This is a genomic window from Psychrobacter sp. CAM01, assembly GCF_032842965.1.
Lineage (GTDB): Bacteria > Pseudomonadota > Gammaproteobacteria > Pseudomonadales > Moraxellaceae > Psychrobacter > Psychrobacter celer.
In genome coordinates, this window is sequence record NZ_JAWJBL010000006.1 from 1 (window position 1) to 115,343 (window position 115,343).

At 47.1% G+C, this 115,343-nt stretch carries 97 protein-coding genes and 2 tRNA genes (1 of these 99 running past the window's edge); 54 read left to right on the forward strand and 45 right to left on the reverse strand.

What is annotated here, in order from left to right; translation table 11 throughout:
- Positions 1 to 226: 226 nt before the first annotated feature.
- Both R0I52_RS02945 and R0I52_RS02950 read right to left on the reverse strand, forming a co-directional pair.
- Complete coding sequence (locus tag R0I52_RS02945; protein WP_317053091.1) at positions 227 to 1,117, reverse strand: fructose bisphosphate aldolase; 891 nt, start codon at positions 1,115 to 1,117, stop codon at positions 227 to 229.
- 376 nt (positions 1,118 to 1,493) lie between these two features.
- The gene (locus R0I52_RS02950) at positions 1,494 to 2,360 is read right to left on the reverse strand and encodes an EamA/RhaT family transporter (protein WP_317053092.1); all 867 of its coding nucleotides are present in this window, start codon (positions 2,358 to 2,360) and stop codon (positions 1,494 to 1,496) included.
- A 303-nt stretch (positions 2,361 to 2,663) separates the two neighbouring features.
- Here R0I52_RS02950 and R0I52_RS02955 point away from each other — a divergent pair, with 303 nt between their 5' ends.
- The 3 genes from R0I52_RS02955 to R0I52_RS02965 are packed head-to-tail and all read left to right on the forward strand — an operon-like array spanning position 2,664 to position 6,159.
- Entirely contained in the window at positions 2,664 to 4,589 is a 1,926-nt protein-coding gene (locus tag R0I52_RS02955; RefSeq protein WP_317053093.1) for an ABC transporter ATP-binding protein, read from the forward strand.
- A gap of 44 nt (positions 4,590 to 4,633) precedes the next feature.
- Positions 4,634 to 5,524, forward strand: a complete 891-nt coding sequence (locus tag R0I52_RS02960) for an alpha/beta hydrolase (RefSeq protein WP_317053094.1) — start codon at positions 4,634 to 4,636, stop codon at positions 5,522 to 5,524.
- Between the two features lie 17 nt (positions 5,525 to 5,541).
- Entirely contained in the window at positions 5,542 to 6,159 is a 618-nt protein-coding gene (locus tag R0I52_RS02965) for an alpha-ketoglutarate-dependent dioxygenase AlkB family protein (RefSeq protein WP_317053095.1), read from the forward strand.
- A 35-nt stretch (positions 6,160 to 6,194) separates the two neighbouring features.
- On the opposite strand, the gene R0I52_RS02970 is transcribed toward R0I52_RS02965, so the two are convergent.
- From R0I52_RS02970 to R0I52_RS02980, 3 genes are all read right to left on the reverse strand, one after another.
- Positions 6,195 to 7,202: an NADP-dependent oxidoreductase gene (locus R0I52_RS02970; protein ID WP_317053096.1), complete on the reverse strand. Its 1,008-nt coding sequence runs from the start codon at positions 7,200 to 7,202 to the stop codon at positions 6,195 to 6,197.
- Between the two features lie 113 nt (positions 7,203 to 7,315).
- Positions 7,316 to 8,071 carry an endonuclease/exonuclease/phosphatase family protein gene (locus R0I52_RS02975; RefSeq protein WP_317053175.1) on the reverse strand — a complete coding sequence of 252 codons (756 nt, stop codon included), beginning with the start codon at positions 8,069 to 8,071 and terminating at the stop codon, positions 7,316 to 7,318.
- Positions 8,072 to 8,242: 171 nt separating this feature from the next.
- Positions 8,243 to 9,355 (reverse strand): hypothetical protein, encoded by a 1,113-nt coding sequence (locus R0I52_RS02980; protein WP_317053097.1) that lies wholly within the window; start codon positions 9,353 to 9,355, stop codon positions 8,243 to 8,245.
- A gap of 502 nt (positions 9,356 to 9,857) precedes the next feature.
- Here R0I52_RS02980 and R0I52_RS02985 point away from each other — a divergent pair.
- From R0I52_RS02985 to R0I52_RS03000, 4 genes are all read left to right on the forward strand, one after another.
- Positions 9,858 to 12,053, forward strand: a complete 2,196-nt coding sequence (locus tag R0I52_RS02985) for a M3 family metallopeptidase (protein ID WP_317053098.1) — start codon at positions 9,858 to 9,860, stop codon at positions 12,051 to 12,053.
- The gene (locus R0I52_RS02990) at positions 12,054 to 12,311 is read left to right on the forward strand and encodes a YheV family putative metal-binding protein (RefSeq protein WP_192993378.1); all 258 of its coding nucleotides are present in this window, start codon (positions 12,054 to 12,056) and stop codon (positions 12,309 to 12,311) included.
- A gap of 141 nt (positions 12,312 to 12,452) precedes the next feature.
- A complete protein-coding gene (locus R0I52_RS02995; protein ID WP_317053099.1) occupies positions 12,453 to 13,016 on the forward strand; it encodes a hypothetical protein in 564 nt (187 codons plus the stop codon).
- Between the two features lie 22 nt (positions 13,017 to 13,038).
- Positions 13,039 to 13,602, forward strand: coding sequence for a hypothetical protein (locus R0I52_RS03000; protein WP_317053100.1), 564 nt, complete (start codon positions 13,039 to 13,041; stop codon positions 13,600 to 13,602).
- A gap of 205 nt (positions 13,603 to 13,807) precedes the next feature.
- On the opposite strand, the gene pnp is transcribed toward R0I52_RS03000, so the two are convergent.
- The 14 genes from pnp to tpiA form a co-directional block, all read right to left on the reverse strand.
- Positions 13,808 to 15,910, reverse strand: a complete 2,103-nt coding sequence (gene pnp, locus R0I52_RS03005) for a polyribonucleotide nucleotidyltransferase (RefSeq protein ID WP_317053101.1) — start codon at positions 15,908 to 15,910, stop codon at positions 13,808 to 13,810.
- Positions 15,911 to 16,641: 731 nt separating this feature from the next.
- The gene (gene rpsO, locus R0I52_RS03010; RefSeq protein ID WP_075101373.1) at positions 16,642 to 16,908 is read right to left on the reverse strand and encodes a 30S ribosomal protein S15; all 267 of its coding nucleotides are present in this window, start codon (positions 16,906 to 16,908) and stop codon (positions 16,642 to 16,644) included.
- A gap of 497 nt (positions 16,909 to 17,405) precedes the next feature.
- A complete protein-coding gene (locus tag R0I52_RS03015) occupies positions 17,406 to 17,579 on the reverse strand; it encodes a hypothetical protein (protein WP_201585067.1) in 174 nt (57 codons plus the stop codon).
- A gap of 67 nt (positions 17,580 to 17,646) precedes the next feature.
- Positions 17,647 to 17,808: a hypothetical protein gene (locus R0I52_RS03020; RefSeq protein WP_317053102.1), complete on the reverse strand. Its 162-nt coding sequence runs from the start codon at positions 17,806 to 17,808 to the stop codon at positions 17,647 to 17,649.
- 102 nt (positions 17,809 to 17,910) lie between these two features.
- Positions 17,911 to 18,435: a type 1 glutamine amidotransferase domain-containing protein gene (locus R0I52_RS03025; protein ID WP_317053103.1), complete on the reverse strand. Its 525-nt coding sequence runs from the start codon at positions 18,433 to 18,435 to the stop codon at positions 17,911 to 17,913.
- 452 nt (positions 18,436 to 18,887) lie between these two features.
- A complete protein-coding gene (gene truB, locus R0I52_RS03030; protein WP_317053104.1) occupies positions 18,888 to 19,934 on the reverse strand; it encodes a tRNA pseudouridine(55) synthase TruB in 1,047 nt (348 codons plus the stop codon).
- Positions 19,935 to 19,943: 9 nt separating this feature from the next.
- Entirely contained in the window at positions 19,944 to 20,333 is a 390-nt protein-coding gene (locus R0I52_RS03035; RefSeq protein WP_105244516.1) for a ribosome-binding factor A, read from the reverse strand.
- Between the two features lie 204 nt (positions 20,334 to 20,537).
- Positions 20,538 to 23,264 (reverse strand): translation initiation factor IF-2, encoded by a 2,727-nt coding sequence (gene infB / locus R0I52_RS03040; protein ID WP_317053105.1) that lies wholly within the window; start codon positions 23,262 to 23,264, stop codon positions 20,538 to 20,540.
- 197 nt (positions 23,265 to 23,461) lie between these two features.
- The gene (nusA, locus tag R0I52_RS03045) at positions 23,462 to 24,946 is read right to left on the reverse strand and encodes a transcription termination factor NusA (RefSeq protein ID WP_105244514.1); all 1,485 of its coding nucleotides are present in this window, start codon (positions 24,944 to 24,946) and stop codon (positions 23,462 to 23,464) included.
- 113 nt (positions 24,947 to 25,059) lie between these two features.
- On the reverse strand, positions 25,060 to 25,560 hold the full coding sequence (rimP, locus tag R0I52_RS03050; protein WP_317053106.1) for a ribosome maturation factor RimP: 501 nt from the start codon (positions 25,558 to 25,560) through the stop codon (positions 25,060 to 25,062).
- A gap of 438 nt (positions 25,561 to 25,998) precedes the next feature.
- Positions 25,999 to 26,075 (reverse strand) — tRNA-Met (locus R0I52_RS03055).
- Between the two features lie 123 nt (positions 26,076 to 26,198).
- A tRNA-Leu gene (locus R0I52_RS03060) sits at positions 26,199 to 26,283 on the reverse strand.
- 225 nt (positions 26,284 to 26,508) lie between these two features.
- The gene (gene secG, locus R0I52_RS03065) at positions 26,509 to 26,817 is read right to left on the reverse strand and encodes a preprotein translocase subunit SecG (protein ID WP_075101365.1); all 309 of its coding nucleotides are present in this window, start codon (positions 26,815 to 26,817) and stop codon (positions 26,509 to 26,511) included.
- Positions 26,818 to 27,257: 440 nt separating this feature from the next.
- The gene (tpiA, locus tag R0I52_RS03070; RefSeq protein ID WP_317053107.1) at positions 27,258 to 28,058 is read right to left on the reverse strand and encodes a triose-phosphate isomerase; all 801 of its coding nucleotides are present in this window, start codon (positions 28,056 to 28,058) and stop codon (positions 27,258 to 27,260) included.
- A 350-nt stretch (positions 28,059 to 28,408) separates the two neighbouring features.
- Here tpiA and pilB point away from each other — a divergent pair, with 350 nt between their 5' ends.
- The 4 genes from pilB to coaE all read left to right on the forward strand — a co-directional run bounded on the left by pilB (position 28,409) and on the right by coaE (position 33,556).
- Positions 28,409 to 30,124, forward strand: a complete 1,716-nt coding sequence (gene pilB, locus R0I52_RS03075; RefSeq protein ID WP_317053108.1) for a type IV-A pilus assembly ATPase PilB — start codon at positions 28,409 to 28,411, stop codon at positions 30,122 to 30,124.
- Positions 30,125 to 30,494: 370 nt separating this feature from the next.
- Positions 30,495 to 31,718, forward strand: a complete 1,224-nt coding sequence (locus tag R0I52_RS03080) for a type II secretion system F family protein (RefSeq protein ID WP_105244509.1) — start codon at positions 30,495 to 30,497, stop codon at positions 31,716 to 31,718.
- 25 nt (positions 31,719 to 31,743) lie between these two features.
- Positions 31,744 to 32,646: an A24 family peptidase gene (locus R0I52_RS03085; RefSeq protein WP_317053109.1), complete on the forward strand. Its 903-nt coding sequence runs from the start codon at positions 31,744 to 31,746 to the stop codon at positions 32,644 to 32,646.
- Between the two features lie 223 nt (positions 32,647 to 32,869).
- Positions 32,870 to 33,556: a dephospho-CoA kinase gene (gene coaE, locus R0I52_RS03090; RefSeq protein WP_317053110.1), complete on the forward strand. Its 687-nt coding sequence runs from the start codon at positions 32,870 to 32,872 to the stop codon at positions 33,554 to 33,556.
- On the opposite strand, the gene rlmB is transcribed toward coaE, so the two are convergent.
- Together rlmB and R0I52_RS03100 are read right to left on the reverse strand one after the other, a co-directional pair.
- On the reverse strand, positions 33,519 to 34,289 hold the full coding sequence (gene rlmB / locus R0I52_RS03095) for a 23S rRNA (guanosine(2251)-2'-O)-methyltransferase RlmB (protein ID WP_317053111.1): 771 nt from the start codon (positions 34,287 to 34,289) through the stop codon (positions 33,519 to 33,521). The genes coaE and rlmB overlap by 38 nt on opposite strands.
- Before the next feature lie 267 nt (positions 34,290 to 34,556).
- A complete protein-coding gene (locus tag R0I52_RS03100; RefSeq protein WP_075101358.1) occupies positions 34,557 to 34,892 on the reverse strand; it encodes a pyrimidine/purine nucleoside phosphorylase in 336 nt (111 codons plus the stop codon).
- Between the two features lie 619 nt (positions 34,893 to 35,511).
- Between R0I52_RS03100 and recN the strand changes: the two genes are divergently transcribed.
- The 9 genes from recN (at position 35,512) to R0I52_RS03145 (ending at position 43,780) form a co-directional block, all read left to right on the forward strand.
- Complete coding sequence (recN, locus tag R0I52_RS03105; RefSeq protein ID WP_317053112.1) at positions 35,512 to 37,191, forward strand: DNA repair protein RecN; 1,680 nt, start codon at positions 35,512 to 35,514, stop codon at positions 37,189 to 37,191.
- Between the two features lie 261 nt (positions 37,192 to 37,452).
- Positions 37,453 to 38,016, forward strand: coding sequence for a YqgE/AlgH family protein (locus tag R0I52_RS03110; protein ID WP_288999084.1), 564 nt, complete (start codon positions 37,453 to 37,455; stop codon positions 38,014 to 38,016).
- Between the two features lie 71 nt (positions 38,017 to 38,087).
- Complete coding sequence (ruvX, locus tag R0I52_RS03115) at positions 38,088 to 38,660, forward strand: Holliday junction resolvase RuvX (protein ID WP_317053113.1); 573 nt, start codon at positions 38,088 to 38,090, stop codon at positions 38,658 to 38,660.
- 132 nt (positions 38,661 to 38,792) lie between these two features.
- Complete coding sequence (locus tag R0I52_RS03120) at positions 38,793 to 39,296, forward strand: hypothetical protein (RefSeq protein WP_317053114.1); 504 nt, start codon at positions 38,793 to 38,795, stop codon at positions 39,294 to 39,296.
- A 57-nt stretch (positions 39,297 to 39,353) separates the two neighbouring features.
- A complete protein-coding gene (gene tusA / locus R0I52_RS03125; protein WP_317053115.1) occupies positions 39,354 to 39,680 on the forward strand; it encodes a sulfurtransferase TusA in 327 nt (108 codons plus the stop codon).
- Between the two features lie 188 nt (positions 39,681 to 39,868).
- Positions 39,869 to 41,650 carry an ATP-dependent nuclease gene (locus tag R0I52_RS03130; RefSeq protein WP_317053116.1) on the forward strand — a complete coding sequence of 594 codons (1,782 nt, stop codon included), beginning with the start codon at positions 39,869 to 39,871 and terminating at the stop codon, positions 41,648 to 41,650.
- A 25-nt stretch (positions 41,651 to 41,675) separates the two neighbouring features.
- The gene (gene xerD / locus R0I52_RS03135) at positions 41,676 to 42,614 is read left to right on the forward strand and encodes a site-specific tyrosine recombinase XerD (RefSeq protein ID WP_317053117.1); all 939 of its coding nucleotides are present in this window, start codon (positions 41,676 to 41,678) and stop codon (positions 42,612 to 42,614) included.
- 58 nt (positions 42,615 to 42,672) lie between these two features.
- Positions 42,673 to 43,008: a DUF3817 domain-containing protein gene (locus R0I52_RS03140; protein ID WP_317053118.1), complete on the forward strand. Its 336-nt coding sequence runs from the start codon at positions 42,673 to 42,675 to the stop codon at positions 43,006 to 43,008.
- Between the two features lie 151 nt (positions 43,009 to 43,159).
- Entirely contained in the window at positions 43,160 to 43,780 is a 621-nt protein-coding gene (locus R0I52_RS03145) for a class I SAM-dependent methyltransferase (protein WP_100748642.1), read from the forward strand.
- Between the two features lie 119 nt (positions 43,781 to 43,899).
- On the opposite strand, the gene lptG is transcribed toward R0I52_RS03145, so the two are convergent.
- Both lptG and R0I52_RS03155 read right to left on the reverse strand, forming a co-directional pair.
- Positions 43,900 to 45,108: an LPS export ABC transporter permease LptG gene (lptG, locus tag R0I52_RS03150; RefSeq protein ID WP_317053119.1), complete on the reverse strand. Its 1,209-nt coding sequence runs from the start codon at positions 45,106 to 45,108 to the stop codon at positions 43,900 to 43,902.
- Complete coding sequence (locus R0I52_RS03155; RefSeq protein ID WP_317053120.1) at positions 45,108 to 46,430, reverse strand: LPS export ABC transporter permease LptF; 1,323 nt, start codon at positions 46,428 to 46,430, stop codon at positions 45,108 to 45,110. The genes lptG and R0I52_RS03155 overlap by 1 nt, the downstream gene beginning before the upstream one ends.
- A 931-nt stretch (positions 46,431 to 47,361) precedes the next feature.
- On the opposite strand from R0I52_RS03155, the gene R0I52_RS03160 reads away from it, so the two are divergent.
- From R0I52_RS03160 to sstT, 3 genes are all read left to right on the forward strand, one after another.
- Positions 47,362 to 49,017, forward strand: a complete 1,656-nt coding sequence (locus R0I52_RS03160; protein ID WP_317053121.1) for a leucyl aminopeptidase — start codon at positions 47,362 to 47,364, stop codon at positions 49,015 to 49,017.
- A gap of 21 nt (positions 49,018 to 49,038) precedes the next feature.
- Positions 49,039 to 49,548, forward strand: coding sequence for a DNA polymerase III subunit chi (locus R0I52_RS03165; RefSeq protein WP_317053122.1), 510 nt, complete (start codon positions 49,039 to 49,041; stop codon positions 49,546 to 49,548).
- 354 nt (positions 49,549 to 49,902) lie between these two features.
- Complete coding sequence (gene sstT, locus R0I52_RS03170) at positions 49,903 to 51,105, forward strand: serine/threonine transporter SstT (RefSeq protein ID WP_317053123.1); 1,203 nt, start codon at positions 49,903 to 49,905, stop codon at positions 51,103 to 51,105.
- A 97-nt stretch (positions 51,106 to 51,202) separates the two neighbouring features.
- Here sstT and R0I52_RS03175 read toward each other — a convergent pair whose 3' ends face one another.
- The gene (locus R0I52_RS03175; protein ID WP_317053124.1) at positions 51,203 to 51,526 is read right to left on the reverse strand and encodes a chaperone modulator CbpM; all 324 of its coding nucleotides are present in this window, start codon (positions 51,524 to 51,526) and stop codon (positions 51,203 to 51,205) included.
- 116 nt (positions 51,527 to 51,642) lie between these two features.
- Positions 51,643 to 52,680, reverse strand: coding sequence for a DnaJ C-terminal domain-containing protein (locus tag R0I52_RS03180; protein WP_317053125.1), 1,038 nt, complete (start codon positions 52,678 to 52,680; stop codon positions 51,643 to 51,645).
- Between the two features lie 796 nt (positions 52,681 to 53,476).
- Between R0I52_RS03180 and R0I52_RS03185 the strand changes: the two genes are divergently transcribed.
- On the forward strand, positions 53,477 to 53,839 hold the full coding sequence (locus tag R0I52_RS03185) for a septal ring lytic transglycosylase RlpA family protein (protein ID WP_075101338.1): 363 nt from the start codon (positions 53,477 to 53,479) through the stop codon (positions 53,837 to 53,839).
- A 202-nt stretch (positions 53,840 to 54,041) separates the two neighbouring features.
- Here R0I52_RS03185 and R0I52_RS03190 read toward each other — a convergent pair whose 3' ends face one another.
- A complete protein-coding gene (locus R0I52_RS03190) occupies positions 54,042 to 56,063 on the reverse strand; it encodes an ABC-F family ATP-binding cassette domain-containing protein (RefSeq protein ID WP_317053126.1) in 2,022 nt (673 codons plus the stop codon).
- A gap of 572 nt (positions 56,064 to 56,635) precedes the next feature.
- Between R0I52_RS03190 and erpA the strand changes: the two genes are divergently transcribed.
- The 8 genes from erpA to R0I52_RS03230 all read left to right on the forward strand — a co-directional run bounded on the left by erpA (position 56,636) and on the right by R0I52_RS03230 (position 64,961).
- Complete coding sequence (gene erpA / locus R0I52_RS03195) at positions 56,636 to 57,016, forward strand: iron-sulfur cluster insertion protein ErpA (protein ID WP_100748631.1); 381 nt, start codon at positions 56,636 to 56,638, stop codon at positions 57,014 to 57,016.
- Positions 57,017 to 57,352: 336 nt separating this feature from the next.
- The gene (gene gshA / locus R0I52_RS03200) at positions 57,353 to 58,927 is read left to right on the forward strand and encodes a glutamate--cysteine ligase (RefSeq protein ID WP_317053127.1); all 1,575 of its coding nucleotides are present in this window, start codon (positions 57,353 to 57,355) and stop codon (positions 58,925 to 58,927) included.
- Between the two features lie 60 nt (positions 58,928 to 58,987).
- The gene (locus R0I52_RS03205; RefSeq protein WP_317053128.1) at positions 58,988 to 59,506 is read left to right on the forward strand and encodes a disulfide bond formation protein B; all 519 of its coding nucleotides are present in this window, start codon (positions 58,988 to 58,990) and stop codon (positions 59,504 to 59,506) included.
- Between the two features lie 374 nt (positions 59,507 to 59,880).
- The gene (locus R0I52_RS03210; RefSeq protein ID WP_317053129.1) at positions 59,881 to 60,519 is read left to right on the forward strand and encodes a copper resistance protein NlpE N-terminal domain-containing protein; all 639 of its coding nucleotides are present in this window, start codon (positions 59,881 to 59,883) and stop codon (positions 60,517 to 60,519) included.
- 279 nt (positions 60,520 to 60,798) lie between these two features.
- Positions 60,799 to 62,283 (forward strand): UDP-N-acetylmuramate:L-alanyl-gamma-D-glutamyl-meso-diaminopimelate ligase, encoded by a 1,485-nt coding sequence (mpl, locus tag R0I52_RS03215; RefSeq protein WP_317053130.1) that lies wholly within the window; start codon positions 60,799 to 60,801, stop codon positions 62,281 to 62,283.
- Between the two features lie 373 nt (positions 62,284 to 62,656).
- Positions 62,657 to 62,911 carry a GlsB/YeaQ/YmgE family stress response membrane protein gene (locus tag R0I52_RS03220; protein WP_317053131.1) on the forward strand — a complete coding sequence of 85 codons (255 nt, stop codon included), beginning with the start codon at positions 62,657 to 62,659 and terminating at the stop codon, positions 62,909 to 62,911.
- Between the two features lie 271 nt (positions 62,912 to 63,182).
- Positions 63,183 to 63,737, forward strand: a complete 555-nt coding sequence (gene def, locus R0I52_RS03225; protein ID WP_317053132.1) for a peptide deformylase — start codon at positions 63,183 to 63,185, stop codon at positions 63,735 to 63,737.
- Between the two features lie 48 nt (positions 63,738 to 63,785).
- The gene (locus tag R0I52_RS03230) at positions 63,786 to 64,961 is read left to right on the forward strand and encodes a type III PLP-dependent enzyme (RefSeq protein WP_317053176.1); all 1,176 of its coding nucleotides are present in this window, start codon (positions 63,786 to 63,788) and stop codon (positions 64,959 to 64,961) included.
- Between the two features lie 137 nt (positions 64,962 to 65,098).
- Here the strand turns inward: R0I52_RS03230 and R0I52_RS03235 are convergent, their stop codons facing one another.
- The 3 genes from R0I52_RS03235 to dnaJ form a co-directional block, all read right to left on the reverse strand.
- Positions 65,099 to 66,037: a hypothetical protein gene (locus tag R0I52_RS03235; RefSeq protein ID WP_317053133.1), complete on the reverse strand. Its 939-nt coding sequence runs from the start codon at positions 66,035 to 66,037 to the stop codon at positions 65,099 to 65,101.
- On the reverse strand, positions 66,030 to 66,872 hold the full coding sequence (dapB, locus tag R0I52_RS03240; protein ID WP_317053134.1) for a 4-hydroxy-tetrahydrodipicolinate reductase: 843 nt from the start codon (positions 66,870 to 66,872) through the stop codon (positions 66,030 to 66,032). The genes R0I52_RS03235 and dapB overlap by 8 nt, the downstream gene beginning before the upstream one ends.
- A gap of 194 nt (positions 66,873 to 67,066) precedes the next feature.
- Positions 67,067 to 68,197 (reverse strand): molecular chaperone DnaJ, encoded by a 1,131-nt coding sequence (gene dnaJ / locus R0I52_RS03245; RefSeq protein ID WP_317053135.1) that lies wholly within the window; start codon positions 68,195 to 68,197, stop codon positions 67,067 to 67,069.
- 410 nt (positions 68,198 to 68,607) lie between these two features.
- Here dnaJ and R0I52_RS03250 point away from each other — a divergent pair, with 410 nt between their 5' ends.
- Positions 68,608 to 69,258, forward strand: a complete 651-nt coding sequence (locus tag R0I52_RS03250) for a DUF2939 domain-containing protein (protein ID WP_317053136.1) — start codon at positions 68,608 to 68,610, stop codon at positions 69,256 to 69,258.
- A 203-nt stretch (positions 69,259 to 69,461) separates the two neighbouring features.
- Here R0I52_RS03250 and R0I52_RS03255 read toward each other — a convergent pair whose 3' ends face one another.
- Together R0I52_RS03255 and R0I52_RS03260 are read right to left on the reverse strand one after the other, a co-directional pair.
- The gene (locus R0I52_RS03255) at positions 69,462 to 70,514 is read right to left on the reverse strand and encodes a disulfide isomerase DsbC N-terminal domain-containing protein (RefSeq protein ID WP_317053137.1); all 1,053 of its coding nucleotides are present in this window, start codon (positions 70,512 to 70,514) and stop codon (positions 69,462 to 69,464) included.
- A gap of 404 nt (positions 70,515 to 70,918) precedes the next feature.
- The gene (locus tag R0I52_RS03260) at positions 70,919 to 71,623 is read right to left on the reverse strand and encodes a pseudouridine synthase (RefSeq protein WP_317053138.1); all 705 of its coding nucleotides are present in this window, start codon (positions 71,621 to 71,623) and stop codon (positions 70,919 to 70,921) included.
- Positions 71,624 to 71,714: 91 nt separating this feature from the next.
- Between R0I52_RS03260 and R0I52_RS03265 the strand changes: the two genes are divergently transcribed.
- The 5 genes from R0I52_RS03265 (at position 71,715) to R0I52_RS03285 (ending at position 76,241) form a co-directional block, all read left to right on the forward strand.
- The gene (locus R0I52_RS03265; protein ID WP_317053139.1) at positions 71,715 to 72,311 is read left to right on the forward strand and encodes a YigZ family protein; all 597 of its coding nucleotides are present in this window, start codon (positions 71,715 to 71,717) and stop codon (positions 72,309 to 72,311) included.
- Between the two features lie 136 nt (positions 72,312 to 72,447).
- Positions 72,448 to 73,497: a YheT family hydrolase gene (locus R0I52_RS03270; protein ID WP_317053140.1), complete on the forward strand. Its 1,050-nt coding sequence runs from the start codon at positions 72,448 to 72,450 to the stop codon at positions 73,495 to 73,497.
- 111 nt (positions 73,498 to 73,608) lie between these two features.
- Positions 73,609 to 74,151 carry an acyl-CoA thioesterase gene (locus R0I52_RS03275; RefSeq protein WP_317053141.1) on the forward strand — a complete coding sequence of 181 codons (543 nt, stop codon included), beginning with the start codon at positions 73,609 to 73,611 and terminating at the stop codon, positions 74,149 to 74,151.
- A gap of 327 nt (positions 74,152 to 74,478) precedes the next feature.
- Positions 74,479 to 74,868, forward strand: coding sequence for a DsrE family protein (locus tag R0I52_RS03280; protein WP_207969013.1), 390 nt, complete (start codon positions 74,479 to 74,481; stop codon positions 74,866 to 74,868).
- 329 nt (positions 74,869 to 75,197) lie between these two features.
- Positions 75,198 to 76,241, forward strand: coding sequence for a nitronate monooxygenase (locus tag R0I52_RS03285; protein ID WP_317053142.1), 1,044 nt, complete (start codon positions 75,198 to 75,200; stop codon positions 76,239 to 76,241).
- 70 nt (positions 76,242 to 76,311) lie between these two features.
- Here R0I52_RS03285 and R0I52_RS03290 read toward each other — a convergent pair whose 3' ends face one another.
- Complete coding sequence (locus R0I52_RS03290; RefSeq protein ID WP_317053143.1) at positions 76,312 to 77,259, reverse strand: alpha/beta hydrolase; 948 nt, start codon at positions 77,257 to 77,259, stop codon at positions 76,312 to 76,314.
- 306 nt (positions 77,260 to 77,565) lie between these two features.
- On the opposite strand from R0I52_RS03290, the gene R0I52_RS03295 reads away from it, so the two are divergent.
- A complete protein-coding gene (locus R0I52_RS03295) occupies positions 77,566 to 79,098 on the forward strand; it encodes an MATE family efflux transporter (protein ID WP_317053144.1) in 1,533 nt (510 codons plus the stop codon).
- Positions 79,099 to 79,155: 57 nt separating this feature from the next.
- On the opposite strand, the gene R0I52_RS03300 is transcribed toward R0I52_RS03295, so the two are convergent.
- Positions 79,156 to 79,884 (reverse strand): aspartate/glutamate racemase family protein, encoded by a 729-nt coding sequence (locus R0I52_RS03300; protein ID WP_317053145.1) that lies wholly within the window; start codon positions 79,882 to 79,884, stop codon positions 79,156 to 79,158.
- A 175-nt stretch (positions 79,885 to 80,059) separates the two neighbouring features.
- Between R0I52_RS03300 and R0I52_RS03305 the strand changes: the two genes are divergently transcribed.
- A complete protein-coding gene (locus tag R0I52_RS03305; protein WP_317053146.1) occupies positions 80,060 to 80,284 on the forward strand; it encodes a DUF2798 domain-containing protein in 225 nt (74 codons plus the stop codon).
- Positions 80,285 to 80,493: 209 nt separating this feature from the next.
- Positions 80,494 to 81,471, forward strand: a complete 978-nt coding sequence (locus tag R0I52_RS03310) for a zinc-binding dehydrogenase (protein WP_317053147.1) — start codon at positions 80,494 to 80,496, stop codon at positions 81,469 to 81,471.
- 551 nt (positions 81,472 to 82,022) lie between these two features.
- Here the strand turns inward: R0I52_RS03310 and R0I52_RS03315 are convergent.
- The 4 genes from R0I52_RS03315 to guaA form a co-directional block, all read right to left on the reverse strand.
- Entirely contained in the window at positions 82,023 to 82,439 is a 417-nt protein-coding gene (locus R0I52_RS03315) for a hypothetical protein (RefSeq protein WP_317053148.1), read from the reverse strand.
- Positions 82,440 to 82,557: 118 nt separating this feature from the next.
- Complete coding sequence (locus tag R0I52_RS03320) at positions 82,558 to 83,370, reverse strand: hypothetical protein (RefSeq protein ID WP_317053149.1); 813 nt, start codon at positions 83,368 to 83,370, stop codon at positions 82,558 to 82,560.
- A gap of 45 nt (positions 83,371 to 83,415) precedes the next feature.
- On the reverse strand, positions 83,416 to 84,102 hold the full coding sequence (locus tag R0I52_RS03325) for a DUF2628 domain-containing protein (protein ID WP_100748609.1): 687 nt from the start codon (positions 84,100 to 84,102) through the stop codon (positions 83,416 to 83,418).
- 317 nt (positions 84,103 to 84,419) lie between these two features.
- Positions 84,420 to 86,030, reverse strand: a complete 1,611-nt coding sequence (guaA, locus tag R0I52_RS03330; protein ID WP_317053150.1) for a glutamine-hydrolyzing GMP synthase — start codon at positions 86,028 to 86,030, stop codon at positions 84,420 to 84,422.
- A gap of 403 nt (positions 86,031 to 86,433) precedes the next feature.
- Between guaA and R0I52_RS03335 the strand changes: the two genes are divergently transcribed.
- The 3 genes from R0I52_RS03335 to R0I52_RS03345 all read left to right on the forward strand — a co-directional run bounded on the left by R0I52_RS03335 (position 86,434) and on the right by R0I52_RS03345 (position 91,603).
- Positions 86,434 to 88,152: an FAD-binding oxidoreductase gene (locus R0I52_RS03335; protein WP_317053151.1), complete on the forward strand. Its 1,719-nt coding sequence runs from the start codon at positions 86,434 to 86,436 to the stop codon at positions 88,150 to 88,152.
- Positions 88,153 to 88,341: 189 nt separating this feature from the next.
- The gene (locus R0I52_RS03340) at positions 88,342 to 89,988 is read left to right on the forward strand and encodes a glycerol-3-phosphate dehydrogenase/oxidase (RefSeq protein WP_317053152.1); all 1,647 of its coding nucleotides are present in this window, start codon (positions 88,342 to 88,344) and stop codon (positions 89,986 to 89,988) included.
- Positions 89,989 to 90,037: 49 nt separating this feature from the next.
- The gene (locus R0I52_RS03345; protein ID WP_317053153.1) at positions 90,038 to 91,603 is read left to right on the forward strand and encodes an FGGY-family carbohydrate kinase; all 1,566 of its coding nucleotides are present in this window, start codon (positions 90,038 to 90,040) and stop codon (positions 91,601 to 91,603) included.
- Between the two features lie 39 nt (positions 91,604 to 91,642).
- Here the strand turns inward: R0I52_RS03345 and R0I52_RS03350 are convergent, their stop codons facing one another.
- On the reverse strand, positions 91,643 to 92,803 hold the full coding sequence (locus tag R0I52_RS03350) for a MalY/PatB family protein (protein WP_317053154.1): 1,161 nt from the start codon (positions 92,801 to 92,803) through the stop codon (positions 91,643 to 91,645).
- 63 nt (positions 92,804 to 92,866) lie between these two features.
- Positions 92,867 to 93,670 (reverse strand): crotonase/enoyl-CoA hydratase family protein, encoded by an 804-nt coding sequence (locus R0I52_RS03355; RefSeq protein ID WP_317053155.1) that lies wholly within the window; start codon positions 93,668 to 93,670, stop codon positions 92,867 to 92,869.
- A 172-nt stretch (positions 93,671 to 93,842) separates the two neighbouring features.
- Between R0I52_RS03355 and R0I52_RS03360 the strand changes: the two genes are divergently transcribed.
- Together R0I52_RS03360 and rlmF are read left to right on the forward strand one after the other, a co-directional pair.
- Positions 93,843 to 94,508, forward strand: a complete 666-nt coding sequence (locus R0I52_RS03360; RefSeq protein ID WP_317053156.1) for a LysE family translocator — start codon at positions 93,843 to 93,845, stop codon at positions 94,506 to 94,508.
- A gap of 65 nt (positions 94,509 to 94,573) precedes the next feature.
- Positions 94,574 to 95,596, forward strand: coding sequence for a 23S rRNA (adenine(1618)-N(6))-methyltransferase RlmF (gene rlmF / locus R0I52_RS03365; RefSeq protein ID WP_317053157.1), 1,023 nt, complete (start codon positions 94,574 to 94,576; stop codon positions 95,594 to 95,596).
- Between the two features lie 110 nt (positions 95,597 to 95,706).
- Here the strand turns inward: rlmF and R0I52_RS03370 are convergent, their stop codons facing one another.
- From R0I52_RS03370 to dnaA, 5 genes are all read right to left on the reverse strand, one after another.
- The gene (locus tag R0I52_RS03370) at positions 95,707 to 96,315 is read right to left on the reverse strand and encodes a manganese efflux pump MntP family protein (protein ID WP_317053158.1); all 609 of its coding nucleotides are present in this window, start codon (positions 96,313 to 96,315) and stop codon (positions 95,707 to 95,709) included.
- 137 nt (positions 96,316 to 96,452) lie between these two features.
- Entirely contained in the window at positions 96,453 to 99,059 is a 2,607-nt protein-coding gene (gene gyrB, locus R0I52_RS03375; protein WP_317053159.1) for a DNA topoisomerase (ATP-hydrolyzing) subunit B, read from the reverse strand.
- A gap of 575 nt (positions 99,060 to 99,634) precedes the next feature.
- Positions 99,635 to 100,864 carry a DNA replication/repair protein RecF gene (gene recF / locus R0I52_RS03380; protein WP_317053160.1) on the reverse strand — a complete coding sequence of 410 codons (1,230 nt, stop codon included), beginning with the start codon at positions 100,862 to 100,864 and terminating at the stop codon, positions 99,635 to 99,637.
- Between the two features lie 196 nt (positions 100,865 to 101,060).
- Positions 101,061 to 102,236, reverse strand: coding sequence for a DNA polymerase III subunit beta (gene dnaN / locus R0I52_RS03385; protein WP_317053161.1), 1,176 nt, complete (start codon positions 102,234 to 102,236; stop codon positions 101,061 to 101,063).
- A gap of 448 nt (positions 102,237 to 102,684) precedes the next feature.
- On the reverse strand, positions 102,685 to 104,130 hold the full coding sequence (gene dnaA, locus R0I52_RS03390) for a chromosomal replication initiator protein DnaA (RefSeq protein ID WP_317053162.1): 1,446 nt from the start codon (positions 104,128 to 104,130) through the stop codon (positions 102,685 to 102,687).
- A gap of 616 nt (positions 104,131 to 104,746) precedes the next feature.
- Between dnaA and rpmH the strand changes: the two genes are divergently transcribed.
- From rpmH to R0I52_RS03430, 8 genes are all read left to right on the forward strand, one after another.
- On the forward strand, positions 104,747 to 104,881 hold the full coding sequence (rpmH, locus tag R0I52_RS03395) for a 50S ribosomal protein L34 (protein WP_007394757.1): 135 nt from the start codon (positions 104,747 to 104,749) through the stop codon (positions 104,879 to 104,881).
- Positions 104,882 to 105,080: 199 nt separating this feature from the next.
- Positions 105,081 to 105,452, forward strand: a complete 372-nt coding sequence (rnpA, locus tag R0I52_RS03400; protein ID WP_317053163.1) for a ribonuclease P protein component — start codon at positions 105,081 to 105,083, stop codon at positions 105,450 to 105,452.
- Between the two features lies 1 nt (position 105,453).
- On the forward strand, positions 105,454 to 105,819 hold the full coding sequence (yidD, locus tag R0I52_RS03405; protein ID WP_317053164.1) for a membrane protein insertion efficiency factor YidD: 366 nt from the start codon (positions 105,454 to 105,456) through the stop codon (positions 105,817 to 105,819).
- A gap of 215 nt (positions 105,820 to 106,034) precedes the next feature.
- Positions 106,035 to 107,717, forward strand: coding sequence for a membrane protein insertase YidC (yidC, locus tag R0I52_RS03410; protein WP_317053165.1), 1,683 nt, complete (start codon positions 106,035 to 106,037; stop codon positions 107,715 to 107,717).
- Between the two features lie 175 nt (positions 107,718 to 107,892).
- Positions 107,893 to 109,350 (forward strand): tRNA uridine-5-carboxymethylaminomethyl(34) synthesis GTPase MnmE, encoded by a 1,458-nt coding sequence (mnmE, locus tag R0I52_RS03415; RefSeq protein WP_317053177.1) that lies wholly within the window; start codon positions 107,893 to 107,895, stop codon positions 109,348 to 109,350.
- Positions 109,351 to 109,459: 109 nt separating this feature from the next.
- Entirely contained in the window at positions 109,460 to 109,918 is a 459-nt protein-coding gene (nrdR, locus tag R0I52_RS03420; RefSeq protein ID WP_058369796.1) for a transcriptional regulator NrdR, read from the forward strand.
- Positions 109,919 to 109,986: 68 nt separating this feature from the next.
- Complete coding sequence (gene ribD, locus R0I52_RS03425; protein ID WP_317053166.1) at positions 109,987 to 111,042, forward strand: bifunctional diaminohydroxyphosphoribosylaminopyrimidine deaminase/5-amino-6-(5-phosphoribosylamino)uracil reductase RibD; 1,056 nt, start codon at positions 109,987 to 109,989, stop codon at positions 111,040 to 111,042.
- Between the two features lie 514 nt (positions 111,043 to 111,556).
- A complete protein-coding gene (locus tag R0I52_RS03430; protein ID WP_317053167.1) occupies positions 111,557 to 112,231 on the forward strand; it encodes a riboflavin synthase in 675 nt (224 codons plus the stop codon).
- 383 nt (positions 112,232 to 112,614) lie between these two features.
- Here the strand turns inward: R0I52_RS03430 and R0I52_RS03435 are convergent, their stop codons facing one another.
- Positions 112,615 to 115,343, reverse strand: partial view of a response regulator gene (locus R0I52_RS03435; RefSeq protein WP_317053168.1) — the 3' portion only. It continues 148 nt past the right edge of the window; only the last 2,729 of its 2,877 coding nucleotides appear in the window; its start codon lies beyond the right edge, outside the window; the stop codon is at positions 112,615 to 112,617.

The following is a 115,343-nucleotide window of genomic DNA, read 5'->3' on the forward strand; positions in this document are numbered from 1 at the left end:
GGTGGCTTTATGAATGCCAGTGTAGCGTTTAAAACCAGCGTCACTTTGTTTGAGTAGCTTATCTATGTTTGGCATATCTATTAAGTAAGTAGAGTTCAATAATATACGTTGTGTCTTACAACTACTTTTGCAAGAGGTCTAATGACTTTATATAGCAAAAAGCTCGCTTCTACATGCATAAGAAGCGAGCTTTTTTATGATAAGTATTTCTTAGCCAAAGAGCCGTTTACACATTTGAGGCCTGATAAATCTCTGCAATCGAGGCATTCATGGTATCAGCAAACTCTTTATCACTTTGTTGTTTGCTCAACCCTTCGGTAAACGCACGCGAGAAACTGGCAATCATACCGGGGTTTTTCTTAAGCTTTTCGCAGGCCTCACGACGACTATAACCGCCAGATAAGGCAACGACTCTTAACACTTTTGGATGATCGATCAGCTCTTGGTAAAAACCCTCTTCTTCTGGCAAGGTTAGTTTGAGCATCACTTGATGGTCGTCACTTAGACGCTCAAGGTTACGCAAAATATCTGCTTTGAGTATCACTTCACACTCATGCTTTTGGGCGCTATCGATATTAACCTCAGGCTCTACGATGGGCATAAAACCTTTGGAGAGGATTTGCTTAGCCACATCAAACTGCTGCTGCACCACCAGCTCAATCCCATCGACGTTAGGCTCATAAATCACCGAGCGCATTTTGGTACCAAACACGGGATAGTTTTTGGCTTTATCCAGTAGCGCGTCTAGCTCTGGCATCGGGCGCATGACTTGTACGCCGCTCATTTGCTCGGCCAAACCCTTATCGACCTTTAAAAACGGCACGATGTTTTTATCTTCCCACAGATAGTTTGCCGTTGGCTTGCCACTGACCTCACGCTCCATGGTGTCTTCAAATAAAATCGCCCCCAGCACGCGCTTATTATCAAAGCAGTCGCAGGTCATGATACGCGCGCGCATCTCGTGCACCAGATCAAACATCGCGTCATCATTGTCATAGGCATCGCTGCTGATGCCGTAGTTTTCTAGGGCTTTTGGTGTGCTGCCGCCACTTTGATCAAGCGCGGCGATAAACCCTGAACCATCCTTTATACGCTGTCGTTGTTTTTGGTATTCCATTGAAAAGGTATCCTATTTTTATTGATTAAAACCAAACATCACCAATTGGCTCAATCTATATGAGCCTTGCTATTTGTAGATAACCTTACCATAGGATGCTGTATCTGCCTATATAGGATGCGTGACAGCGCCGCCAATTTTTATGCTATATCAGTTAAAAATAGCCAGTTGAAAATAAAACGGTTATATAAATTTAAATACGCTACTGGTATAAGTTTTACTGGCGTGCTGCGTTCCCAAAGGCTGCGCAACCTACGTTTAAAAACAGCATTTCAGTAGCGCCATGCTCTTTTTAGAGTGCATCGACTACAGGTATAAGAATTTTATGCCAAACCACGTACACCAAAGCCTTACATCAAACTCTTATGCCAAAACCTTATGCCAAAAACAGTACCGCCACACAGCCAATCGCTAGCAGCAAGCCTAGCACATTGATACGACCGAGCCGCTCTTTAAACACAGCCACGCCGATGAGCGTCGCGACGGCGATGACCCCGACGTTCATCCCAGTAAAGACTATACTAGGAGAGTCGGACAATACTTGGTGGGCGCGCACATACGTATAGATATTACCCATGTTTAGAGCGCCCAGTAATAGCCCTGCTGCCAAGGCACTACCCTGCCAACGCACGCGTGTCACAAGCAAATAAATCAGCAATAACAATCCTGCGACGCCAAAGCTGACAAACAGCGTCAGTGGAAAGGCCGTGCCTTGTTTGGCGACTTGTTTAAACAAGATATCGACGATGCCATAGCCTGCCCATACACCAAATAGCCATAGCGGAGTACGCGCGGCTGGCTGGCTCATACTAGCGTGCTCGCCTCCACCGGTATGTTTGGGCCGGTAAACCAACGCCCCCAACGCCAAAAACCCTAAGACCAGACCGAGTACTCGCGTGCCCGTCAGCACCTCACCAAATAATAAAAAAGCGGCGATAATAGGAATAATCAACGACAAGCGCTGGGCGGCGTCGGTTGCGACCATGCCGACCGATGCAATCGCACGGCCCAAGATAATAAAAACCGTCGGCAGCAGTATCCCCAGCGCCAAAATGATGCCCCAAGCGTTGCCAAGCGTGCTGATGCCGCTGACATCTGGCGTTAATAAAAACCATGTCAGCAAAAAAGCCACAGGATAACCTGCGACGATGGTCTGGCGAATATCGATATTTTTTTGCCGCAGGATTTTGAGCAGTACCGAGACGGCCACACTGCACAGTACTGCTACCACCAAATACATCATAACCCCTACCTCTATCCTTTATTCATGTCAGAGCAACATCGCGCGTCAGCAATATGCAAAGCCATAGCAAACAATACAAAAACCATAAAACGTAACAAAATATTTCCAATACAACAATGGCTTTTTGGTGTTTTATTGTGCTGATATTCATGGCACCCGTGTTCATGCAATTACAATTAGCCTGCAGGTCTGACAGGGAATTTTGCTAAAATAGCCAGCACTTCCTATCACAAAGTAAAGATTCAAAATAACGACCGTCATCGTTTGTTTTGGCGTACTGCTATTGATGTTTTATCACTGCCTATGAATGCTCTATTTCGCTTTTTTGAAAACCGCTTACCGGCCTTCCCCACCACCCCCATGCCGCTGCCTTCGCCTCGTGACGGTATGCTGCATTTTTTGTGGGCTTGTACAAAGGGACTGCGCGGCTGGCTGCTGCTGTTTATGGTGTTGTCAGCAGGCATCGGTATCTATGAAGCGATGCTGTTTGCATGGGTTGGCGATATCGTCGACTGGCTTGGCGTCTATACGCCGCAGAACTTATGGCTAGAAAAAGGCGATATGCTGCTGCTGATGTTGGCGGTGATGATTGTCAGCCCGTTTTGGATTGCTTTATCCTCGTTTATTCATTTTCAGACCTTGCAAGGCGTGTTTCCCATGCAGATGCGCTGGCGTTTTCATCAGCGTATGCTTGGGCAGTCCATGCAGTTTTATCAAGACGAGTTTTCTGGACGCGTCTCGGCCAAGGTCATGCAGACAGCGCTTGCGGTGCGTGATACGGTGATGACCGTCACAGATATGTTTATGTATGTCACCGTATATTTTGTGACCAGTGGCATTATTTTATTTAATTTAGACAGCTTATTATTGATTCCCTTTATCCTCTGGTTTGGGTTGGTGGCGCTGGCGATATGGTATTTTATTCCAAAACTCAAACAAACCGCCATCGTACAAGCAGACGCGCGCGCGTTGATGACGGGGCGTATCACCGATGCCTATGCCAATATCATGACCGTCAAGCTGTTTAGCCACTCACGCCGTGAGCTTGGCTATGCCAAAAACGCCATGGGGCAATTTTTAGGAACGGTACATGCGCAGATGCGCTGGGTCAGTTATTTAGAAATTTTTACCCATCTTATCAGTGTGATTTTGGTTAGTAGTACCGCAGGGATTGGCCTGTATCTATGGCAACAAAGCGCGGTCGGGGTCGGGGCGATTGCCGCGGCGACGGCGATGGCGCTACGCCTCAATGGCCTGACGCGCTGGATCATGTGGCAGACTGCCAGCCTCTTTGAGAGTATCGGCACGGTACAAGACGGCATGCGCACGCTATCCGCGCCGCAGACGATTGTCGATAAGCCAGACGCAGCTGAACTACGCGTCACCGAGGGGCATATCGTCTTTGATCATGTCGACTTTAGCTATGAGAATGAAGACCGCGATACCCTTCACGCCACCGATAAAACGTTTAAACCGTCGGTAGCGACCACTGACATGGCGCAAGACAATTCGGTCAAGCTGCTTGATGACTTTTATTTGGATATCAAACCAGGAGAAAAAATCGGCTTGGTCGGGCGCTCAGGAGCGGGCAAATCCACTTTGGTCAACTTGCTGCTGCGCTTTTTTGATGTCGATCGCGGCAAGATATATATCGATGGTCAAGCGATCGATGACGTCACACAAGACTCTCTGCGTCAGCAGATCGGTATGGTGACCCAAGACACCTCACTGCTGCATCGTACCGTACGTGAAAACATCGCTTATGGCCGTCCCGACGCCTCTGACGAAGAGATTATCCATGCCGCCAAACAAGCCCAAGCATGGGACTTTATCAAAGACTTATATGACGATAAAGGCAATACAGGTCTTGATACTCAAGTGGGTGAACGTGGCGTCAAACTCTCCGGCGGTCAACGTCAGCGCATCGCCATCTCTCGTGTTATGCTAAAAAACGCGCCGATCTTGTTATTGGATGAGGCCACCAGCGCGCTTGACTCTGAGATTGAGTTTGCCATTACCGAGAGCCTCAACGATATCATGACCGGCAAAACTGTGATTGCCATTGCCCATCGCCTCTCTACCATCGCTGCGCTCGATAGGCTGGTAGTGATGGAAAAAGGTCGAATCATCGAGCAAGGTAGCCATGACGAGCTGTTGACACAAGGCGGCGTCTATGCGCGCTTGTGGCAGCGTCAAAGCGGCGGGTTTTTGGGCGAAGACACCCCCTAGACCGCCATCATCATAAAAATAAAACATAAGGAAGTGGGCAGTTTATGGAAGCCTTTACCCATCGTATCAACCTAAGCGGCAAACAAGCACGCTACTACGACCTTGGCAGTCTCAACCCATCAGTAGCAGCAGAGCACAACAAACGTGCGCCTGCGCACTTTTATGGAGGCAACAGCTTTACGGTCGGTACTTATACGCCGCTGCTGCATGAGCTGGCAGCAACGTTTGATATCAGTGCGCTTGCCCTACGCGGCTACTGGTACGATAAGCCGCAAAAACGCCGCCTCACTCGTGAGCAAGACGCTGAGCTATTGATTGAATTTTTGGAGCGCACCCAAGATCGGCCTGTGGTGGGTATCGGTCATTCGCAAGGTGCCACTGCCACCGCCATGGCCGCCGCCAAACGCCCAGATTTATTCTCCCAGCTGTATCTGATAGAGCCGGTCACCTTTACCAAAAACCAAGCACGACTGTATAACTTATTGCCGCGGCGGTTTTTGCTCAGTCGAGAGCCATTTAAAAGTACGCTGACCAAACCCACTATTTGGGCGAGCGTTGATGCGTACTATCAAACCCTACGCGCCAACCGAGCCTACAAACGCATCAGCGATGCGCATTTATACGTGTTTGCTGAGCAAAGCTTGAGCGTCAATGCCGATGGTAGCCACACGCTGATGTTTGCCCCAGAGCAAGAGCTTGCCAACTATTTTGGTGCGCCGCATATCGACACCGCTCTAAAAAACCTCCGCTGCCCTTATACACTGATCACGGGCAAGCCGACCTTATTTATCAGCAATAAAGTCCGTAAGCAGTGGCAAAAATTCGTCCCTGCCGACAGTATCATCTCTTTGCCAAATTACGGTCATCTGTTGCCAATGGAAGCGCCCAAACTGTGCGCGCAAATTATCAATGAGCATTATAAAAACAGTCACTAAGCTGAGCAATATAAGCCATGAGCGACCTTTTTGCCCCTGCCCCAACCGATAACTTATTGCCTTATGATGGTAGGGTAAATGACTTCGGCCGCATCATCGATGATGATTGCCAGCTCTACGATGCATTATTGGCCGAGCTACCATGGCAGCCTGATAGCGTGACCTTATTTGGCAAGACGCACATCACCACTCGCCAAGTGGTATGGATGGGTGAAAAAGATCTGAGCTATCAGTACTCAGGACATACCCGTCACAGCCTACCATGGTCAGATACCGTGTTTCACGTGAAACACCATATTGAACAGCAACTATCAAGCATCGGTATTGATACCAATTTCAATTCTTGTCTGCTCAATTATTATCCGACAGGTCATGATGGCATGGGCTATCACGCCGATGATGAAAAAGAGCTGGGCGCACGGCCTGTGATTGCTTCTTTATCACTGGGTGCCACACGTAAATTTGTCTTTAAGCACAAAAAAACTCAAGACAAAGTCGCGCTTTATCTTGAGTCCGGTCAGCTAATCGTCATGCATGGCGAGACGCAGCGCTTTTGGAAACACAGCATCACTAAGACAAAAACCGTCGCCGATGGGCGCATCAGCCTAACTTTTCGGCACCTACAGCCAACTTAACGAATATAACTGCAAGGGTCTGGCTAATCGGTCTTTTATTTTACTTGTAAGACTATCTTGCCAAAGGCATCGCCTTTTTGTAGCTCACGATGCGCCGCCACCACTTCCGAGAGTGGGTAGACGCTTTGAATCTTTAAGCGCAACTTTCCATCAGCGATGAGCTGTAAAACGCGTGCCATATCATCACCGCTGCGCTGCGCTTTGTAGCCTGTGACCGTTAGCTGCTTTTGCTCACCTGCTGCTTTGAGTTTATCAACCCAGATAGTCGGCAACACAAAAACGCGAGCCGCGGGCTTGAGCACGCTCAGCGCTCGTACGCCTGCCTCGTCACCGACCAGATCCAGTAGCACATCAGCTTGCAGATCAGGAAACGCCGCGTCTTTGGTATAGTCAATCCAGCCTGCCAGCTCGTCTTTATCGATTAAGTCTGCAAGCTTTTCATACTTCTCAGGTGAGCAAATAACCGTGACCTTGATATCGTCGTTGTCTACTTTATCCATCAATAGCTGTATCGCTAGGTGCCCCACCCCGCCTGCGGGTGCATTGATGACGACGTGCTGGCCTTTTTTAATAGCAGCAAACTCAACAAACTGTAGCGCGGTTTGGCCAATACAAGGCAGTGCGCCTGCTTGCTTTAGGGTGACAGGGTTGGGCACTTTGGCCAGCAGTTTGGCATCCACTGCCACATATTCAGCGTAGCAGCTGCCCTCAAAGCTCAAAGCCGCCACCTGGTCACCAATGGCAAATTTATCACTACGGCTATCTGCCACCGTACCTGCGACATCGAAACCCAAAATTGCTGGCTCGTTTTTATCAAACTTATTGTTTTGAATTGCCTCTGCGCCCCAGCCTTTGCCTTGACGCGTCTTATAATCGACGGGGTTTATCCCTGCATACGCCACTTCGACCAAAACCTGCTCGTCTGCCAACGATGGCATCGCCACCCCGTCTTGGTACTGCATCACTTCAGGTGCACCAAACTCTTTGATGAGGACAGCGTGCTGTGTGGTTGGCAGTGGTTTTTCGGTTGTTAAATTAGACATGGTATATATCCTTATCCGTCTATTGATTAAAGTGTTTTTGGTTTTTTATACATACGTTTATACATGTGCTCATACATCAGGGTCGGTGTCGTAACTCTCATAAGCTGCACCCGCTATAAGGTCAGCTCAGCACTGAGCGGCAGATGATCAGATAGGGTCGACCAAGGCTTGCCCGTATGCACCCATGCGTCTTTGACCGTCAGATTACGCACATAAATACGATCTAAACTGAGCACCGGTAGCTTGGCTGGAAAGGTGGGCAAGAGCTTGCCATGACAGTGCTTAAAGGCCTCCGTCATGCCGAGGCTAGCTGCCAACTTATCACAAGACATTTTTTTCCAGTCATTAAAGTCCCCGGCCAAAACCAGAGGTTGGTCGTCATCGATTTCGTTACGTACATAATTAGCGATGGCCTCGTACTGTTTGATACGGTCGCGCTCAAACAAGTTTAGGTGTGCGCACAATATCACCACTGGCCGCTCCCAGCCGACGGGTTGTACTTCACAGTGGAGAACGCCGCGCTGCTCTAGCTTATTGACGGTGATATTGACGTTATGCTTTGGGTCTAAGGGAAAGCGACTGAGCACCGCGTTACCATGATGGCCATTTTCGTACTCTGAGTTTTTGCCGTAGCTGTTTTGCAGTTTTAGGTATTCGCCAAACCACTCATGCTGAGACTGGTCAGGGTACTCATTGTATTGCATATTGCGCTTTAGGTTTTGACCCTGCACTTCTTGCAAACACAGCACATCAGAACCTATGATATCGAGCGCTTGCGCGATGCCTTGTATTTTGACTTGGCGGTTCATCGGCGACATGCCTTTATGAATGTTATAGCTGGTTAAAACAAAAGAAGTCGTGGTAGTCATAGGTTTGGTCATAAACTCAGTATGTAAGATAAAGGTGGCATGGTCTGCGGTGAGCCAAAACCGACGTAAAAAGAGCATTGATTCGTTGTGAACCAATGCTCTTATGTTATACCTAACTGCCGCCGATGGCTAATGCGTCATCGCGTAACGACAGTATCTGGCAGCCCCGTTTTAGTAGCGCGTTACCAGAGCAATCGGTTGGTCTTCACCCATGATATCTTGTGGCATAAACACCGCTTTACCACCATTATGGATGACATGCTCAATGATCTCACCGACGGCATCATCCGTCACGCCATCAGCAGCTGGGTCATCTGCGAGGCTCAGGGTTTGCGCTTGTTCATCTATCTGTGCAGGTTGGATATAACCGCGGCGGACATAGAGGGTCTCGCCCACGCCTTGATAGGCACTGCGATAGATTTCTTGCAAATCAGTCTGGAGCATACTGGCGCCACGTGCTTTATCTATCTCACCGAGGGCTTCTTGATGTAGTGACGAGCGATAGCCCTCGACCGCCTCTTGTACGCTATCGATGATATGCTGGGCGCTGCCATCTTCTAGGTTGGTCGCATTGGTGACGGTAGCAATGATATTGTCAGGACGGTCACAGACTTCTTTATAGTAGCCGATGTTTTTGGCATCACCCACGATGACCAGTGGCATTTTGTTATCGCCCCACAGCTCTTGCACGCTTTTATCGACCTGATTAAAGAACTCTTTGAGATAGCTGCTTTCGTTGTTTGATGAGCGATCTGAGCCACCATCGCCTGTAGTATAAGGACCATTATTCTCTACAGGGAATGGGATGTTTTCCATGTTATTTTGAGCATCGTCATCTTTATCAAACTCTCTGATGACGCGATCGTTTGAGGCTTCGATGAGGCGTGCATGTTCGCGGGTTAGCACCACGGTGTAATAGTGGACGGCACTTGCCATATCACGTACTAGATCACGAGTGGCAAAGCGATCTGAGATAACGACGCGCTCTTGGGTATCGATCGGCATACGGATGACTTTTACATCATCGGTGCTGGCGAATATCGCTAAGGTGTCGAGGTTATAGTTATGATTAAGCTCTTTGGTTTTTGCGTAGATATTGTCCAAAATAGTAGTAGCCGTACGCTTATCATACTCACTGTTTAAGCGCTCTTCGACGACTTTTAATTGGTTTTTTAGGGCAATAGGGTCTTGATCGTTGGCAGGGTGCTCACGATGCGTTTTGACAAAGATACTGACCGCAGGGTTGGCTTTAGTTTCACGTAAGCTCTTTAGAGTTGCTTTCATATATTGCTCCTTGTTTTATTATGGTTTCACGGTTTTTTAGTATTTATTAAACCTAATATTTATTACACTTATTGTTTATTAAACGGTGTCTTCTATCAAAAAAACCGCTTAGAAAAACATCCATTTAAAAGACAGAGCTGTTTATTTTTAATGTTGTACTGTCTGTCATTTCTGTGCTGATAGTCCATTACCTTGATGCTAACAGCTAAACCTCACGCTCTATAGGGTGAATTTGCAAGCAAATGATAGCGCTTTGTAAGCGAAGCACTCTTTATTGTATAAATCATTGTATATAAAACCACCTGACTCAAAAAATGCCGCCCTGCTTACACCGTTTGCGATTTTGCACTGTTTGCGGTATGACTGGCGCGTAGGTTGTATTTTTGGCAAACGAACCCATCTTTTATACAGCTTATAAACAAAACAATAAGGCCACCTACACCACCTCATGCCAAACGCATGATTGTCAATTATTCATTCATATCAGATATCGGATGCCGCTATGACAGCCATTTCCCCAGCATTACACCTTGTCGATTTTGACAACGTCTCACCCGCCACTCTACAAGACCAAGTCCGCAGCGCCATTGATGCGGCCAATGCTTTTTTAGATACAATGCCCGCTTTAGACTCCTTGCCAGCTGACCGCCAAATCAGTACTGAGCAAGCACTGGCAGATGTGATGAGCTTTGACCATATCAATTTGGCGTTGGACCGCAGTTGGGGGATTTTGTCGCATCTAAATAGCGTGATGAGTAATGATGATATCCGTCAGGTACATCACGAGCTGCTCCCCAAGCTTTCCGCTTATGGCACACGCGTCGGCCAACACCAACCGCTCTTTGGCCGTTATCAAGCCATCAAAAATGACACAGCGTTTTTTGCAGCGCTTGAGCCTGCGCGCGCACGGGCGATTGAGCTGGCACTGCGTAGCTTTGAGCTATCAGGCGTGGCATTGCCAAAAGAGGAGCAAGCGGCTTTTGCTGATATTCAAAGCAAGCTCTCAACTTTATCTGCGACGTTTTCAGACCATATTTTGGACGCCACTCAAGCCTATGCTCTGCCGCTTAGCCAAGCGCAGTTGGCAGGGTTAACCGACAGTGGCTTAGCACTGCTAGCAGATGCAGGTGAACAATATAAAGCGCGTGAGCTGGCTCGTGGTACGCTCTCGCAGGCCGATGTCGATGCACTACCGACGCCTTATTATGTGGCCAGCTTAAACATCCCTGTATATTTGGCCATTATGACCCATGCCGACGACCGCGATTTGCGCGAGACACTATACCGCGCGTATGTGACCCGTGCCTCAGAGTTTGACACGCATACCAATGCCAAAGGCGAGTCGCTGAATAACGCGGATATCATGAGTCAGATTTTGCAGCTGCGTGAGCAAAAAGCCAAGCTGTTGGGTTTTGATAATTATGCAGAGATTTCTTTATCGACCAAGATGGCGGACAGTGTGACAGAGGTCGAAGACTTTTTGCGCAACTTGGCCACGCAGGCCACGCCAGCGGCGCAGCAGGACTTAGCGCAGCTACAGACATGCGCCCAAGACTACGGTATTGATGAGCTACAGCCCTGGGACAGCGCTTATATCGCCGAAAAAGTCAAACAAAGCAAGTTTAGCTTATCGCAAGAAGAGATCCGTCCATATTTCCCCTTACCAAAAGTCATCAGCGGCTTGTTTACAATCGTTGAGCGCCTATACGGTATCAAGGTACAAGAGCACAGCGAGTCGGTGTCGCGTTGGCACGATGACGTGCGTTTTTATCAGTTGTTCGATGCTGATGATACATTGCTTGGAGGGTTTTACTTCGACTTGTTTGCTCGTAGTGGCAAGCGCGGCGGCGCATGGATGAGTGGCTTTCAGTCGCGCTATCGTCATGAGGCCACAGAGCATCAGCAGCTACCAGTTTGCTTTATGGTTGGCAACTTCACCCCTGCTTTAGATGGCAAGCCAAGCTTATTGACCCATGATGAAGTATTGACCTTATTTCATGAATTTGGTCACGGTCTCCATCATTTACTGACCCAAGTGACGGTCGGCGATGTGGCTGGGGTCAATGGGGTTGAATGGGACGCCGTCGAGCTGCCCAGTCAGTTTATGGAAAACTGGGCATGGGACAGCGAGGGCATCGCGCTGATTAGTAGTCACGTCGATACTGACGAGCCACTACCAACCGACAAGCTTGATGCTCTACTGGCAGTAAAAAACTTCCAAAGCGGCATGCAGACCTTACGTCAAATCGAGTTTGCCTTGTTTGATTTGCTGATTCATGCACACACGCCAGCACTTGATTATGACGGTATTTTGGCGACATTAGATGCGGTACGTCGTGACGTCGCTCTCATGCAAACCCCCGACTACAACCGTTTTGCCAATGGCTTTAGTCATATCTTTGCAGGCGGCTATGCGGCTGGTTACTACTCGTACAAGTGGGCAGAGCTGCTCTCCGCCGATGCCTTTAGTAAGTTTGAAGAAGACGGTATCTTTAACCCAATCACTGGTAAGGCGTTTCGTGAGACGATTTTGTCGGTCGGTGGTAGCTTCCCTGCCAAGACCAATTTTGAAAACTTCCGTGGCCGTAGTGCCAGTATTGATGCTTTATTGCGCCATAGCGGTTTTGTCGCGACTCAAGGCATGCAAAATACCGATACTACTCATAGCACGCGTCACAGCACGCGCGAGGGCATCTAAATGCGTTATCAATCATCAACCCCCAAGCGCCGGTTTTTAGCAGGCGTTCGTTGCCCTAAATGTCAGGCGATGGATGCGGTAGTGCAGATAAATATCGTCACGCCCGTAGCTGATGAATATATCGAGTGTACCCAGTGCGGGCACACAGAGCGCCGTCCAGATCCTGATGCCATCAGTGCCAAAAACCATGCCGAAGACCAGATCGCTCGCGATGCCATGGTGACAGGCACCAGCGGAACAGTAAAGTTTAAGCCCTAAACGGTACATGTCGCTATTTGATGACAGCGACGTGTTTTATTCTTTAACGGTGTTTTAAGCCTATCTTTTAATAGATAGGCTTTTTATTTTGAGTTTGCTATAGTATGGCCACTGATATCTTTGACATAAATCGACCAAAGTATGAAAAACAAAAAACCGCACCCTTTATTAAATAAGCATCTAAACAACAAACCCTCTAAATCGCACTCAAAAGCCGCAGTCGCTGTGATATTGGTTTTGCTTGTTGCAGCTTTTGGTTACTTTATTTGGACGCAGTCTCAGCCTGAACAGACTAAAACAACAAATACGGTAGCGTCTCCCGATGTCTCACCAGATGATATAAAGAGCGATATAGAAAAGAGTGCTGTAGAAAGTAACATAGATGACACGGCTGATGATGGCACCAGCCGTGATAATGATACGATAAATACCGAAAACAATAGCGCTGCGATGGCCAGCAGCCAAATACCAGATCCAAAAGCCATCCTACAAGCACCGCTACCACAGAATAATAGCTTAGCCAAAGAAGAGATTGATCGGTTAGAAGATGAGCGCCAACGTCTCGCCGAGCAAGAAAAACTGGCCGCTGAGCAATTAGCAATGAATAAAAAACTTGCAGATATGAAAGCAGAGCAAATCGCTCTACTCGAACAGCAAATCGCCCAGCTAGAAGCGGATAACGCCAGCAAAACCACTGAGCAATAAGGATTTTTTTAAGGGGCTGATCATGGCAAGCATCCAACTCACTCACGCCCCTATCTTAAATAGTAGCGCGCAGCTGCTTATCCTGCCTGTCAATACTGCTGGTATTTTGTTGGACCCTATTCTCACACGCGCCAAAACGCTGTTTCCTGATAACTACCAGCGCTATCATCGTGCCTGCCGCGACGGTAGCTTGCACGTGGGCAGCTGTCTTTTGCATAAGCGCATGCGCGAGCAAGCGGGACTTGCAGCCAGTAGTAATGGCAATCAGCCAAGCCACATTGCCAATCTTGTGATATCAGACCATCCCTACCATTCGGCTCGTATGCGCTGGCTGACTGCCGCGTTGATACAGTTACGTGAGCAGCTGATACCGCTGATACGCTATCAAGGAATGCGTAGGGCCGCTCTTCTGGCCCGTCCCTTAATTTATAATACTACGCGGCAGCACTCACCTGCTACCGCGCATTTAGCAAACGCCGTACCGCCAGATTGGGCTACAGAGACATTACCGCTTTTGATGCAGCATTTACAAGATCTGCCCAAACTGCGTATCGATATACACGTCCCCAAGCATTTTGACATTTAGGCATCCATTAAGACAATCTGCCAAATAGCAGCCGTGCTTGCTTAAGTCTAACCGACACCCCAGTCGACACCAGCAACATATGTATTGTGCTATATGATCTATCGGCTTTATAACGGCCAAAAAAAACCGCCTTAAGCATTCATAAAGAACAACTTAAAGCGGTTTTGGGTGTTTATAAGACGCATCACACGCTTATAACGACAGCTTATTTTTGCTCAACACCCTTCATGGTCAGCTTAATACGACCACGGTTATCGACGTCTTGAACCAAGACATTGACTGCCTGGCCTTCGCTCAGATAGTCTGATACGCTCTCGACGCGCTCTTCTGCGATTTGTGAGATATGCACAAGGCCATCGGTGTTTGGCAGTACATTGACAAAGGCACCAAAGTCTACGATACGAGCAACCGTACCGGCATACGTTTTGCCTACTTCCACTTCAGCTGTCAATGCTTCGATTTTACCAATTGCCGCTTTGGTCGCTGCTTTGTTTTCACCAAAGATACGAATCGTACCACCGTCATCGATATCAATGACTGCACCAGTCTCTTCAGTCAACTGACGAATCATGGCGCCGCCTTTACCGATGACATCACGGATCTTGTCTGGATTGATCTCGATGACCGCATAGTTTGGTGCATGCGCGTTGATTTCAGTACGGCTCTCAGGCAGTACTTTATTCATTGCATCTAAGATATGGATACGACCCGCATGCGCTTGCTTTAGCGCTTGCTCCATGATGTCAGGGGTGATACCTTCGATTTTGATATCCATCTGTAGCGCAGTGATACCGTCTTTTGAGCCCGCCACTTTAAAGTCCATATCGCCCAAATGATCTTCGTCACCTAAGATATCTGATAGGACAGCAAAGCGATCGCCTTCTTTTACCAGACCCATAGCAATACCTGCCACAGGTGCTTTTAGAGGTACGCCAGCATCCATCAATGCCAAGCTGGCCCCGCACACAGACGCCATAGAAGACGAACCATTTGACTCGATAATCTCCGATACCACACGAATGACGTACGGGAAGCGCTCGCTATCTGGTAGCATGGCTTGAACACCGCGGCGCGCTAGGCGACCATGACCGATCTCACGGCGCTTAGGGATACCTTCACGGCCTGTCTCGCCGACAGAAAAGTGCGGGAAGTTGTAATGCAGCATGAAATGATCACGAATCGTACCGCTTAGTGAATCAATCATATTGACATCACGGCTGTTACCCAACGTCGTGGTTACTAGCGCCTGCGTCTCACCACGCGTAAATAGCGCAGAACCGTGGGTATAAGGTAATACGCCAACTTGCACGTCTAGCGCACGCACGGTCTCAAGGTCACGGCCATCGATACGCGGCTTACCTGATAAGATATTGTCACGAACGGTGCGGTATTTCAGATCTTCGTAAATGTCTTTTATCTCAGAGACTTTACTGTCATAGTCTTCTGATTCGCTATCCCCTGCCAGCGCTTCGATGGCAGCATTTTTGATATCATCAAGTTTGCTATAGCGATCTTGTTTGTTGGTGATGGTATAGGCATCAGCCACTTGCTCACCAAACTGCGCTTTCATGCTGCTCTCAAGCGTCTGATCTCGCTCAGGTGCCGCAAATTCTTGCTTGGCAGTGCCGACTTCTTCTGCCAAAGAGGCGATATTGTCGATGACGATTTGCTGCTGCTGATGACCGTATAACACAGCGCCCAACATCTGATCTTCTGACAGCTCTGCAGCCTCAGACTCTACCATCAACACTGCTGACTTGGTACCGGCAACCACCAAATCCAGATCACTACTCTCTAGCTGCTCAAGCGTTGGGTTGAGTACATATTCACCATTGATAAAACCAACACGCGCTGCCGCGACAGGGCCATTAAACGGCGCATCAGAGATAGCAAGTGCCGCTGACGCACCGATAAGCGCTGCGATATCAGCAGACTGAGTCTTGTCTGATGACACCACGGTGGCGGTGATTTGGATTTCGTTTACATAGCCTTCAGGAAACAACGGGCGAATCGGACGGTCGATAAGACGCGAGGTAAGGGTCTCAAACTCGCTGGCGCGGCCTTCACGTTTGCCATAAGCGCCTGGGATTTTACCCGCGGCATACATTTTTTCTTGATAGTTTACGGTGAGCGGAAAGAAGTTTTGACCTTCTTTGGCTTCTGACTTTACTACCGCTGCTACAAGGACAGTCACCCCGCCCATATGAATCAAAATAGAGTTGGCTTGACGAGCCACGCGTCCTGTTTCGATGACAACCTGCTGGTCGCCATACTGAAATTCGCGCTTAATGGTATTAAACATTGTCATATAATCTTCCTAATGTTGACTGACAAAAACTAATATCAGCATCGTATAAAGCTGATATCTGTCATTAAAATTCTTTGAATATAGCCGCCCGCTGACTGACATCGTTTGCTATGTCATAGCCGCGGCGACATATCTTATTACGATCTTTGTATCCATGCCTGCCACAGATATTTTGCTGGTATGTATATGTGGCTGTGCAGATGTGGTCTTACTATCGTTTGATCGATCTATTATCTAAAACCGATGCAGCGCGCTTAGCTACCTGCATCTTATGCTACCTTGTGCAATATATTTATGATGACTGCCTTATTGGCACTCCCTGCATAAACACCCTACTCACTGGCAAGTCCTCTATCTAACAATCGCTAAGCCATCAAGTTAACAATGCATTATTTTACAGTGATTTGTGGCTATTGACCAATCAATTACAAAACGGCACGTCCACCGCTGATGATCGGCCATTATCACTATAACAGACAGTAAGAATAACACACAGCACGCGTGCCACACGTACCACCGATGCAGACAGTATTACTTCTTAACTTCTTAATTTCTTAACTTCTTATAAATAAGCATAAAAAAACGGCGTGAAACTATTCCACACCGTTTTTAGAAAAATCTATTGTATCGATATCAGCAAGTAAGTGTGACGCGCTCTGCTAGAAGCTTGACAGTTAGCGCCTAAAGGGGCGTCACTTATCTGAATGAGCGCTCATACTATCGTCGCTGTATTAACGACGTAGACCTAACTGGCTAATAAGAGTGGTATAGCGACCAAGATCTTTACCTTTTAGGTAATCAAGCAATTTGCGACGCGTGTTTACCATACGGATAAGGCCGCGGCGGCTATGATGGTCAGCTTTGTGCTCTTTAAAATGGTTTTGCAAGTCATTGATACGTGCACTTAACAACGCTACTTGTACTTCTGGAGAACCCGTGTCGTTTTCGCTGCGCTGGTATTGGGCAATGATTTGTTCGCGATCAGTATTGGTTAGCATAAATATCTCCGGCAATGCTAAAAGCTTTAAATATGCTCGAATTTGAGCGATATATAAAGCAGTAAAATAAAAAGTAAAACAGCTTATACGGCATTCAGGACAACCCTGCATTACTAGAGTTGACCTAGTGTCGCTAAGCTCAATCACATAAGATCATCATCTAAAAAAAGCAGATAAGTCACGGCTTTATCTCGCTCCTTATGAGCGCAATGATTTAAGCCTAATGCTATCTTCAAACCAAATTTAAATGTGGCGGCAATTATAACAAAAAACTGCTGACCTCGCAGCAGTTTTTCATATTAGTTTGTGATAAAAAGCGTAAGATACAAACCGACTCAAACGCGCCAAAAGATGATAGTAGATTCAGTTTAAAAATATTATAGGGCTACTGGTATAAATTTTCCTTGCATGCTGTATACACAGAGGCTGCAAAAAATTCATCCCAGTAGCGCTTTGGAACTTATGACAGTTTTTTTCCCACTGACTATAAAAAGCTTCTATTTTTTTGCATCTTTTTGTGTCGCATGCGTGCCCAACTCGTTGTCCTCTAGAGGCACCGTGGTGGCTTCTGCTAAGCTATCTGGCGTCGCATCTTCACGTGGATTGATATCCTCAGCCAGTTTTTCAATTTCTTGTTCTTGTTGATCCATATTATCTGTGGACTGACTCATAATCCCTCCTATTTTTATTATTTCTGTTTAGCTACAGCTAAACTCAATCATAAATCAGCTGTATTGATTACTGATCTTTTTTTACATTTTCTAAATTATCAGCAATTCTATCAGCCGCCGCCCCAGAACCTTCTGTGTGATTGTCTTCAGTTTGGCTTTTTAGTGCCGCCTTTGCTGATTCTGAGCGTTGTTGTTCTAGCTTTGTATCGTTTGGGTTTGAATTGGCCATGATAGTTTCCTCTTGATAATAAAACTTGATTGTAAAATAAGTCTTAGCGTTTAAAAGTTATTAGACAGAACACGTAATAGACAAAATATTGCACATACGCAGTTACGATAATGCTTTGTCAATAGCAGCAACGAAGTTGTCAATATCGTCTGGATTACGTGAGGTAATCAAATTACCATCGACTTGTACGGTCTGGTCTACAAAGTCTGCCCCAGCATTTTGCAAATCTGTCTTTAGCGAATGATAAGCCGTAAGCGTCTTACCTTTTGCGATACCGGCATTAATAAGCACCCAAGGCGAATGGCAAATCGCCGCTAAAGGCTTACCAGCATCATTAATAGCATGAATCAGTCGATGGGCGTCTTGCTTGCCGCGTATGGTATCAGCATTGACGGTACCGCCCGGCAAGACCAGCGCGTCATAGTCGTTCGCGTCTGCTTCGCTAGCAAAAATATCAGCAGTAAACGTATCTGCTTTATCGACGTCTTGCTGCATCGCTTGGACTTGCTTGTCTTTGTTAGTAGTAATCAACACTGTCTGATAACCTTTATCTTTTAGCTGGTTATTGACATCTTCATACTCGGCTTGTTCAAAGTGATTATGTAATAAGAAAGCAATGGTCTTCATCGTTATCTGTATCCTTATCGTTGTCGTTGTTAGAAACTACTTTTTATAAATTTATAGCTAAGTATTTACTATTCTATTTTTAGATAGCAAAACCATAATCCATTATTTTTACTTACTTATATTTTTATTGATAATTATTATTATCTTCCCTCTCAATCCTCTATAGTAAAACTATAATGCGTTTCTAGTTTTTCTTATAATTTATTATTATTTTTATAATCCATTCAAACATCCTGTTTTTTCTTATCTTAATAAAACTCTTAATTGTTATTTTTATTATGAGTATTTTTATTATTATGATGTCACGTTTCCCTCGCTGACTTAATCAATGTACAAAAAAAACAGGTCTCACCATAGGCGAAACCTGCAATAAAATGTGACGATATGTGATTAGTGTAAACTGTTAGTAAGCCAACCGGGCAATAAGCCGCTGATCAACCAAAACGGTAACATTAACGTTGAATAAGCTTTTTCGGTTGTAGCCTACCGTTTAGACTGACAGCACCCAAACCCAAAAACTGACCTTGTTCATCTAGCAGACGAATATCTACTGGTACGTCAGAGGCGAGAGCTGTGTTGCTCACAGTCGTTTCGTGAGCCGCAGTAGCCGCTGCTACTACTTGGCTGCTGGTAGACTGGAGAATCTGTTGGGATATATAAGCATGTAGCTCATCTGTCAATTGTGCAGACACATTTAGACGCTGTCCCATATGGACACGCTGACATTGCTCGGCCGTCAGCGTCATTTGTGCAGGTATCTCGATACAGGCATCTATCGGCATCAGCTGCGTGAAACGCTCGACCAATGGCAGATCTTCTAGAGCAGATAAAGTGATGGCATTATCAACCTTAAAGCTACCAACTTGTAAGCGGCGCAGGGCAGTGAGATGGCCGAGTGTACCGAGCGCTTTAGCGATGTCTTCACCCAGCACGCGCACATAAGTGCCTTTGCTACAAGTAACGGTTAGCTGAATTTGCTCATGATCGAGCGCTGTTAGGCGAATAGAGCGGATGATAATATCTCGCGGCTCACGCACGACGTCGATACCAGCGCGGGCATATTCGTAGAGCTTTTTACCGTCTTTTTTTAGGGCAGAGTACATCGGTGGTATCTGCTGCTGCGCGCCTAAAAACTGCTGAGCAAGCTCCTCTAAAGCGGCAGCATCAAATGTCGGCACAGAGGCCGTTGCAATTACTTGGCCTTGAGCATCCCCTGTATCTGTCTGGCCGCCAAGCAAAATGGTGGCTTGATAAGATTTGTCGGCATCTAGCTGATAGTGGCTAAACTTGGTAGCCTCTCCCAGACAAATCGGCAGCAGACCGGTGGCCATGGGGTCAAGCGTCCCCGTATGGCCTGCTTTTTTGCTGTCATGGTTTGGGGATTTAAACAAATACTTAACCTTGGACACCACTTGCTGCGAGGTCAGACCATAGGGCTTATCTACCAAAATAACCCCTGAGACTTTTATCTTGTCATTTTGCTTCGCTGGGATAGACATAATATGGGCTTACTCGTCATGCTCGTTTTTTTCGGTTTTGCTGACGGCCTGATTGATCAAGTCCATCATATAATTGCCATGCGCTGTCACTTCATCATAGTGAAAACGCAAACGCGGGGTTGTACGTGTTTTTAGGCTGTGGCTAAGCTCGGTACGCAAAAATCCTGCTGCTTTATTGAGCACATTGACGCTTTCTTCATGATTGGTCTTGGTCATCGCATCATCGAGCCCTGGCTCCATGATAGTGACATAAATGTCAGCGTAACCCAAATCAGGACTGACTTTGACACTAGAGATGGTGACAAAACCGGTCAGACGCGGATCATTGACTTCGTCACGAATAAGGACGGCAAGCTCACGCTGGATTTGATCGGCTAAGCGTTGTAAACGTTGATTCATGTTATTACCTTAATATTAGTATGGCTTAGTTAATATGGCTTATTTTTATTGGTTAAGTGACTTGGTTATGAGGACTTATCTATGGTAAAAAAGGCCTAGCAGGATGTACCTGTTAGGCCTCTGTACTACGGTCTATCCACCACACCTTTCAGACTTGGCTGATAGAGCCTATGGTCTGAGGGGTGTTTGTATCTAGCTTTGTTTTTAGATAGTACGAGCGAACTCTTGGATTTCAAAGACTTCGATCTTATCACCCACTTCGACATCATAGCCACGAACCGCAAGGCCACATTCCATACCAGTACGTACTTCATTGACGTCTTCTTTATAGCGACGTAATGACTGCAACTGACCGGTAAAGATAACCTTGTCATCACGCAAGACGCGAATAGGCTTGTTACGGTAGATTGTACCTTCGACCACCATACAACCAGCAGCAGCACCAAACTTACTAGAGCGGAAGACTTCGCGAACCTCAGCGATACCAAGGATTTGTTCGCGATGCTCAGGCGCTAGCATACCGCTCATTGCCGCTTTGACATCATCGATTAGACCATAGATGACGCTATAGTAGCGGATATCGATATTGGCAACATCGGCTTTGCGGCGTGCGGCGCTATCTGCGCGGACGTTAAAGCCGAGCAATACCGCTTCGCTAGATTCAGCAAGCGTGACATCAGATTCAGAGATAGGGCCCACACCTGAGCTGATCACTCTGACTTTGACTTCGTCCGTTGATAATTCGTTTAAGGCGGCCAGTAAGGCTTCTAATGAGCCACGAACATCCGTTTTTAGCACGATGTTTAAGGTCGATACATCGCCTTGTTCCATCTGATCAAACATGTTCTCTAAACGCATTTTGTTCTGACGCTCGAGTTGACGCTCGCGCTCACGATTGGTTCTAAAGTCCGCAACTTCACGTGCTTTTTTCTCATCAGTGACGACTAAGAACTCGCTACCAGCGGCTGGCGTTTCAGGTAAACCTAAAATCTCGACAGGAATAGAAGGGCCAGCTGACTTGATACGCTGACCTCGCTCATCTGTCATGGCGCGCACTTTACCGTAGTATTCACCTGCCAATACCAAGTCGCCTTGCTTGAGTGTGCCTTTTTTGACCAACACGCTCACCACAGGACCACGACCTTTTTCTAGTCTTGACTCGATGACCACACCTTGCGCTGAACCATCAAGCGGTGCTTCTAGCTCCATCAGCTCAGCTTGCAATCCGATAAGCTCTAACAACTCGTCGATACCGTCGCCTGTCTTAGCAGAGATACGTGCCATTGGGGTATCACCGCCCCAATCTTCTGACACCACTTCTTTGGTGGTCAGCTCATTGAGGACGCGATCTGGGTCAGCACTTGGCTTGTCCATTTTGTTGATAGCAACGATAATCGGCGTACCAGCAGCGCGCGCATGGTCGATGGCTTCTTCTGTTTGCGGCATCATACCGTCGTCAGCGGCCACGACCAAGACGACGATATCTGTCGCTTGCGCACCGCGCGAACGCATGGCACTAAATGCTGCGTGACCTGGGGTGTCAAGGAAAGTAATCACACCGCGGTCAGTCTTAACATGATAAGCACCGATGTGCTGAGTGATACCGCCCGCTTCGCCAGTCGCTACTTTGGTCTCGCGAATCTTATCGAGCAATGAGGTCTTACCATGGTCAACGTGACCCATGATAGTGACGACAGGTGGACGGGTTTGCACGTTACTGCTGCGCTCATCGACAGCATCTTGTAGATCGTCTTCGACCTTGGTATCACTGACAGGTACAGGGTTGTGACCCATCTCTTCAACGATCAGACTTGCTGTCGCTTGATCGATGGTGTCTGATTCACGAGCGATTTCACCCATTTTCATCAGTAACTTAATGACTTCACGAGCCTTGACTGCCATACGCTGTGCAAGATCTGCAACAGTGATGTGCTCACTGATTTCGACGTCATAGACGATTTTTTCGACAGGTTTTTCAAACTTGTGCTGTGAGGCTTGCGTTGAACGTAAACCGTTTTTGCGGTTTTTGAATTCACGCTCATCTTGGTTTTTACGGCGGCGGCCACGAGCACCCGTGCTATTAGCACCACGCTTGATCTCACGGCGCTCTTTTTCAAACGACTCTTCTAGAGCATCACCGACCAGACCTTCGGCCAACGGTTCATCTTTACGCACTTCTGCCACAGGCTCACGATCGGTATATTTACCTGCCATTTTACGCATTTGCTCAAGCGTACGCTTTTGCGCTTCTTCTGCTTGCTTGCGGCGTGTTTCTGCCTCAATTTCACGCAGACGCGCTTCCTCGGCTTCGCGTGCTTCACGAGCTTTACGCTCAGCAGCGGTTTCTACCTTCGGTTTGGTCGCAGCGGCTTTTTTCTTCGGTTGCTCTTTTGGCTTCACTTCAGTGGCTGCTTTGCCACCTTTTTTTACCACCACAGAGGCTGAAATATCGTCGTTTTTATCGTCAGACTTTTTGCTTGAACCTAGGCTTGCACGCATAGCGGCCAGCGTTGCCGCTTGACGCTCTTCTGCTTTTTTCTTAGCAGCAGCACGTTCTTCTGCTTCTTTAGCAGCACGAGCTTGGGCTTCGATTAAGGCTTGCTCACGGGCAGCCAACTCTTCAGCCATTTTTTCTGGATTTGGTTTTTCAAAGACTTTCTTTTTACGCACTTCCACATTGACGCTCTTAGACTTACCTGAAGAGCCGGTCACACGCGCAGTGCTAGTCGTCTTAGACTTCAGACTAATACGGCGCTTTTCTTGCTGACCATGACTTTGCTTTAAATACGTCACCAACTTCTCTTGCTCAAGCTCGGTGACTGGGTCATCCTCTGCGCGAGCAGGCAGCCCAGCATCCACCAGTTGCTGTCTTACAGCACTTGCGGTTTTGCCTACCATATCTGCCAGTTCTTTGACGGTCTTATCTGCCATTTATTATCACCTACTGTCTATTATTTGCTATATGTTCAATTCAGTTGTTGGCTACAAATGATTGGGGTAAGGCTGATTTCATGCGCTCATCTATCCGCATTGATACGGCAATAATGCCTGTGACGGTGTGAGTACCTGTTATCAGCGCTTTATTATCAATAGCATATCACCAAAAGACAGCGATATGCAGTTACCGCTTATTCATCGAACCAAGATTCCCGAGCTTTCATGATGAGTTGTCCTGCAGTTTCAGAATCTAATCCTTCGATATCTTCTAAATCGAAGACGGCTTGTTCTGCCAAGTCATCTACGGTGATGATGTCTTTTTGTGCCATTTTATAGGCCCAGCTGACCGTCATCCCTTCAAGCTCTTGCAGCTCTTGACTTGGCTCTTTCATGTTTTGTTGTTTGACCAGCTCATCTGCGATGACCACTTCTTTTGCACGCTCTTGAATGATGTCAATCGCTTCGTCGTCCAAACCTTCGATATCATAGAAAGTCTCTACAGGTACGTAGGCGACTTCTTCGATACTGGTAAAGCCAATATCCACCAGCGCTTGTGCCAGATCATGGTCGACCTCCAAACGCTCATAAAACAGCTCAATAAAGGCTTTGGATTCGTTTTCTTGACGCTGCTGATACTCTTCTTCTAGCATCATATTGAGCTTATAACCAGTCAGCTCTGAGGCCAGACGGACGTTTTGACCTTGTGAGCCAATCGCACGCGCGAGCTGGTCGTTGGTGCTAAAGATAATGTCAGCGGTCTGGGTGTCTTCATCGAGGATGATACTGCTAACATCGGCTGGCTCTAGCGCACTGATGATAAATTGAGCGGGGTCATCTGACCACACCACCACATCGATACGCTCACCATCGAGCTCTTGCTGCACCGCTTGGATACGCGTACCACGCATACCAATACAAGCGCCAACTGGATCGATACGATGGTCGTTGGTCTTGACTGCTATTTTAGCACGAGTCCCGGGCAAGCGAGCGACGTTACGGATTTCGATAATTTGCTCTGCAATTTCAGGCACTTCTTTTTGCATCAAGGCTGAGAGCATCTCAGGGTGCGTGCGTGATAAAAGCAGCTGGGCACCGCGGTTTTCACGGTTAACATGATATAAAATAGCGTTGATACGTGATTTTGGACGTAACTGCTCACGAGGCAACATCTGATCGCGTGACAAATAGCCTTCGGCATTATCACCTAAGTCGATGATATAGCCATCACGAGTTTGTTTTTTTACTTCGCCATACATCATCTCACCAATACGTGGCTCAAAAGCGTCTGCAACCAGTGCACGCTCCGCTTCACGGATTTTTTGGATAATGACTTGTTTGGCTTGTGTGGCAGCAATACGGCCAAATTCAATCGACTCGATCTGCTCTTCTTTGATGTCACCGATGGACCACTCGTCTTGATCTAAGTCACTGATGGCCAACTGACAAGCAGGCATTTCGTGATCTTCATCGGCAACCACTGTCCAATAACGATAAGTATCATAATCGCCAGTTGCACGGTCGATTGATACGCGTACCGCCACTTCTGGCTGGTCGGTATATACTTTTTTCTTGGTTGATACCACCAAAGCATCTTCTATAGCTTCAAAGATATCTTCAGGATTTAAGCCCTTTTCATTACTGACAGTTTCTACTACCGTTAAGATTTCACGACTCATGCTATACCTGTCCTATCATTTTTTAATTGACTTAAATTTTATCATTAATGTATTAACGTTGTTTTTCACCATAAACCATCTAGGTCATTTGTGCAGTCGCTCAGGTAGGCCACCTAAGCATCTTCGTATACCAGATTGGCTTTATCAATATTACTTAACGCAATATCAAACTGCTCGCCATCAGCCGCCGTCAACTTCAATGAAGTGGCATCGATACTGTCTAGCGTACCTGTCACTTTGCGGCGTTTTTGCTCACCTGTCCCGATCGCTTGGATCAAACGTAGGCTGATGGTTTGAGCAACATATGCATGCATTTGCTCATCTGAGAAAAACGCGCGATCAAAACCAGGCGATGACACCTCTAAGACATACTCACCTGCGATGGGATCATGCACTTCAAGAATACCGCTGACTTGATGGTTCACCGCCGCACAGTCTTCGATAGTGACGTGTTTGCCCTGAGCCTGCTCTTCTGGCAGCGCTTCAATATAAATGCGCAGCAACGAGCGACGGCCTTGCGGCGCAAACTCTATGCCCCATAGCGCCACATCACAAGCAGCAACTGCAGGCGCGATGATATTGGTCAGTTCTGCAACTTTGGTCGAAAGCTTCATAATTTATTTATATTTTCCTATTCACTTATCTATCGTACTCACAAACTCTATTAAAGTTATGCTGATCGTTTACCGATGATAATCACTCACCGTGATGAGTCATACTCATATATTGTAAACCAAGACAGATCGTTGTATGTATGCGCGTTTATATACGGCTGAGCAAAAAAACATCAAGCTCAGCCAAACATTGCTTTTATTATTCATAAAGCAGTACTATCGATAAAGGAGTGGGGGATAAAAGATAGTATGCTTACGAAACAATCATGCCAATGGCGGCAAGTGACGACCCGTATCGTGCTCTATAGACATAGAGCTTAGCATAAGTAGGATAGATACCGCGATAACACTGACCTTCAGATACAAAAAAACCCACAAACATTATGGTGGGTTAATCGTTACTGACAAATTTAGTGTACAAAACATCAGTATAAAAAGTGGTAGCGGGGGCTGGATTTGAACCAACGACCTTCGGGTTATGAGCCCGACGAGCTACCAGACTGCTCCACCCCGCATCAATCTAGAACGCATATTATAGGGAAGGTTTATATGATTGTCAATGCTTATTTTAAATAAAATTTAAACAAGCCATTTATCATCAATCAATCTGCCCTGACGTCATGCTGCGTCATAAAACTTGGTGCGATTGGGGGGACTTGAACCCCCACAGCTTGCGCTACCACCCCCTCAAGATGGCGTGTCTACCAATTCCACCACAATCGCGTTTTTTACTGCTTTTACTTGCCATTGAGCTTGTTGAGTGTCTATATAAGCCACTCTAAAGCTGGACTGCGAAAAACAGAAAAGGCATTGTAAATCTAACGTCTAAAAATAGCAAGTACTGCTGAAAAAAAGACCGGCATTCAAACCCTAATCCATAAAAAACCAGCCATTTACTACTCTATCGCCTACAAGGCTTCCCCCTATAGGCCGATAGTGAGCCAGCCGTTATTGAGGGTTTTGGGTCAAGGGGCGCGGCGTTTGCGGCGCTGACACCGGTGCATCTAAGCGAAACTGATCTTCTGCTTGCTTACGCGCATGTACTGCTAGTGTCATACTGGTGATAAAAAATATCACTGTCAAAACAGCGGTCGCTCGCGTCAAAAAGTTTGCGGAGCCTGCCGCCCCAAAGACGGTACCAGACGAGCCTGCACCAAAAGAAGCCCCAGCGTCTGCCCCTTTACCATGCTGTATCAAAATCAAGCCAATCATGGCAATCGCCACAATAATATGCAGGGCTAATATAAACGTAAACATGCTGGCCTCTTTTGCCGCGTAATGACGACTGATAACGGAAAATAAATCTAAGAATCAATATATAAGCTGACTTGAGTCTAACAAAGCGACAATCTAACAAGGCAACTTAAAAGTCCGGACCATTAGCAAATAACAATGTTAACTTTCTATTGCTAACCTTTTACGTTACCTACTAATTCTACTTTACCTACTATGAAAGCATAGAGGCGACTTCACGCAAAAGTCACTGCCCGACCGCTTATATATGAGATTATATAAATAAGGCGCATTGTACACGATTACAAGGGCACTGTTAAACCCACTTTTATCAACTGATAAAGACATTTTGTATACAAATGATGACCTTATCATAACCGCATGTTTATAGTGCACGCGTCAGTACCAGCAGCACTATACATACCAGTGAACCAGTTGCGATGTTAGGCGTAATGTCAGACGCCTTAGGCTCGCCCATTGCCAAAAGCTTGCGCAATTGCCAAAAAGCTGGCAGCTTTTAATGAGGCGCCGCCGACCAGTGCGCCATCAATCATAGTATCTGCCGCAAAACTGTCGGCATTGTCAGTATTGACGCTACCTCCATATAAGACTGTGATATTTTCCAATGCTTCCCCGTAGCCTGCGACCGTCTGCTTGATATGCTGATGCGTCGCGCTGACTTCAGCCACGGTAGGCACTTTACCCGTGCCGATGGCCCATACTGGCTCATAAGCGATGATAAGGCGATCGGACAAGGTGCCAGCAAGCGCAGGCTGCTGCGTTAGTATGTCTTTTATGACGGTGAGCTGCTCATCGATAACCGCAAGTGTTTGTCCAGCGTCATACTGTGCTTGTGTCTCCCCGATACAAAACACCACGCCTAGGCCTTGGTCAAACGCATGGGTCATTTTACTGAGTAAACAAGCATGCGTCTCTTGATGATACTGACGACGCTCAGAGTGGCCAAGTAACGTCCAAGTTGCGCCAGCATCTGCTACCTGCTGCGCGGAGCAATCCCCTGTATAGGCACCTGTAGTGCCACTATGCGCGCTGATGTCTTGCGCAGCACATAGTACTGGGCTGCCTTGTAGATGGGCGCTGACACCAGCCAAGTGGATACAGCTAGGGGCCACCATTAACTGGCAGCCAGCGCTATTGGCACCGTCATCTTTATCAGCAGTCGCCAATAAATCGCTTAATAATGTCTGGACATCATCGCTCGTTGCAGGATTTTGTTTCCAATTACCAATTACCCAAGCTTGCATCTGTAGTTACCCTGTCTTAAGTATTTATGCCAATTCGGCTAATGTGCGCGCCAGTATAACAAATAATTTACAACTGCTATAGTATGGTGCTGCATCGGCTGTCATGGCTTAATATGGCTGCAGCGTCTTACCGCACTAAGCCATCTGCCACTATTTATTGACTCCTTATTATCTTTTTGGTGTCGTCAATAAACAGTTTAATAGTTGCCATAAGTTCTTTAAACTAAAGTAATGTTCTATATTATTACCCTAATACCAAAAAAACTGCATAGTAGCATTCGTTTACTACCTATTTATTCGTGCAACAGCAGATAACGATACAAAACGTTTGTTATTGAGGAGAGGTCGTCATGTCTATCACAACCAGCAAATATGGTGGTTTAGCGCAGCAGCTAATTAGCGAAGGTATCGTTAGCGAAGCAAATATGAAAACCGCACAGACCGAGTCGCAGCAGCAGCAAATAGGACTGGTGTCATACTTGGTAGACAACAAGCTGGCCGACGCCTATCACTTGGCACAAATGCTCTCACAAGCTTTTGGCGATCCTTTGTTTGATCTAGACGCCCTGAGCCTCGATGCCATTCCTAAAGACTTGGTCGATGAAAAAATCGTCCGTAAGTTTAATGCCTTGCCTTTGTTTAAGCGCGGTCAGCGTTTGTTTGTCGCCTTAAGTGATCCAACACGTATCGATGCCATTGATGCCATTGCGTTTAACTCGCGGCTGTCTATCGAAACGGTGGTGGTCGAAGAAGATAAGCTCAAAAAACGCATCGAAGCGCTTTATGCAGACAGTATGCAGGGGCTTGATAGCTTTTCTGATAGCGATTTAAACGTCGGTTTTGAAGATGGAGATGACGCGGCTGATGAGGGCGAGACCAAGCTCAGTGATAGCATCGATGAGGCCCCTGTCGTTAAGTTTGTTAATAAAATGCTGGTGGACGCCATTCGTATGGGAGCTTCAGATCTGCATTTTGAACCCTATGAAAAGACCTACCGCGTACGCTTTCGTGTCGATGGAGTGATGCAAAAAATGGCCAGTCCGCCTGTCCAGCTTGCCGGTAAAATCGCAGCGCGCCTAAAGGTCATGTCACAAATGGACATCTCTGAGCGCCGTATCCCGCAAGATGGCCGTATCAAACTAAAACTGTCAAAAAACAAAGCCATCGACTTTCGGGTAAACTCCTTGCCGACACTGTTTGGCGAAAAAATCGTACTACGTATCTTGGACCCCTCATCGGCCATGCTCGGGATTGATGCCTTAGGTTATGAGCCAGATCAGCAAGAGATGTTTTTAGAAGCCCTCCACAAGCCGCAGGGCATGCTGTTGATCACAGGTCCGACAGGGTCTGGTAAAACCGTATCGCTATATACTGGTATCAACATCCTCAACACGGGAGCAACCAACATCTCCACTGCTGAGGATCCAGTGGAGATCAACCTTGAAGGCATCAATCAGGTCAACGTCAACCCAAAAGTTGGCCTAACCTTTGCCAATGCTTTGAAGTCTTTTTTGCGTCAGGATCCCGATATCGTCATGGTCGGTGAGATTCGAGATTTAGAGACTGCGGAGATTGCAGTAAAGGCGGCGCAAACAGGCCACATGGTACTCTCAACCCTGCACACGAACTCTGCCCCTGAGACGTTGACACGGCTACGCAATATGGGGGTGGCTTCTTTTAACATTGCCACTTCTGTCAACTTGGTCATCGCTCAGCGTTTGGCACGGCGCTTGTGTAAAAACTGCAAAAAAGCCATCAACGTACCGCGGCAAAGCTTGCTTGAGCTTGGCTTTACTGATGCCGATCTAGACGATCCAGATAACGTCATCTATGAACCTGTCGGCTGTAATGAATGCCGTGAAGGCTATAAAGGCCGAGTGGGTATTTATGAAGTCATGAAGGTCAGTCCAGACATCTCTCGCATCATCATGGAAGATGGCAATGCCATGGATATCAAAGATGCTGCACTCAAAAACGGCTTTCGCGATCTGCGCCGCTCTGGCATTTTAAAGGTATTACAAGGGGTGACCAGTATTCAAGAGATGATGCGAGTAACCTCTGAATAGCATCAACTCTCATCGCGTCAAAGAGGAGCATACCGCGTCATTGCTAAATGGCGTTTTTATCAAGGACATCAGCAGTAATTTCGGTCATTATTTGCCAGTCATAAGTAGGTATGGCTTTTCTTTTATAAACTAGCAATAATATCTACCAGATATATTTCAAAATAAAACAGATGAGCACTGGTTTTTTAGGCTAAAATAAAGTAGGAAATGCAAAAGGTTATGCTATCGCTACTACGCTGTGCCCAGCTGTATTTACAAGAGCAGTGCCATAAAAAGCCACTGTTATAAAAGCGGCTAAATTCGAGGTTATTGGCGAACCATCGTTTATATATTTGCAATATCTAATAAGACAATTTTTGAGGGTAGAAATATGGCAAAAGCGAAGACCGACATGCTGTCAGACTTTGTCTACGATGGCGTAAACCGGCGCGGACAAAAGGTAAAAGGCGAGACCACCAGTCGCAGCTTAGAGCTGGCCAAAGCCACCTTGCGCAAACAGGGTATTACGGTTAAGGGCATCAAGAAAAAACCCAAGCCGCTTTATACGTTTAAAAAAGCCATTAAACCCATCGATATTGCGATTTTTTCTCGTCAATTGGCCACCATGATGAAAGCTGGCGTGCCTTTGACGCAGTCGTTTGAGATTGTCGCTGACTCATTAGACAATCCCAGTATGAAAGATTTGGTATTGCAAATAAAATCTGATATCGAATCTGGTGGTACCTTTGCCTCTGCCCTACGCAAGCATCCACGCTACTTTGATGACCTGTTTTGCTCGTTGGTGGATTCTGGTGAGCAATCAGGCTCGCTTGAGACCATGCTCGAGCGGGTGGCCACTTATAAAGAAAAAAGCGAGATGCTCAAAGCCAAAATCAAAAAAGCGGTCAAATACCCAATTGCCGTTATTATCGTCGCCGTCATCGTGACCATGATTTTGCTCATCAAAGTGGTACCTGTGTTCTCTGATCTTTTTGAGTCTTTTGGCGCTGAGCTGCCCGCCTTTACCCAAATGGTGGTGGGTATGTCTGAGTGGATGCAGTCATGGTGGTTTGTTTTGATTGTGCTCATCGGCGGCGCCATTATCGGGTTTTCAGAAGCGAAAAAACGCTCCAAAAAATTCCGCGACTTTTTGGACCGCGCTGTTTTGAAAATACCTGTGTTTGGTAATATCGCTTATCAAGCGATTATCGCCCGCTTTGCCCGCACCCTCTCAACGACTTTTGCCGCGGGGGTACCGCTCATCGATGCGCTGGACTCCACAGCAGGCGCGACCAACAACGTGGTGTTTTATAATGCCACTCAGCAGATCAAAAACGACGTCTCTACCGGTCAGCAGTTACAGTTTTCGATACGTTCTACCAATTTATTTCCCAGTATGGCCATACAGATGGTCGGTATTGGTGAGGAGTCTGGTAGCTTAGAGGAGATGCTAGACAAGGTGGCGGTCTATTATGAAAGCGAAGTCGATAACGCGGTTGATGGCCTGACCAGTTTGATGGAGCCTATGATTATGGCGGTGCTTGGGGTATTGGTCGGTGGCCTCGTGATTGCGATGTATCTACCGATCTTCCAAATGGGCTCAGTGGTCGGCTAATACCTCACTCAAGGACTGCGATTTCATGCAATTTATACAGTTATTACAAGACAATACGACCGTGGCTTTGGTCGTATTTGGGTTATTAGGGCTTTGTGTCGGTAGTTTTTTAAATGTGGTCATCCATCGGCTCCCGCTGATGATGTTTGCAAGCTGGCGGCAAGAATGTAGTCAGTTTATGGCTGAGCAAGCAGACATGCCGCGCGAGCATACGCAGCCGCTGACCCGTATCGTCGCAGGCGACAGCACCATTACCTTGAGTCGGCCGGCGTCGCGCTGCCCGCACTGCGCTCATAAAATCACTTGGTATCAAAACATCCCTTTGATCAGTTGGCTGATGCTGCGTGGGCGCTGCGCTGCTTGTAACGCCGCCATCGGTATCCGCTATCCAATGGTGGAGCTGATCACTGCCCTACTCTCTGTGCTGATCATCTATCAATTTGGGGTGAATGCAACAGGCTTATCGGCGTTGGTCTTAGTATGGACACTAATCGCCTTAACCGGTATCGATTTTGATACTCAGCTCCTCCCTGATCGCTTAACCTTCCCTTTGGCGGGGCTAGGTCTGGCAGTCAACAGCCAAGGCTGGTTTGTCTCACCCAGCCAGTCTATTTGGGGCTTACTGTTGGGGTTTTTGTCATTATGGGTGGTGGTAAAGCTGTTTTATTTGATTACCAAAAAACACGGCATGGGTCAGGGTGACTTTAAGTTGTTGGCCGTATTGGGCGCTTGGCTGGGGCCTATGATGCTCCCGCTTATCATCTTACTCTCCTCCCTGCTCGGCTCGATCGTCGGGCTGGTCTTAATGAAAAAACAAGGCGAGAGCAGACCCTTTGCCTTCGGCCCTTACATTGCTATTGCCGGTATTATCGCCTTATTATATGGCACAGATATCGTCAGTTGGTACTTAGGCATGTATACTTACTAGAGCAGACGCCTTTTTCCTTGTTTGGCGGCAATTTATCTTATTTTTATCGCCATTTTTTAAAATGAGGAAACACTCTAAAAAACATACTCTTAAAGCAGCAAGGTAAGTGGCAATAGCGCTTACCCCTCTCATCTTTGTGCCAGCCTCAGATCATCAGCACAGATGGGGCAAAACAGCTGCGCACGTTTTCCTCTCTATCATATCGGTCAGATAAGTCATTATTATGTCAAACTCTAACGCTTCACCTTATTCTCACAAGCCGCAAACCCGCCAAAAGCAAAGCAAGACACTGGTGGTCGGATTGACAGGCGGTATCGGTAGTGGCAAATCTGCTGCTAGTGACTGGTTTGCGCAGCAAGGTATCGATATTATCGATGCCGATGTGATCGCCCATAAGGTGGTGGCAAAAGGCAGCGCGACACTGCGCAAGATCCAAAGAAAATTTGGCGACTGGGTGTTAAATGGCGACGGCTCGATGGACAGAGCGGCGGTGCGTACGCACGTTTTTACCCATCCCGAAGCGCTCATCGAGCTTGAAGCCATTACTCACCCAGCGATAAGAGAAGCGGCAAAAGCACAGTTAGCCGCCAGCACCTCGCCTTATGTGGTGCTGTCCGCGCCGCTACTCATAGAGGCGGCAGAAGCGGGGCTAGCAAACTTGTGCCAACGAGTACTGGTGATTGATGCCAGTGAAGATACCCAGCTTGAGCGCGCCAGCCAGCGTGATGAGCAAAGTGTCCAAAAGATCAAAGCTATCATGGTCAATCAATTAAGCCGCGAAGCGCGCAACCGTCACGCTGATGATGTCATCTTAAACGATCGCGACCTAGCGGCTCTGTATGCACAACTGGAACCGCTACACCAAAACTATCTTACGCTTGCCCAGCAGCTAAAGTACGCTGCCGATTGACCTCATATAGCGCCATACCGGTGGCCACGCTGACGTTTAGGCTTTGTAAGTTGCCATGCTCATTGCCCGACATCGGGATATAGACCAGCTCATCACAGCGCTCTGTGGTCAACCGGCGCATGCCCTCTCCTTCCGAACCCATGATAATGGCCGTCTTGCCGGTCAAGTCCGCTGCATGTATGGGCTTGGCCGCATCACTAAGCGCCGTACCAAACACAAATACACCAGCATTTTTGATGTGGTCAAGCGTACGAGCCAAATTGGTCACACTGACAATCGGCATCAGCTCAGCGGCGCCTACAGAGACTTTTGCCACTGTTGGGGTGAGGCTGGCGGCGTGATGTTTTGGACAAACCACCGCATCCACGCCCATCGCAACAGCCGTACGCAGACATGCACCGAAGTTATGCGCATCAGTGATTTGATCGAGTATCAGCAACAAACACTGCTCGCGCCCCGCGATGGTGTCTAGCAGGGCTTCGTCCGCGAAACCTAGAGGGCGGGCATTGAGTACCACGCCTTGGTGCTGCGGGCTGCCGCACAGCTGGGTCAGCTTGTCTTTTTGTGTGGGCTGAATGCTGATGCTATTGGCCTCGGCTTCGGCCATGATTGCTTGCACGTGAGGGTCGCTATCACGGCCTTGTTGGACAAACAAGCTAAGACCATCGAGCGGACGATGTTTGAGTAAGGCATCAATTGCATGAATGCCATAAAAATAAATGGGTTTTGCCATAATAGGCCTACTTAAGTATCAAATGGATATCGCTAAAGCGATAAGAAATAACGATAAAAAACAACAATAAAAAAACAGTGTAACCTCATCAAAAACAAATAAACCATACCGACTGATATGGTTTATCCGCGATCGATTGAGGTTTTTATTTAGGGTGACGCTTGATGAGTACCTAATTTGGTTGATTTTGCTAAGAAGACTATATGCAGATTATCTAGCAAAATGCAGGTAGGCGGTGGCCTATGCCATTGCCGAGTGTATGCGTCTTTAGCCTTCTAAATGACAGATATACTGTACGATCTCTTCGGTTCTGAGGTTAAAGCCGCTGTTGCCTTCGACCACAAATGACTGGCCTGCACGATAGTAGCTAAACGCCTCCTCACCATTTATTTTGACCTCGCACTCCCCGCTGGTAATCTCGATGCGCTCAGAAGTATTGGTACTAAAATGATAATGCTCCACCAAATTATCACAAGGTAAGATGATGCCTAGCGTCTTATGACGTCCATCCTCAAACATAATGGTATGGCTTGAGCAACGACCATCATAAGAGACCGTCGCATGAGCATTGACTGTTACATTGGTAAATTGCGCCGCTGTCATAGTGGCTTCCTTATCAAATAATTATGGTAAAACTAAAAAATAAGTACAGATGAAATGACTTTATGAATCAGCATTGCAAGCAGCCTAGCCTACTATAAATGTGCTGTATTCGATCGAGTGACAGTCTTTGCCCAATGGAGGACACAGACTCTCGCACACATACTGACATCAGCCTTAATATCTAGTTGATATCTGGTTGACAACTTAAGATGCCAACCCACGCATGCCGACTATGGTATCGATAAGATATTACGATAAGATGACTTATCATTATCAGGCGCCAAGCATAAAACCAGCTAGCAAGCGTTTGTCATTATGTGAGATTATGCTACCACATTATATCTATAAAGTTTGTTACAGGGGCAAGGAAAATGTTGCGGCAGGCGTAAGAGACGCCACCGGTGGGCCGCTGACTTTATCCAAAGCGGGCTGCAGAGATTTATGTTATTGCGCAGCTTTATGATTTGTATTTAGCGGCGTTTGCCACCATAATATTTGCCAATCACTATAGTCTATTGAGTACCATAAACGAGCCATTTTATCGTTGTATTTATTCTATTTTAGCGATGACTTCATCTAAAGAATCGGTGAAACTCATTGTCTGTCATGAGAGGCGTTGATGCTAGTATCACTCACTTTACATCAGTTTGCATTGATCGCTCAGCATGAGCTGAGTATGGCGGAAGGCTTTAACGTCATCACCGGCGAGACAGGTGCGGGTAAATCGCTACTGCTCGACGCACTATCTTTGTGTGCAGGGGAGCGAGCCGACAGCGCCATGATCAGACATGGCGCGGCACATGCCGATATCTATGCTCAGTTTGATGTGGCAAACAATGCGCTCGTCGCAGAGTGGTTTGCCAACCATGATCGCGTCTTAGATGAGCCAGATGTGTTGATTCGTCGCCAGCTTAGCCAAACAGGGCGCTCAAAGGCTTGGTTGAATGGTACACCCGTCAGCTTAGCTGAGCTAAAGAGCCTCGGTACACTGTTGGTCAATATTCATAGCCAGCACGCCCAGCAAGCACTGCTAAAGCCGCAGTTTGTGGTGCAATGGTTGGATGCCATGGCACAAACCACCACGCTGGCTGCGCAAACCGCGAGCAGCTATCAACACTATCAGCAACTAAAACGCCGCGCTGATGAGATTGCCAGCCGCGAAGCGCTGCGCCATGACCGTATCCAGCTATTACAAAGCCAACTGGCAGACATCGAGCCGCTCCTCGCTGTGGATTATACCGACATCGAAGCGGAGCACGAAGAGCTGTCTAATATCGAAGCTTTGATGATGGAAGCCAGTCATGGCCTGCATCTGCTCGACAACGATACCGATGAGCCAGACGTCATGACCCTGCTTGGGCAAGCGATCAAGCTGTGTGATAACCAACTGGGAGTCAGTCAGACGTTTGAGCAAGCCTCAGAGCAGCTACATCTGGCTCAGCAGCAAATCACCGAAGTCACAGGATTGCTATCAGATTATGCCGAACAACAACTGCCCGACCCTGAGCGCTTGCAAACCTTAGACACTCTTATCAGCCTTAGTCATCGCCTCTCGCGCAAGCACGGCTTACCCGCCGTTGATTTGATTGAGGAAGCCAACCACTGGCAAGCGCAGTTAGAACAATTAGAAAACGAACCAAGTAGTGATGCCATGGCCGCGCAAATCGAGCAAGCGTGGCAGGAATATCTGCTGCTGGCCACTAAGCTCCAAAAAGCACGCGAAAAAGCCGCGCCAAATATTAGCAAACAACTGGTACAGCAGCTGCAGCCACTAGCGCTACCCAATGCGCGCTGCGAGTTTGTCTTTACCAAAAAACCCGATCCAAGCCAATATAATGCACAAGGCTGTTATGATATCGATTTGTTGTTTAGCGCCAATGTCGGTATGCCCATGCAGCCGCTGCATAAAATCGCCTCAGGCGGGGAGCTGTCGCGGATGGCACTGGTGATGCAAGTGCTACAAGCCACCAATGCGGACAATGATGCCGCCAAGCCTATGTTGGTCTTTGATGAGGTCGATGTCGGTATCAGTGGCGGCACCGCGCAGGTGGTCGGTGAGCTCCTGCGTAAACTGGGGCAGACCCAGCAGCTACTGGCCATCACGCACCAAGCACAGGTCGCCGCGCAAGCGCACCAACATATCTTGGTACAAAAACATCATGACGAGCAAACCGAAAGTGAGCTGGTCATCTTGACAGATAGCGCGCAAGTCGATGAGCTGGCACGCATGTCGGGCGGCGTCACCATCACGGAGGTCACTCGTGATCACGCTCGTAGCTTGCTAACGGATGTCAAATAAGGCGTTTGCTATCCCGCATAGCAATTCTACGGCTCTGCATAGATGGATGTCGTTAGCCTATTTTAAAACAGTGAGCGCAGAGCTAAAAAACCATTGCGAGCGAGACCACTAAAACCAAACCGCTGCTAAATATTTGCTTTGGTTGATTTTTTTGGTCATCATCGCCATATAACCTTCTCTTGCCTGCGTGGTTGCGTTTTTAATGCAGTAATGTCTTTATCCTTTTATTGTTGATTTTATTATTAGGTTGCAGTTGCTTCTATGTCTAAAGCCAATTTGACCCATCATTTCTTAATCGCGGCACCAGAGCTGCCAGACCCACGGTTTGAGCAGGCGCTGATTTATATCTGTCGTCACGATGCGCATGGCGCGCTTGGTCTGATGGTCAATCGTCCCTTAGAGCAGTCGCGCGTGGGCAAACTATTAGAGGATCTGAGCATCGAAGTGACCGACCCGCAGGTGATGGAAGACGTGGCCTTAGAAGGCGGACCGATGTATCCTGAGGTCGGTTTTGTGCTGCATACTGGCCAGCCGGAGTGGGCATCGTCGTTTGCTATTTCAGAGAATGTCTGTATCACCACCAGCCAAGATATCCTCAAACGTATCGCCGCAGGCCAAGGCGTTGGTCACTATCATCTGTGCTTGGGGCATGCCAGCTGGGGCAAAGATCAGCTAGAGCGTGAGCTTGCAAGTGGTGACTGGCTGGTGTGTCCCGCGGATCTCAACTTGTTATTTGATACCCCGTTTGCGGAGCGCTGGCAGATCGCCGCCGACAAAATTGGCGTAAATTTCGACTATTTAAGCAGCGATATCGGCCACGCTTAATGGCAGTGACTCAGCCAAACCCAGACACCAAAGCTCGCTACTAAGCTGCAATACAGGAAAAACTTTTGATTATGGTAGACCGTTCTTTTATGAGTGATAGCGCAGAGACGAGAGACGATGAGGGCGCTCAAGCACCCCATGGCGCCACCGATATCGATAATGATACGGCCGAACCGAGTGTCAAACCGCATCTGATCTTAGCGCTAGATTATGGTGTCAAAAAAATGGGCATGGCTTTAGGCAATACCATTACTGGAACGGCGCGCGCTTTTGATATCTTGGCGATGAACAATGGTCAACCTGATTGGGACAACTTACTGGGTATCATAAAAGTATGGGGCGTGGCAAAGGTGGTGGTCGGCTTACCACTCAATATGGACGGTAGCAGCTCCATGCTCTCTAAACGGGCGCACAAATTTGCGCGGCGGCTGGCGCATAGAGTCATGGAGCAGCGCCTACCAGTGACTGTGACGCTGTGTGATGAGCGTCTGACATCGGTGGCGGCGCGCGAAATCGCGTGGGAAAATGGCTGGATCCAAAACGAGCGCGACCCGATTGATGATATCTCTGCGTGTATTTTGATGTCGACATATTTTGCCGATCCAAATAGCAGCTTGGCTATCGATGCGATCAAGCCTGACTAGGGCGTGTCCTTAAGTAGTGACGCGCAGGTAGTGACGCGCAGGTAGTCGCGCACAAACGGACGGCTAGTATTTAACGCATGCTTTAGGTATTGCCATGCCTATCCTCTAAACCAATATATACGACTGATGATTATGACCACCGCTTTAAACCAACCTGTATCCAATAAGTCGCGGCATGGTTTTGCGCCGCTTGCTATCGCTCGTATCAAAGGCGCGCAGCGAGCCAACCAGCTGGCGATTTATCTGATTTATGCGGCCATTTTTGCTTTTGTGGTCTTTGGTACCATCGCTAGCATCAAGGCCTTTCATGACAATCAGCTGCTTTATCAGTTGTTTTATAACCTGCCTTATGCCTTGGTGGCGCTGACCATTCCTGTCAGCCTTTATAATGCCTTTATTATTTATCGCTATCGCCTAAACCAAGCATCAATGGTAATCATGACCATCGGCGTCTCAAGTATCGTGCTACTCGGCGGTTTGTTATTTGCTGATACGGCTTGGCTAGGACTGTCTTGCTGGGTGGGTGTGGCGTTTTTGTTTAAAGTCAGTTTCAAGCGCTTTTTTAACTTCTTAGACGTGGCAAACACTGACAAAGAGACAGCATCCGTAGACGATCTAGACAGTACACCTCAGTAAGCGATTAAACAAACGATCCATTCTTTAACCTATCTATTTAGCTTTACGATAATGACTATGACCACTTCAATACCAGATACGACCATCGACCATCACCTAGACACGCAAGGGCTGATCTGTCCTGAGCCTGTGATGATGCTGCACCGAGTCATCCGAAAAGCAGATAGCGGTGAGGTGATTGAGATACTGGCCACTGACCCTGCTACCACCCGCGACATTCCAAATTTCTGTCGTCATCTGGGTCATGAGCTGATGACTCAAGAAACACTGGCAGAAAACATCAATCTAGACACTGATCCCGATGAAATCACTATTGATGGCGATGACACCACGCCAGCAAGCGCAACGCTGTATCGTTATGTGGTGAAGAAAAAAAGTGCATGATAGCTTTATCATTATCTAGGTAGTGGCCTGTCATTGCTAACTCAACCCCTTCCTTAGTATTGTCTTATGAGCCTGACTACGAAAGCATTGGTCTTAATGCTATTTGGTGCATAATAGTTAGGATTAGAGTATTATTTATAAGATACGATATTGAAAAACAATGCTCATAGAGACTATATGGAATTTTTATGAAATATAAATTAAAAGAATTTTCGATAAATAATTATCGTTCTATATTGAAGTTAAAAATACAACCTTCTGAGGATAACTTCCTAACAATTTGTGGCATTAATAACGTTGGTAAAACAAACTTTTTAAGAGCTTTAAATTTATTTTTTAATCCATTTAAAGAAAACTTTTCTGTTCAAGATGATGTTCCATACCATATTGTTGAAGCTACAAGAGGTTCAGGCTATAAAATAACCTTAACGGCTAAAATACAAGAACTTGAAACAGGTGACATACTTTCCATTAAACAAGTTTTTTCAGAGCTCAAAGGTGAAAAAACAATAGCTATTACAGGTTCTAAGGCTAATACAAAGCTAAGCTCTAAGGATATTATAAATTTCCTAACTTCTAAATTTAAGTTTTTCTTTATTGAAGCCAGTAATGTTGATATACCAAAACTAATATCTGAAATAGTTAATGATGAGATCTTACCCCTTAGTCTTGATAAAAGAAGAAGCAAAGGTCAGTTGGAGTCTTTAGACAAACTTGAAGGTTTTATAGAGCAGTCAAAATCAGTTGTAAGTCGTATCGAAACTGATTTAACTAAGATTTTACTTGAATTACTAAATGATGTTGAATCAATTGATACTAAAAACTGGAAACTCAAGATCAACTTCCCTGAGTACAACTATTTGCGTGAAGCTATTTCAAATATGATTGCATTTACTCTATTTGATACTAATGAAAAACCATTAGAAACTAAAGGTAGTGGTATTCAAAGAACTGTACTACTATCCTTAATTAAATATGTAAATGATAAAATTAAAAATAAAGATGTAATATGGGCTATCGATGAACCTGAAGCTTTTTTGCAGGCTAGCTTACAAAAGAGTCTATATAGTCAGTTTTTACATGAATCACAAAAAAGTCAAATCATAATCACGACACACTCACAATTTTTTATTGATGTTAATAGATTAGAAAATACATATCTCTTCGAAAGCTCTATAGATTCGAAGCCCTATGCTAGAAAAGGCAATAAAATATATCAAAGATTAGATACTGATATATTTGAAGGAAGTGATTTTGAAAGAGCTGAGAGAATTAAGCATAACTTTGGACTTAGTAGGAACGATACATGGGACATTATGCCTTTCAATGTCTTAGTTGAAGGTCTCGAAGATAAAGACTACTTAATTTCTTTATTAAACATATACTCTCTTCCTGTGCCAAACATACTTACTGCAGGAGGCACAAGTAAATTTTCTGGCTACTTACAATTCATAAATGATTACTGCCAAGACTTACCATATAAGCCTGTTGTCTTAGCATTATACGATAAAGACAGTGCTGGACGCTCAGAATACAACTCTTTAGATAGTCCGAAGAAAAAAAGTAATTTATCGAATATTGAATTAAGAAATACTTTTGTTGTTAACAGCAGAGGTTCAAGTCCTGACAATATTGAAATTGAAGATTTAGTACCTGATGACGTAATCATTGATGCAGCAAATAAGATTATTAGAAAACAAGGGTTTTCAATTATCAAAGCTAAAGATAGAAGGACTCGGCTAAAACCAATTTATATTAATAAGCCTGTTTTAGAGTTTTTAAACGAAATGGCTAGAAATAATAATACTGATAAGAACTATGAAATACGTTTTGATACACTAGCAAACAAATTAATGTTATCAAAAGATATCTGTAAAATGCTCAAAACTGACGAAAAGTCTAAACAAATAGTAGCTGAGAATACAGAGGTTAAAGATTGGTTGAAAAGTATTATTGACTATCAACTTTGAACTTTATTTCTGACAAGCAAAATTTATGAGCCGTGACCGTGCCGTACAACAGCGCCAACCCAAAGCATTGGCTGTCGATGACGAGCCTGCCTATATCACCGAGTTTCGCCAAGCCATGCTGGCGCGCGGTCTGGCAACGCGGACGCGTAACGCTTATGTCCGCGACCTACGTACCTGTGAGCTGACCAATACCGCGCCATTGACCAAATGGCAAGCGGATGACGTGCTGCACTGCCTATCTACCCTCGCTATAGAAAACAAAACCCCGCGCACCCAAGCGCGCATGCTCTCAAGCCTGCGCCAGTTCTATCTATGGATGATTGCCAGCAACCTGCGCGAGGACAATCCGTGCGAGCGTATCAAAAGCCCCAAGCTTGGTCGCCCATTGCCAAAGGATTTGAGCGAAGCCGATGTCGACAATCTACTGGCTGCCCCCGACACCAGCACCGCGCTTGGCTTACGGGACAAGGCCATGTTAGAGGTGCTCTACGCCTGCGGCCTACGCGTCAGTGAGCTGATTAACTTATCGCTTGAGCAAGTCAATTTAAACTCAGGCTGGTTGCAAATCACAGGTAAAGGCAATAAGACTCGACTGGTGCCCCTTGGTGAATATGCAAGCGATGCGCTAGAGGACTATCTGTCTCACGGGCGTGGCGAGCTGATTGCACATCTCAAGTCAGGCAATTGCCAAGCAGTGTTTTTGACGGCGCAAGGCGGCTATATGACGCGGCAAAACTTTTGGTATCTGATCAAAAAACATGCCAAAGCCGCCTGTATCGATAAAGAGCTGTCACCGCATACCCTGCGTCACGCTTTTGCGACCCATTTGCTCAATCATGGCGCCGATCTTCGCAGCGTACAGTTATTGCTTGGGCATAGTGATTTGTCCACCACGCAGATTTATACGCATGTGGCGACAGCGAGACTGCAAAAATTGCATGCCGAACATCATCCACGCGGCTAGCATTGAACGGTTAACATAAAAACTGACTATTTATTGAAGATTGTAAGAGGAATATAACGTGTCGCAAGCTCAGCCATCTTTGCAGCCTACGCTTACCAAAGGGCAGCATGCTGCCCTCAAAAACTTGACCATAACAGGTTATTTAGAAGGCACGTCTTTTTTATTATTGCTTGGTATCGCTATGCCACTAAAATATATGCTCGGCATTTCTGAGGCGGTGAAGTATGTCGGTATGGCACATGGCGCACTATTTATCGCTTATATCCTAATGCTGCTGCTCACGGCCAGCAAAATAAGGCTGCCGCTATGGGCCATGCCAGCCGGTGTGCTCGGCTCATTTTTGCCATTTGGCCCGTTTGTGTTTGATTACTTTTTAAAGAAGCGTTTGCGCTAAAAAATAGCGTAAGTTGAAGAACTTTGCGACTATAGAAGCGGCAAAATATAGAGTCTGCGCTATCAATCCCTAGCTGCAAACTGACCCTTTTCTCGCTACAATACCTGCCATAACTTATTAACCTTTTACCTATCTACTATCCGAGAATCGCATGAGCCACTCTACAAACCATCGTCCCCCTGCCGACCTGCTAAAAAATGCCGAACACTGGCGTGAAGACATTCATTTTCGCCAAGAGGTACTGGGTAAGCCGTTTGACTTTTCGACCACTTGGGGTATTTTTTCACCACAAAAGCTCGATGACGGTAGCCTAATGCTGCTCGATTATGTGGATTTTCAGGCGGATGATGACTCGATCGACTTAGGCTGCGGCTATGGCGTGCTTGGCATGACGGCAGCGCGTGAGTGCCCGAATGGTCAGCATACACTCATTGACAAAGACTTTATGGCGGTAGAATATGCGCGCCGTAACTGCGTGCAAAACGGTCTAAAAAATGTCGATGTGCATTTATCAAACGGCTTCAATCATGTGGCAGCGGATAAAGACTTTAGCCTTGTGATGTCAAACTTGCCAGCCAAGGTGGGCAAAGAGCAGCACTATCTATACTTCCTCGATGCCTATGCGCGTATGCGTCAAGGTGGGCGGTTTTATGTGGTGACCATCAATGGTTTGCGCCAGTTTATGAAACGCTCGTTTACCGAAGTGTTTGGCAATAGCGAAAAGGTCAAACAAGGCAAAACCTATACCATTACTATGGCGACCAAAGAATAAGTTTAAGTAACTTAAAAGCTGCACAAAAAAAATCCCGCCAACACATCAGCATATTAGCGGGATTTTTTTTATTCTCTTGCTTAGGGCATTAAAGATGGCATATCACCTACCACATTGTCTTACATCTGCCGTTTTATTAGATAAAAGCCCAAGGCGGCGCTACCAAGTATCGGTAATAGCACCATCAAAAGTGGCGAAAACCCTGTCGCCAATGAGACAAAGCCGACCAAATCTTGCACATAGCTAAATAGCAAACCAAAGAGTAGCGCGACGACGATACGCAGACCCAAGCTGTGCGTACGCAGCGAGCCAAAGACAAATGAGCAAGCAACGATCACCAGCGATAAAATCGATAGTGGCGACAGTAGCTTTTGCCAAAATGCCAGCTCATGCTCTAAAGAGCGATTGCCCTGCCCTCGCATAAACTGACGATGCTCGTATAGTTGCGTCAGGGACAAATCCTCTGCCTTACGCGTCAGTAGATACACCGACTCTGGGGCAAATGGCAAACTGAGCGTATCGGAGGCGAAGACGGCTTGACTACTCTCAAAGCCTTGGTTGATACTGAGCGTGGTCATGTCATTGAGCTGCCACTCGTAACGATACTGTCCGCTCGGCGTGCCGCTGCTGCTATCTAGAGCTTGCCGGCCGATATATTGCCCATCTTTGGCATGAATAGCGGTTTGCAAATTGCCATCATTGTCCAAATGCCAGCGCTTCACCTCGCCGATATTGCCTTGTACGTCGGCATAATCGATATATAAAATATCGCTGCCAGCAGGCTTTGCACTACCATCTTGTGCATTTTCAAAGCGTGGTTGCACCGTCCAATAGCCACGTACCGAGGTCACAAGCGAGCGGCTGCCCTCATCATTGATGTCTTTTGCCAACTGATTGGAGTGTGGCAAGACAAACTGATTGATCGCTAAGGCAAGCAGCACAAAAATTAGAGCGGGTTGTAGCACCCAACCGACGATGCGATAGATACTGACGCCAGCGGCGCGCATGACGACCAGCTCGCTTTTGTTGGCCAGCAGCCCCAAACCGATGACCGCTCCCAGTAGCGCCCCTGTCGGAATAAACTGCTCTAAAAAGTAAGGCGAGCGATAAAAGATATACTTAATCGCCTCACTCATCGTATAGCTATCATCGAGCGAATCAAGCTCGGATAAGTAAGAAAAAATAAGCTGCAAGGCCCATAGACCGACAACGGCCCCGATGATAGCAAGCAAGGCATTGCGTCTGACATAGCGGCCGAGCACTTTTAGTTGACCGGGTTTTTGGGCCAGCGGCTCGGCGCTAGGGATTTTGGCAAATAAAGAGCGCATTATGATTGCCCTCCTGACGTGTTGTCATTTGGATTGGCGCGACTGTCGGCCACTGTTTGCGGCTGCTGAGGTTGGCGAAAGCGCAGGCGATGCTGCACACGGCTGCCCCAGTTCATATACAGCGCCAACGCCATACATCCTAAGATCAGCCACGCATACGCCCACACGCTGACGCTGCCTTTACTCACCGCGTTTTTGAGCGAAATGATACCCAGCGCGCAGCTGACAAATAATAAAATCGCCGGAAACAAACGCAGCCAGCGACCTTGACGGGGACGCACTTGTGCCAGCGGTACCGCCAGCATCGGCGCGATAATCATCAGCCAAGGCAACGCAAAACGATAACCGAGCTCACCTTGCGCAGCGCGCTTGGCCTCGACCGTGCTCACTTGTGCACTGCCGCTACCGGTTGCCGCTTGCCACAACGGCCCGATGGCTTGGGTTTCGATATTGTCTTCGGTGACGACGTCTTTGGCAGGCTCAGTCAAGCTGATGCGGTAGCGATCAAAGCCTACTTGATTATACTTTAGACTCCCTGCGCCGACTTCGTATCGTCGTCCTTGAAACAAATCCAATTGCGTCACGCCGCGGCTGCCTGTATCGACCTGCTCGGCACGTTTGGCTAAGGTGATGGTGTCTTTGCTGATATCATGATTGACGAGTGTCTCTGGCAGCTCTGGAATATCCAACTGCTCAGCGGTTTTGGGGTCGATGCGATTATCGACAGCGACCGCAGCGCTTTGATCACGCTCATTTTTTGCTGTATTGGCCGCCGCGTTTTTGGGCTGACTGCCTTTTTCTGGTTTTTCTGATTGAATCAATATCACATCTTGCAGCTGCTTTTTGTCCTCGCTCAGACTGCCGACATACAGATGATAATTACCACTACTGATAAACTCTTTTGGGCGAATCAAATCAAAGGCGCTGGTTAAGGCTTGCTGTTGCCACACCGCCTCAGATGAGCGCACCCCCCACGGCTTACCAACGATAGACAACGCCGCCTCGCCGACAAACAGCACGAGAATAAACGGCGTCATCAAGCGGGCTAGCTTACCACGTGACACACCGCTGGCATTGATGACTGCCATTTCTTGATCGACATATAGACGGCCAAACACCAGCATCAGCGCAATAAAAAACGCCAATGGCAAGATAAGCTCTAAGAAGTACGGCAGATTGTAGCCGATAATGGTAAATAACAAACTAATGTCTAAGCGACCTTCAGCAGCTATCCCAAAGTAACGAATCAAGCGCCCACCGAGCATCATCACCACTAAAAACCCCAACACCAAAGCGGTGGTCGAGGCAACTTGTTGGGTCATGTAGCGGCGTAATATCACAATAGGGACTCTTAAACAGTTGGTATGCGCGTGCTGTATGATAGAGCGCTGGCTCAGGCGTGGCGCTTATTTGGCTATTATAACGGCTTTTTTTGGGCGGCAGGTTTATACCGCTCGCTGATAGTTAACGGATAATAACAACTAACCGTAGTATCATTAGCGATACTACACAAATATAAGCCTTGAATATAACCGTTAATGCTAGCATGTTTTGGCAAAAAATGGCTGTGAAAAATGTGCGAAAACATTACCTAACCCTTGCTAAGCAAGCATGGTCGATATGGCTTTTGCCACTTAAGCCGCTCATCGTACTAAGATCAGTGGATCCACAGCTAACGTGATGATATATGCTCAACACAACAAACGGTTGATCGTTTGTTTTTATAACTGATATCTATTTTCTATATCTTTGATTGAGGCGGTGGTTTATGTAGCATTCGCTCTGAAGATCGCACAGCAGATATATACGAAAACATTACTTAACCGATGCCGACAGCACGCTGACTCCCTGATATGCTACACTACAACAAGCGCCCAACCTTCCAATGCTTTGACTGAAGCTTTGACTGAATCAATAGCTTAATCTTGGATTTTATCGTTGGTTTGAGCACAGCGATCAGATATTGGCTGGGCAAGATGACTCTCTGTTTTTATCACCTCGAACCATACACATGATCTCAGGCATCGTCTGGCAGTCACTTGTCATGCGGCTATTGCACTGAGTCTGTGCGACATTAAGCTTACGAAACACTAAGCTGGTGATAAACGGCCGCTTGGCTCGGTGATAAGTGATTTAACTGATTTAGCTATTTAGCAACCCAGTTGTTTAATAATTTGGTTGTTTAATAATCTGATGGTTTCGTACCCAGATTAAAAGGCGACACCTATTGACCATTCAAATAAGGATAACTATATGAATATCAAATTAACTCAGCAGCTCCCCAAAACCCATACCCAAAAAATCCTCAAAAAAGAAGCGAAGAGTAAAGACGCGGCTTGTTTGGTGGTGTTGGTGGATGACAAAAAAAACCTCTTCGCTGAGTCTGCGCTAGCTGACTATAGCGCTCGTATTGAGCAATTGATGGAAGTGTCACACTTTAGTGGTAAAGCCTGCGAAACCGTTGCTGACTTGGCATTGGCCGGTGACAAAAAAACCACCAAGCAAAACCCAGTTCAATTACTGTTGGTCGGTGTCGGTAATATCGACAAGCTCAACCATACTGCCCTACAAAAAGTCGCCAAAACCATCTATAGCAATACGCAAAAACGCGTCGCTTCTATCACTGTTGCGCTCGGCGATGACCTAGAAGAAAACCACTTTAGCCAATTTGCGCTAAATCTACTAGCAGCCAGCTATCGTTTTGATAAATACAAGTCTGAGCAAACCACACCGGTACTCACGGATGTTTATTTGTTGGCCGATGCGGCATTGCAGCCAGCGCTAGACTTTGCGCAAGCGGTGTTCGCCGGTCAAAGCCTGACTCGTGACGTCGCCAATGAGCCAGGCAATATCTGCTTCCCAGCGTATATGGCAGAACAAGCCCAAGCGCTGGCTAAAACCTATCCTGACCTCCTAAAAGTGACGGTGCTGGGCGAAGAGGAAATGTCGGCGCTGGGCATGAACTGCTTTTTATCGGTGGCTAGAGGCTCTAGCAAAGAAGGTAAACTGGTACTACTCGAGTATCGCGGCAAGTCTAACTTTAGTGCCAAAGCAGGCGCAACTGATACTTATACAGCCGGCAATAGCAGTGCAAAAGTCACCGGTGGTCTAAAAGCGTTGGCTGATAAGCTCCCCACCAAACTGCCTAGCAAAAAATCAGACAAAAACACTGATAGCAGCCATGACGATGCGCCTATCGTGTTGGTCGGTAAAGGCGTGACCTTTGACTCAGGCGGTATCTCTATCAAGCCAGGCGCGGCCATGGATGAGATGAAGTTCGATATGGGCGGCTCAGCGTCTGTATTGGGTACCATCAAAGCGCTGTGCGAGGCGCGTCTACCAATTAATGTCGTGGGGGCACTCGCTTGTGCAGAAAACATGCCATCAGGCGAGGCGACGCGTCCTGGTGATATCGTCAAAGCCATGAACGGCAAATCGGTTGAAATCTTAAACACCGATGCGGAAGGTCGTTTGGTGTTGGCCGATACCTTATGCTACGTCCAGCGCTATCAGCCAAAAGCCATCATCGATGTGGCGACACTGACGGGCGCTTGCGTGGTGGCCTTAGGGCATGTACGCTCAGCGGTCTTTAGTAATGATGAAGATGTGTTGTTTGAATTAGAAAACGCCAGCTACTCATCAGGTGACCTCATCTGGCACATGCCATTAGATGACGACTATCAGGCGCAGCTTGATTCACCCATCGCCGATATGCAAAACATCGGTGGTAAAGGCGCAGGCGCTGTGACCGCAGCTTGCTTCTTATCACGTTTCGTCGAAGAAGGTCAGCCATGGGCGCACCTAGACATCGCAGGCACCGCATGGAACTCAGGCAAAGATAAAGCGGCAACCGGTCGCCCTGTGCCTTTATTTATGCAGTACTTAAAAAACAGCGCAAACAACGCTTAATACAATGATGACGACCAAGTTATGAACGTAAGTTTTTATGTATTAAGCGAGCGTAAAGCCCAAGAAATCTTGGGCTTTATTTGTCAGCTGACCCAAACGGCGCTCAATAAAAGCAGCCAATCGCTACTGATTTTGTCTCAAGATGAGGCATTACTCAGCTCGCTTGATGAAGCGCTATGGACGCACGACGCGACCAGCTTTATCCCGCACCAGCGCCTTTTGGGCCGCGGCTCTCACTCCATAGATCTCGATACTATGGAGCCTGATACCGCAAAGCCTGACCCTTCCGATATCGATGAGGCAGTATCAGCACCCGTCATGCTCGGCAATTATATGCCAGCGGACTTCTCAGGTATCGTTCTCAATACCACATTGCAGCCTGTCAGCGATTTTATAGCCGCGACCAGTCCTGCCAAACCTACTCGAATACTTGAGCTGATAAAACCTGATGCCACGAGTATGCAAGAGGGCCGTCATAAATATAAGCATTATAAGCAGCTCGGCTATGAGCTGACGCACTATAAGGTATAGCTTATGCAGTGGATTTCCTCTAAAAACGACATAGCGCTACTGCTATACGTTTTACTTGCGGGCTGTCCGCTGGTTTATGTCTTAACTTTGTCCCATTAGTTTTGCCGTCTTAGCTTTATTCCATCAGCTTTGTCATATCAGTCGCCTCGCTCAGTTATCCCCGCAAGCCTGCCTTTCCTTTCCTTTATTTTACCTACCCTTTTTATGATTTTTACAGCGTGGTTTGTTGATGTCTGATTTGCCGCGTCCAGTATGACTGGTAGGCGAGTATCCGAAAAAATGCTACCATCCTCCGACTGTTTTTCTATTTTTATGATTCATTTACTTCTGACTGACTAACTCGAGGGTGTACAAATGCGTTCATTGATTGCGATGTACCAGCGTATAGGGCTGGTACCGCTCATTATTATCGGTTTAATATTAGGGGTGCTAATAGGCTGGCTAGCACCAAGCGTTGGTATCGCCTTAGGATTGTTGGGGACGCTATTTGTCGGTGCGCTAAAAGCAGTCGCGCCGATATTGGTCTTTGTGCTGGTGATGGCGGCCATTAGTCAGCATCGTAGTGGCAACGAAGTGTATGTCAAACCGGTGCTCATCATGTATATGTTTGGCACATTTTTGGCGGCATTGACTGCTGTCGGCGCCAGCTTTTTATTCCCAACTGAGCTGGTACTCGTCAACGCAACTGTCGAGCAAGTGCCACCGGCCAACCTCAAAGAAGTACTCACCAACTTGCTGATGAATCTGGTGGCAAACCCTGTCAATGCCATCGCTGAGGCCAACTATATTGGTATCTTGGCTTGGGCAATTATCATCGGTTTTGCACTGCGTCAAGCCAGCGACACCGCGCGTACGGTCGTCGGCGACTTTGCCAATGCCATCTCACAAGTGGTGAAATGGATCATCGCTCTCGCACCTTTTGGTATCTTAGGTTTGGTTGCCAATACGGTCGCTGAGACAGGCTTTGCATCATTGGCAGGTTACGCTCGTATCTTGATGGTATTGGTCGGCTGTATGATATTTATTGCCCTCGTTGCCAACCCTATTATCGTCTTACTCAAAACGGGCAAAAACCCTTATCCACTGGTATTTACTTGCCTACGTGAGTCAGGGATTACAGCATTCTTTACGCGTAGTTCGGCGGCCAACATCCCTGTAAACATGAACCTTGCCCGCAAACTGGGCCTACACGAAGACACTTACTCTGTCACCATTCCGCTCGGTGCAACTATCAATATGGCAGGGGCGGCGATTACCATCAACGTCTTGACGCTGGCGGCAGCGCATACGCTCGGTATCGAGGTGAGCTTTGCCTCTGCGCTCTTATTGAGCTTGGTCGCGACCATTAGTGCTTGCGGTGCCTCTGGGGTCGCTGGCGGGTCGTTATTGCTGATTCCTCTGGCCGCAAGCCTCTTTAGTATCCCCAATGACATTGCCATGCAAGTGGTTGCCATCGGCTTTATCATCGGCGTGATTCAAGACTCGGCCGAGACCGCGCTCAACTCGTCAACTGACGTCTTGTTTACTGCGGCAGCCGACCCTAAATACGCGCGTTAATCCCGCGCAATCCGTATCTGTACATCACACACTGTAAAACAAAAGGCCTCAATGATCGCAATGAGGCCTTTTTTATGAGCTGGGCTTTATTGTTTGGCTACTTTAGATGCTCGATATCTACTTCGATGATTGACGCCTGCCCTTCTATCTGGCGTTTGAGCTGACGCAGCTGCTCGACTTCTTCTAGTAGCTCCAGTATCAGACCAATCGCTGGCACACTGGCATCAAAGTCACGACTCAGACGAGAGGCGCGGCGCACCGTGGTGAGCTGATAGCCGGTAAACTGCTCACGCTCTGGCACGTCGTATTCAATGATGTTTTCTTCCATCAGCTCGATGACCCATTGACGCTCTTGACCACAGGCAGATACCAGCTCATCCAAGCTCATGATAATATCGGTAAATTCAGGCGAGTGTTTCATTATTATTATCCTCTTTTGGTTGCTATCCTTATTTGTGCTTTATGTCATCGTGACTGTTTTCATCTCTCCCCGTTATCGCTTCTCGCTGACCTCTGTCGAGAGCAGCGCGGCAGTTATCAGCGATTGATACTGGTATCAGCAAAGGCTTGCTTTAGCTGCTCATAGGCTTTTGTCACAGCCTCGCTATTGCTATCAGTGATATCAGGGTTGACGATATTGAGAGTTAAGTATAAGTCGCCCGCTTGTTTGGCAGGGATGCCCTTACCTTTTAGACGTAAATTGCTACCAGATTTACTGTTTTTGGGGATGGTCACGCCAAGGGTGCCAGCGGGCGTACTGACATTAATTTTGCCACCCAATGCCGCTTCCCATGGCGCGATATTTACTGTCTGATAGACATCAGCGCCCTCGATACGGATATTGGGGTCGTGGCGGATTTTCACCTTTAAAAACAAATCACCGTTTTTGCCGCCACCCATGCCAGCTGAGCCTTGACCTGCTAGGCGGATTTGCTTGCCATCAGTGATGCCTTTTGGGATTTTAATCTTGAGGGTTTTATTTTCATAATCCACGCTGCCATTGGGCTGACGTACCGGCACGTTTAGTTTGATGCTATAGTCGTCACCGCTATAGACTGAGGCCAAGTCCACCGCAATCTCGGCGTGCTGATCTTGGCCTTTATTATCCTGCGCACCAAAGCCACCCCCAAACTGCTCAAAGCCGCTACCGTGCGTGCGGCCCCCTGCCTGTCCACCAGCTGAACCACGCGCGCCGCGACCAAACGCCGAAAATATATCATCAAAGCGAAAGCCGCCATCGCCAAAGGCTTGTCCATCACCAAACTGATCTTTGATGTCTTCCCAGCGAAAACCACCCTGTCCGCCCGCCGATTGACCACCAAACCCGCCAAAGCCTCCAGCGCCGCCTTGACCGGCAAATGGATTGTCGAGCATGGCATCATATTGCGCACGCTTGTCTTTATCTCTAAGCGTTTCATAAGCGTTGTTGATTTCAGCGATTTTATTATCCGCATTTGGGTCATCACTCACATCGGGGTGATACTGACGAACCAACTTACGGTATTTTTTTTTGATATCAGCGTCTGAGGCGTCTTTTTTGACCCCCAAAACGTCGTAGTAGTTTTTTTCTGCCATATTATTTTTCCTTATCGCATTTATTATTAACGATTTACTTAATAGATAATATAGGGATGATGCGGCAATATTTCATTGCTTACCATAGCATAGCCACATAATGGCTGGGCAAAATTTACACTTGTCCACTTTATCTATACCAATTCATACCATCGATCCGCTATAAAATAAGTACAGGGCCACTGGGCGTAATTTTGCTTGTTCTCTTATCGGACTTATTTATTACCTTTATTAGTTTAGTTGTTCGGGCAACGAGTCATTTAATGGAAAATAGCCCGTCTCTTTTAATAAACAAAACAAGCAGAATGTACTTTTTATTACAAGATATTAATACGGTAGCAATAATATTTACAGTACTATCAATACTGGCTGGCTACTGCTATCCTGCGGCGACCCGCTGGCTTAGCCCTTATATTTTAACGCTCCGGCTGATATCTCTTTATTATGGTCGCTACCCTCTTATATGACCCAAACAAAACAACTGCCTATATCATTACTAGCCAAACGTCTAACTATCTACTTATTTACCCACCTGAGCAAACCACGCTCAGCACAGACGTGATATCTAGCAATGCTTTCAAGGTATTTAATAAAGAGCATTATCCAACTGATTTTGTTAAAAAAAGCAGTGATTTATTATGAATGCTGATATTTGAACTGGGGCGTTTTTTAACAGAGCCGTAAGGATACGACAATTTATGTGCTATAAAATGAATATAACTTTGATACTCACAGGGAGTATCGATGATATAGGCAAGGTTATCTGTCTATTTTATAAACTGTATAAAGGTATTGAATGTCGTATTTAATCAAGTCTTTGGTTGTCACCTTGTCACTGCTACTAAGCACCAGCGTTTTTGCAGGTAACACCAGTTATTATGGTAGCAAGTTTCACGGAAAGCGTACTGCCAGTGGCAGTATTTTTAATATGAATGCCTTAACCGCTGCGCATCGTACGCTGCCCTTCGGTACTAAGGTACAAGTGACCAATCAAAAGACAAAGCAAAGCGTGATCGTCAAAATCACGGATAGAGGGCCTTTTATACGAGGCCGTATTTTAGATTTATCGAAAGCCGCTGCTGGTCAAATCAACTGCCAATTGTGCACCACCACCATGGAGATACTGTCTTATGGTGATGGTAAATACCGTAAAGAATAACGTGAAACAAAAGGGAGAGCCTATGCTCTCCCTTTTTTTATGTGTGGCGCTTTATCTATAGTCGATACACTCTAAAAATGTAATAGCGCCACTGGGATGAATTTTGCGCAGCCTCTGGGAACGCAGCACGCAAGTAAAATTTATACCAGTAGCGCGTTTCAATCCATAACAGTTTTACATTCATCTGACTATAGGTACGGCGCTATTCAAAACCCGCTTCCATTTCTTCCAGCGTTGTCATGGCCAGCAGTAATTTTTCTTCATTAGCGCTTTGCTGCTGCTGTAGGGTGCTTTGCTCATCCAGCAGTTTTAGCAAGTCCGCTTTGCGGCTTTCTTCATACAGACTGGTATCGGCAAGCTTTTCTTCTATGGCGGTCAGCGCCGTTTCAGTCTTAGCCAATGCTTTTTCGGTATCTTCAATCTCGCGGCGAACCGGTGCAGTCAGTTTACGCTGTTCGGCGGCCATTTTGCGCTGCTCTTCTTTGCTCAAAGCAGGCGACGTAGGGTTGTCTTTGACGGCTTTCGTAGACGCTGCTGTATTTGCTAGGCTACCGCGCGTTTCACGTGAAACAAACTTTTTGCTCTCTTTTTTGCTTTTTTTCTTACTTGCTGCTTTATCTGAGCTATTTTCCTGTTTGCGCTTTTCGCTCAGCCATTTTTCATAGTCACTGATATCACCATCGAACGCATCGATTTGCCCGTCATGCACCAAATATAGCTCATCACAGACATTGGCAATCAGCTCACGATCATGCGAGACCAGCACCACCGCTCCCTTAAAGCCTTGTAAGGCGAGGGTCAGCGCCTGACGCATTTGTAAGTCCAAATGGTTGGTCGGCTCATCGAGGACCAGCACGTTTGGACGCTGCCAGACAATCAAAGCCAGCGTCAGACGAGCGCGCTCGCCACCAGAGAACAGCTCACTTGGCGTATCGATACGATCACCACGAAAATCAAAGCTACCGAGAAACGAACGCAAATCGGCGTCTGATGTCTTACCAGCTAGGCGGCGCATCATCTGTAGCGGGGTGGCCGCCGCATCTAAAGCGTCCATTTGATGCTGGTTAAAGTAACCAAGCTTGAGTGTGTCGGACACGCGGTAAGTACCTGACAAAACTTTCAGCTCGCCGACCAAGGCTTTAATCAAGGTCGACTTACCAGCGCCATTCATACCCAGTAGCCCAAGACGCGTATCAGGCGTGACCTGCACATTGGCGTTACGAAGCAAAGGCGTATCGCTATAGCCAATATCGGCGTGCGTCACCTCAATCAGCGGCGAGCTCATATGGGCTGGCTCATAAAAGCGAAAAGAGAACGGGTTATCTGCCATCATCGGCGACAGCTCTGCCATACGCTCAAGCTGCTTGATACGGCTTTGTGCCTGTTTGGCTTTACTGGCTTTGGCACGAAAACGACGAATAAAGTCGTCCAAATGGGCGCGGGTGGCTTGCTGTTTTTCAAACGCTTGCTGCTGCTGCGCCATACGCTCGTGACGGGTACGGATAAACTGCTGATAATTACCGGTATAAAGGGTGATTTTTTGTTGTTCGACGTGCAAGATATGACCGACCGTGGCATCCAAAAACGCTTGGTCATGCGAGATGACGATGACCAGTCCGGTATAAGCATTGATCCAAGTCTCAAGCCAGAGAATAGCATCTAAGTCTAAATGGTTGGTCGGCTCATCAAGCAGCATCAAATCAGCGCGGCTCATCAAGGTTTTGGCGAGGTTTAAGCGCATGCGCCAGCCACCCGAAAACCCTGAGACAGGCAGCTCGTGCTGACTGGTGTTAAACCCAAGGCCTGCCATGATTTGTGCGGCTTTGGTCGGCGTACGGTAGCCATCGATTTCATCGAACTGCTGATGTAACACCCCAATTTGCTCATCACTGACAGCGCTTAAATCACTGAGCGCGGCATTAATCTCGTACCACTGCTCATCACCGCTCAACACGTAATCAATCGCCGTCTGATCACTGGCTTCGACCTCCTGCGCCATGTGCGCCACCTGCCAGCTATCAGGGATACTCACCTCACCTTTGTCCAGCGTGACCTCGGTGTCCCCCGTACCCATCTGCGTAAGCAGTAGCGCAAACAAAGTAGATTTGCCGGTGCCATTATTGCCCGTTAGGCCGACTTTATGACCCGGATGGAGCTGAAAGCTTGCCCCTGCAAACAACTCTCGACCATCACGGCGTACGCTTACGTCTTTAAATTCGATCATATAATCTCTTCATCTCAACAATAATATAAAACTTAAGGCAATAAAAAACACACGTCTGGCATGTTTACTGGCGGCTATTATTTCAAACGCCTCGCCGATAGGCAAACGATTAAATCACTATTTTAAAAGCAAATCTTGATTGCTATGATGGCCATAATCGCTAAATAGAATCACTAAACAGAATCGCTAAGCGTGGTCGGCACACAAAACCACTAAACAGAATCGCTAAACATAGTCGGTAAACATAGTCGCCTCGGTGAAACAGTCCGGCAGCATCGCAAAGGCAATTTTGCTTATTAATAGCGCATAACCAAGCGTCACTCTTGACAAACGAATCCACACCCCCATTATGATATACTGCGATACCATAAGTGCCCATGGCCGAGCATGTATTTAGCGCGTGAGTGATGACACTTGTATTATATTGATAACGAGGATTGATAACGCGCTCATCGCTTTGCCATAATGACAGCATTCCATTGAATCAAACGCCGTGCGTATCTTTTTTTGCAAGACTGTGCTTGCAAACCCAAACAGGACGACAGCCTTTGATCCTAGTAACTGAGGTAGATATGAACGAATCAGCCAATCAATTTAACCCAAGCGCCACCCAGCCGGTAGACCCAACGGTTTTAAACCTAACAGACAGCGCCGCTCAAAAAGTGCGCCGCCTGCGCGAAGAAGAAGGCGATGACACCTTGATGCTGCGCGTCTATGTCACCGGTGGCGGCTGCTCAGGATTTTCTTATGGCTTTAATTTTGCCAATGACCTAAACGAAGACGACGCCAACTTTAATAATGGCGATGTGACCTTGGTCGTCGACTCGATGAGCTATCAATACCTGCAAGGCTCTACCGTTGACTACACCGAGGGCTTAGAGGGCGCGCGCTTTATCGTGACCAACCCCAATGCCACCACGACCTGTGGCTGCGGCTCGTCATTTTCTATCTAAATGACGCTTTTGTATTCGCAGTTTGAGATCGACGGTTCAAGCACCTATGGATAAGACTCCTATCTTATCTATAGGTGCTTTTTCGTCTCCTGTCTGCCCATTCGCTAAATAGGCAGTAAATCAGACTGCTTTTTTCTATGATTTGTGTGTCAATTTTTTTAGTAAAACCAGCCAAAACCGCCTTGGATAAAGCTTATCGTATTTGTAATTGTCCGTGGTTTTCAGGACTGCTTTGAGCTAAACTGACCAAATTCTTCATCCTTATATTTACCTATTTTATGGTCAAACGCCCGTCGTGTTTTGGTCTGCCATAATCAATAACAATAGATGCCTATTATGAGTAATTTTGCGAGTAGCTTTGTGAACTTTGAAATCCCCAATTGGTTTGACCATCAGCATCTGACCGAGATGCTCCGCGGTATCGAAAAAGAAGGCTTGCGTGTTAAACCTGATGGTTTTTTGGCACAAACCCCGCATCCGGCCAAACTAGGCTCCAAACTTACTCATCCGTTTATTACCACAGATTACTCAGAAAGTCTGCTTGAGCTGATCACTGACCCAAAAACCTCTCCCAAAGAAACCTTAAACATGCTGCGCCAGCTGCATTTGCTGGTCTATCAAGGTATGCCTGAGGGTGAGCTGATGTGGCCGTTATCCATGCCGTGCATGCTGTCATCGAACGATGAAGATATTCCGCTGGCCGACTATGGCAGCTCTAATACGGGTAAGTTAAAAACACTGTATCGCAGCGGGCTTGGTATCCGCTATGGTCGCCGTATGCAGACCATCGCAGGCTTGCATTATAATTTGTCGTTTGGTGATGATTTGTTTGCGGCTTGGCAAGCAAAGACGCCAGCGGCGCAAAATCTGACGCTGACGGAGTTTAAAAACGATAAGTATCTTGGACTGATCCGTAATTTTAAGCGCCTAACCAGCTTGGTGCTGTATCTATTGGGAGCCAGCCCCAGCGTTTGTCCGTGTTTTTTGGCGGGGCGCGAGCATGACCTAGAGCGCCTCAATGACTCGACCTACTACAGACCTACCGCCACCAGCCTACGGATGGGCAAACTTGGCTATACCAACAGCGTACAAGAGCAGCTCGACATCCGCTACAACAACTTGCCTGAGTATATCAAAGGACTGCGCCGCGCGATTCAGACGCCGCATGAGAGCTTTAAAAAACTGGGTTTGGATGATGCAGACGGCAATCCTATTCAGATTAACAATCATATTTTACAAATAGAAAACGAGTACTATAGTCCTATCCGCCCCAAACAAATCGCCATGAGCGGTGAGACGCCAACCGAAGCACTAGAGCGCCGCGGTATCGCCTATGTCGAGTTTCGCGCCATCGATCTCGACCCGTATAGCGATGTCGGTATCCGTCTCTCTAGCGCTTGTTTTTTAGAAGTCATGGCGCTGTACTGTCTACTAAATGACTCGCCTGACTTGCTCCCTGAGGAAGAAGAAGCCCTGGCTATCAACCTTGAGCGCGTGGTAAACGAAGGTCGCCGCGAGGGCTTGCACATCATCAATAACGGCGAAGAGCAATCGCTTGAGAGCTGGATGCTTATGCATTTAGATCGTATGCAACCACTTGCCGAGCTATTTGACGCGCACTACGGTGGCAATGACTACCGAGCAGCCGTGGCCTTGATGCAAGGCAAAGCCAGTCATCCAGAGTCGACGATTTCGGCGCAAGTCAATGCCGATAGCAAACGCTTAGGCAGCTTATGGCAACTTGGCTTTACCTTGGCAGAGCAGCATCGTGACGCGTTGTTGCAGCAGACCTTGAGCCCAAACACCCAAGCCAAATATGAGGTATTGGCAGAAAAGTCTATTTTGCAACAAGCAGAGATTGAGTCTGCCGAGACAGAAGACTTTATGGAATTTTTACAACAATACCGCTAGCAACCAACTTAACCACTGGTTTGATATCTTAGACAACGACCTAATAAGAGTGACTGTCCCATGCTACCGCTGACCACTTACCGCAATCTACAAATATTTTTGGTCGTTATGGCCGTGATAGGTATGAGCTTTGCGCTGTTCTTTTTGCAGCGCTACATGGGGTTTACCCCTTGCCCGCTTTGTATTTTTCAGCGTATCGGGCTGATTGTGATGGGCGTATTTGCCCTGATGGCGGCTTTATTTCACCCCAAATCTATGGCGGTGCGTCTGCTATTATGGCTAGGTAGCTTGGTGGGTATTGGCTGGTCGACTGTGGTGGCAGGCCGTCACGTCTGGCTACAGCACCTACCTGCTGATCAAGTGCCTTCTTGTGGCCCGGGGCTAGACTACTGGCTAGATACCTTACCTATTTTGCAGGTGTTTAAAGAAGTTTTTGCAGGCTCTGGTGAGTGCGCCGCTATCGACTGGACATTTATGGGACTGAGTATCCCTGAGCAGTCTTTGATTTTATTTAGTCTATTGCTGGTCGTCCACGGTTTGGTGTTGTGGCGTATCGTACGTCCTATCGCCTCTAAATAGTCCTCTTTATCCTCATATTATCCCATGCCATACTGATACGCCTATCGGTATGGCATGATTTTATAAAAATAACCAATAACAAAAACGCTACAAAGATATTCTAAACCTTTGATATCTTGTCACAGCTTATTCTATTTGCTGATAAGCAGACCTGCGTGACATACGCCGCTTTATAGAATTGCCAAGCGATTGAACGCTGTTTATCTACCTCAAAACCAACGATGAGTCACACGATAATCGCCTCATAAAAATGATGGTTTTTGATGGTTCGTCTGGTTTTTTCATTACTTCTCGATTTTGACAATACCCTGAACTTGCCGATATGATAGGCAGTCTTTTCAGATGTTGTTTAAAAAACTGTTTTTGGTGTGACCATGATATACCGTGCGCCTAGTTGCTCTTTTAATGTATCGACGATCAGACGCTTTCATCGTCTGCTCTTAGGTATACCGCTTTGCGTGTTGGTGATTGGTTGCGATAGTGCCTCTTCTAATACCAACAAAGAAGTGAGTACTAAGGTTGCGCCGGTCAATAACGCTGCAGACAGCAGCCCATCTACCGTCGATCTGGCAGACAGCCTATCTGAATCTGAGGCTGATGCCGACGAGCTCGACGCCGTAGAAGGGCGCTCACTGATCATGGCAGCGCAATCAACTGCCGATAGCAGCATTGATACTGTAGATAGGGATGGGGGCACCACCGATTATGGCTCACTACAAGCCACGTTAATAGGCGACTACGGCGGTATGTTGCCCTGCTCTTTTTGTGACAGTATCGATATCACCCTAAACCTATTTGCCGATGGCTCCGTCCTAAAAACCAGTCTATATAACAACCCTTCCCAGCCCAAAGTCCCGACGATTGAGTCTGGCATTTATCGTCAAGATAACGACCTCATTACCATCGTTTATGAGCAAGAAAACATAGAGACCTACCGTATTCAAGACAATCATCTGATATTGATGGACAATGACAAACAGCTCGATGACGATTATGTTTTATCGCGTAAATAGCGTATCCGTTTGTTGCTGACTCATGCCTGTTATGATAAAGCCTCAATACTGCGCCTACCCACCATTAGGTGTTTTTTATTGGTCATCGAACGACGTTTACTTTACAATGAATCCCACTCTTGGGCGCCAAACGTTTGCACATCCAACTTTGCAGACGAACTCTAATCAGCAAGTCTAGCCAGCAAGGTTCAGCCAGTCAGTTTGCCCCGATAGACCTTATGTCTTTGGGTCTACCAGCTTGAGAGTCCACCTTTTTACTTCAGCACGTACGGAACGTCTATGCATATTCATATCCTTGGCATTTGTGGTACTTTTATGGGGTCGCTGGCATTGCTGGCGCGGGCGCTTGGGCACAAGGTTACCGGCTCCGACGCCAATGTCTATCCGCCGATGTCGACCCAGCTGCAAAATGCCGGCGTCGTCATCGAAGAAGGATACCTGATCGAGCATTTACAGCCGGCGCCAGACTTAGTGGTGGTAGGCAATGCCATGAAACGCGGTATGGATGTCATCGAGTACCTGCTAAACGAAGGACTGCGCTACACCTCAGGTCCGCAGTTTTTGTCTGAGCAAGTATTGCAGTCGCGTCACGTCATCGCGGTAGCCGGTACGCACGGCAAGACCACGACCACGACGATGCTCGCTTGGATACTGCACTATGCTGGTATCGATGCAGGGTTTTTGATCGGCGGCGTGCCACTGGTCGATACGCCTGATACGCACTTGCAGCAAGTGTTTGCCCACAGCAGTTATCTTGGCGCAGACAAACTTGCAGCGAATAAAGACAGTAAGAATAAAAACGGCGGCTATTTTGTCATCGAAGCCGATGAGTATGACTCTGCATTCTTTGATAAGCGCTCTAAGTTCGTCCATTATCGTCCGCGTACGGCTATCTTAAACAACCTTGAGTTTGATCATGCCGATATCTTTGCCGATCTCAATGCAATTCAAACGCAGTTCCATCATATGGTGCGCATGATCCCTAGTACGGGTAAAATCATCATGCCTGCCGCCACAGCCAGCCTAGAGGACACCTTGGCAAAAGGCGTCTGGACGCCCGTCTGGCGCACCGCGATTGATGATACAAATATCACTGCCTCAGACAGCGCCACGGCTCGTAGCGACTGGCATGCTAAGCTATTAACCGCTGACGGTAGTCGTTTTCAGCTCAGCTATCCTGCCGATGACGCAGCAGCGGTTGTAGAGTGGTCGATGAGCGGTATGCATAATGTCAACAATGCCCTCGTCGCAGTCGCCGCCGCCTACGATGTGGGCGTGAGTGTAGAGACCGCGTGTGCTGCTCTATCAGACTTTGCGGGTATCAAGCGCCGTATGGAGCTGATTGGTAATGTCGATGATATCTTGGTTTTTGATGACTTTGCCCATCATCCAACTGCGATCACCACCACCTTAGACGGTGCCAAAAAGAAGCTGGCAGACCGACGCATTTGGGCTATCATCGAACCGCGTAGCAACACCATGAAGATGGGCATTCATCAAGACAGCCTTGCACAGTCAGCGGCGCTAGCCGACGATACGCTTTGGTATGAGCCATCTGGTCTGGAGTGGGGACTTAAAGAAGTTATTGATACCGCGATGGCCGAAGATAGTACCATCGGTCATCAGCAAGTACTTTGTAGTATTGAGGGTATTATTGAGCATATCTGTGCGCATGCGCAGGCAGGTGATGCGGTCGTCATTATGTCTAATGGCGGCTTTGAAGGGATTCATCAGCGACTACTCACCGCCCTACGCGAGCGATAGGCGCAGCACGCGAGAAAAACAATCTTTCATTGAGCGACTTGATAGCCATATATCTGATTTTTAGATGCGACGCTATTATAAGTTGCCTATCACATACCCAAAGCGCTGTTTATTGATGATAAACGGCGCTTTTTTGTCTGATGTTTATCATTTTTTACTTAAGTCCATATCTTTGCCACCCGTTAGCGACTTTACTACCTTTGTAACCTTTCGTTTACCTATTTCCTCTGCTTGATAGCAAATAGCGGTTTTTCCTCACAGAGCCCATACACAGATAACATTTTGTGCTTACTCTTCAATCCTTAGAATGACTACAATAAATTCATCAAAGCACATCACGCAATTATAAATGATAAAAAATTAGGAGAATAATATGAGCTTTATTTGGATGATTATTGTCGGTTTGGTCGCAGGGTTGTTGGCACGTGCTATTAAGCCAGGTAGCGATCCCATGGGCTGGATTATGACGATTGTATTAGGTATCGTCGGGGCGATGCTCGGCGGCTTTATTGCAGGGCTGATCGGTATCGATGCCGACGGCGGCTTTATGGGTCTTATCTTCTCTGTCATCGGTGCTATCATCTTACTGTTCTTGTATGAGATGATCGTCAATAAGCGCCGCGTATAAGAGATGCGTCTCAATGAATTTGATGCAGAGAATTTGATAAAATTGCATTGATAGAAAAGATACTTTTAAGCACAATCTATCAATCAAAACCTATCAAGCAAAAGCATGATCTCTTACCCAAAAGCCTTGCGATCAGCAGGGCTTTTTTTATGCGCAGGCCTTGACTCTTACGCCCCCGAACATACGGGGAAAGTATTGATAAGCATTACTTTTGTCCCCATTTACCTTATAATATATACCCTATTTTATCCTTAGCATTGAGGTAAGCATTATGGCATTACTCCCTATTTTAAACTATCCAGATCCGCGCTTGCGTACGATCGCTGAGCCTGTCAAGGAAGTCACTGCTGAAATCAAAACCTTGATCGCCGATATGATTGAGACCATGTATGATGCCCAAGGTATCGGTTTGGCAGCCAGTCAAGTGGATCGCCATATTCAGCTAATCGTCATGGATTTATCTGAAGATAAAAGCCAGCCGCGCGTGTTTATCAACCCAAAAGTGACGCCACTGGTCGAAGAAAAACAACCGTACGAAGAAGGCTGTCTGTCAGTGCCAGATGTCTACGACAAAGTCGAACGCCCGACCAAGGTTCGCATCGAGGCTCTAGACGAAAATGGCGACAAGATAGACGAAGAGGTCGAAGGCCTGCTCGCAGTATGTATTCAGCACGAAATGGACCACCTAAATGGGGTCATCTTTGTCGATTACTTGTCTCGTCTCAAGCAAACGCGAGCCCGCGATAAAGTACGTAAAGTACTCAAAATCCGCGAAAAACAAGGCGCGCATGCTGCTGAAAAACAGCCGCAAACCACTAATGCATAAACCAAGCGTGTTTGCTAATCGCTTTTATCAAAGGTTTTTTATATGACGATGATCAAAATTGACCAATATTTTGACCCTGCCGCTTGGCAGAAATTTACCAAAGCTGCTGAAGGTCGCGAAACCCCATTTTTGGTGGTGGATCTTAGTCGTATCAAAGCCAAGTATCTTGAAATGGTCCGTCTGTTTCCAAAAGCAAAAATTCACTATGCCATGAAGGCCAGCCCAGCGGTTGAAGTCATCGAGCTATTGGCAGAGCTGGGTTCAAACTTTGACTGCGCCTCCATCTATGAGCTGGACCGCGTGCTTGATTGCGGCGTTGAGCCATCACGCATCTCGTATGGCAACACCATCAAAAAAGCCGAGCACGTCAAATACGCCTTTGATAAAGGTATCGAGCTATATGCAACTGACTCAGAAGCGGATCTAAAAAACATCGCCAAGCATGCGCCCGGTGCTAAAGTGTTTGTACGCATCTTAGTACAAGGGTCGGAAACCGCTGAATGGCCGCTGTCACGCAAGTTTGGTTGCCATCCGAATATGGCGATTGATCTACTCATTCAGGCACGTGAGCTGGGTTTGGTGCCTTATGGTATCTCGTTCCATGTCGGCAGCCAGCAAAAAGACGTGGCCGCTTGGGATGACGCGCTGGCTAAGGTCAAATATATGTTTGACTGGATGAAAAACGAAGAAGATATCAAACTGCAAATGATCAACCTAGGCGGCGGGTTTCCGACCAATTATATCAGCGAGGTCAACCCGATTCGGGTATATGCCGAAGAGATCACGCGTTATCTCACCGATGACTATAACGAAGACGAGATGCCCGAGATTATCCTTGAGCCAGGCCGCTCATTGGTCGGCGGCTCAGGCGTGTTGGTCAGTGATGTGGTACTGATCTCGCGTAAGTCGCATACGGATCTCACTCGCTGGGTATATACCGATGTGGGCTTATTCCAAGGTCTGATTGAGACGTTGGGCGAGGCCATTAAGTATCCTGTGTATACGCCAAAAATGGAAACGTCAACAAGCGAAGGCACCGTGGTACTGGCAGGCCCGACGTGCGACTCAACCGACATCATGTACGAAGAAGCGGGTTATCAGCTACCAGAAGAGCTGGAGATTGGCGATAAAATCTATTGGCTGACCACAGGCGCTTATACCAACTCGTATTCTTCGGTCGAGTTTAATGGCTTTCCGCCGTTAGACGTGGTCTATATTGATTAGCTTTTAGAGTGTTGGTATCCATCATAAAGCGCGGCACTGTGATAAGCAGTGCCGCGTTTTTTTGTGCAGATTTGCTCATGGTTAAAATATCAAAGACACGACCGAGCGTGAGCACTACCGGATATTTTGACGACCACTCATTGTACCAATAATGAAATCGGTATGTTGTTGCTGCTATCTCGCGTACTATGACTACCATAACCTGAGCTTTGGGTTTGATTGCTTTGTGAGATTTCCCCGATAGTGACCCACTGCCCACGCGGGACGATCATCGTGCTAGCAAGCCTTTGGCCGTGCATGCGATGATTGTAATCGTTGTATCGGTTATCAGCAGAATGGTCGCGCTCGAGCTGCTCTGCAACTTGGACTAATCTTACTTCGATTTGCCCACTTGGTAATAGCCTTGGCGTCACTTCAATGCCTTGTGTCGTTGGTAGTAATACCTGCTGCTGAATCACAATCTGCCCTATAGGATGATGATGATTCGGATAGCCATTGGCAATATAGGTTTGGTTTAATGAATACAGGGTAGCTGTGCTGATGCTGGCCGCACTGCCCGACAGCGTTTGGACTTGATATAAGTTACTACCTTGCTGTTGACTGCTCTGCTGGTAAATAACACCTGCCCCTTGAATACCGCGATGATTAATAATAACCTGACCTTGCTGGATACTACCTTGTGACTGGCGGTCATTACCAACGCGTACCGTCACCGTGAGCGCTTGCGGCTGACGATCAATCTGAAGCAGTAGCTGCTGCAGCTGTTGGTAATTGGCAGGCGTGGTACGGATGACCAGCTTGTCTTGATAACTGGTCACCGTACCACCGTCGCGGCTACTCTCTAGCTGTTGGCGTACCGCTGGTATGAGTGCCTGACCACCATAGGTATCAATGACATAAGTCTCATAAGTCGCCGCTTGGACAGCCACCAGCGGCACCGTCATACCAACAGCCGTGGCTAGTAGGCTTTTATAAATAGCACGGCTATCAATGACACGGCGACTGTGTCTGACCACCATCACAGTCGCTACCACCCAACTAAGCGCTTTAAGATAAGCACGGTCAGAGTTACTCATTTAAACCCAGTACATCTTGCATATTATATTGCCCAGCGCCCTGCTCAATTACCCAAGTTGCAGCGCGTACTGCACCAGCGGCAAAGGTCATACGTGCACGGGCGCGATGGGTAATCTCGACCACTTCACCATCAGCGATAAACATCACCGTATGATCACCGATAATCTCACCGCCGCGTATCGCATGAATGCCAATGCTACCCGCTTCGCGCTCGCCGGTCTGCCCTTCACGGCCATAGACAGCAACGTCTTTTAATCTCTGTCCGCGCGCGTCGGCCACTGCTTCTGCCATCATGTAGGCGGTGCCCGATGGTGCATCGATTTTGTGCTTATGATGGGCTTCGATGACCTCCACATCGGCGTCATCACCAAAGGCTTTGGCTGCCATACCAAGCAGCTTTAGCGATAAATTCACACCAGTCGAATAGTTGCCTGCGTAGACGATAGCGATTTGCTCGCTGGCAGTTTTTAGCACTTGCTCTTGCTGCTCATTAAAACCTGTGGTGCCAATCACCATCGCAACATTATTTGCCGCACAGACTTGCATGTTTTGCTCAGTGGCATCGGGCAAGCTAAAATCAATCAGCACATCGATGTCATGAATCACTGCCTTTAAATCATCAACGATTTGCACCTCTAAACGACCAATCGCCGCGACCTCACCCGCATCTGCACCGACAAGGCTTGAGCCTTGACGTTCAATCGCGGCGCTCAGGATCGTTTGTGAGTTTTCTTGTACCGCTTCGATGAGCATGCGTCCCATACGGCCACCAGCACCGATGACACCGACCTTGATGGTTTGTTCTTGTGTTTGTTTTTTGGTTTGTTGAGTCATGTTTTATCCTAGATACTTATGTTTTTAGCACGGTGATATTTATAGGCCATTTATCCTAAGTTTAGCAAATATCCCTACGTGGGTGGCTTTTTATACACCCATTAAAAAACCCCTAGCGTTTCACGTGAAACACTAGGGGTCTGATATCGAATCGTTAAGCCACATGCGTGATTAACGCGATGAAAACCCTTTAATCAATCAAATAGATCGCCGATCTTTTTAAAGAAAGACTTTTTGTGCGGCGACTGCTGATGCTTGCTATCACCATCTAGGGTGTCTTGGAATTGACGCAATAGGTCTTTTTGCTCACGCGTTAGGTTCACAGGCGTCTCGATGACCACACGGCAGATCAGATCACCTTTCATGGTGGTGCGTACTGGCGTCACGCCCTTGCCACGCACGCGTAACAGCTTGCCACTTTGCGTACCTTCAGCGACCTTGATTTTGACTTTACCATCCAAAGTTGGGATTTCCACTTCTTTACCCAAAGCGGCATCAGTGATGCTGACGGGCACATCCATATATAGATCCGCGCCTTGGCGAGTAAAGACGTCATGAGGTTTGACGCGCACCTCAACATACAGGTCGCCATTTTGTACGCCAGAGCCGCCCGCTTCGCCTTCGCCTGCGAGACGAACTCGGTCGCCATCATCGACGCCGGCTGGGATAGAGACTTCCAGCGTGCGTGACTTGTCTTTGACGCCGTTACCATGACAGTCAGGACATGGGTTTTTGATTTGCTTACCTGAGCCGCCACACTGCGGGCAGGACTGCTGTACGGCAAAAAATCCTTGCTGCATACGCACTTGGCCTTGACCATGACACATCTGGCACGTCACCACGTCAGAGGCGTCTTTTGCGCCTTTACCGTCACAAGTGTCACAAGGCGCAGGCGCGGTAAAGCTGATTTCTTTTTTAGTACCACGTACCGCTTCTTCGAGGGTGAGCTCGATCACATAACGCAAGTCCGAGCCGCGACGCGAGCGACCACCACCGCCGCCGCGCGACTGACCAAAGATATCGCCAAAGTTGCCAAAGATATCACCGAAGATGTCTTGGAAGTTGCCGCCGCCACCAAAACCGCCGCCGCCCATGCCGTTTTCAAACGCCGAATGACCCATACGATCATAGGCTGAGCGCTTTTCTTCATCGCTCAACACCTCATACGCCATCGATGCTTCTTTGAACTTTTCTTCGGCATCAGGGTCATCAGAGTTGCGATCTGGATGGTATTTCATGGCCAGCTTGCGGTAGGCTCGCTTAATTTCTTTGCTGTCAGCGGTCTTACTGACACCTAATACTTCATAAAAATCGCGCTTACTCATGGGCTCTCCTATCGTCTTCGCAGGGCCACCGATCGATCGATTCATCAACCCATAGCAATTATCGTCTGTTGCTATTCAGACTCGCAGTAATGTTTCACATGAAACATGGCGAGACAATAAAAAGCAAAGAAGAGAATCGTCTGAATCGTACAAGCGAATGCGGCGGGGTGCTGCTTAGCCAAATCAATTATTAAAAGTTTGCGCTATTTATGGAGATGGCAAGGTGATTTATCAAGCGCATTGGGGGTGAAATTGTCGGACAGAGGATAATGAGCGCCCAAAACAGAGTTCGTTAAGAATAGCACAAAGGTTTTTATACCTTTTTGGCAGACCATCATGCTAGTATTTATCGCCATATTCGTACGCATTTAAATTTAGGCTTTTAGATTGGCGATAAGGTAGTATTTTTTATGAAAAAGCTGTTGGTTTTATTGATCGTCATCGCGGTGACAGTTTATGCAGGCTCGCCTTATTACAGTGCCTATCAGCTCAAAAACGCTTATGATGCCAAAGACGGTGCGACGATTGCGGCCGCCATCGACTACGAGCAAGTCAAGCCAAGCGTACAAACCCAGCTCACCAGTCAATTTGCGACCACCATACGCAGCTATCCGTTGGTGGCCGAGCTCGGCGGCGAGCCATTAATACAAGCGGCCAACACCTTTATCATAAAGGCCGTCAATGGTGCCATCACCCCACAAAATATCGAAACCGTCATCAACACCCAAGGTCAAGCCAATACCGCGACCAAAGAGCTGGCGGCGGCGTGGGCCATCGCCAGCAATCAGGTCAATCTAAAAAACTTGATTCAAAACCTCATCATTCATCGCGGTGATATCGATGCGGTGGTCAAAGATCAAATGCAACAGGTCATGCAAAAACAAGCGGCTGAGCTAGAAAAGCAAGCCGTGCAAGGCAATGATAGTGACAAACCAGCGCTGAGCTATTGTGGCATCAACTGCTTTACCATCAGCGGACAGATCAAAGGCTATCCGCTGACCATTGAGATGCAGCGGCAAGGTCTGATTGAATGGAAAATCGTCGATATCGTGTTGCCATAGGCGTCTTTTTATCAATATGGGATAAGCGCCGTGTCATTATTGGTTGAGAGCACTAGCGCTACGACACGTTTAAACTGAATCTAGCAGATAAAACAAACACCAAAAAACCGCCTTATGAGCCATATCATAGGGCGGTTTTTATGATTATTGTCGATTATAAGTCAAAAGCGCACAGCGTTTATGGCGTGCGACCGCTCATCTATTTACTCCACACCCAAAAACTCTAAAAACTCCGGACTCTCAAAACTTGCTTGATACAGCACGCCGTCTTCACGGTAGATTGCTGGCGTCGCCATCACGGCCAGCCCTGCCGCTTTTTCGCGATTGGGGGTCAGATGGTTGGCTTGGCAGCTTGCTGGGGCAGGCGTCATCTCTCCTTGGAGCATGGCTTTGTCAAACGCTTGGCGGCGGCTATCCTCACTGCCTTGACACCAGATAGCACGCATTTGCTCAGGCGATGCTTCATATATCGGGTAACCAATAATATGCACCGTGACGCCTTTGTCATTGAGCATCGGTAGCTGCTGATGGAAGCGGCGGCAATAAGGACAGTTGACATCGTCCGCCACATAAACCACCGCTTTTTCGGTGGTGGTGGCAGGATAGGTGATCAGCTGCTGACGGTCTAACCCCCGAAAGACTGACTGGTTTTTGCGCTGCTCAAAGGTTTCATCTAATCCCATAAATCGACCGTTTTCGATGACAGATATCTCGCCGTCGGTGATGTACTGCGCATCATCGGACAATAAAAACGGCACGCCCTCTAGCGTCGCGCCCCAAATCACCCCTGGCACCGCGGTATAAAAAAACGGCGTCTTGGCACTCATGTTTTTGAGCGCGCTCATATTGGCAAGGATAGCCGACTTGGTCTCGGCGCTCACCGGCTGCCCTGCTTGCTCACTACGGCTGCGGGCAGGGGTTTTGGTCATCACCTGCTTACTGGGGTTTTTTTGTAGCTCGCCTTGGATGACATACTTGCCATCTTCGGTGATATGTAGTGGCGGCTGGCCGGCGAGACTGACCTGATACATATTGGGCAGCTGCGATGGCACAATCGCCGTAATCTGGGCTTTGATACCCGCTTGGGTCAAGCGCTCACGCAGCTGATTATCGAGCGTTTGGCTCACACTGCCTGCTGATTGCATTTGATTGGGCTTTTTATTGCTGACGTCGGTGGCGCTCGGCTGCGCACAGGCGGTGGCAGCAAGTAGCATGGCCGCCATCAAGCTGGTAAATTTTAATACAGGGAGTTTCACAAAGACCATCCTATTTGGTAGATTGATAGCAAACGTTCATCAAACAAACAGCGATATACATCACTATCGAATCGCTGCTAATAAGGCGTCGGCACGTATTACTTACGTGTGCTGCCACAGGCGCTATCAAAACAGTTTTGTCAAAAACGGCTATCAATAAAGATAACCATATTATGTAAAAAAACAAAGTAAAAAGAATAAAAAGACTTTAGCACAAGAAGGGTATTTGCAAAGCGCTCAGGGCACAAGTTTGCAAAATTGCTACCCAGCTTTAAGAGATAGGCAACACACAAGCGGCCGTAGATGATTTTTTCATAAGAAAAGCAGCACACATAACGTGGCTGCTGATGAAGTGTCTTTAGTGACGTGTTATCGCTTTGGCCAGTCGGCACTCAAACTCAATGTTAGAATTTGGCCACTTCTTCTGCGCTCAAAAAGCGACTGTCGCCTTTTTCTAACCCATCAAGCGTGATATGACCGATACTGGCGCGGTGCAGCTCAACGACTTTATTGCCAAAATATCCCATCATGCGTTTGACCTGATGATACTTACCCTGCTCAAGCGTCAGACGCGCGTGAGTTTCATCGATGAACGCTAGCGTAGCGGGTTTGGTCGGCTCGTAGTCGCCGTCGAGCAAGATGCCCTCTGCTACTTTTTTGACAGCGGTTGCTTGCGCGTCGCTGTCCATAGGATCGGCTAGTGTCAGCTCGTAGACTTTGGCATGTTCATGCTTGGGACTGGTCACGCGGTGTAGCCAGCTGCCATCATCACTCAGTAGGAGTGCGCCTGTGGTATCGACATCGAGGCGGCCTGCGATACGCAAGCTGGCAAGCTCAGGCACAGCAATCAGCTCAGTGACAATCGGATGCTCTTTGGCTTTTAGCGTACACTCAAAGCCTTCAGGCTTGTACAATAAAATATAACGGTTACCTGTCGCCACAGATAGCGACTCACCGACCCACATTACCTCATCATTGAGCACATCAACGTGCAGGCCTGGGTCTTTGACCACTTCATCATTTACCGTCACCTCGCCGGCGTGCAAGATCTTTTTGGATTCTTTGCGCGACAGCTCAGTGGCTTTACTGATAAATTTATCGAGACGCATACTTTTTACTACCTTTAGTCATATAGGGTTTTGTTATAGTGGTGTCAGTTTAACATATCCCATCTAACCCTAAGTGTACCATCGATGCAATATGAGCTATCAAACGCTAAAACACGCCGTCACTGCGCGTTTAGAAATCAAAAAATCTGAGTTTATCGCTCATGCCTATCCTGTCAACTCGCGTGAGCAAGCGATGTTTCACGTGGAACAACTGCGCGAGCAATATCCTGATGCGCGCCATTGGTGTTGGGCCTATATCATCGGCGACCCTGACAACACCACCAGCGCAGGCTTTGATGATGATGGCGAGCCAAATGGCACGGCGGGCCGTCCGATACTAGGCGTACTACAGCATAAGTCTATCGGCAACGTCATCATCGTGGTGGTGCGTTACTTTGGGGGTATCAAGCTCGGGGCCGGCGGCCTGACTCGCGCCTATGCTGGCTCAGCACAAGCGGCCGTCGACCAAATGACACTAAGCCCTTATATACCGATGGCGAAGGTGCAGATAGTCGCAACGTTTGCCACCGAAGCTCAGTGCCGCTATGTGATTGAGGATTTGGGCGGGCAGGTTGAGGATGTCGCTTATAGCCAGCAAGTCATGCTGACCGCGACGCTCGCCCAAGCGGATATTGCCGACTTAAAAGAACGGCTAGCGATGGATGGGCGCGTCTTAGAGTCATCATAAATTTTGAGTAATCATACGTTCACTGAGCGTTCACTGAAAAGCATTGGTTTTGGCCACAGCCGTCGGTATGATAAGGCATTGATTGTTAAAGATGATTTTAACGATAATTTTAATAACTGTTAAATAAGAAGCCTTTATGCCCACATCTAGTAGCCCTGATACCGCGTTTTCTCCTACCCCATTTAAGCCGCCATTTTGGCTAAGCAATCCACATTTACAAAGCATCTTGCCGAAGTTTTTTGCGCCCAAGTCCCCTACTTATCGCCGCGTCATCAAACCAGACTCTCTAGGCGAGACAGACATCGCTTATGACTTTTATGATGCGCATCCGCTCACAGAGTCAGCGGATCAGACGCCTCATCAGACCCCATTGATTGTCCTGTTTCATGGCATGGAGGGCAGTAGTGACAGTCACTATGCGCGCGCGCTGGCGTATCAGATACACGCGCAGGGCTGGCATTTCGTCGTCGCCCACTTTCGTAGCTGCGGCGGCATTCCAGCAAAAGGCCGGGTGTTTTATAACGCTGGCGACACAGATGAGGTGCATCATATGCTACAAACGCTGCGCGAGCAGTATGCCAATATCTATGCCGTTGGCGTCTCACTTGGTGGTAATGCCTTGGCAAAATACCTAGGCGAATATGGCGACCAAGCGCTATGTAAAGGCGCTGCAGTGATCTCAGCACCAGTCGATATGTCGTCAGCAGCGCTTAGTATGCACAGTTTTTTGAGCCATCGTATTTATACGCCATATCTACTCAACCCCATTATCAAAAAAGCTCTCGCCAACGACATCAGCCCAGAGGAGATGGCATCGATCAAAGCGGTCAATCGTATCAGCGATTTTGATGATATCTTCACCGCACCGCGCCACGGCTACCGCTCAAACAATCACTATTACTATAGTGCCTCTGCTCTGCCTCACCTTATCAATGTCACCCGCCCACTATTGCTCATCAGCGCCAAAGACGATCCTTTCTTGGGCTTTACCGCCACAGAAAATGACGTATCGGACACTGTCACTATCTTGGACACTGAGCACGGCGGGCACGTGGGTTTTATTCGTTATCGCACGAGCAAAGACAAATCGACGCCTCTGTACACACAGTCCCGATTTGATATCAATTGGTTACCCGAAACCGTCTGCGCGTACTTTAAACACATTGGTGTGCCTTCTGCAGCGTGATAATCGAGCGGGCGGCGTTTTATCACATCCCGCCAGCGTTACCTTTTACCTGACTCCCTGTCTTTTGAGACTACTGGCTTTTTAAGACTATTGACCCTTTGAGACTGCCCTATGTATCCATTTATTCGTTATGCCAGTACTATCGCGCATGCCGCGCTACAAGTAAAAAGAGGCCATACCTTAACGTTTAAAGATACCAGCGAAATCCATTTTCGCTGTCGTCTGTCAGATATCGACAACTTCCTTGAGATGAATAATGGCCGCGTCCTCACTCTGTATGATTTGGGTCGTACGGACTTTGCGGTACGGAGCGGACTGGGTCGTCAACTGCTCAAACAGCGTTGGGGCTTGGTGGTCGCTGGCAGTACCATCCAATACCGCAAGCGTATTCGCGCCTTTGATAAAGTCACGCTCAAGACCAGAGTAGTGGGCTTTGATGAGCGCTGGATTTATATCGAGCAGTCAATGTGGGTCAAGGGCAAACCCTGCTCCTCCGCCCTACTGCGTACTGGCGTCACCGAAGGCGGCAAGGTAATAAAAACCGCGCGCATCCTAGAGGTGATGGGGCAATCAGACTGGCAGCTACCGCCGACAGGCTACGTGGCAGAGTGGATCATCAGTGATGCCGACCGTCCATGGCCGCCGCAAGCGTAGCGCCCAGATAGTCAACCCTCAATAAAAGAGCATGCAAGATACTCTGTATGACATGGTGTTACGTGGTGCCACCTGCTACTGGTGCTTATATTTCGTAGCATCTGTCGGCGTCAGCACAGCACGCAAGACAAATGAATACCAATCGCGCGGTACCTGCTTGTGAATATTCAATGCCCCTTAACTGTATCTAAGCGGTAGCGTAAGTCACCAGAGAGTAACCTTATGACTACTATTTGCCAACACGACATTATATAAATAAGTATAGTAATTGCTATAGTAATACTTAGGCATACGTTACTACTCAACATCGTCCATAAGGAGAATAACATGGCAAATAATACGGACTATCGCACGGACTACGTGGGCACGTTATTTGATAACGCAGAGTCCAATCCCAGCAAAATCACCCTCGCCTTTACCATGGCGGGCAAAGCGCTTGAACAAGGTCATTCCGCCTCGGTCATCCTAATGGTCGATGCGGTGCACTTGGCACTGCCCAATGCGCTAGATAACGTCGATATCGGCGCGCCATTTAAACCTGCTAAAGAATTGCTAGAAGCTTTTATCGACAAAGGCGGTAATGTACTCGTGTGCGGCGCGTGTATGGAGCACAACCGCATTGAAGACACTGCTATCGATACCCGCTTTACTAAGATTAGCGGCGATGATGTGGTGGCGCTGCTGATGCATGCCAAAGGCTCGCTGCAGTTGAACTAAGCGATTTTTATCCCTACAGGTCAGACTTTAGAGGTTTAAAATCTGACCTTTTTTTTGCGGTAGGCCTTATGTTTTATATCGTTTTTCCTTGAGCTTGTTTGACGATTTACGGTGCTTCTGCTGTCCTTATTTAGCAACTAAATAAACACTATCTCACCCACCGAGCGCCCAGCTTTGCTACAGTAAGTCATGCTACTCTCATAACCATACCTTTTCAAAAGCCGAAGTGGCCGAACAAATGAGCGCAGCTGCCTTATTTTGCGACTGAGCGATTTAACGCCACTTATCGTGCTTTTTTGGTTTGGTATAAAATCAACAGGAGACCCGTCATGTCCTTACTAGATAATCTGCAGTTAACCCATCCTATCGTTCAAGCACCAATGGCAGGAGCGACCACCCCTGAGCTGGCGCTGACAGTGAGCGATTTTGGTGGGCTTGGCTCATTGGGCGCTGGCACCACATCGCCTGAGGTGTTAAACGAGCAAATCAATACCATCAAATCGCGCACCGACCGTCCTTTTATGATTAATTTAATGGTGTTGTCTGAGCATGAGTCTAATACCTTTACTAGCGACATCCCTGCTTGGTTAGACGAATATTATCAAAAAAACCAGATAGACATCTCATTGCCTGAGCGACCAGCGCTTAGGTTTGCAGACCAGCTACAAGTGCTCTATGACAACCCCGTGCCTGTCGCCAGCTTTACCTTTGGTATTATTAGTGCCGAGCAAGTGCAGCACTTACAGAGTCTAGGCACACGTGTCGTCGGTACGGCCAATCATCCTCACGAGGCAAAAGCATGGGCGGATATTGGCGCGGACGCCGTCTGCGTACAAGGCGTTGAAGCGGGCGGCCATCGCGGTGGCTGGCTACCACAAAGCGCAAATGACCCCATGGGGCTGCTGACATTGATTGATCAAACGCGCGCTTGTACCGATGTTCCCTTGATTGCAGCAGGCGGTATTATGACTGGGCAAGCTATCAAAGCCATTCAAACAGCTGGCGCTGAGCTGGCGCAAATTGGCACGGCATTTTTGACGACAGATAAATGCGCTATCAATGATATTTATAAGCAAGCCTTACTAGATGCCAGCACGGGCAAGCGCAGTAGCGAAACCCGCTTAACCCGTCTGTTTTCAGGCAAGCAGGCACGCGGTTTGTTAAATGACTATCTGCGCGACTTTGCGCAATTTGAAAATGCTCATGAGCTACCGCCCTACCCGCAATTAAACGCCATGACCAAAGCGCTGCGCGCGCATGCAAAGAAAAACGACGATGCCGAGCATCAGTCTTTATGGGCAGGTCAAGGAGTGGCGCAGGTCAGACAAGAAAGTACGATTGCGTTATTAGATCGCTTGGTGACAGAGCTGTAGTTCGATTAATGTAGGCTGGGTTTTTAACCCAGCTTTGAGACTTTGTAGAAGAAATACCCAATCTAATTGACTACTGACTAACCCCCTCCCGAAACCCTTTATAATCCTCAGCCGTTTGCTTTACTGCCTCAATCATCGGCACATGACCGATATCTTCCATCATAATGACTTGCGCTTGCGGGATGATGTCTTTGATCACATTGACCGTTTCAGGTTTGATGACTTTATCCTTATCGCCCCAAACCACAAGCGTTGGAATCTTATATTGCGCGATGATTTGAGCGCGCTCCTCGACACTATCAGTGACGATTTGCTCAAGGATTTTGGCGTCCAATGCCTTATTATTGATACGCTCTTGAGCGAAGACCGCTTTGACTGACTTTGGCAAATAAGGAGGCTTATACATGACAAAATCGTACATCTTATAGAAGTCCTCTTTGCTATTGATCAGCAATGGGTTGTTCTCAAGGGTTGCGCCCTCAAGCGATTTTGGCACGCCTGCTGACCAAAACCCTGCGCTATCGACGAGCCATAGACTCTTGACGTCTTTTGGGTACTTTGCGGCATAAGCGACACTGATCGCGCCGCCCATCGAATTGCCACCGACATGAATATTGTTTGCTAATCCCTTAGCTTGCAACAGCTCATGCAAGCGCGTGGCCTGTGCCTGTGAGCGATAGTCTGCGCTCATAGGTTTGCTCGACTCACCAAAACCCAGCAGATCAGGAATGATCAAATGATAGTCCTCTAACTCGTCAGCGATACGGGTGAAGTTGTCCTTATTACCACCAAAACCGTGAATTAGAAGTAGTGGCTCGCCTGTTAGGTTGGCGTTTTCGGCATAAACTAACTTGTCGCCAGAAGTTAGCGTGAATGTTTTGACGTCTAGATCAGACTTATTGCGCTCATATTGGATAATTTTTTGAGTGGTGTTAACGGCAAGCGTATTGGGCGCTGTGGTACAGCCTACGATAGAGAGACTAAATAGTGCGGCAAGGCCTAAGCGTTTGAATAGCATAAAGACATCCTTGTTTAGAATTAAGGTGAAAATAAAATCTGACTTTGATTTTAGCGCTAAACTTGTGCCTAGATTTTTTAATTTATAACTTTCTAGTCAAAACCTTATCTTCTATATTCATATACAAGATTATCGTTAGCTTTTGTTTACCTTTCTAGCCCAGATAGCTTAAGCATTGTCATCTATAATAGGAGCGTTTTATAGCAGTAGTGGTTATAACTACAACCCTAAGCTGAATATTTATTATCAATAAAAACCAACTGACCCTCATCAAAGCCCAATCAAAGTGGCATAAAAGGATGCACCTTGAGCGACGTAAGTAAGCCCTCCAGTAAATCGCGTGACCTTACCAAAGGGTCTATCGCCAAAACCATGCTGCTATTTGCCTTGCCAACGCTTGGCTCCTCAGCACTACAGTCGCTCAATGGCTCGATCAATGCCGTTTGGGTCGGCAGGTTTTTGGGCGAAGAGGCGCTTGCGGCGACGGCGAATGGTAATATCTTGATGTTTATTATGATCTCCTTTGTCTTTGGGTTTGGGATGGCAGCGACTATTTTTATCGGTCAGGCAATGGGCGAGCGCGATAATGTCAAGGTCAAGCGCACGATGGGAACGGCGCTTGGTAGTATTGTACCGATCAGTATCTTGCTGTCAGCGATAGGCTGGATATTTGCACCGACTTTGCTTGATCTACTCGGCACGCCAGCGAGCGCGCTTGAGCTTGCTTTGACTTATCTGCGCATGATCTTTATTGCGATGCCGGTCACCCTCACCTTTACGCTGATGATGATGGCGCTGCGCGGAACCGGTGATTCCACCACGCCGCTTTGGTTTATCGCCATGTCGGTGGTAATAGATCTTATTTTGACGCCGACGCTGATTTTGGGCTTAGGGCCGTTTCCCGAGTGGGGTATTTTTGGCTCAGCCTTTGCTACTGCTATTGCCAATACTTTGGCACTCATCGGCATGGTGATGATGATGTACTGGCGCGGCTCAGTGCTGACTTTGAGTATGCCAGAGCTGAGATTTCTGAAGGCCGAGCTTAGTATTTTGAAGTCGATATTCTCGAAAGGCTTGCCGATGGGACTACAGATGATCGTTATCTCCACCGCCGCACTGACGATGCTATCCTTGATTAACCGTGAGGGCGTACAGACCACCGCTGCTTATAGCGCCACCCAGCAGCTGTGGACTTATGTACAGATGCCAGCGATGGCACTCAGCGCTGCCGCAAGTGCGATGGTCGCGCAGAATATCGGCGCTAATCAATGGGAGCGCGTGGCAGGGATTACTCGTTGGGGGCTTATCTTTAACGTGGTATTGACGGGGACGATGATCGGCATATTGACTATCTTTGATAAGACGATTTTGGGCTTCTTTTTGGGCAGTGATAGTCCAGCCGTACCGATCGGGCAACATATCCAAATTATGGCGACGTGGGGCTTTATGTTCTTTGGGATAGCGCAAGTGTTCTTTGGGACAATGCGTGCTAATGGTTATGTCATCTGGCCGCTGGTTGTCATGGCGATTTCGATGTATCCAGTACGCTTAGGCTTTGCTTTTGGGATGTATCCGATTCTTGGGTCTGATGCTCTGTGGCTCTCATTCCCTGCAGGTATGGTCGCCACTGCGGTAATGGGCGGCGGCTTATATCTATATGGCGGCTGGCGTAAAGGCAAGCATTTATCTGGAGAGGAAGCCGCACAAAGAACCGAAGGTTACCGCGCCCATGTCGGTACTTGTTCGGCATGCCGCGACGCCCTACCAACGACACCATGGAGACGGTTACCGCTGCGCCGTATCATCAAAGTGCATGAAAAGGTTCATGGTAGCCATTAACCAACTTACGATAAAGGCTAAACGCTCGCAGCAGGCTTTATGCTATCTTTGCAGTATTTAGCCGACTGTCTTGTCCAATAAAAACCTTACCGCCGCTAGCGCATGGATAGCAGTGGTATCAAACACAGGGATGGGGCTGTCAGCTTGCTTAATCAGCATGCCAATCTCAGTACAGCCCAAAATCACCCCCTCGCAGCCTGCATCAGCTAACTGCTCAATGACCCTTTGATAATATTCTCTTGAGCTATCCAATAACTGCCCTTGGCACAGCTCCTCATAGATAATTCGGTGCACCTCTACCCTTGCGCTTTCTTCAGGTATCACCACTTGCAAGCCGCTATCTGTCAGGCGCTGCTTATAAAAAGCCTGCGTCATGGTAAACTGCGTACCGAGCAAACCTATCTTAGTCAAGCCCTGTGCTTGAATCGCCCTAGCGGTGGCATCGGCGATATGAATAATCGGTAAGCCTGTGGCCTCCTGTACCTCATCAGATACCTTGTGCATGGTATTAGTCGCAATAAGCAAGCCTTGCGCGCCAGCCGCTTGCAGACGTTTGCCGCTACTCGCTAATATCTCGCCCATCTGTGCCCACTCGCCTTTTGCTTGCCGCTCACCAATCGGCGCAAAGTCTAAACTATGGATGAGTAAATCCGCCGAGTGTAGTCCGCCTAGCTCAGCCTTGATACCTTCATTAATCAGCCGATAGTAGCTCTCGGTACTCTCCCAACTCATCCCGCCGATGATGCCTAATGTACGTTGTGGTCTAGCCTTATCGTTACTTTTCATAGTCTATTCTTATTGATTGGTCTGGTTTATTTATGCCATCGATATCGTTAACATTTAAAGAACTTAGTGTTTGATAATAACCAATTTACCTAGTTACATATAGGTTATATGATAGCTCCCTATAAAACCTTTAGGACAAAAATGCGTTATGGCACTACCGAAACTAAGAATACGTATGAGCCGCAAACTATATCGCCTAGTATTTACTGGACTGATGGCCATGATGATGTCGCTTATTATTTCAGCGGCGCTGATACTGGTCAAAGCAGGCTATAATGATCATTTCTTCTCTGACCTACTTAGTTCATGGGGACTAGGCTTTGTATTTGCTTGGCCAAGCGCCTATGTCTGCGCATATTTTATCCAAGAGCATGTACTGAGCCGTATTGAGTTTTATTGAACAATAAATGAGGATACTTGTGCGCTTATATGACGACATCAAAGAACTAAAATTGTATTTTTTATACCATAGAACTTGACGCCTAAAATACCATAAGTGACTAAATTAATATTGCGTCAAACAGGTGGCGCTTGTTACTGTGGCTCACAACTTACACGATGAATAGTACTTTTATAAATAATACCTCCATAAATAAAGGAATGCTTCTTATGCGTAGCGCAACTTATAACGAATTTGGCAAACCCACCGAAGTATTGAGCCTAGGCGATAGCCCTATCCCAGAACCTAAGCCCACCGAGGTGCGCGTAAAAACCGTGCTCGCCTCTATCCACAACCATGACCTGTTAACCATTCGCGGTAAATACGGTTTTAAGCCCGAGATGCCCGCTATTGCAGGTTCCGAGGCGGTCGGCGTGGTCGATGCCGTGGGTAGTAAGGTCAAAAATCTCAAAGTCGGTCAACGAGTCGCCGCCGCTAGCGTACAAGCGACTTGGGCCGAGTACTTCGTCGCCTCGGAAGACATGGTGTTTGCCATCCCTGAGAGCTTGGACGATGAAATGGCGGCGCAATTGATCGCTATGCCGCTTAGCGCGCTTATGCTGCTTGAGTTCTTAGAAGCCAAGAGCGGACAATGGATTATCCATAACGCGGCGAACGGCGCAGTCGGTAAATCGCTCGCTATGCTAGCAGCGGCGCGCGGCGTCAACACTATTAATGTGGTCCGTAGCAGCGATGCCATAAAAGAGCTAGAAGCAATCGGCGCAGAAAATAACGTCAGCACTGACAATGAGGACTGGAAAGAGCAAGTCCGACAAATTATCGGCGATGACAGCATCAGCGCAGCAGTCGACTCTGTCGGCGGCGATGCCAGTGGCGACTTATTATCCCTACTCGGTCATGGTGGCACCTTGGCGTCCTTTGGCATCATGTCAGGCCAGCCCATGACGCTCAATCCGACGCATCTTATCTTTAAACAAGCCATCGTAAAAGGATTTTGGGGCAGTAAAATCAGCCAAGAGATGAGCGTGGATAATAAACAGCGCTTAATCGATGAGCTAATCGAACGCGCTACCAGTGGCAAGCTCCATCTGCCTGTGGAGGCTGTGTTTGATTTGGCTGATATCAAAAAAGCGGTCGATGGCAAATTGCAGTCTGGCAAAAACGGTAAGGTGCTAGTAAAGCCATAAGATGTTTTTTACAAATACCTGCCTACCTATATTAAACCGCTTAACCTAGAGAGTTATGCTAAAGAGATTACCTTTGAGCAGACACCTGAGTACTTAGATCGCTTTATGGTGAGTCAGACGGTTGGGCGTTATGTGGTGAATGTGCGGGGTTAAGGTTTTGGTTTAGAAGCTCAAGCTTAATAGAGAATGGCAGTGCTCTTTTGGGGTGCTGTCATTTTTTTAAAGTATTTACGAGATCTTAAGCGCTTGAGCAGCATCTGAAAACATACTCACGTCGTATAATAGAAATACCAACCATCATATAACTCTGTGAGAGATATGACGGTAAGTCCATAAGGCGGTATCATATAACCAACTTCAATATTATTATTCGGCGCTTTTAGGTAACCAAATTCATTATCCAAAAAGCCACCCATCGTTAGCACGATATAACCGTCCTCTCGGGCCATACTTACGATATCTGAGCGATCTAGCTTCTTACGCAGTAAAGCGACTTTTTCTACCTCTAAGTTATCTGCTCTAATTTTTCCAGCATAAGCTGCCGCTATCTCTCACTCAGTTGTATAGCTATCATCATTGGAGATAAGCTGATCATTTAGTATCTTATGGTGACGCCGCATATTACTTATTTGATAGACGTTGGCCTCTTGGCTGAGGGTATCTATAGCTTGTAAATTACTTTTATTCAGCAAAAAATGTACTTGATTACCCATACCGATTGCTGAAAGATAAAATGCAATCACAGTAACTATGGGAAATATCGCTAAAGGCATATAAGAAGATGGCTTTTTATATCCTTTGATAAATATATTTAACACCGAAAATAATAACCCAGCAATGAGAAAAAATAGCAGAGTCAGCAAACTCAAAATCGGTCCAAAACTGCCAAAATAGGGAGAGTTAAGTAAGCTTACTGAGAGAATAAATAGGACAAGATATGTGACGTATTTTTTATTTTTTGCGGTCATAACAGTCTCACACTGGGTTTGATTATTGCTATATCTTAACGTGAGTCTGTTATGAGTAAGATGAAATAAAGATGGAGCGAATGACTTTCAAATGCAGCCATTTTTACATTATCAACAACTAGCCACACGCCCAATCAAACTCATCATTCAGCAAATCGATTTGACCATTACCACCACCCATATTGGCATCACCAAACTCTTCTTCAAACTCAATATAAAAAGGACTAAATTCTGGCATCGCTTGAATGGGGTTGGTCGTACCACCAAAATGGTTTTTTGCATGAAACCTATCAAGCTTTAACGCCTCCCCTTTTTCAGAAAACATAGGAATATAAGCATCCTCATCGTCTTCATCAGGCCATTCGTTTAGCGATTTGCCAATATTTGGATCATTAATACGGACTGTCTGTTGCACAAACTTGGCAGGCTGATCTTTGACAAAGCAAGTGCTACTCCACGCTTCCATCTCATAGTCTGGATATATACAATCTTCTTTATTAGGCAGTGCTGTCGTTTCACCTTCAAACTCTTCTTTAGTTAGCCAAAGTAATACCCATCCGCTGCCAATAATGTCTTCAAGATAGATTTCTTGAGGGTGACGATTATTAGCGTAACGATTTAGTGACGACCAAAATGCTGTAGCGCCTGAAGCATTTGCCTCAGCTGATTTATTAATAACACCCTCAACACCATCTACCCTATCTTCAAAGGCATCATCCGCTTGAAAAAGCGATATTGCCACGAGATCTTTCCCTTTTACGCGATACGCTTCAGGCACTAATATCGTCCATAAGTGCGCCATTGGTAGCCCGTTAATCCTGCTTCGCGGCCATTGTTCTGTGCTAATACCGACAGGGCGACCAAATGCCCAACCACACCCATGATCATTATCCGTGAGTTCCAAATCATATGCTTGCTTTAATGGTTTCACCGCTCTTGTCTCACCTCATTAGCTTAATTTTATTTATTAGACCTACTACACCAACCAAAACCAATCAGGGGCAAACAAGTAGCTCAGACCCATTGATAATAATACCACCAAGATACTACCCACAATTGCGCCAACCCATGTCGTACCGCCTTTTTTTGCTAACTCCTGCTCACGCATAGCTGGGTCTATATTATCGCCCATGACTTCTTTTATATTTTTGATGCTGTGATTAAAGTAAAAATAATTACCTAACATACCTGTTAATACTGCCCACGCGATAAAAAAACTGGTTTGACCTATAGCGCTATACATTTCCATACCGAGCAGATGCATCAAAACCAAATCAACCGCGTTAATACCAATGACAATACATAGAGCTACTAAGTACATTTTGCGATAACACAACCAAGACGTTCCCAAAAGCAGCCCAGCAAAATTAAAACTATGAATGCTCGAACCATTATTGTTAACTTCTAAACGTGGCTCACTGTCCTTAAACCATTTATTACGGTAAAAATCATCATATTTTTTGCCAACGAAGGCCGCGAGCAACGTGTCAGCTGCCTCAGGGTCAGAAGCCGACTGGCTTTTTGAGATTTGTGCATCTTTTGCGATATTGATAGTCGTGAGCGGCGGCGGTGTTTGTGCTTGAGCCTCAGAGAGCTGGTGGCCACATTTTGAGCAAGACCCTGCGTCATTTGAGTTTTCTTGATTACAGTAATTACAAAACATCTTATCCCTTATTTTTACTGAATGGTTGTTGACCTTATTTCAACTCACATCTTAAAAAACCAATTAAAGTTGATTACATTATAGTTAATAAAAACAAATGTTCAATAAAAACTAAGGGCTTTACCACTATTTGCTGATTTCAAATAAAAAAACACCCAACCAAGTTGAGTGTTTTTTATACCTATAGCAAGACCATTTGATTATTGATAAGTTGTATATCAATTCAAAAAATTTGAGTAGCGAGGAAAACGAGTGATAGCGCTACATCAAGTAGGCTGAACGAGTTTGACAACGCTAATCAGATTTTTAGTTTGATACTACTCCCACTCAATCGTTGCAGGCGGCTTGCTCGACACATCATAAGTCACCCGTGAAACCTCAGCGATTTCATTCATGATGCGATTACTGACCGTCTCGATCAAATCATACGGCAGATGGGCAAATCGCGCGGTCATAAAGTCCACCGTCTCAACCGCGCGTAGCGCAATCACCCACGCATAGCGGCGGCCATCACCGACCACGCCGACCGATTTGATCGGCTGGAATACCGCAAACGCTTGCGCGGTTTTGTCGTACCAGCCTGAGCGCTCAAGCTCTTGCATAAAGATCGCATCGGCAAGGCGCAGGATATCGGCGTATTCTTTTTTCACCTCACCCAAGATACGCACGCCTAGACCTGGTCCTGGAAACGGATGACGGTAGATCATCTTCTCTGGTAGACCCAAGGTGATACCCAATTTACGCACTTCATCTTTAAATAAGTCGCGTAATGGCTCAACGAGTTCAAACGCCAAATCATCTGGCAGACCGCCGACGTTATGGTGGCTCTTAATGACGTGCGCCTTGCCTTGATGCGATTTGGCTGATTCGATAACGTCAGGATAAATCGTCCCTTGTGCTAGGAACTCAATGGTTTTGCCATCGCTTTGTGCGCTGATTTCGCGGGCGCTATTGGCAAACACATCGATAAAGGTTTTGCCGATGATTTTACGTTTGGCTTCAGGGTCAGACTCGCCTGCTAGAGCGTCTAGGAACAAATCTTCGGCATCGACACGGATGACCTTAACGCCCATGTTTTCGGCAAACACTTGCATCACTTGATCGCCTTCGTGCAGACGCAGCAGGCCATTATCGACGAATACACAAGTCAGCTGATCGCCAATGGCTTTATGCAGTAGCGCGGCAACCACTGAGCTGTCGACGCCGCCTGAGAGACCAAGCAATACTTGCTTGTCACCGATTTGCTCTTTGAGCTGTGCCACACGCATATCGATGATATTATCTGGTGTCCAGTCACCGGCGCAGTCACAGATTTGATGGACAAAGCGGCCGAGTAGCGCCTGACCTTGTAAGGTATGCGTCACTTCCGGATGGAACTGGAGGCCATAGTATTGCTTGTCGTCATTGGCCATAATGGCAATCGGGCAGCTTGGTGTGCTGGCGATGATATCAAAGCCTTGCGGCGCTTCGATGACCTTATCACCGTGACTCATCCAGACGTTTAGCGTGGTCGATTTGTCTTCACTGACGCTATCTTCGATGCCACTAGTAAGCTTTGAGTGACCATTGACATTGATGGTCGCCGCGCCAAATTCATGGATATCACTGGCATGAACCTGCCCACCGAAGCGATCTGCCATCGCCTGCATACCATAGCAAATACCAAGCACTGGTACGCCAAGCTCAAACACAGCGTCATTGATACGCGGGCTGTTTTCCGCATGGACGCTCTCAGGGCCGCCCGATAGGATGACACCCTTTGCGCCAAAATCATGGATACGCTGGGTGTCGATATCATAAGGGAACATCTCACAAAAAACGCCAGAGTCGCGTACACGGCGAGCAATCAGTTGGCTATATTGCGAGCCAAAATCAAGAATAAGAATACGATCTTCTTTGATAGTAGGGATAGCAGCGGCAGTGGTCATAAATCGATGTCCATCAAGAAAAAATTAGTGCCCTATTTTAACAAGTTTGCGCCTATTAATGGCTACTAGATGGTGAATTATTAACGATTTTTGCGAGATATTCCGCCTTGATCAGAATAATACGCCAACGCGAACCCTAATAATGCCGCCACTAGATAAAAGCCATAAATTTTTATTATACAAAAGACGAGTCTATATGAAATATTTGTTTATATTGTGCTATGCTCAAACGATAAATATGTTTGCTTTAGGATTGGTGATTGGGATAAGCACTTAATATCGTATGATTTTTACGATAACACTGAGCCTAATCATTCACCTATGCTGAGCAAACAAGCTGAACCAGTTTTAACCGAATCCTTTAGTATAAAAACCGTGATAACGAATCGACAGGTATGTCCCTATGAGCAAAATCAAATCTCTTATTCGTAAAACCACCAGCTTTCCTGCTACCAAAAACAATGATAATAATTTAGAACCTATCCAAAAAAATAATACCCCTATTGAGCAGACACGCTGGAATGGCTGGGGCAATGTCAATATCAATAAAAAAGTCTCCTCGCACGGCGCAAAGCTGATCAAATCGCATATTGGTAAGAGCACAAAGCTACCTTCTGTCAGCCTCAAAGACGTGCTAAAAACCGTGCCAAAATCGCGCCTGCCTGCCGCTATTACTGACCTTGATATTGTCTCTACTGACCGAGAAGTCAGGCTCAGACACGCTCGTGGGCAGAGCTTTCCTGATTGGGTTGCGATGCATAGCGGCGACTTTGAGGCCTTCCCTGATGGCGTGGCACATCCGCAATCGACCGCTGATGTCGAGCAACTACTTAAGCTGGCACGCGAGCACGATCTGATCGTCATTCCATTTGGCGGCGGTACCTCGGTGGTCGGGCATATCAATCCACAAAAGGGCGCACGGCCTGTTTTGACCATTGCCATGAGTAAAATGGATCGGCTGATCGACTTGGATTTTGATAGCCAAATTGCCACCTTTGGCGCAGGCACCCAAGGGCCAGCGGTCGAGGCGCAATTAGGCGAGCACGGTTACCGTCTAGGTCATTATCCGCAGTCTTGGGAGCTATCGACGCTTGGCGGCTGGATTGCGGCGCGCTCAAGTGGTCAGCAATCACTCGGCTACGGACGTATCGAGCAGATGTTTGCAGGCGGCACTCTATTGACCCCGCAAGGCGTGCTAGAGATTGCTGATATCCCAGCGTCATCGGCAGGGCCAGACCTGTGCGAGATGATGATGGGTACGGAAGGACGCGCGGGTATCTTTACCGAAGTGAAGATGCGCGTGCAACCGCAACCTGAGCAAGAAGTATTTAAAGTTGCTTTCTTGCCCAACTGGGCAGCAGGCAAAGCGGTGCTAAAACAAGCGGTACAAAGCAATATTCGCCTGTCTATGCTGCGTCTCAGCAATGCCGCCGAGACTGACGCGCATCTGCATTTAGGTACGACGCCGAGTCAGTTTTTAGCGATTGGCACGTATCTAAAAGCGCGCGGGCTTAATTCAGACAAAGTCATGCTCACCTACGGCGTCTCAGGCGATAAAGCGCAAAATAAACTGGCACTGACGCAGTTTAATAAGTTATTAAAACAGCACGGTAGTGTCACGGGTAAGATCACCAATATCATGGGTAGCGTGTGGGCGCATGGGCGCTTTAAGTTTCCGTATCTGCGCGGTACATTATGGGATCGTGGCATCATGGTCGATACCTTTGAGACCGCCACCAATTGGAATCGTATCGATGAGCAAATGGCGCAGATGCAAGAGGCGGTAAAAACGGCCTTAGCAGACGAAGGCGAGGAAGTGATGGCCTTTACTCATATCTCACACGTCTATAAGCAAGGCGCGAGTCTATATACCACTTACTTTTTCCGCGCCGCCAAAGACCATGCAGCAACACTAAAGCGCTGGCAAAAAATCAAACATGCGGCCAGTATAAGCCTTGCCCATGGTAAAGCGACCATTTCACATCAGCATGGCGTTGGCCGTGACCATGCCCCGTACCTTGCGGCTGAAAAAGGCGAGCTGGGACTACAAGTGACTCATGATATGCTCAAAAGTCTAGATCCTGAGCAGCGCATGAATCCGGGTGTGTTGCTTGAAGATTAATTTTAATTAAGAGCTTTGTTTATAGACAGTTTAGTGGAAGAGCGCTACAGCGTGACTGATATTTGTTTTGCGCCGCCTTTGTCGGCGTAGGCACAGCACGCAAGAAAAATGAATATCAGTCGCGCGTCATTATTCAACGTATTTATTTCATTGGGTGTCAAAGTAAATTGTTATTAAGAAGAAAATCTTATGAACCAAAGCAAACAACGCCAGCAAGCCCTTGCGCCTTTAGCGCGGTCTAAACCGTGGGATATGCTCATTATCGGTGGCGGTATCACAGGTGCCGGCATTGCCCGCGAGGCGGCTCGCCGAGGTTTATCTGTATTATTAATTGAGCAAAAAGACTTTGCGTGGGGCACCTCCAGCCGCTCGAGCAAAATGGTGCATGGCGGCCTGCGCTACATTGCCTCAGGCGACTATAAAACAACACTGCTTAGCGTACGCGAGCGCGAGCGGTTGCTTGACGAGGCAAGCGGTCTGGTCAATGAGATGCACTACGTCATGCCGCACTACAAAGGCAAGTTTCCGCCGCCGTGGATATTTAACACCTTGCTGCGCGTCTACGACAAGATAGCGGGCAAGCGCTATTTTAAATACTTTAAAAAAGACGCTTTTTTACGGCTAAATCCTAATATCAGGCAAGATAAGTTTTTGGGTGCCAGTCAATTTAGCGATGCGATCACCGATGACTCGCGGCTGGTGATGCGCGTACTCGATGAAGCAATACATGACGGCGCGCAGGCGATTAATTATCTCAAAGCCGATTCATTACTCACTAATGAGCAAGGCTTAGTCGTCGGTGCTACGCTTAAAGACACGGCTTCTAACAATAGCAATCAGACTTTTGACATCCATGCCAAAGTGGTGGTCAGCGCCACCGGCGCTTGGGCCGATACTTTGCGTAGGCAGGCGCGTGCCCAGAGCGAGCACAGCTTTCATCAGCAAATCCGTCCCTCACGCGGTAGTCATTTGGTCGTCAGTCAAGAGCGTCTGCCAATTCAGCAAGCCTACACCTTTTTACATCCTGCTGATAAACGAGCGGTGTTCGTCTTCCCGTGGGAGAACCGCACGGTACTTGGCACCACCGACTTGGATCATCCGCCACTGAATGACCAAGAGGTCGGCATTACCAATGAAGAGGTCGATTATTTATTAGATGCGACTAACTCGCTATTTAATAAGACTGACTTGAATCGCAAAGATATCATCAGCACGTGGGCCGGCGTGCGCCCGCTGATCTCTGATGGCGGTGATGGTAAGCGCGTTAGCCCCAGTAAAGAAAAGCGCGATCATAGCGTCTGGCTCGATAATAATCTAGTGACCGTCAGCGGCGGCAAGCTCACCACCTTTCGCCTGATTGCGCTTGATGTGCTGGCAAAATGTCAAGAAGTGCTCAATCTTGATGATTCTGCTACTCAAAACTTAAACACGAATAGCGATCACGTCTTTAACAATCCTACGCCGACCCATCCCAAGTTTGTAACACTACCTGCTGACTTACAACAGCGCTTACAAGGATTTTACGGCCGTAAGCTCGATAAATTACTAGAGCTGGCCCATGACGATGATTTGGCTTATATCACCGATAGCAACACCATTTGGGCGGAGATTCGCTTTGCTGCGCGCTATGAGCAGGTCATCCATTTAGATGATTTATTGCTGCGGCGTACACGCTTAGGTTTAATCCTGCCGCATGGTGCGATGACGCCGCTGATTAGCGCCAGAATAAAGCAAATCTGCCAGCAGGAGCTGGGCTGGAATGAGCAAAAATGGCAGCAAGAAGTCGCTCGCTATAGCGAGTTATGGCACCGCTATTATCATTTACCTGCGGCTTAGTGCCTTGGTTACCTCAAAGACTATATATCTCCCATAGTAAAGGACTACTATGACCACCTCTCTCGACCCCATCTATTTCTTAGCTATCGATAACGGCACCCAAAGCGTGCGCGCGCTTATCTTTGACCAATTTGGCACTGAAATCGCCAAAGCCCGCGTGCCTATCGAGCCGTACTTCTCCGAACAGCCCAATTATGCAGAGCAGCACGCCGACTACTACTGGCAAAAGCTATGTGAAGCTTGTCAAAAGCTGTGGCAGACCTGCGACATTAAACCTGAGCAAATCGCCGGTGTCAGCCTTGCCACCCAGCGCTATACTATGATATGTCTGGATAAAGACATGCAGCCACTACGTCCCGCTATCGTTTGGATGGATCTGCGCCGTGCTGAGACACACGACATTGGCTTTTTAAACCCGCTGACTAAAATCATTGGCATGGGCGAATTAGTAAAAGACGCCCAACAAAAAGCGCGCTGTAATTGGCTGGCGCAAAACGAGCCTGAGATATGGGCACAGACCGCGCACTACGTCAACCTCTCCGCCTACCTCACCTATCAGCTAGTAGGTGAACTTATCGACTCAAATGGTCATTCGGTCGGCTACTTGCCGTACGACTACAAGGCGCAAACATGGCTCAAACCCAATAACCTTAAATGGCGGCTGTTTAGCTGCACCCCCGAGCAAATGCCCAAAATCGTCCCACCAGGCCAAACCCTCGGTGAGATAAGCGCCAAAGCTGCCAAAGCCACAGGTGTTCTAGAGGGCACGCCGATGATTGCCGCCGCCAGTGATAAAGCCTGCGAAGCCCTAGGCGCAGCGGGACTGTCCGCCGATACTGCGTGTCTTAGCTTTGGCACCACCGCCACCATCAACACCATCTCCCCCGACTATGTCGAGATACTCAAACACATGCCCGCCTACACCGCCGCCGCTCCGCACTACTACAATCACGAGTACATGATTTATCGCGGCTTTTGGATGGTCAGCTGGTTTAAAGAACAGTTCGCCCACTATGAAGAGCAGCTTGCCAAAACCCAAGGCATCGACACCGAAAAGCTCCTCGATGCCGCCGTCAAAGACATTCCAGCAGGCAGCATGGGACTCATCATGCAGCCCTATTGGTCACCGGGCGTCCGTCATCCAGGGCTTGAAGGCAAAGGCGCACTCATTGGCTTTGGTGATGTGCATACCCGCGCGCACGTCTATCGCGCTATCTTAGAGGGACTGGCTTACGAGCTTAAACTCGGCTTTGATACCATTTCAAGGCGCACCGGCAAACCCATCAAACACCTGCGCGTCTCAGGCGGCGGTTCCCAAAGCGATGCCGCCATGCAGCTCACCGCCGACATCTTTGCTATGCCCGCCTACCGCCCGCACACTTTTGAAGCCACTGGCCTCGGCGCTGCCATCAACTGCGCGGTGGGTCTCGGCGTCTATCCCGACCACGCGACAGCAAGCGACGCTATGACTCATTTAGGCGATGAGTTCCTCCCTATTGAGGCCAACGTGCAACTCTACAAACGCCTATATAACGAGGTCTATCTCAAGATGTACGAGCGCCTAAAACCCTTATACCAAAGCATTCAAGACATCACGGGATATCCGGTTAAATGATATTTATATTCTATATATTAATATCATTAAGTCTGCTTATTAATCATCCATAAACGCCGCATAGACCCGATTTAACCCCTCACGCAGCAGCGTTTTCGGACACGCCACATTGATACGCAATTTAAGGTGTCCCTCGCGGCCGTATTTGATACCAGAATTTAGCTCAACTTTCGCGGCTCGCAGTTTGTCATAAAGCGCCTGATCATCTTGCGCGTAGGCGGAACAATCCAGCCAAATTAAATACGAGGCTTCTGGGCGCATGACCTTGATATCAGGTAGATGCCCTGCTAAAAAGTCTAGCGTGATCTCGATATTTTTTTCTATATAAGCCAGCACCTGCTCCAGCCACTCGCCACCATTCTCATACGCGCTTTGCATCACCGTATAAGCAAATAAATTCAGCTCGTATTCATCGTTTAAATGCTGCTGCTGGCTGATTTTTTTGATTAAAGCGTCATCTTTGACAAAGATCATTGAGCCTTTGATACCCGCCACGTTAAAGGTTTTGGTCATAGAGGTGAGACTCGCCACCTTGTGCGCGTAATTTCCTGCTTCTGCTACCCTTAAGAAAGGCGTAAAGGTATGGCCAGTCAAGGTTAAATCTTGATGAATCTCATCACTGACGATGGCGACATTGTGTTTTTGACACAGCACCAGCAGCGCTTTAAGCTCATCAGCCGTCCACACGCGCCCGCCCGGATTGTGCGGGTTGCATAATAGATATAGCTTAACTTTATGCTCCACTATTTTGGCTTCGATATCGGTTAGATCGAGCTGATATCTGCCATCGACTTCCTTTAGCGCTGATGTCACAAGCGTGCGCTTATTTTGCTGCACCTTAGTCATAAACGGCGTATAAATGGGATCATTGATGAGTACCGCATCGCCTACTTCGGTAAAGATATGCATCATCAGCGCAAGACTTGGCACGACCCCTGGCGAAAATAGGATATTATCCTGTGTCAGATCCAAGCCATAACGATTGCTATGCCAGTTGATAATCGCCTCATACAAAGCGCCGGTCGGTTTGGTATAACCCAAGATGCCGTGATCGGCCGCGCGCTGTACGCTAGCCAAGATAGGCGGCGCGGCTCTAAAGTCCATATCGGCGACCCACAGCGGAATAGTGTCATCACTATAGTGCCATTTGACCGACCCTGTATTGCTTCTATCGATTATCTCATCAAAGTCATATTGCATTGGCATTATCCTTTATAGAACCCAAAGCTTTACTGTTTATTATGAAAGGTTTAGCAAAGGCTTTTAACGCCCTTTAAACTCCGGCGCGCGGCGTTCAACCATCGCCATCGCGCCCTCCTTTGCGTCCTGTGAGTGAAACAGATGCGGTAGATAACCGTGGATATTGGCCAGCGCTGATTTTGCGCCATTACGGCTGGCATCTTGCGCAGAGGATAGTAGCCCTTGTACGCCAAGTGGTGCGGCTGTGCAAATCTCTTTGACAATCGTTAGCGCGCGCTGATATTCCTCACCATTTGGCACAACTTCGCTAACTAGATTCAGTTTATCGGCGGTTTGTGCGTCAAAGTTTTTACCGGTTAATAGATACGGCATGGCTTTTTGCCAGCCAGCTGCAGCGACAAAGCGTACCGTCGCCCCGCCAAAGGGCATGATACCGCGCTGCACCTCCATCTGCGCAAAGTTGCTATTGTCACTTGCTATCACCACGTCGCTGTTGAGCATCAGCTCAATGCCTGCGGTAAAGCAGGTACCTTGTATCGCCACCACCACAGGTTTGCTGCGCAGCTTACCGCCGATACCCCATGGATCGATTTCATTATCATTAAATTCAAACGCGCCTTTGTCCCATTTGTCTTGCAGCTCCATCAGATCAAGGCCAGCGGTAAAGTGCTCGCCATGGGCGAAGATGAGCGCGCAGCGTAAGTTATCGTCGCTGTCGTAGCGGGTAAGTGCTTGCGATAACTGCTTGATCATATGACTATCAAAGGCATTGCGTTTATCAGCGCGATTGAGGCCGATGAGGCAAATGTAGCCGTCGGTCTCATAAGTGATGCGGTTGTCTGTGCTGCTATTGCTTTGTGTGGCCATGATCTTGTCCCTTTTATAGATCGAGCGAGTGTGCTTTTAATATAGACACCCTATCGCCATTACACAAGTGACCGTACTAAACGCCATACAAAATGAATAGCAGTTGACCGTGATTCTAATAACTGCCACCATCATGAGACTGTCGACAAACATGACAATCTATGAGTATCTTATGGAATTTTGGCACGGCTTTTTACTGATTACCAGCGTACACTTACTGGCGGCCGCCTCTCCTGGCCCTGACTTTGTCTTGGTCTCACAGCAGACATTGTCTAAAGGACGACGCACTGGATTGATTTGTAGTCTCGGTATCACCCTAGGGCTTGCGGTACACATTACCTACTCTGTATTAGGATTGGCAACGGTGATTGCCCATTCGCAGCCGCTACTCACCGCTATCAAATGGCTTGGCGGTGCTTATCTGGTGTATCTGGGTTGGCAAGGAATTGGGGCTAAGCCAAAGCCTGCCTCCGATTTAGCCTTAAACGTTCCACAGCAGAGACCTATCCAACATCCAGCGCAAGACGGCTTCAAAGACGACTCAACCTTCGCTACCCTGCGCCGCGGCTTTTTTTGTAATGTGTTTAATCCCAAAGCGCCGGTGTATTTTGTCGCGATATTTACCTTGGTATTGTCGCCTGATATCCCGCTGTGGCAGTTATCGATTTATGGTGTTTGGATGATGGTGCTACAGATGGCGTGGTTTAGCACTGTGGTGATGTTATTGTCCATTCCTGCTATCCTAAAGCGTTTTGGCCGCGTGGAGCATTGGATAGATCGCATCTTAGGCAGCGCGATGATCGCCTTGGGACTAAACCTAATTTTACGCAGCCGATAACACATTTGTTATCCTCGAAATCTGCTAAACTGGTCAATTATATCCAAACATCAAAGCCACTGACTATGACCAGCACCCCTGCAAACTCTAAACATAAAAACCGCTCGCCTGCGACCGCCAAAAAACTTGGCAAGCTACATCCGCGCAACCCGCATCAGGGTCGCTACGACTTTGCTGTACTGACCCGCGCGCTACCTGCGCTCGCCGACCATACCATCAGCAACCCCAATGGTGAGCCGACGATTAATTTCTCTGATGCTAAGGCCGTACGTGTGCTCAATCAAGCACTGCTCGCGCACTATTATGGCGTGAAGTTTTGGGATATTCCTGAGGGCTACTTATGCCCGCCTATCCCAGGTCGCGCCGATTATATTCACTATATCGCCGACTTACTCGCGCAAACCACGCATAGTAATGACGACCAAACGCCGCCCATGGGTAAAGAGGTACACGCGCTCGATATCGGCACTGGTGCCAGCGCCATCTATCCCATCATCGGTAGCCAAAGCTATGGCTGGCGCTTTACCGCAAGCGATATTGACCCAGTTTCTGTCAACACCGCCAGCGTGATTTGTCAGGCCAATCCCAAGCTTAAAGGCGCGATTAAGGTCAAACTGCAACCCGAGCCAAACTATATCTTTAAAAACATTATCGGTCGGCAGGACTACTTTGATGTGGTGGTATGCAACCCGCCTTTTCATGCCTCATTAGACGAGGCTATGCAAGCCAATAGCCGCAAGCAGCACAACTTGCAGCGCCATCGCGGCAAAAACGAAAGCGCGCACATCAGTCGTCACTCTACAAAGTCAGGCAATGCCGCGCAAAACCTCAACTTTGGTGGTCAGCACAAAGAATTGTGGTCCGAGGGTGGTGAGATTGCTTTTTTGAGTAATATGATAAGAGAAAGCCAACAGTTTGCTGGACATGTAGGCTGGTTTACCAGTTTGGTCTCAAAGTCCGAAAACATAAAACCGCTACAACTGCTGCTAAAACAGCTGGGTGTGGCACAGATGCGTATTATCGAGATGAGCCACGGGCAAAAAAACACGCGGGTCTTAGCTTGGCGTTTTGATACTGACGAAGCGTAGTTATTGCCAAAACGTGACGCTAGCGTTTCACGTGAAACAAACCGCTTTGGCTATCAAAGCGGTTTTTTAATCTATTTAGATGGCTATATCGATTGAATTGAGGACATGCTCTAGCCAACAAACATGACCTTTAAGCCAATAAGTATAAGTACAAACCCGCCGAGCGCTTCTGCTTTATCCTCAAGATAGGTACCTGATTTTTTACCCAGACAGATACCAAACGCACTAAAAACAGCCGTGACAATCGCAATGATTACACACGCTAGCCACGCATTAAGAGCGAGCAAGTTTAAGGTAAAACCAGCAGCCATCGCATCGATACTGGTAGCAATCGCTAGGGTAAACATGGTGCGATGACTGATGTTTTTCTTTCGGCTATCGTTTATAGCAGCCGCTTCATTATTTACTCGCAGCCCCTTATCTACAGTCTCACCCTCATCCGCCAAAAAGACTTCATAGAGCATCTTGCTACCCAGTCCGATAAGAATAAATCCACCGATCCAAGGCGCAGCAGTGGCGAGCCAACCTAACAGTGCCGCGCCTAATAAATAGCCGATAAGTGGCATCACGCCTTGCGCAATACCAAAATATAACGCAGCATAAATAGCCAAACGCAAGGTATAGCGTGGGTTTTGTTGTTGGGATTTAGCGCCCAGTCCTATCGACACCGCAAAAGCATCCATCGCTAGCGCAATAGCGAGTAACAGTACTTCGATCATTTGATGTCCATTAATTAGAATTGCCAGCTTATGATAACTTACTTACGGAAGTTTCACGTGAAACAAGCTTATTATTAAAAAAATACCGCCTTGGAAACCAAAGCGGTATTTTCTATATCTTACGCGGTGGCTAATGCCTAAATATCAAGATTAGACACTGTAAGCGCGTTTTCTTCGATAAACACGCGGCGTGGCTCGACATGATCGCCCATCAAGCAGGTAAACATATGATCGGCAGCGATGGCATCTTCGATAGTGACACGTAGCATACGGCGGTTTTCGGGATCCATCGTCGTATCCCACAACTGGTCGGCGTTCATCTCGCCCAGTCCTTTATAACGCTGAATGGCCAAGCCGCGACGGGCATCTAGCATCATTTGCTGCCAGAGATAATCAAAATCGCGGATAGGAATATCCTTGGTGGTACCACTACCCGCTTCGCGGCGAATAAAGGCGCTATCTTCTAACAGAGTATTCCACTCCGCTGATAAACGCAGCAGTTTGCCATACTCGCTCGAATTGATAAAGCTGGCATCAAGCAAGTAATGATGCGCCAGCTGATGCACATACACCGTGATACGCGGTAGCCACTGAGCCTTGGTCGATAAGGCATCGCTATCAGCCGCCTCACTCTCATCAGCAGTCAATGCGGGGGTCATACCCAGCAGATCAGCGGCTGCAGCGTCCATATTTTCTGGTTGCGGCTCATGGATATTGACCAGCTCAATCTCAGGGCTTAACTCACTACCGAACTGCTCAAGCTGCCCCTGCATAGCGTCTTTCCATGCCTGCATGGCTGACTTATCATACGTCATATCAGTGCTTAGCTTGGGCGTGTGCGTCAAAGCATCCAAAATCACTGCAGGGAAACGTATCTGCAAACGGGCTTTTATCAGCTGCGTTTGGTTATAGTCATTTAGTAATGTCTCAAGCGCTTGACCAGTAATCGCAGGCGCATCGGCACTGATATGCAGCTTGGTATTATCGATCGTCGATGACAATAGATAAGCTTTTAGCGCTTCATCGTCCTTTAGATACAGCTCTTGGCGACCTTTTTTGACTTTATACAACGGCGGCTGAGCGATATAAATATAACCGCGCTCAATCAGCTCTGGCGTTTGACGGAAAAAGAACGTCAGTAGTAGGGTGCGAATGTGCGAGCCATCGACGTCGGCATCGGTCATGATGATGATTTTGTGATAGCGCACCTTGTCAGGGTTGTACTCATCAGGGCCAATACCGCAGCCAAGCGCGGTAATGAGGTTACCCACTTCTGCAGATGACAACATCTTATCAAAGCGCGCGCGCTCCACGTTCAAGATCTTACCCTTGAGTGGCAAGATAGCCTGAGTCTTACGGCTACGACCTTGCTTTGCACTGCCCCCTGCAGAGTCACCCTCCACAATGTATAGCTCTGATAGCGACGGATCTTTTTCTTGGCAGTCTGCCAACTTACCGGGCAGGCCAGCGATGTCTAACGTGGTCTTGCGGCGCGTCATCTCACGTGCCTTGCGGGCAGCATCGCGAGCTCTAGCGGCATCGATGATTTTATTGGCAATCGCTTTAGCCGCAGTTGGGTTTTCAAGCAGATAATCATTAAACTTATCATGCATCGCCGATTCGACTGCTGACTTGACTTCGCTCGATACCAGCTTGTCTTTGGTCTGGCTAGAGAATTTTGGATCAGGCACCTTCACTGAGACGATCGCACTTAACCCTTCTCGTGCATCATCACCGCTGACGGCGACTTTTTCTTTTTTAAACAGATTTTCGCGATCCATATAGCTGTTTAGACCACGCGTGAGCGCTGAGCGAAACCCTGATAAGTGCGTACCGCCATCACGCTGCGGGATATTATTGGTAAAACACAGTACTTTTTCGTTATAGGTATCCGTCCATTGCAGCGCCACTTCGACCGCGATACCATCGTCTTGCTCACTGGTAAAATGAAAGACCTCGTTGATGCCCTCTTTGCCTGCGTTGATATAGCTGACAAACTCTGACAAGCCACCTTTATGCTCAAACTCATGACGCTTGTCGATACGCTCATCAGTCAAGACAATGCGCACCCCTGAGTTAAGAAAAGACAGCTCGCGTAGGCGTTTGGCTAAGATGTCGTACTCAAAGATGGTGCCAGTAAACACCTCATCGCTAGGATAAAAACGAATCTGTGTGCCCGTCTTATCGGTCGCTTCTAGTCGCTCGATATCGGCATCAGGCACACCATCGGTATATGTCTGGTGGTAATGATAGCCTTCGCGCCAGATATTCATCTCCAGCTTTTTTGATAAAGCATTGACGACTGAAACGCCGACACCATGCAAGCCGCCCGAGACTTTATAGCTATTGTCATCGAACTTACCACCAGCGTGTAGTACCGTCATGATCACCTGAGCGGCCGACACCCCTTCTTCTGGGTGGATGTCGACAGGCACGCCGCGCCCGTTATCCATGATACTGACCGACTCATCTTCATGAATGATGATGTCAATCTGATCACAGTGCCCCGCCAGCGCCTCATCGATAGAGTTATCCACCACCTCAAAGACCATATGGTGCAGGCCTGTGCCATCATCGGTATCACCAATATACATGCCAGGACGTACGCGCACCGCCTCTAGGCCGCGAAGTACACGAATATCTTTGGAGCTATAGTCTGAAGGCACTCCTTCCGCTGCAGCAGTCGTTGCGGCAACGCTGCCGACTGTCAGTTGCTCGTGGTCGTTAGGTAATGAATCACTCATGGGCATTCCTTAATCTAGCCATCATCAGCCGTTTGCCATTGACCCATCACTACGATGAAGCCGCATGACATCATGTCAAATCCAATCTGTAGAGTTAACACCAGTAGCGCCATATCGTGAGCCAAAGTACGAGTCGCCAGTACCTTATAAAAGCTTTCTTACTTTAAGCCAAACTTAAAACCCATATTTTATTTTCTTGATATTAACTTCTGCTCTTTTATGTCTTATCAAAGCTAAAGAAGTAAATAAAACATGTTTATTATCATAAACTTAAAGACATATAGAAACTTAAAAACCACTGTATGACGCTACAAAACAACTTGCTGAGAACAGGACAAAAATAAAGCTCTATTTTAGCATTTTTTTGCCTCTAAGTCACTGTTTACTGGTCGTTTTATTGCTTTGGACAGTCATACTAGGATGGACAGTATTTTAATAAATACCTATGGTGTGTCCTCATTTTAAAATGCTTATAAAAATGAGATAAAGTGCCGTTAAATAAGATAATCAAATTAGAAAATAACGCAGATAATATAGTTAAGCCAATTGCGGCTATTTAACGGGGTTTAGCGCTATTAGAAAGGCAAAACCTGCCCTTGTTTCACATGAAACATCGTAGGGTTTGACCATAAATCATTGACCAAAGGCGCGATATCAGCGGTCAGGCTGCTCATAAACACCTGACAAGGCAGTTTGGCTAACGTGGATAATAATATTTCTATCGCTCTCTCATCTAGCTCGGCGGTGATATCATCAAGCAGTACCACTGGTGTGGCGGTGAGCACTCTTTCGTTTTCATTGGTACTTGCTTGGGTTGAGGCATCCGTCTGCAACAATAAAGGCAATTGTGATAAACGTAGCGCGGTGATGAGTAGTTTTTTTTCGCCGCGAGACAAGACGTTTGCCGCTTGCTCTTTTAGTATAGGTAAGGTGTTAGCAACTACCTGCTTGCTGCCCGAGTCAGCAGATAACCTGTCAGGCGGCACGGTATCGTTGGCTGCTAGGGCATCATTAGAGCGCCAATGGACATGGATATCAGCGCGATGATTGCCGATACGGGTATAACCCAACTGCAAGTCTTGCTCTAAGCGCTCACCAAGTTGTACCTCTAACGCCACATCGGTGTCGTAACCTGCATGGTAGCTTAGACTCAGCTGCTCGGCGTAACTTGGCAGCAGCTGGGCGATGCTGTTGGCAAAGTAAGGCTGCCACTTTGTAAACACGTGCTGACGATAATGGTGAATAAGCGCGGCATGACTGCCAAGCCCTTTATCCCAAGACCTCAGCTCAGCAAGCTGTACGTGCGTTAAATGCTTACTTTTTTTTAACAAACTATTGCGCTGTCTTAGCAGGCGCTGATAGGCTAGCCACTGGGGATGAAAGCCTTGTTTCATGTGAAACACTAGCCAGTCTAACAACTGACGACGACTGGCACTGCCCTGCTCTAGCATGTCCATACTAGAAGGATCAATTAATAGTGTCGGTAGTTGCTCAGTCAAGATGCTTTGATTATAGACGGTGCTTTGATTGAGCCGCAGCAGCGTTGTGGCATCAGCTTGCTTTTGAATCGCCAATGTATTGCCATCGCTCAAGCGCGCATGAACGGTGGCAGTATGTTGATGATGCTGAATGTAACGTTTAGGCTGATGATGGCGAAAGCTTTTGCCTCTTGACAACAAAAATATGGCTTCGAGCAATGAGGTTTTGCCGCTGCCATTGGCACCAATCAGCACGTTACAGGCGGCAGTGTGCAAATTGACCTGCGTAAGATTACGTAAATTCGAGATTTGTAGACGTTCAATCATGATAGCGACAGCCGCCTATTAAAAACGCCTGAATTAGCAAACAAACGTTTGGTAAAAGAAGGGTTTAAAAATTAATTTGAGACAAAAACTTAGAGTTTACTAAGGCCTGTTTTTGATCTAAATTGGCAAAAAACAGCCTTAGTAATACTGTTAAAATCACGTGTACGTTGTTTTTAGTGTAGATAAACCGCGAACACTATATACGCATTGGCATAATCACATACTGATGAAACTCATCACCAAGCTGATTGACCAACACCGAGGCATTGGATTGACTCATATGCATTTGTACATCGCCTTGGATGACGCCCAATACGTCTTGTAGATACGCGGCATTAAACGACAGCTCCATCGGCTCACCTTGATATTTCGCCTGAATCACCTCGACCGCTTCGTCTTGCTCAGCGTTGTTGGCGCGTACTTCGACCATACCGTCAGTGGCAAAATTAAAAACCACACCGCGAGATTTTTCATTACTCAAAATCGCCACACGGCGCAGTACTTCTGTCATTTTTTCTTGATTAAACAGCGCCAACTTATCCGTATTGCTCGGCATGACGCGGCGGTAATCAGGAAATTTCCCATCGATCAGGCGCGCGGTAAAAGTCACTACCAGATCATCACTGACCTGCCCTGCACTATCCACCTCACCAAATGGCAAACTGACTTGCAAAAACTCACGGCCAAAGCTTAGAGTGACAGGATTGTCTTTATCACCCAGCATTTTACCCAGCTCAGAGGCCAAGCGCTCAAGCTCAATGACCGCTTTACGCGGCAAGATAGCTTGCATATTTAGGTCGCTGCTGACATCGATCACACTACGCGCCAATGCCAATCTGTGCCCATCAGTGGCTACCGTGGTCAGCTGCTGCTGAGAGACATCGAACAACATACCAGTCAGATAGTAGCGTACATCTTGGATAGCCATCGCAAACTGAGTCTTGTGAATCAGATCCGTCAGACGACTACGACTGATGATAAGCGGCGTGATGTTCTCTGGATTGCCTAGGCTTGGATAGTCTTCACTTGGCAAGGTGCCCAAAGTAAAACGGCTCTTGCCACTGGTCAGCAAACAGCGCTCGTTTTCTTGCGTGGTCAAATTGATCTGAGCTTGAGCGGGCAGCGACTTACAAATATCTTTTAATTTGGTGGCAGGTAACGTGGTCGTCCCTGCGGCAACACAAGCACCGGCAGGCAATCTCAATGTCGATGTCAGCTCGACCTCTAGGTCAGACGCCGTCAAGATCAGCTGCGACTCAGATAGCTGCAACTTAATATTGCCTAAAATGACCATATTGTGGCGCTTATCAGCAGCTTTGGCGATCAAATTAATAGCTTTTAGTAACGACTCTCGATTAATCGATAATTGCATGCTTAGTTACTCTTATTTAAAGGATTCTTTTTTATAAAATATAAATTACAGTCAGTTCGAAATAAAACCGATACACTCATATGAGCGTGCAACTGGCGCAAATTCTCCTTGCTTGTTGTGTCTACGCTGACTGATGCTGCGCAAATTATACCAGCTGCACTGTATGGTTTTTACAGTGAATCGACTATACAAATAGTAGCTTAATCATACCCTGTCTACTGACGATAATCTATGAAGCATACGCCTACCTAGACATTGATAAAGTTAAACTATTTTAAAATAAGTGCCATCCTAGTATTCATTTTTCTTGCGTTCTGTGCCTGTGCCGACAGAGGCTGCGCAAAATTCATACCAGTAGCCTATGACATAACATAGGCTACTGGTATGTCGGATTGAATACAGTATAAACCATATCATGGCGCTAAAACATAGTAAGACTAAGAGTCTGCTAACCTGCTTGCAACATAAGGGCTAGCGTCTTGTAATCCTTATCAAACGCTGGGTCTGCTGCACGCAGCTCATTGACCTTATCACAAGCGTGCATCACTGTCGTATGGTCACGACCGCCAAACGACTGACCAATCTCTGGAAAACTATCACCCGTCAGCTCACGTGATAAAGCCATGGCTATCTGCCTCGGTCTTGCGATACTGCGGGTACGCTTGCGCCCCATGATGTCTTTTACCGTCACATCATAATATTCAGCGACGATTTTGCGGATGTTGTCCATATTGACGGCTTGTACACGCATGGCAACGATATCTTTTAGGGCATATTGCACCATCTCTAGTGTGATTTGCGCGCCAGTTAAGTTGGCATTGGCAAATACTTGGTTTAGGGCGCCCTCTAAACGCCTAACATTAGAGACGACGTTTTGCGCGATAAACAAAGCACACTCTTTAGGCAACGTCATCCCATAAGAAGCTGCTTTTTTCTGCAAAATCTGTACACGTGTATCAATCTCAGGCGGATCAACAGCCACCGTTAGCCCCCAAGAAAAGCGCGACCTAAAGCGCTCATCAAACTCTGTCATCTGTGAGGGATGTCTATCAGATGCCAAAATCAGCTGTTTATCACCACTTGTGAAGTCAGCAAATAACGTTAGAAACTCATTACTACTTTTTGTCTTTCCAGCCAATACGTGAATATCATCTACAATCAATAAATCTACTTTTTTTATTTTTTTCTTAAAATCTTCTATTTTATTATTTCTTAATGAATAAACTAATTGATTAATAAACTTTTCAGAAGTGAAATAATAAAAACTTTGATTATTTTTTAAATAACGATGTGCAACGGAATGCATTAAATGCGTTTTTCCCAAACCAGAAGGCCCATATATAAATAAAGGATTGTGCCGGTTCTTTGACTGACGTTTTCCAAGCTCATAACATGCTTTGTAAGCCAAATTGTTAGACTTACCAGTGACAAAGGTCTCAAAGGTGAAGTCGGGGTTGAGGTAGCTAAGCGACTTTGCATCAGCAGAGCCGATTAATTCTGCCTGACGCGTATTGGTATCGATATCAGCCTTTGCCATATGATGATGAGCGGTCTGAAAACTTTGGTCAGTAGGAGTAGGAGAGGGGACATCCTCTGCAAATAGAGAGCCTGACTGCGCTTGTGGGTTGTCTTCTACCTGACGACCAGCATTGTCTACACGCACCACCACTTCTTCGATACTGCCTTGGCTGTGCTTAGCTACCAACTGCTGAATATCTTGTAAATGATTTTTTTTAATGTAAGTTACAAAATAATCATTGGGCGCAAGAATAATTAAACTACTAGCCTCTTGATGCGCTGACAGTGGCCGTAACCACATGGTAAATACGTTGTCCTTGACGCTGTAACGCAAGTCATTTAGGCATTTATCCCAAATAGTGGCTGTATCTATCATGAAACCCATTACCTCGTTAATATCAAATCCCTAGCAAACTGACGCCAGAGGCAAACTTTTTGCTACTCTAGTATCGATATTTTTGCTCGCTCTTGATGCTCAAATAAAAAGACAGCCAAACGCTGTCTCTTGTCCGCCAAACAGGGTGACAATCTACCACAAATCACCTGTGGATAACATCCTAAATTTTGGGGATAAGATTGTGGATACTTTTGGGGATAAGTAAAAACGCTCAGTTATCCATAATCTGTGCACAAGTTATCCACAAGGTTACCCATACCCCAAGTGACTGATGTAAAAAGGAAATTACAAGTTAACCACAGAAAAAACCACCCCCAATAACAACAATATCTATATATATTAATAATTAATTATTATGGAGTTGAAAGAAAACTGTGGATAACTAAACGATTTTAAGACTATTGAATATCCGTTCGGATGAAATTTGCTACTAGATAAATTGTGTCTGAGTCTCTAAATTATTTGAGATGTACAGAGGTCTTTACCAGGTTCAACGATAATTTTATAAAGCAAATTAGTTTATTGACCAGAATAATAGGGAATGGTATAATCCTCCGCTATTACGAATTTAGTCCCATTATTTGATAGGTGAGTTATGAAACGTACATTCCAACCAAGCGTGATCAAGCGTAAACGTACTCACGGTTTCCGTGCACGTATGGCAACTAAAAAAGGCCGTCAGGTCTTAGCCCGTCGCCGCGCTAAAGGACGTCATCGCCTTACTGTATAATCAGTAGATAGCGATAAGCATGGCCATATGTGCTTGTTGTGTTTCTATTAATTATAGATTGCGATAGTCAGTCTTCACAACTAACACATCGTCATATATTAAAAGCGCCTATATCGGCGCTTTTTTTGTCTCTATACTTTGCTTTGATATTTACGCTATTATTCTTGCTACCATCGTAAGCTCTAAAACTAGGTTAATTATGCCCCATACTGCTTTAGTGACCCCCAATGCTCGCTTTACCAAAGCGCAGCGCCTGCTCACGCCTACAGCGTTCAAAGAGGTGTTTGATGCGCCAGAGCGTAAACTTCATCAAAGCCATTTGATGGCGTTTGTACGTACTAACACGCATGGAGGTGCACGCGTAGGTATGGCGATCACCAAGCGCAAAGTACCCACGGCCGTGATGCGCAATCTAATCAAACGCCAAATACGTGAGCAGTTTCGTATCAAGTCTTTTAATCTAGAAAACAAAGATATTGTTTTTATAATAAAAAAATCTTTAAAAGATATAGATAATACAGAATTAAAAAATCAAATAAATAATATTTTTAAAAAAATAGAAAAAAAATAAAATGTGTTTTTTAATAAAAATAATAAATAATTTTTTTTACAAATTTATTTATTATTTCATTGTTTTTTACCAAAAGATAATAAGCCCTATCATACCGGCGCGCTGTCGTTATTATCCAACGTGCTCTAACTATGGCAAGCAGGCGTTGGCATGGCATGGCGGGTGGTCGGGTAGCTGGTTGTTATTAAAGCGTCTAAGTCGCTGTCACCCTTTAGGCGGACATGGCATTGATTTTGTGCCATTACCGTTGTCTAGTTATCATTATCAATACTTATCCCCTGCTCGGCTTACTGCTCAAGGTTTGTATGTATTTAGAGACACCACAAGCTATGTTTCACGTTTAAACCATCTAATGAGTGTGCTCTGAGCAAACCTGCGCTTGGACTGGCCGAGGGTAACGCTTTAGTTACTCACAAGTTATCCACACTCTTGTATCATTTAGAGCGGTTTTTTAGTAAAATGATGAGCATTTTATGTGATTGACTACTGATATTGCTGCTTCAAACACGGGTGAATACTGTGCGGTGGTCATGATACATGCCTGATTTTTCATTCCCTAATTTTTCAATCTAGGAAAGATTTATGCAAAAGATATTTCGGGTGATGATCATCATTGCGATGCTAATCACCGCTTATCTGCTGATTTTGGCATGGCGAGATGATTATGCCGATGCGCCAGCTGTAGATACGGTGCCAGAAACCATCACCTCAGTGGGTGCTGACATCCCGTCTACCACTGGTGCCGCAGGTGACATTCCAGTACAGACGATGCCTGTAGATGCGAGCGGCGTCACTGACGCGCCAGTGACAGACGCCGGTCTAATCACAGTCACCACAGATCGCTATGATATAAAAATCAATCCAGAAGGCGGCGATATCGTCTATGCTGCGCTCAAACAGTATGATGCAACGCTCGATAGCGATAAGCCTTTTGTGTTATTAGAGAATAATAACAATCGGGTATATGTGGCGCAGTCGGGTCTGATTGGTCAAGATGGTATCGACACAGCAGAGGGTCGTGCGGTTTATACTCACACTGCCAATAACTATGTGATGGAAGCAGGCCAGCAGACGCTATCGGTACCGCTCACCTACAAAAAAGATGGCGTAACGATCACCAAGACCTTTACCTTTACCCAAGATAAATATCCAATCGATATCAGCTATCAAATCCAAAACGCTTCTAACAGTGCGTGGCAAGGGCAAATGTTTGCGCAGCTCAAGCGTGATGACAGTAAAGATCCTGGTATGTCTGATAAAGGCGCGCTTAGCATGGCGACTTATCTAGGCGGTGCTTGGGGTACGCCTGACGACCCTTATAATAAGCTAAAGTTTGGCAAGTTCAACGACGGTGAGCTGACCACTACCAGTGACAAAGGCTGGGTGGGTATCGTGCAGCATTACTTTGTTTCTGCTTGGACGCCTGACAACTTCACGGGTAAGTTCTTTAGCCGTGAGTCAGGTAGCGACTACTTTATCGGCTTTAATAGCCAGCCTGTCAATGTCGCGCCGAACAAGCAAGTGACGCTCAATGCAACCTTGTACGCAGGGCCAAAAGTGCAGTCTGAGCTTAAAGAAGTCGCTGAAGGTTTGAATCAGACCGTTGATTATGGGTTACTGTGGCCAATATCTAAGATTTTATTTGCGATTCTTGATGGTATTCATAAAGTCATTGGCAACTGGGGTTGGTCCATTATTGTTCTGACGATTTTGGTGAAGATTGCTCTTATGTGGTTTTCGAATAAAAGTTACTACTCGATGGCGAAGATGCGTGCTATCGCCCCGAAACTGCAGGCCCTAAAAGAAGAGCACGGCGACGATCGCATGAAAATGTCGCAAGAGATGATGGCAATATATAAAGAAGAAAAAGTCAATCCGATGGCGGGTTGTTTGCCTATCTTGCTGCAAATGCCGATTTTCTTAGCTTTGTACTGGGTATTGGTTGAGAGTGTGGAGCTGCGTCACGCGCCTTGGATTTTGTGGATTCAAGATCTCTCGGCGATGGATCCTTGGTTTATCTTACCACTGTTGATGGGTGCATCGATGTTTGTACAGCAGCAGCTCAATCCGCAGCCAGCTGATCCGATGCAAGCGAAGGTAATGAAGTTTTTACCAATTATCTTTACCGCCTTTATGCTGTTCTTCCCAGCAGGTTTGGTACTCTACTGGACGGTGAACAACTTGTTTAGTATGACGCAGCAATATATCGTCAACAGAAAAGTTGAAGAAGAGCAGAAACGTCGTACCGCTAAGGTACTCGATTAAGTTACTTCACATTGTTAATTATTACTAAAAACCATCGCAGCGGCGGTGGTTTTTTTATTTATTAGTATTTTACAATCACTTTGTCATACACCGGTAAACGCAAGATTTGCTATATTAAGTTTGGCTTTGTCAGTCGCTCTTTAGCCGTCTATAATGGGGCTTTTAACTAATGAGAATGATTGTGGATTCTTTTGAGCTGGCGCAAGCCGTACCTGCTACATCTAATACGTCTAATTCATCAGGATTGGCTACGATTGCTGCCATTGCGACGCCGCTTGGGCGCGGCGGCGTCGGCGTGATACGGCTATCAGGCGCGCGTGCCTACGACATTGCGTGTACGCTAACGGGTAAGACAGCGTTTACTCCGCGCATGGCCAGTTTTTGCCGATTTTATCAAGCGGATGGTACTATCATCGATGAAGGCTTGGTGCTGTACTTCAAAGGCCCGCACTCGTTTACAGGCGAAGATGTGATCGAGCTGCAAGGACATGGCGGCATGATTTTGCAAAACCAGCTGCTCGCTCGCGTGTTTGAGTTGGGTGCCAAGCAAGCGGGTGCAGGCGAGTTCTCCTACCGTGCTTTTGATAATGATAAATTAGATCTGGTGCAAGCAGAAGCCATCGCCGATGCCATTGATGCAACCAGTGCCGCTGCTGCCAGTAGTGCCATTCGCTCCCTAAGCGGTGAGTTTTCGCAAAAGATCAATCAGCTATTAGAGCAGCTTATTCATCTGCGCTTACACGTTGAGGCTGCCATCGATTTCCCTGATGAAGAGGATGTCGATTTTTTATCGGATGGCGTAATTCAAGACAAGCTTGAGCAAACCCAAAATAAAATCCAGCAAGTGCTGGCAACGGCAAAACAAGGCCAGCTGTTACGCGATGGGATTCATGTGGTGTTGGCAGGGCGGCCTAATGCGGGCAAATCAAGCTTGCTTAATCGTCTGGCCGGGCAAGAGCGCGCTATCGTGACCAATGTGGCAGGCACGACGCGAGATACGCTACAAGAGACCGTCGTACTCAATGGCCTGACATTGCATCTCACCGATACTGCTGGGCTACGCGATACCGAAGATACCGTGGAGCGCATCGGAATTGAGCGTGCACGTACTGCTATCATGCAAGCCGATATGCTGCTGATGGTCTACGATGTTACCCGTGATCTTGAAGAAGACACCACACCGCTACAGCTTGCTGAGCAGCTATTTGGCGAATTACCAGAGGCTAAACGCTTATTAATTATTGCCAATAAAAGCGACTTATTAAACGATGATGGCGATGAGAAAATAACTTCTGTATCACAAGTCGAAATAAAAGATCGAGGTTACGAACAAGTCCACGTTTCATGTGAAACAGGCGCTGGTATCGAAATATTAATCGAAACATTATGTGCTAAGGTTGGTTTTCATCCACCAGAGAATAGTCTCATCGCCCGTACGCGTCATATAGATGCGCTTAGACGGACAGCTGGATACTTAACAGAAGCACATGAGCAGCTAACGGTCTTTCAGGCAGGTGAGCTGGTGGCTGAGAGCCTGCGTCAAGCGCAACTAAGCCTCGGCGAGATCACCGGAGAGTTTAGTGCTGATGACTTGCTAGGTAAGATATTTGGTAGTTTTTGTATTGGCAAATAACGCTACTGATAGGCTGTTTGTCACGTATCAACTTTAAAAGTACGTCAGCTATCAAACTTAACCTTATAAATGACGACATGTATTCTTGATATCAAAATAAGGAAACGCTATGCACTGCCCTTACTGTAACGCGTCAGATACCAAAGTGATTGACTCGCGTCTGGCGGCAGAGGGTGCACAAGTGCGCCGCCGCCGCTCATGCAATAGCTGTCAAGAGCGCTTTACCACCTTTGAGATGGTCGAGGTTGTGATGCCGCGTATTATCAAATCTAGCGGCAAGATTGAGCCTTATGACAATGAAAAGCTGCGCCGCTCTATTTTATTGCCCCTACAAAAGCGCCCCATCACCATTGACGAGCAAGAGGCAATGATTAGCCGAATCGAAAAACGTGTCAGGCAAATGGGGGAGCGCGAGATTAGTAGTAAGGTGCTGGGCGAGATTATCATGAGTGAGCTTAAAACGTTAGACGATGTCGCGTATGTGCGTTTTGCCAGTGTCTATCGTGATTTTCAGGATATTGACGCGTTTCACCAAGAGATTGCCAATATTCGCCCCAATGAAAAATAGTCTCTGTCGGTGCCATGGGTGAGTGTTCAACACGCTCTACATATTCTTTATAAATGAAGCCAATTCTTATGTCGAACTCTAACCACACGCAAGCTGCACAAGACCGATATTTTATGATGCTGGCGATTGAGCAGGCCAAGCAAGGATTATATACCACAAGACCCAATCCGGCGGTAGGCTGCGTTATTGTTCAGGCAGGAATGGTGGTTGGGCAAGGGTTTCATCCTAAGGCAGGCCAGCCACATGCAGAGGTGTTTGCCCTCAAGAATGCAGGTGCACAAGCGGCCGGTGCCACCGCTTATGTGACTTTAGAGCCTTGTAGCCATACAGGACGTACGCCGCCTTGTGCTTTAGGTCTGATAGAGGCAGGCGTACAGCGGGTAGTGATTGCTGGCCTTGACCCAAACCCGCAAGTAGCGGGACGCGGTGTAAAGCTGTTAGAGCAGGCCGGTATCGCCGTGACAGTGGGCGTACTGACAGAGCAAGCAGAAGCATTAAATCGCGGATTTTTAAAGGCGATGCGCACTCAAATGCCTTACGTTCGGCTTAAGATTGCCACCAGTCTCGATGGCCGTACTGCGATGGCGACAGGCGAGTCAAAATGGATCACCTCTACCGCGGCTCGTGAGGATGTACAAAAGCTTCGCGCCCTAAGTGGGGCAATTATCACTGGCAGTGAAACCATCGTTACTGATGATCCACAGCTCAATGTGCGCTCTACTCAGTTGGGCGTGCCAGCTGAGCAAGTCCCTGCGCCTAAAGTAGTCGTGCTCGATAGGCGTCAGCGCTTAGCGCACAGCGTGCAATCAGAATATCAACTATGCCGCCGCGTAGATACGCTTTATTGGCGTAAGGACGATTTAACCGAGCTGCTAGGGCATCTGGTCAGAGAGCATCAATGCTACGATGTGTTGGTAGAGGCGGGCGCTAGCGTCGCGGGTAGTTTTTTACGCCAACAGCTGGTAGATGAATTGATTGTCTATCAAGCGCCTTGTCTGTTGGGTGCAGCGGCGCGGCCGATGGTGAGTTTCCATCCGCTGTCTTTATCTGAACAATTACGTTTCAAGGTAAGCAGCCATGAGCAACTCGGCCCTGATCTCAAATTGACGTTATATCCTTTATAAACCATAAGTTATAAACACCTTATCCACAAGTCTTAGACACTATGATTAAGATACTTGTCTTATAAATTGGGGGTGGAGTAGTTATCTAGATAGTGGCGCTGCCTGAAGGATAGCCCTGTTTCACATGAAACTGTGTATAACTCTGTTTCATGTGAAACTAAAAGCGGCGAAATTTACTGTTTATTTCATTAGAAGTGTATAAAAATCATATATTTACGTTATTTAGATTCTATTAATAGCGTAATGGCAAAAATACAAAGGTTTGTGGATAACTTTGTATAAAACCGGGATTTACCATCGACAGGCTTGATTTTTTGTTACTTATCCACAACTTATCCCCTTATACGCTTAAAAGACAGTGCTTCTAGGCAATATTTAGATAAAAGAAAGGCTCATGAATTATCTATTAGTAAATAGTCATTATTTAGTATTTATCATCTATTGGACGCTACTGTAACGATTGTCACTATTGCTAAACACTCATAACAGCAAAAAATTAGGATACGAGGTTTCTATGTTTACTGGAATTATAGAAAGTGTTGGAAAAGTCACGTCCATGCAGCCTACCGGCGGTGACATACGCTTGACGATAGAGTCGAGCGAGCTAGACTTTAGTGATGTCAAATTAGGCGACTCTATTGCCTCAAATGGTATCTGCCTCACTGTGGTAGAGATTGGCGATAAATCTTACTCTGTCGATGTTTCACGTGAAACGATTGCTCGTACTGCATTGGAGACTCTAAAGCCTGGAGATATCGTCAATTTGGAAAAAGCGATGCTACCCACCACGCGCTTTGGTGGTCATATCGTTGCAGGTCATGTCGATGGGGTCGGCCGCGTTAGTAAACTACAACAAGACGCGCGCTCTATCTATATCGAGATTGAGATACCCAAGGAGTTGGCGCATTATACCGCGACCAAAGGCTCTATCACCGTCGATGGCATCAGTCTAACCACCAACCTAGTACGTGATAGTGTGGTTTGCCTCAATATCATCCCACACACGGCGCAAGTGACCAATATCGCCGAACACTGGCTGGTCGGCAGTAAGGTAAATATCGAGGTAGATATCGTCGCCCGCTATTTGGAACGTCTGTTAAACAAGTCGCAAGCTGGCGACATAAACGCACCAAGTCCGCAAAGCCAAATCACCGAGGCATTCTTAGCCGATAATGGCTTTATGAAGTAGTGATAAGCTAAAGCGTAGGTATCGTCGATTCTAAATAAAAGAGTCAGGCATTGATTAACCAGCAAGGCTGATAAACGTTTTCTGGCGTGCCGTGCCGTTGCTGACAGAGGCTACAAAAACTTCTATCAGCCTTGTTTTTACTATAATCAATTGAAAATAAAACTGTTATATAAGTTTAAACGCGCTACTGGTATAAACTTTACTTGCGTGCTGCGTTCCCAGAGGCTGCGCAAAATTCATCCCAGTAGCGCTACATTCTTTTTAGAGTGCATCGACTATATACGATGCGTACAAAGGCCAGTCAGGTAGCGGGTTAATATTTTGATATTAACCCGCTATTTTTTTTGGATATAGATACAGATATAGATATAGTAAGCGGGGTTTTAGTGTTTTATCAGATGTTGTAGCACAGCTTCGAGCTTTTTCTTATTGATAGGTTTGGATAAAAACTCGTCCATACCCACTTGTATACAAGCGTCGCGATCCTCGTCTGAGCTGTTCGCGGTTAGGGCGACGATTGCAATATCATCCCCTTGCGCGCGAATCGCTTGCGTGGCTTGTAGCCCGTCCATGACTGGCATACGGCAATCCATCAAAATAAGCGCGATATCCTCCCGCTGCGCCTTTAGCTGCTCAAGTGCTTGTTGGCCGTCTTCTGCTACGATGCTGCGATAACCCAGCTTACTTAAGATTTTACAGGCAATTTTTTGATTGGTTGGGCTGTCTTCTACCACCAGTATCAGCGGTTCTACGTCATTCTTGTGTGTGGGCGCGGCCACCGTCATGTCGTTTTTTGGCGTTTGGGTGGTCAAGGCTTGTCGAACAGGTAGCGTCAGTCGTGTCAGCTCAGAGAGCAGGAGGGCGCTCTCTAGGGGTTTTAATAAAAAACCATCGCATTGATCCAGCAGGGCAGAGGGAATACGGCGCTCAGGCTTCATGCTACACAAAATCTTAGGCAGTGATTTTTTAGACAATAAGTCATGTAGTGCTTGGCGTCTATCGTTGCTGGCCAGTATCAGGCGCTCTTTGGTTGCCTGTGTCTTTGATGCAGCGCTCTTTGGTGTGCTCTCCGATTCGTTGATAGAGGTCTCGGCGGGCAGTTTGTCGCTTTGCTCTGCCACTGGACCAGAGAGGCTTATGGCGGTGTTGTCAGTGTAGTATTCATAATCCAATAACAAAATAGGCGCTAGGCTCTGGGCATCTTTGCCAAGCTGCTCGGCCACATGCTCGATGGTGGCACTGTCAACATCGGTATAGATCGTCGCTGGAATCGATAAATACTGGCATAAGCGGCGCAAGTAATCGGCCAGCAAGGTTTGGTTGACCACGGCGATAAGATGAATATGCTGTAAGTTCTGGTGTGGGTGATAAATCGGCTGATAACTTGGCTGCCGACAAGGCAGATAGAGGTTAAAGGTGCTGCCTTGATTGACCGCGCTTTTTAGCTCAATAAAACCGCCAAGCAAACGGGCAAAACTATTGACGTTGTTTAGACCCAAACCCGATTCGATACTGTGGTGAGAAACGAGGTTGTTGTGTTGCTGAAGGGACGGGCTTTGTTTATTAAAATAACTCAATAACTGATGCTGTTTGGCGATATCGATACCTGTGCCTGAGTCTTTGATACTAAAGCGTACCCAGTAGTGCGGCTGCTGCGCTTTTACCTGTTCATTGATCGGTAGTAGGCTGCCTTTATTGATTTGAGGTACTTGCTCAGGACTGATAGCATCGATCGCCAAGGCGACATAGCCTGAGGGAGTAAACTTGATCGCATTATGTAGTAGATTTAAGAGTATCTGGCGCAGGCGTGCGTGATCTGTATCGATCATACGTGGACACTCTGGATCAAAGAAATAAATTAGCTCTAGCCCTTGCTGGCGCGCATGATCTACGGCCTCGTCCCCCACTTCTTGCCCAAGCTTATAAATTTCGATAGGCGCTATATTCAGACGGTTTTGTCGAACCTCTATATCGCCGATATCTAGCATGTCGTTGAGCATGGTGAGCATAAAGTGGCTGGTTTTTATCAGTGTTTCAAGCGTTTGGTTTTGCTTATCTGACAAGGTGCTAGGGTCGATAGGCTCGAGTGTGTCTATCAACGACTCGAGCGGTAGGCGCAGTTTACGCCCCATGATGGAGCGCAGCTCACTAAACTCATCAACTTTTTGTTGTAACTCCTGGTTTTTTAGCCGTAGCTGCTCTGTTTGACTGGCCAGCTCATTGATGTTTTTGAGAAAAACGGTAAAACCATGCACCTGTCCATGCTCGCCAAACCATGGCGTCACGTGCAGATGATAGGTTTGTTGGTTTTCTATTCCTAGCACGGTTAGCGTACGTGTGACGCGCAGGTTGACCAGTCTTTGTAGCAGTAGTTGGGTGGTGTCATCTTTGCCAATGACAAAGTCTGTCAGCTGTGCGCTGCCAGTGCTGTGAGCAGGTGTGATAAAGACTTGCTCAAAACGCTGGTTAAAAAAACTGATTTGACCGTGGCGCATGATCATTGCCATCGGTAATGGCGCCTGCTCAATCAGGCGCTCGAGACGGTGCTTGAGGGTTTTGATACGCCGATAGTCGTTGTGTAGCTGATAATTGATACGGCCGAGCGCATGACCTAAGCGTAAAAACTCCCCAGTCGATTGGTTCTCTAAAAAGGGCGGCGGGGTATAGGCTTCTTTTGCATTGTCACTTAAATTATCTGTATAACGTAATAGCTGCTCCCAGTTAGTACGGCGCTTGAGCATGTATAGCAGTGCGGTAATAAACAACCCAATGGCTGCCATCAGTGGCAACCAGTATTTATAAGAGATCCAGTCGATATCAAGCGGCTTATGACGCAATATCATATATATCCGGTGGCCACTATCTAGCTCAATAGTACCCGTCAGATTGCGCGTATTGAGCGTATAAGCGCCATTATTCTGAGCAGAGGCTCTGACAGTCGGGAACGTCACTGTCGAAAACGCAGGCTCGTTCGGACGAGTGTCACGATGAATGTATGTCTGCCCAGAGGGCAACATAAAGATAAGCTGATAGCTGACCCCGTTAAGTGCCGGATGCGCCAAGACCCCCTTTAGCTCATCGTTTCGTAGCACGGCATGCTCAGTGAGCTCGT

Bases quoted from the DNA above. Each gene is read 5' to 3' on its own strand.
- R0I52_RS02945 (WP_317053091.1), bottom strand. From the start codon at position 1,117: ATGGAATACCAAAAACAACGACAGCGTATAAAGGATGGTTCAGGGTTT.
- R0I52_RS02950 (WP_317053092.1), bottom strand. From the start codon at position 2,360: ATGATGTATTTGGTGGTAGCAGTACTGTGCAGTGTGGCCGTCTCGGTA.
- R0I52_RS02955 (WP_317053093.1), top strand. From the start codon at position 2,664: ATGAATGCTCTATTTCGCTTTTTTGAAAACCGCTTACCGGCCTTCCCC.
- R0I52_RS02960 (WP_317053094.1), top strand. From the start codon at position 4,634: ATGGAAGCCTTTACCCATCGTATCAACCTAAGCGGCAAACAAGCACGC.
- R0I52_RS02965 (WP_317053095.1), top strand. From the start codon at position 5,542: ATGAGCGACCTTTTTGCCCCTGCCCCAACCGATAACTTATTGCCTTAT.
- R0I52_RS02970 (WP_317053096.1), bottom strand. From the start codon at position 7,202: ATGTCTAATTTAACAACCGAAAAACCACTGCCAACCACACAGCACGCT.
- R0I52_RS02975 (WP_317053175.1), bottom strand. From the start codon at position 8,071: ATGACTACCACGACTTCTTTTGTTTTAACCAGCTATAACATTCATAAA.
- R0I52_RS02980 (WP_317053097.1), bottom strand. From the start codon at position 9,355: ATGAAAGCAACTCTAAAGAGCTTACGTGAAACTAAAGCCAACCCTGCG.
- R0I52_RS02985 (WP_317053098.1), top strand. From the start codon at position 9,858: ATGACAGCCATTTCCCCAGCATTACACCTTGTCGATTTTGACAACGTC.
- R0I52_RS02990 (WP_192993378.1), top strand. From the start codon at position 12,054: ATGCGTTATCAATCATCAACCCCCAAGCGCCGGTTTTTAGCAGGCGTT.
- R0I52_RS02995 (WP_317053099.1), top strand. From the start codon at position 12,453: ATGAAAAACAAAAAACCGCACCCTTTATTAAATAAGCATCTAAACAAC.
- R0I52_RS03000 (WP_317053100.1), top strand. From the start codon at position 13,039: ATGGCAAGCATCCAACTCACTCACGCCCCTATCTTAAATAGTAGCGCG.
- pnp (WP_317053101.1), bottom strand. From the start codon at position 15,910: ATGACAATGTTTAATACCATTAAGCGCGAATTTCAGTATGGCGACCAG.
- rpsO (WP_075101373.1), bottom strand. From the start codon at position 16,908: ATGCTAACCAATACTGATCGCGAACAAATCATTGCCCAATACCAGCGC.
- R0I52_RS03015 (WP_201585067.1), bottom strand. From the start codon at position 17,579: ATGAGTCAGTCCACAGATAATATGGATCAACAAGAACAAGAAATTGAA.
- R0I52_RS03020 (WP_317053102.1), bottom strand. From the start codon at position 17,808: ATGGCCAATTCAAACCCAAACGATACAAAGCTAGAACAACAACGCTCA.
- R0I52_RS03025 (WP_317053103.1), bottom strand. From the start codon at position 18,435: ATGAAGACCATTGCTTTCTTATTACATAATCACTTTGAACAAGCCGAG.
- truB (WP_317053104.1), bottom strand. From the start codon at position 19,934: ATGTCTATCCCAGCGAAGCAAAATGACAAGATAAAAGTCTCAGGGGTT.
- R0I52_RS03035 (WP_105244516.1), bottom strand. From the start codon at position 20,333: ATGAATCAACGTTTACAACGCTTAGCCGATCAAATCCAGCGTGAGCTT.
- infB (WP_317053105.1), bottom strand. From the start codon at position 23,264: ATGGCAGATAAGACCGTCAAAGAACTGGCAGATATGGTAGGCAAAACC.
- nusA (WP_105244514.1), bottom strand. From the start codon at position 24,946: ATGAGTCGTGAAATCTTAACGGTAGTAGAAACTGTCAGTAATGAAAAG.
- rimP (WP_317053106.1), bottom strand. From the start codon at position 25,560: ATGAAGCTTTCGACCAAAGTTGCAGAACTGACCAATATCATCGCGCCT.
- secG (WP_075101365.1), bottom strand. From the start codon at position 26,817: ATGTTTACGTTTATATTAGCCCTGCATATTATTGTGGCGATTGCCATG.
- tpiA (WP_317053107.1), bottom strand. From the start codon at position 28,058: ATGCAAGCTTGGGTAATTGGTAATTGGAAACAAAATCCTGCAACGAGC.
- pilB (WP_317053108.1), top strand. From the start codon at position 28,409: ATGTCTATCACAACCAGCAAATATGGTGGTTTAGCGCAGCAGCTAATT.
- R0I52_RS03080 (WP_105244509.1), top strand. From the start codon at position 30,495: ATGGCAAAAGCGAAGACCGACATGCTGTCAGACTTTGTCTACGATGGC.
- R0I52_RS03085 (WP_317053109.1), top strand. From the start codon at position 31,744: ATGCAATTTATACAGTTATTACAAGACAATACGACCGTGGCTTTGGTC.
- coaE (WP_317053110.1), top strand. From the start codon at position 32,870: ATGTCAAACTCTAACGCTTCACCTTATTCTCACAAGCCGCAAACCCGC.
- rlmB (WP_317053111.1), bottom strand. From the start codon at position 34,289: ATGGCAAAACCCATTTATTTTTATGGCATTCATGCAATTGATGCCTTA.
- R0I52_RS03100 (WP_075101358.1), bottom strand. From the start codon at position 34,892: ATGACAGCGGCGCAATTTACCAATGTAACAGTCAATGCTCATGCGACG.
- recN (WP_317053112.1), top strand. From the start codon at position 35,512: ATGCTAGTATCACTCACTTTACATCAGTTTGCATTGATCGCTCAGCAT.
- R0I52_RS03110 (WP_288999084.1), top strand. From the start codon at position 37,453: ATGTCTAAAGCCAATTTGACCCATCATTTCTTAATCGCGGCACCAGAG.
- ruvX (WP_317053113.1), top strand. From the start codon at position 38,088: ATGGTAGACCGTTCTTTTATGAGTGATAGCGCAGAGACGAGAGACGAT.
- R0I52_RS03120 (WP_317053114.1), top strand. From the start codon at position 38,793: ATGACCACCGCTTTAAACCAACCTGTATCCAATAAGTCGCGGCATGGT.
- tusA (WP_317053115.1), top strand. From the start codon at position 39,354: ATGACCACTTCAATACCAGATACGACCATCGACCATCACCTAGACACG.
- R0I52_RS03130 (WP_317053116.1), top strand. From the start codon at position 39,869: ATGAAATATAAATTAAAAGAATTTTCGATAAATAATTATCGTTCTATA.
- xerD (WP_317053117.1), top strand. From the start codon at position 41,676: ATGAGCCGTGACCGTGCCGTACAACAGCGCCAACCCAAAGCATTGGCT.
- R0I52_RS03145 (WP_100748642.1), top strand. From the start codon at position 43,160: ATGAGCCACTCTACAAACCATCGTCCCCCTGCCGACCTGCTAAAAAAT.
- lptG (WP_317053119.1), bottom strand. From the start codon at position 45,108: ATGCGCTCTTTATTTGCCAAAATCCCTAGCGCCGAGCCGCTGGCCCAA.
- R0I52_RS03155 (WP_317053120.1), bottom strand. From the start codon at position 46,430: ATGACCCAACAAGTTGCCTCGACCACCGCTTTGGTGTTGGGGTTTTTA.
- R0I52_RS03160 (WP_317053121.1), top strand. From the start codon at position 47,362: ATGAATATCAAATTAACTCAGCAGCTCCCCAAAACCCATACCCAAAAA.
- R0I52_RS03165 (WP_317053122.1), top strand. From the start codon at position 49,039: ATGAACGTAAGTTTTTATGTATTAAGCGAGCGTAAAGCCCAAGAAATC.
- sstT (WP_317053123.1), top strand. From the start codon at position 49,903: ATGCGTTCATTGATTGCGATGTACCAGCGTATAGGGCTGGTACCGCTC.
- R0I52_RS03175 (WP_317053124.1), bottom strand. From the start codon at position 51,526: ATGAAACACTCGCCTGAATTTACCGATATTATCATGAGCTTGGATGAG.
- R0I52_RS03180 (WP_317053125.1), bottom strand. From the start codon at position 52,680: ATGGCAGAAAAAAACTACTACGACGTTTTGGGGGTCAAAAAAGACGCC.
- R0I52_RS03185 (WP_075101338.1), top strand. From the start codon at position 53,477: ATGTCGTATTTAATCAAGTCTTTGGTTGTCACCTTGTCACTGCTACTA.
- R0I52_RS03190 (WP_317053126.1), bottom strand. From the start codon at position 56,063: ATGATCGAATTTAAAGACGTAAGCGTACGCCGTGATGGTCGAGAGTTG.
- erpA (WP_100748631.1), top strand. From the start codon at position 56,636: ATGAACGAATCAGCCAATCAATTTAACCCAAGCGCCACCCAGCCGGTA.
- gshA (WP_317053127.1), top strand. From the start codon at position 57,353: ATGAGTAATTTTGCGAGTAGCTTTGTGAACTTTGAAATCCCCAATTGG.
- R0I52_RS03205 (WP_317053128.1), top strand. From the start codon at position 58,988: ATGCTACCGCTGACCACTTACCGCAATCTACAAATATTTTTGGTCGTT.
- R0I52_RS03210 (WP_317053129.1), top strand. From the start codon at position 59,881: ATGATATACCGTGCGCCTAGTTGCTCTTTTAATGTATCGACGATCAGA.
- mpl (WP_317053130.1), top strand. From the start codon at position 60,799: ATGCATATTCATATCCTTGGCATTTGTGGTACTTTTATGGGGTCGCTG.
- R0I52_RS03220 (WP_317053131.1), top strand. From the start codon at position 62,657: ATGAGCTTTATTTGGATGATTATTGTCGGTTTGGTCGCAGGGTTGTTG.
- def (WP_317053132.1), top strand. From the start codon at position 63,183: ATGGCATTACTCCCTATTTTAAACTATCCAGATCCGCGCTTGCGTACG.
- R0I52_RS03230 (WP_317053176.1), top strand. From the start codon at position 63,786: ATGATCAAAATTGACCAATATTTTGACCCTGCCGCTTGGCAGAAATTT.
- R0I52_RS03235 (WP_317053133.1), bottom strand. From the start codon at position 66,037: ATGAGTAACTCTGACCGTGCTTATCTTAAAGCGCTTAGTTGGGTGGTA.
- dapB (WP_317053134.1), bottom strand. From the start codon at position 66,872: ATGACTCAACAAACCAAAAAACAAACACAAGAACAAACCATCAAGGTC.
- dnaJ (WP_317053135.1), bottom strand. From the start codon at position 68,197: ATGAGTAAGCGCGATTTTTATGAAGTATTAGGTGTCAGTAAGACCGCT.
- R0I52_RS03250 (WP_317053136.1), top strand. From the start codon at position 68,608: ATGAAAAAGCTGTTGGTTTTATTGATCGTCATCGCGGTGACAGTTTAT.
- R0I52_RS03260 (WP_317053138.1), bottom strand. From the start codon at position 71,623: ATGCGTCTCGATAAATTTATCAGTAAAGCCACTGAGCTGTCGCGCAAA.
- R0I52_RS03265 (WP_317053139.1), top strand. From the start codon at position 71,715: ATGAGCTATCAAACGCTAAAACACGCCGTCACTGCGCGTTTAGAAATC.
- R0I52_RS03270 (WP_317053140.1), top strand. From the start codon at position 72,448: ATGCCCACATCTAGTAGCCCTGATACCGCGTTTTCTCCTACCCCATTT.
- R0I52_RS03275 (WP_317053141.1), top strand. From the start codon at position 73,609: ATGTATCCATTTATTCGTTATGCCAGTACTATCGCGCATGCCGCGCTA.
- R0I52_RS03280 (WP_207969013.1), top strand. From the start codon at position 74,479: ATGGCAAATAATACGGACTATCGCACGGACTACGTGGGCACGTTATTT.
- R0I52_RS03285 (WP_317053142.1), top strand. From the start codon at position 75,198: ATGTCCTTACTAGATAATCTGCAGTTAACCCATCCTATCGTTCAAGCA.
- R0I52_RS03290 (WP_317053143.1), bottom strand. From the start codon at position 77,259: ATGCTATTCAAACGCTTAGGCCTTGCCGCACTATTTAGTCTCTCTATC.
- R0I52_RS03300 (WP_317053145.1), bottom strand. From the start codon at position 79,884: ATGAAAAGTAACGATAAGGCTAGACCACAACGTACATTAGGCATCATC.
- R0I52_RS03305 (WP_317053146.1), top strand. From the start codon at position 80,060: ATGAGCCGCAAACTATATCGCCTAGTATTTACTGGACTGATGGCCATG.
- R0I52_RS03310 (WP_317053147.1), top strand. From the start codon at position 80,494: ATGCGTAGCGCAACTTATAACGAATTTGGCAAACCCACCGAAGTATTG.
- R0I52_RS03315 (WP_317053148.1), bottom strand. From the start codon at position 82,439: ATGACCGCAAAAAATAAAAAATACGTCACATATCTTGTCCTATTTATT.
- R0I52_RS03325 (WP_100748609.1), bottom strand. From the start codon at position 84,102: ATGTTTTGTAATTACTGTAATCAAGAAAACTCAAATGACGCAGGGTCT.
- guaA (WP_317053150.1), bottom strand. From the start codon at position 86,030: ATGACCACTGCCGCTGCTATCCCTACTATCAAAGAAGATCGTATTCTT.
- R0I52_RS03335 (WP_317053151.1), top strand. From the start codon at position 86,434: ATGAGCAAAATCAAATCTCTTATTCGTAAAACCACCAGCTTTCCTGCT.
- R0I52_RS03340 (WP_317053152.1), top strand. From the start codon at position 88,342: ATGAACCAAAGCAAACAACGCCAGCAAGCCCTTGCGCCTTTAGCGCGG.
- R0I52_RS03345 (WP_317053153.1), top strand. From the start codon at position 90,038: ATGACCACCTCTCTCGACCCCATCTATTTCTTAGCTATCGATAACGGC.
- R0I52_RS03350 (WP_317053154.1), bottom strand. From the start codon at position 92,803: ATGCAATATGACTTTGATGAGATAATCGATAGAAGCAATACAGGGTCG.
- R0I52_RS03355 (WP_317053155.1), bottom strand. From the start codon at position 93,670: ATGGCCACACAAAGCAATAGCAGCACAGACAACCGCATCACTTATGAG.
- R0I52_RS03360 (WP_317053156.1), top strand. From the start codon at position 93,843: ATGGAATTTTGGCACGGCTTTTTACTGATTACCAGCGTACACTTACTG.
- rlmF (WP_317053157.1), top strand. From the start codon at position 94,574: ATGACCAGCACCCCTGCAAACTCTAAACATAAAAACCGCTCGCCTGCG.
- R0I52_RS03370 (WP_317053158.1), bottom strand. From the start codon at position 96,315: ATGATCGAAGTACTGTTACTCGCTATTGCGCTAGCGATGGATGCTTTT.
- gyrB (WP_317053159.1), bottom strand. From the start codon at position 99,059: ATGAGTGATTCATTACCTAACGACCACGAGCAACTGACAGTCGGCAGC.
- recF (WP_317053160.1), bottom strand. From the start codon at position 100,864: ATGATTGAACGTCTACAAATCTCGAATTTACGTAATCTTACGCAGGTC.
- dnaN (WP_317053161.1), bottom strand. From the start codon at position 102,236: ATGCAATTATCGATTAATCGAGAGTCGTTACTAAAAGCTATTAATTTG.
- dnaA (WP_317053162.1), bottom strand. From the start codon at position 104,130: ATGATAGATACAGCCACTATTTGGGATAAATGCCTAAATGACTTGCGT.
- rpmH (WP_007394757.1), top strand. From the start codon at position 104,747: ATGAAACGTACATTCCAACCAAGCGTGATCAAGCGTAAACGTACTCAC.
- rnpA (WP_317053163.1), top strand. From the start codon at position 105,081: ATGCCCCATACTGCTTTAGTGACCCCCAATGCTCGCTTTACCAAAGCG.
- yidD (WP_317053164.1), top strand. From the start codon at position 105,454: ATGTGTTTTTTAATAAAAATAATAAATAATTTTTTTTACAAATTTATT.
- yidC (WP_317053165.1), top strand. From the start codon at position 106,035: ATGCAAAAGATATTTCGGGTGATGATCATCATTGCGATGCTAATCACC.
- mnmE (WP_317053177.1), top strand. From the start codon at position 107,893: ATGATTGTGGATTCTTTTGAGCTGGCGCAAGCCGTACCTGCTACATCT.
- nrdR (WP_058369796.1), top strand. From the start codon at position 109,460: ATGCACTGCCCTTACTGTAACGCGTCAGATACCAAAGTGATTGACTCG.
- ribD (WP_317053166.1), top strand. From the start codon at position 109,987: ATGTCGAACTCTAACCACACGCAAGCTGCACAAGACCGATATTTTATG.
- R0I52_RS03430 (WP_317053167.1), top strand. From the start codon at position 111,557: ATGTTTACTGGAATTATAGAAAGTGTTGGAAAAGTCACGTCCATGCAG.